This is a genomic window from Gemmatimonadaceae bacterium (assembly GCA_036496605.1).
In the GTDB taxonomy this organism is placed as follows: domain Bacteria; phylum Gemmatimonadota; class Gemmatimonadetes; order Gemmatimonadales; family Gemmatimonadaceae; genus AG2.
On sequence record DASXKV010000054.1, the window covers coordinates 115,343 to 230,685 of the forward strand.

General features: G+C 64.1%; 93 protein-coding genes (2 of these 93 running past the window's edge). 30 read left to right on the forward strand and 63 right to left on the reverse strand.

Features of this window, described 5'->3' with window-relative positions:
• Positions 1–1,292, reverse strand: the 5' portion of a protein-coding gene (locus VGH98_21770; GenBank protein HEY2378624.1) for an AarF/UbiB family protein. It extends 388 nt beyond the left edge of the window; the window shows 1,292 of its 1,680 coding nt (coding positions 1–1,292); it begins with the start codon at positions 1,290–1,292; its stop codon lies off the left edge, out of view.
• A gap of 290 nt (positions 1,293–1,582) precedes the next feature.
• Between VGH98_21770 and VGH98_21775 the strand changes: the two genes are divergently transcribed.
• The 3 genes from VGH98_21775 (at position 1,583) to VGH98_21785 (ending at position 3,703) form a co-directional block, all read left to right on the forward strand.
• Positions 1,583–2,056, forward strand: a complete 474-nt coding sequence (locus VGH98_21775) for a DCC1-like thiol-disulfide oxidoreductase family protein (GenBank protein HEY2378625.1) — start codon at positions 1,583–1,585, stop codon at positions 2,054–2,056.
• A gap of 18 nt (positions 2,057–2,074) precedes the next feature.
• Positions 2,075–2,506, forward strand: coding sequence for a pyridoxamine 5'-phosphate oxidase family protein (locus VGH98_21780; GenBank protein HEY2378626.1), 432 nt, complete (start codon positions 2,075–2,077; stop codon positions 2,504–2,506).
• An 81-nt stretch (positions 2,507–2,587) separates the two neighbouring features.
• A complete protein-coding gene (locus VGH98_21785; protein HEY2378627.1) occupies positions 2,588–3,703 on the forward strand; it encodes an LLM class flavin-dependent oxidoreductase in 1,116 nt (371 codons plus the stop codon).
• On the opposite strand, the gene VGH98_21790 is transcribed toward VGH98_21785, so the two are convergent.
• The 4 genes from VGH98_21790 to VGH98_21805 all read right to left on the reverse strand — a co-directional run bounded on the left by VGH98_21790 (position 3,642) and on the right by VGH98_21805 (position 11,674).
• Positions 3,642–5,303 carry a family 10 glycosylhydrolase gene (locus VGH98_21790; protein HEY2378628.1) on the reverse strand — a complete coding sequence of 554 codons (1,662 nt, stop codon included), beginning with the start codon at positions 5,301–5,303 and terminating at the stop codon, positions 3,642–3,644. The genes VGH98_21785 and VGH98_21790 overlap by 62 nt on opposite strands.
• A 156-nt stretch (positions 5,304–5,459) precedes the next feature.
• Entirely contained in the window at positions 5,460–8,507 is a 3,048-nt protein-coding gene (locus VGH98_21795) for an aminotransferase class III-fold pyridoxal phosphate-dependent enzyme (protein ID HEY2378629.1), read from the reverse strand.
• Positions 8,508–8,567: 60 nt separating this feature from the next.
• Positions 8,568–11,057, reverse strand: coding sequence for an ABC transporter permease (locus tag VGH98_21800; protein HEY2378630.1), 2,490 nt, complete (start codon positions 11,055–11,057; stop codon positions 8,568–8,570).
• A gap of 134 nt (positions 11,058–11,191) precedes the next feature.
• Complete coding sequence (locus tag VGH98_21805; GenBank protein HEY2378631.1) at positions 11,192–11,674, reverse strand: DinB family protein; 483 nt, start codon at positions 11,672–11,674, stop codon at positions 11,192–11,194.
• Positions 11,675–11,859: 185 nt separating this feature from the next.
• Between VGH98_21805 and VGH98_21810 the strand changes: the two genes are divergently transcribed.
• A complete protein-coding gene (locus VGH98_21810; protein ID HEY2378632.1) occupies positions 11,860–13,131 on the forward strand; it encodes a FecR domain-containing protein in 1,272 nt (423 codons plus the stop codon).
• An 83-nt stretch (positions 13,132–13,214) separates the two neighbouring features.
• Here VGH98_21810 and VGH98_21815 read toward each other — a convergent pair whose 3' ends face one another.
• From VGH98_21815 to VGH98_21840, 6 genes are all read right to left on the reverse strand, one after another.
• A complete protein-coding gene (locus VGH98_21815) occupies positions 13,215–13,556 on the reverse strand; it encodes a hypothetical protein (GenBank protein HEY2378633.1) in 342 nt (113 codons plus the stop codon).
• A 143-nt stretch (positions 13,557–13,699) separates the two neighbouring features.
• Entirely contained in the window at positions 13,700–14,377 is a 678-nt protein-coding gene (locus VGH98_21820; protein ID HEY2378634.1) for a hypothetical protein, read from the reverse strand.
• Between the two features lie 121 nt (positions 14,378–14,498).
• A complete protein-coding gene (locus VGH98_21825) occupies positions 14,499–15,314 on the reverse strand; it encodes a D-hexose-6-phosphate mutarotase (protein ID HEY2378635.1) in 816 nt (271 codons plus the stop codon).
• 16 nt (positions 15,315–15,330) lie between these two features.
• Positions 15,331–17,994: an ADOP family duplicated permease gene (locus VGH98_21830; GenBank protein ID HEY2378636.1), complete on the reverse strand. Its 2,664-nt coding sequence runs from the start codon at positions 17,992–17,994 to the stop codon at positions 15,331–15,333.
• The gene (locus VGH98_21835; protein ID HEY2378637.1) at positions 17,991–18,308 is read right to left on the reverse strand and encodes a helix-turn-helix transcriptional regulator; all 318 of its coding nucleotides are present in this window, start codon (positions 18,306–18,308) and stop codon (positions 17,991–17,993) included. The genes VGH98_21830 and VGH98_21835 overlap by 4 nt, the downstream gene beginning before the upstream one ends.
• Positions 18,309–18,377: 69 nt before the next feature.
• A complete protein-coding gene (locus tag VGH98_21840) occupies positions 18,378–20,627 on the reverse strand; it encodes a protein kinase (protein ID HEY2378638.1) in 2,250 nt (749 codons plus the stop codon).
• Between the two features lie 301 nt (positions 20,628–20,928).
• On the opposite strand from VGH98_21840, the gene VGH98_21845 reads away from it, so the two are divergent.
• Positions 20,929–21,750 carry a hypothetical protein gene (locus tag VGH98_21845; GenBank protein HEY2378639.1) on the forward strand — a complete coding sequence of 274 codons (822 nt, stop codon included), beginning with the start codon at positions 20,929–20,931 and terminating at the stop codon, positions 21,748–21,750.
• Between the two features lie 120 nt (positions 21,751–21,870).
• Here VGH98_21845 and VGH98_21850 read toward each other — a convergent pair whose 3' ends face one another.
• The 3 genes from VGH98_21850 to VGH98_21860 form a co-directional block, all read right to left on the reverse strand.
• Positions 21,871–22,827: a ParB N-terminal domain-containing protein gene (locus tag VGH98_21850; protein ID HEY2378640.1), complete on the reverse strand. Its 957-nt coding sequence runs from the start codon at positions 22,825–22,827 to the stop codon at positions 21,871–21,873.
• An 18-nt stretch (positions 22,828–22,845) separates the two neighbouring features.
• Complete coding sequence (locus tag VGH98_21855) at positions 22,846–23,628, reverse strand: hypothetical protein (protein ID HEY2378641.1); 783 nt, start codon at positions 23,626–23,628, stop codon at positions 22,846–22,848.
• A gap of 63 nt (positions 23,629–23,691) precedes the next feature.
• Positions 23,692–24,441, reverse strand: coding sequence for an alpha/beta fold hydrolase (locus VGH98_21860; protein ID HEY2378642.1), 750 nt, complete (start codon positions 24,439–24,441; stop codon positions 23,692–23,694).
• A 349-nt stretch (positions 24,442–24,790) separates the two neighbouring features.
• Here VGH98_21860 and VGH98_21865 point away from each other — a divergent pair, with 349 nt between their 5' ends.
• Complete coding sequence (locus VGH98_21865; GenBank protein ID HEY2378643.1) at positions 24,791–25,768, forward strand: alpha/beta hydrolase; 978 nt, start codon at positions 24,791–24,793, stop codon at positions 25,766–25,768.
• 13 nt (positions 25,769–25,781) lie between these two features.
• Here the strand turns inward: VGH98_21865 and VGH98_21870 are convergent, their stop codons facing one another.
• Positions 25,782–26,633 carry an SAM-dependent methyltransferase gene (locus VGH98_21870; protein HEY2378644.1) on the reverse strand — a complete coding sequence of 284 codons (852 nt, stop codon included), beginning with the start codon at positions 26,631–26,633 and terminating at the stop codon, positions 25,782–25,784.
• Between the two features lie 19 nt (positions 26,634–26,652).
• On the reverse strand, positions 26,653–28,398 hold the full coding sequence (locus tag VGH98_21875; GenBank protein HEY2378645.1) for a M28 family peptidase: 1,746 nt from the start codon (positions 28,396–28,398) through the stop codon (positions 26,653–26,655).
• 101 nt (positions 28,399–28,499) lie between these two features.
• On the opposite strand from VGH98_21875, the gene VGH98_21880 reads away from it, so the two are divergent.
• Positions 28,500–29,864, forward strand: coding sequence for a PQQ-dependent sugar dehydrogenase (locus VGH98_21880; protein HEY2378646.1), 1,365 nt, complete (start codon positions 28,500–28,502; stop codon positions 29,862–29,864).
• 28 nt (positions 29,865–29,892) lie between these two features.
• On the opposite strand, the gene VGH98_21885 is transcribed toward VGH98_21880, so the two are convergent.
• The 8 genes from VGH98_21885 to msrA all read right to left on the reverse strand — a co-directional run bounded on the left by VGH98_21885 (position 29,893) and on the right by msrA (position 37,625).
• Positions 29,893–31,041 (reverse strand): ABC transporter permease, encoded by a 1,149-nt coding sequence (locus VGH98_21885; GenBank protein ID HEY2378647.1) that lies wholly within the window; start codon positions 31,039–31,041, stop codon positions 29,893–29,895.
• On the reverse strand, positions 31,041–32,144 hold the full coding sequence (locus VGH98_21890; protein ID HEY2378648.1) for an ABC transporter permease: 1,104 nt from the start codon (positions 32,142–32,144) through the stop codon (positions 31,041–31,043). Before VGH98_21890 ends, VGH98_21885 begins: the two co-directional genes overlap by 1 nt.
• On the reverse strand, positions 32,144–32,896 hold the full coding sequence (locus VGH98_21895) for an ABC transporter ATP-binding protein (GenBank protein ID HEY2378649.1): 753 nt from the start codon (positions 32,894–32,896) through the stop codon (positions 32,144–32,146). The genes VGH98_21890 and VGH98_21895 overlap by 1 nt, the downstream gene beginning before the upstream one ends.
• Positions 32,893–33,840 carry an ABC transporter ATP-binding protein gene (locus VGH98_21900; protein ID HEY2378650.1) on the reverse strand — a complete coding sequence of 316 codons (948 nt, stop codon included), beginning with the start codon at positions 33,838–33,840 and terminating at the stop codon, positions 32,893–32,895. Before VGH98_21900 ends, VGH98_21895 begins: the two co-directional genes overlap by 4 nt.
• 11 nt (positions 33,841–33,851) lie before the next feature.
• Positions 33,852–34,760 carry an HlyD family efflux transporter periplasmic adaptor subunit gene (locus VGH98_21905; GenBank protein ID HEY2378651.1) on the reverse strand — a complete coding sequence of 303 codons (909 nt, stop codon included), beginning with the start codon at positions 34,758–34,760 and terminating at the stop codon, positions 33,852–33,854.
• The gene (locus tag VGH98_21910; protein ID HEY2378652.1) at positions 34,760–36,064 is read right to left on the reverse strand and encodes a TolC family protein; all 1,305 of its coding nucleotides are present in this window, start codon (positions 36,062–36,064) and stop codon (positions 34,760–34,762) included. Before VGH98_21910 ends, VGH98_21905 begins: the two co-directional genes overlap by 1 nt.
• Positions 36,061–36,765 carry a helix-turn-helix domain-containing protein gene (locus VGH98_21915; GenBank protein HEY2378653.1) on the reverse strand — a complete coding sequence of 235 codons (705 nt, stop codon included), beginning with the start codon at positions 36,763–36,765 and terminating at the stop codon, positions 36,061–36,063. The genes VGH98_21910 and VGH98_21915 overlap by 4 nt, the downstream gene beginning before the upstream one ends.
• Before the next feature lie 167 nt (positions 36,766–36,932).
• Positions 36,933–37,625 (reverse strand): peptide-methionine (S)-S-oxide reductase MsrA, encoded by a 693-nt coding sequence (gene msrA / locus VGH98_21920; GenBank protein ID HEY2378654.1) that lies wholly within the window; start codon positions 37,623–37,625, stop codon positions 36,933–36,935.
• A 192-nt stretch (positions 37,626–37,817) separates the two neighbouring features.
• Between msrA and VGH98_21925 the strand changes: the two genes are divergently transcribed.
• A complete protein-coding gene (locus tag VGH98_21925; GenBank protein ID HEY2378655.1) occupies positions 37,818–39,326 on the forward strand; it encodes an ATP-binding protein in 1,509 nt (502 codons plus the stop codon).
• 28 nt (positions 39,327–39,354) lie between these two features.
• On the opposite strand, the gene VGH98_21930 is transcribed toward VGH98_21925, so the two are convergent.
• Entirely contained in the window at positions 39,355–40,314 is a 960-nt protein-coding gene (locus tag VGH98_21930) for an MBL fold metallo-hydrolase (GenBank protein ID HEY2378656.1), read from the reverse strand.
• A gap of 69 nt (positions 40,315–40,383) precedes the next feature.
• On the reverse strand, positions 40,384–41,205 hold the full coding sequence (locus VGH98_21935; protein HEY2378657.1) for a DUF4159 domain-containing protein: 822 nt from the start codon (positions 41,203–41,205) through the stop codon (positions 40,384–40,386).
• 163 nt (positions 41,206–41,368) lie between these two features.
• Here VGH98_21935 and VGH98_21940 point away from each other — a divergent pair, with 163 nt between their 5' ends.
• The 4 genes from VGH98_21940 to VGH98_21955 all read left to right on the forward strand — a co-directional run bounded on the left by VGH98_21940 (position 41,369) and on the right by VGH98_21955 (position 45,415).
• Positions 41,369–41,602: a twin-arginine translocase TatA/TatE family subunit gene (locus VGH98_21940; protein HEY2378658.1), complete on the forward strand. Its 234-nt coding sequence runs from the start codon at positions 41,369–41,371 to the stop codon at positions 41,600–41,602.
• 147 nt (positions 41,603–41,749) lie between these two features.
• Positions 41,750–42,460, forward strand: a complete 711-nt coding sequence (locus VGH98_21945; GenBank protein ID HEY2378659.1) for a zf-TFIIB domain-containing protein — start codon at positions 41,750–41,752, stop codon at positions 42,458–42,460.
• A 67-nt stretch (positions 42,461–42,527) separates the two neighbouring features.
• Positions 42,528–44,345 (forward strand): glycoside hydrolase family 15 protein, encoded by a 1,818-nt coding sequence (locus VGH98_21950; protein HEY2378660.1) that lies wholly within the window; start codon positions 42,528–42,530, stop codon positions 44,343–44,345.
• Between the two features lie 50 nt (positions 44,346–44,395).
• Positions 44,396–45,415: a YihY/virulence factor BrkB family protein gene (locus tag VGH98_21955; GenBank protein HEY2378661.1), complete on the forward strand. Its 1,020-nt coding sequence runs from the start codon at positions 44,396–44,398 to the stop codon at positions 45,413–45,415.
• A 12-nt stretch (positions 45,416–45,427) separates the two neighbouring features.
• Here the strand turns inward: VGH98_21955 and VGH98_21960 are convergent, their stop codons facing one another.
• From VGH98_21960 to VGH98_21975, 4 genes are all read right to left on the reverse strand, one after another.
• The gene (locus VGH98_21960) at positions 45,428–45,697 is read right to left on the reverse strand and encodes a 50S ribosome-binding protein YggL (protein HEY2378662.1); all 270 of its coding nucleotides are present in this window, start codon (positions 45,695–45,697) and stop codon (positions 45,428–45,430) included.
• A 49-nt stretch (positions 45,698–45,746) separates the two neighbouring features.
• Entirely contained in the window at positions 45,747–46,586 is an 840-nt protein-coding gene (locus VGH98_21965; GenBank protein HEY2378663.1) for an alpha/beta hydrolase, read from the reverse strand.
• A gap of 49 nt (positions 46,587–46,635) precedes the next feature.
• Positions 46,636–47,064, reverse strand: coding sequence for a hypothetical protein (locus VGH98_21970; protein HEY2378664.1), 429 nt, complete (start codon positions 47,062–47,064; stop codon positions 46,636–46,638).
• Positions 47,065–47,128: 64 nt separating this feature from the next.
• Positions 47,129–47,728, reverse strand: coding sequence for an isoprenylcysteine carboxylmethyltransferase family protein (locus VGH98_21975; protein HEY2378665.1), 600 nt, complete (start codon positions 47,726–47,728; stop codon positions 47,129–47,131).
• A gap of 151 nt (positions 47,729–47,879) precedes the next feature.
• On the opposite strand from VGH98_21975, the gene VGH98_21980 reads away from it, so the two are divergent.
• The 3 genes from VGH98_21980 (at position 47,880) to VGH98_21990 (ending at position 50,729) form a co-directional block, all read left to right on the forward strand.
• Positions 47,880–49,046, forward strand: a complete 1,167-nt coding sequence (locus VGH98_21980) for an MFS transporter (GenBank protein ID HEY2378666.1) — start codon at positions 47,880–47,882, stop codon at positions 49,044–49,046.
• A 79-nt stretch (positions 49,047–49,125) separates the two neighbouring features.
• Positions 49,126–49,839 (forward strand): hypothetical protein, encoded by a 714-nt coding sequence (locus VGH98_21985; protein ID HEY2378667.1) that lies wholly within the window; start codon positions 49,126–49,128, stop codon positions 49,837–49,839.
• 149 nt (positions 49,840–49,988) lie between these two features.
• Positions 49,989–50,729, forward strand: coding sequence for a hypothetical protein (locus VGH98_21990; GenBank protein HEY2378668.1), 741 nt, complete (start codon positions 49,989–49,991; stop codon positions 50,727–50,729).
• 35 nt (positions 50,730–50,764) lie between these two features.
• Here VGH98_21990 and VGH98_21995 read toward each other — a convergent pair whose 3' ends face one another.
• From VGH98_21995 to VGH98_22060, 14 genes are all read right to left on the reverse strand, one after another.
• A complete protein-coding gene (locus tag VGH98_21995) occupies positions 50,765–52,087 on the reverse strand; it encodes an alpha-L-fucosidase (GenBank protein ID HEY2378669.1) in 1,323 nt (440 codons plus the stop codon).
• A 24-nt stretch (positions 52,088–52,111) separates the two neighbouring features.
• A complete protein-coding gene (locus VGH98_22000) occupies positions 52,112–53,431 on the reverse strand; it encodes a galactokinase family protein (GenBank protein HEY2378670.1) in 1,320 nt (439 codons plus the stop codon).
• Positions 53,428–53,604: a hypothetical protein gene (locus VGH98_22005; protein HEY2378671.1), complete on the reverse strand. Its 177-nt coding sequence runs from the start codon at positions 53,602–53,604 to the stop codon at positions 53,428–53,430. The genes VGH98_22000 and VGH98_22005 overlap by 4 nt, the downstream gene beginning before the upstream one ends.
• Before the next feature lie 48 nt (positions 53,605–53,652).
• On the reverse strand, positions 53,653–56,253 hold the full coding sequence (locus VGH98_22010; protein HEY2378672.1) for a sugar phosphate nucleotidyltransferase: 2,601 nt from the start codon (positions 56,251–56,253) through the stop codon (positions 53,653–53,655).
• Positions 56,250–58,277: an enterotoxin gene (locus VGH98_22015; protein ID HEY2378673.1), complete on the reverse strand. Its 2,028-nt coding sequence runs from the start codon at positions 58,275–58,277 to the stop codon at positions 56,250–56,252. The genes VGH98_22010 and VGH98_22015 overlap by 4 nt, the downstream gene beginning before the upstream one ends.
• A 50-nt stretch (positions 58,278–58,327) precedes the next feature.
• Complete coding sequence (locus VGH98_22020) at positions 58,328–60,247, reverse strand: discoidin domain-containing protein (GenBank protein ID HEY2378674.1); 1,920 nt, start codon at positions 60,245–60,247, stop codon at positions 58,328–58,330.
• Positions 60,130–62,418, reverse strand: coding sequence for a GMC family oxidoreductase (locus VGH98_22025; GenBank protein ID HEY2378675.1), 2,289 nt, complete (start codon positions 62,416–62,418; stop codon positions 60,130–60,132). Before VGH98_22025 ends, VGH98_22020 begins: the two co-directional genes overlap by 118 nt.
• Positions 62,415–63,983 carry a hypothetical protein gene (locus VGH98_22030; GenBank protein ID HEY2378676.1) on the reverse strand — a complete coding sequence of 523 codons (1,569 nt, stop codon included), beginning with the start codon at positions 63,981–63,983 and terminating at the stop codon, positions 62,415–62,417. Before VGH98_22030 ends, VGH98_22025 begins: the two co-directional genes overlap by 4 nt.
• Before the next feature lie 69 nt (positions 63,984–64,052).
• The gene (locus VGH98_22035; GenBank protein HEY2378677.1) at positions 64,053–65,234 is read right to left on the reverse strand and encodes a multiheme c-type cytochrome; all 1,182 of its coding nucleotides are present in this window, start codon (positions 65,232–65,234) and stop codon (positions 64,053–64,055) included.
• Positions 65,235–65,303: 69 nt separating this feature from the next.
• Positions 65,304–65,621 (reverse strand): hypothetical protein, encoded by a 318-nt coding sequence (locus VGH98_22040; GenBank protein HEY2378678.1) that lies wholly within the window; start codon positions 65,619–65,621, stop codon positions 65,304–65,306.
• Entirely contained in the window at positions 65,618–67,276 is a 1,659-nt protein-coding gene (locus VGH98_22045; GenBank protein ID HEY2378679.1) for a serine hydrolase, read from the reverse strand. Before VGH98_22045 ends, VGH98_22040 begins: the two co-directional genes overlap by 4 nt.
• 15 nt (positions 67,277–67,291) lie before the next feature.
• Positions 67,292–67,837, reverse strand: a complete 546-nt coding sequence (locus VGH98_22050; protein ID HEY2378680.1) for an AAA family ATPase — start codon at positions 67,835–67,837, stop codon at positions 67,292–67,294.
• Positions 67,838–70,312 carry a glycoside hydrolase family 127 protein gene (locus tag VGH98_22055; protein ID HEY2378681.1) on the reverse strand — a complete coding sequence of 825 codons (2,475 nt, stop codon included), beginning with the start codon at positions 70,310–70,312 and terminating at the stop codon, positions 67,838–67,840.
• A 19-nt stretch (positions 70,313–70,331) separates the two neighbouring features.
• The gene (locus VGH98_22060; protein ID HEY2378682.1) at positions 70,332–72,125 is read right to left on the reverse strand and encodes a hypothetical protein; all 1,794 of its coding nucleotides are present in this window, start codon (positions 72,123–72,125) and stop codon (positions 70,332–70,334) included.
• A 142-nt stretch (positions 72,126–72,267) separates the two neighbouring features.
• On the opposite strand from VGH98_22060, the gene VGH98_22065 reads away from it, so the two are divergent.
• Positions 72,268–73,773: an amidohydrolase family protein gene (locus VGH98_22065; GenBank protein HEY2378683.1), complete on the forward strand. Its 1,506-nt coding sequence runs from the start codon at positions 72,268–72,270 to the stop codon at positions 73,771–73,773.
• Positions 73,774–74,021: 248 nt separating this feature from the next.
• On the opposite strand, the gene VGH98_22070 is transcribed toward VGH98_22065, so the two are convergent.
• The 3 genes from VGH98_22070 to VGH98_22080 form a co-directional block, all read right to left on the reverse strand.
• Positions 74,022–76,712 carry an ABC transporter permease gene (locus VGH98_22070; protein ID HEY2378684.1) on the reverse strand — a complete coding sequence of 897 codons (2,691 nt, stop codon included), beginning with the start codon at positions 76,710–76,712 and terminating at the stop codon, positions 74,022–74,024.
• An 8-nt stretch (positions 76,713–76,720) separates the two neighbouring features.
• Positions 76,721–77,062 (reverse strand): PadR family transcriptional regulator, encoded by a 342-nt coding sequence (locus VGH98_22075; GenBank protein HEY2378685.1) that lies wholly within the window; start codon positions 77,060–77,062, stop codon positions 76,721–76,723.
• Between the two features lie 158 nt (positions 77,063–77,220).
• Positions 77,221–77,862 (reverse strand): dihydrofolate reductase family protein, encoded by a 642-nt coding sequence (locus VGH98_22080; protein ID HEY2378686.1) that lies wholly within the window; start codon positions 77,860–77,862, stop codon positions 77,221–77,223.
• A gap of 487 nt (positions 77,863–78,349) precedes the next feature.
• Here VGH98_22080 and VGH98_22085 point away from each other — a divergent pair, with 487 nt between their 5' ends.
• From VGH98_22085 to VGH98_22095, 3 genes are all read left to right on the forward strand, one after another.
• On the forward strand, positions 78,350–78,781 hold the full coding sequence (locus VGH98_22085) for a VOC family protein (GenBank protein ID HEY2378687.1): 432 nt from the start codon (positions 78,350–78,352) through the stop codon (positions 78,779–78,781).
• A gap of 166 nt (positions 78,782–78,947) precedes the next feature.
• On the forward strand, positions 78,948–79,406 hold the full coding sequence (locus tag VGH98_22090) for an outer membrane beta-barrel protein (GenBank protein ID HEY2378688.1): 459 nt from the start codon (positions 78,948–78,950) through the stop codon (positions 79,404–79,406).
• A gap of 59 nt (positions 79,407–79,465) precedes the next feature.
• On the forward strand, positions 79,466–79,738 hold the full coding sequence (locus tag VGH98_22095; protein HEY2378689.1) for a hypothetical protein: 273 nt from the start codon (positions 79,466–79,468) through the stop codon (positions 79,736–79,738).
• A gap of 229 nt (positions 79,739–79,967) precedes the next feature.
• Here the strand turns inward: VGH98_22095 and VGH98_22100 are convergent, their stop codons facing one another.
• Positions 79,968–80,249 carry a hypothetical protein gene (locus VGH98_22100; GenBank protein HEY2378690.1) on the reverse strand — a complete coding sequence of 94 codons (282 nt, stop codon included), beginning with the start codon at positions 80,247–80,249 and terminating at the stop codon, positions 79,968–79,970.
• A gap of 301 nt (positions 80,250–80,550) precedes the next feature.
• Between VGH98_22100 and VGH98_22105 the strand changes: the two genes are divergently transcribed.
• Positions 80,551–81,090, forward strand: coding sequence for an HNH endonuclease signature motif containing protein (locus VGH98_22105; protein HEY2378691.1), 540 nt, complete (start codon positions 80,551–80,553; stop codon positions 81,088–81,090).
• A gap of 101 nt (positions 81,091–81,191) precedes the next feature.
• Here VGH98_22105 and VGH98_22110 read toward each other — a convergent pair whose 3' ends face one another.
• The 3 genes from VGH98_22110 to VGH98_22120 form a co-directional block, all read right to left on the reverse strand.
• On the reverse strand, positions 81,192–82,655 hold the full coding sequence (locus VGH98_22110; GenBank protein ID HEY2378692.1) for a hypothetical protein: 1,464 nt from the start codon (positions 82,653–82,655) through the stop codon (positions 81,192–81,194).
• A 183-nt stretch (positions 82,656–82,838) separates the two neighbouring features.
• The gene (locus VGH98_22115; GenBank protein HEY2378693.1) at positions 82,839–84,215 is read right to left on the reverse strand and encodes a cytochrome c peroxidase; all 1,377 of its coding nucleotides are present in this window, start codon (positions 84,213–84,215) and stop codon (positions 82,839–82,841) included.
• Complete coding sequence (locus VGH98_22120; protein HEY2378694.1) at positions 84,212–85,765, reverse strand: hypothetical protein; 1,554 nt, start codon at positions 85,763–85,765, stop codon at positions 84,212–84,214. Before VGH98_22120 ends, VGH98_22115 begins: the two co-directional genes overlap by 4 nt.
• Positions 85,766–85,907: 142 nt before the next feature.
• On the opposite strand from VGH98_22120, the gene VGH98_22125 reads away from it, so the two are divergent.
• Both VGH98_22125 and VGH98_22130 read left to right on the forward strand, forming a co-directional pair.
• Positions 85,908–86,234: a PadR family transcriptional regulator gene (locus VGH98_22125; protein ID HEY2378695.1), complete on the forward strand. Its 327-nt coding sequence runs from the start codon at positions 85,908–85,910 to the stop codon at positions 86,232–86,234.
• 151 nt (positions 86,235–86,385) lie between these two features.
• The gene (locus VGH98_22130) at positions 86,386–89,715 is read left to right on the forward strand and encodes a hypothetical protein (protein HEY2378696.1); all 3,330 of its coding nucleotides are present in this window, start codon (positions 86,386–86,388) and stop codon (positions 89,713–89,715) included.
• A 27-nt stretch (positions 89,716–89,742) separates the two neighbouring features.
• Here VGH98_22130 and VGH98_22135 read toward each other — a convergent pair whose 3' ends face one another.
• The 3 genes from VGH98_22135 to VGH98_22145 form a co-directional block, all read right to left on the reverse strand.
• On the reverse strand, positions 89,743–91,464 hold the full coding sequence (locus VGH98_22135; protein ID HEY2378697.1) for an ATP-binding protein: 1,722 nt from the start codon (positions 91,462–91,464) through the stop codon (positions 89,743–89,745).
• A gap of 93 nt (positions 91,465–91,557) precedes the next feature.
• Complete coding sequence (gene glgA, locus VGH98_22140; protein HEY2378698.1) at positions 91,558–93,117, reverse strand: glycogen synthase GlgA; 1,560 nt, start codon at positions 93,115–93,117, stop codon at positions 91,558–91,560.
• An 89-nt stretch (positions 93,118–93,206) separates the two neighbouring features.
• A complete protein-coding gene (locus VGH98_22145) occupies positions 93,207–94,124 on the reverse strand; it encodes an ROK family protein (GenBank protein ID HEY2378699.1) in 918 nt (305 codons plus the stop codon).
• Between the two features lie 223 nt (positions 94,125–94,347).
• Here VGH98_22145 and VGH98_22150 point away from each other — a divergent pair, with 223 nt between their 5' ends.
• On the forward strand, positions 94,348–97,305 hold the full coding sequence (locus VGH98_22150; protein ID HEY2378700.1) for a SusC/RagA family TonB-linked outer membrane protein: 2,958 nt from the start codon (positions 94,348–94,350) through the stop codon (positions 97,303–97,305).
• Between the two features lie 2 nt (positions 97,306–97,307).
• A complete protein-coding gene (locus VGH98_22155) occupies positions 97,308–98,732 on the forward strand; it encodes a RagB/SusD family nutrient uptake outer membrane protein (GenBank protein HEY2378701.1) in 1,425 nt (474 codons plus the stop codon).
• 67 nt (positions 98,733–98,799) lie between these two features.
• Here the strand turns inward: VGH98_22155 and VGH98_22160 are convergent, their stop codons facing one another.
• Positions 98,800–99,153, reverse strand: a complete 354-nt coding sequence (locus VGH98_22160) for a DUF3761 domain-containing protein (protein HEY2378702.1) — start codon at positions 99,151–99,153, stop codon at positions 98,800–98,802.
• 131 nt (positions 99,154–99,284) lie between these two features.
• Here VGH98_22160 and VGH98_22165 point away from each other — a divergent pair, with 131 nt between their 5' ends.
• Positions 99,285–101,369: a S9 family peptidase gene (locus VGH98_22165; protein ID HEY2378703.1), complete on the forward strand. Its 2,085-nt coding sequence runs from the start codon at positions 99,285–99,287 to the stop codon at positions 101,367–101,369.
• 49 nt (positions 101,370–101,418) lie between these two features.
• Here VGH98_22165 and VGH98_22170 read toward each other — a convergent pair whose 3' ends face one another.
• Together VGH98_22170 and VGH98_22175 are read right to left on the reverse strand one after the other, a co-directional pair.
• Entirely contained in the window at positions 101,419–102,579 is a 1,161-nt protein-coding gene (locus VGH98_22170; GenBank protein HEY2378704.1) for a M23 family metallopeptidase, read from the reverse strand.
• A gap of 5 nt (positions 102,580–102,584) precedes the next feature.
• Positions 102,585–103,262: a hypothetical protein gene (locus VGH98_22175; protein ID HEY2378705.1), complete on the reverse strand. Its 678-nt coding sequence runs from the start codon at positions 103,260–103,262 to the stop codon at positions 102,585–102,587.
• A 138-nt stretch (positions 103,263–103,400) separates the two neighbouring features.
• Here VGH98_22175 and VGH98_22180 point away from each other — a divergent pair, with 138 nt between their 5' ends.
• Positions 103,401–104,384: a PHB depolymerase family esterase gene (locus tag VGH98_22180; GenBank protein ID HEY2378706.1), complete on the forward strand. Its 984-nt coding sequence runs from the start codon at positions 103,401–103,403 to the stop codon at positions 104,382–104,384.
• Between the two features lie 95 nt (positions 104,385–104,479).
• On the opposite strand, the gene VGH98_22185 is transcribed toward VGH98_22180, so the two are convergent.
• Genes VGH98_22185 through VGH98_22195 form a run of 3 tightly spaced genes read right to left on the reverse strand, consistent with a single transcriptional unit; the run spans position 104,480 to position 106,119 of the window.
• Positions 104,480–105,265 (reverse strand): DUF1080 domain-containing protein, encoded by a 786-nt coding sequence (locus tag VGH98_22185; GenBank protein HEY2378707.1) that lies wholly within the window; start codon positions 105,263–105,265, stop codon positions 104,480–104,482.
• A gap of 24 nt (positions 105,266–105,289) precedes the next feature.
• Positions 105,290–105,631, reverse strand: coding sequence for an MmcQ/YjbR family DNA-binding protein (locus VGH98_22190; GenBank protein HEY2378708.1), 342 nt, complete (start codon positions 105,629–105,631; stop codon positions 105,290–105,292).
• The gene (locus tag VGH98_22195; protein ID HEY2378709.1) at positions 105,628–106,119 is read right to left on the reverse strand and encodes a LiaF domain-containing protein; all 492 of its coding nucleotides are present in this window, start codon (positions 106,117–106,119) and stop codon (positions 105,628–105,630) included. The genes VGH98_22190 and VGH98_22195 overlap by 4 nt, the downstream gene beginning before the upstream one ends.
• A gap of 50 nt (positions 106,120–106,169) precedes the next feature.
• Between VGH98_22195 and VGH98_22200 the strand changes: the two genes are divergently transcribed.
• Entirely contained in the window at positions 106,170–106,436 is a 267-nt protein-coding gene (locus tag VGH98_22200; protein HEY2378710.1) for a hypothetical protein, read from the forward strand.
• Here VGH98_22200 and ligD read toward each other — a convergent pair.
• Positions 106,406–109,063: a DNA ligase D gene (ligD, locus tag VGH98_22205; protein ID HEY2378711.1), complete on the reverse strand. Its 2,658-nt coding sequence runs from the start codon at positions 109,061–109,063 to the stop codon at positions 106,406–106,408. The two genes, VGH98_22200 and ligD, sit on opposite strands and share 31 nt — an antisense overlap.
• A gap of 134 nt (positions 109,064–109,197) precedes the next feature.
• Between ligD and VGH98_22210 the strand changes: the two genes are divergently transcribed.
• The gene (locus tag VGH98_22210) at positions 109,198–110,010 is read left to right on the forward strand and encodes a Ku protein (GenBank protein ID HEY2378712.1); all 813 of its coding nucleotides are present in this window, start codon (positions 109,198–109,200) and stop codon (positions 110,008–110,010) included.
• A complete protein-coding gene (locus VGH98_22215) occupies positions 110,007–110,714 on the forward strand; it encodes a DUF72 domain-containing protein (GenBank protein HEY2378713.1) in 708 nt (235 codons plus the stop codon). Before VGH98_22210 ends, VGH98_22215 begins: the two co-directional genes overlap by 4 nt.
• A 73-nt stretch (positions 110,715–110,787) precedes the next feature.
• Here the strand turns inward: VGH98_22215 and VGH98_22220 are convergent, their stop codons facing one another.
• Together VGH98_22220 and VGH98_22225 are read right to left on the reverse strand one after the other, a co-directional pair.
• Entirely contained in the window at positions 110,788–111,444 is a 657-nt protein-coding gene (locus VGH98_22220) for an alpha/beta family hydrolase (protein HEY2378714.1), read from the reverse strand.
• Positions 111,441–114,344, reverse strand: coding sequence for a UvrD-helicase domain-containing protein (locus VGH98_22225; protein ID HEY2378715.1), 2,904 nt, complete (start codon positions 114,342–114,344; stop codon positions 111,441–111,443). Before VGH98_22225 ends, VGH98_22220 begins: the two co-directional genes overlap by 4 nt.
• Positions 114,345–114,424: 80 nt before the next feature.
• On the opposite strand from VGH98_22225, the gene VGH98_22230 reads away from it, so the two are divergent.
• A protein-coding gene (locus tag VGH98_22230; protein ID HEY2378716.1) for a hypothetical protein crosses the window boundary here: on the forward strand, positions 114,425–115,343 show its 5' portion. 110 nt of this gene lie beyond the right edge of the window; only the first 919 of its 1,029 coding nucleotides appear in the window; the start codon lies at positions 114,425–114,427; its stop codon lies beyond the right edge, outside the window.

Here is a 115,343-nt window from a genome sequence, read left to right on the forward strand (position 1 = left end):
GTCGTGCACAGGCCGAGCAGAAGGAGGATCGTCCGCTCGAGAAGCACCCAATCCTTCGGCACCCGGAATGTACGGGTCAACTCGCGAAACGAGACGTCGAGCTTCCGCAGGTCGGCGAGCATCTCGGCCTTGGCGCGCACGTCGACCTGAACGTCGCGGAGGCTGAAGGACTCGAGTGAGACCTGCTCGAGAAAGCGCCGCTGGAAGTATTCGATCACGCGTTCGGCGACGTCTTCCTCGTCGGGCGCTCGGCCGTCGGCTTCGACGCGCGCAACGAATCCCATCCGACGCAATGCACCCGTGATCCGCGACGACTCGCGTTTGAAAATGCCGTCGAGGAACTGCGGAATCCCCTCCTTCATGTCGCGCGACAACAGCCCAACGGCGCCGAAGTCGACGAAGACGATGCTTCCGTCGTCTCGCACGAGAATGTTGCCGGGATGCGGATCGGCGTGATACACGCCGTCGACGAAGATCATCTGGCAGTACGCCGTGAGGATACGCTGCGCCAGCGCCGGGCGATCGATGCCGCGGCGCTCGAGCTCGGCGAGATCGGTCACCTTCGTCGCCTCGATGAGCTCCGTCGTCAACACTTTCTCTGTTGAGAAATCTCGAATCACGACGGGAAACTCGACCATCGGGTCGCTGCCGAAGCGCGACCCGATGAGCGCGATGTTCTCCGCTTCCTTCCGGAAGTCGAGCTCGTCGCGAATCATCGCGCTGATCTCGCTGTGGTACGACTCGATGCCACGGACCCGCGTGACGAACTGGACGATGCCGAGGATGCGCCTAATCGCGGTGAGATCGAGCTGCGTGATCTCGTCGATGTCGGCGTGCTGCACCTTGACCGCGACACGTACTCCATTGTGCAGCCGCGCCTCATGGACCTGCGCGAGCGAGGCACTCGCCATCGGCTCGGGATTCCACCAGGCGAACAGCGAGTTCGGTCCTCGCCCGAATTCCCGTTCGATGCGTTCGACGATCTGCTCCAACGGCCGCGCGGGAATCGAATCCTGCAGTCCTTCGAGCTCGCGCCGGAATTCTTCGGGTAGAAAATTGGCGAGAATGCTGATGAGCTGCCCGACTTTGATGAATAGTCCGTCGAGCTCGATGATCGCGCGCTCGATGCGCCGCGCGTTGACGCGATGCTTCTCGAAGAGCCTGCGCTCGTACCCGTCAGGCGTGAGAAACGGACGGCGCAGCCGCAATACCAGATAACTCGCGAGCACGCGCAACGTGACGCCGTAGGCTTTCGCGAGCCGGAAGCGCGGCCGGTCGTGGTCGAGTCTCACGGGCGAAAGCTCGCCAGCCCCCATTCAACGGTCCAGAGCGAGTTGAACAAATTATTCAGAATTCGTTCGGAGGATGCGGCCCGGGATGCGCGCGCCGCACCCGGGCCGTATCATTGTGCGCCTCGACAGTAGCGAGGCGCATGACGACGCAGCTGCTGGAGTCGACTCGTCAGAGTCCATGACACATCTGACACGGAGCGGAAGGCAAAGATCCGTCGCAGGCGTGGGGCACGGCTCGGCGCATCGGCTTTCGTTTTGTATTTACTTATCTCGTCCTCTACAATCTGCCCGTGGCTATCACCGGATCAACGAGCTCCCCTTCAACCGCTGACGCCGCGTCGGCAGTCGCCGGCGCCGGACCAATCCTGCTCTACGACGGGAGCTGCGGCTTCTGCGCACAATCCGTGCAGTGGATTCTCCGACACGAGCGCCGTCGACGCGACCTCCGTTTCGCTCGGCTCGAAGGCGCTCTGGGCACCACGCTCCGCGCTCGGCATCCGGAGCTCGCCGCGATCGACTCGCTGATCTGGTACGAGCCCGCGACGACCACTGCGTCCGAGCAACTGCTCTGGCAATCGCGCGGCGTCCTTCGTGTGGCCCGCTACGTCGGCGGCGTCTGGGCCGCACTGGGCTCGTTAGGTGCAATAATGCCACGCCCCTTCTCGGACTCGGTGTATGCGTGGATTGCCAGGCACCGCCGCGATCTGGCGCCAGAGTCGTGCATCGTACCAACACCGGAGCAGCGGCAGCGGTTCATCGCCTGATGAATGGATAGGAGCCACTTGCTCGCGTTTCTTCGTGCGCATCGACTGGCCATCCAGGCGACCGCATCGCTCGACGGCGCGCCACAAGCCGCCGTCGTCGGCTACGCGGTCACCGACGATCTCGAGCTCGTGTTCGACACCCTCGCGTCGACGCGCAAGGCGCAGAACCTCCGCGCCAACCCGCGCGTCGCCTTCGTCATCGGCGGCTTGAAGAGAGCCGACGAGCGCACCGTGCAATACGAGGGCATTGCCGATGAACCTGTCGGCGAGGAGCTCGAACGTCTCAAGAGGATCTATTACGATGTCTTCCCCGACGGTCCGAGCCGCTTGAGCTGGCCGGGTCTCATCTACGTGCGCGTGCGCCCCATGTGGCTGCGCTACAGCGACTACAACACCGATCCGCCCGAGATAATGGAGTTCCGCGCGGACGAGTTGAGTGCGACTCGATGACTGCTTTGGAAACGCCAGTCGAGATTGGCGCGCGGAGCGAGCCCTTGACGCGGCGCGAACTTTCACCGCATGCAAATAGGCATGTACACGTTCGCTGAGACCACGCCCGACCCGCGCACGGGGCATCGCATCACGCCGGGCCAGCGATTACGCGACCTCATCGAGGAGATCGAGCTCGCCGATCAGCTCGGACTCGACGTCTTCGGTGTCGGCGAACATCACCGGCCGGATTTCGCCGTCTCCTCGCCGGCCGTCGTGCTCGCCGCGGCGGCCGAGCGCACGAAACAGATCCGCCTGACGAGTGCGGTGACCGTGCTCAGCTCGGACGATCCCGTTCGCGTGTTTCAAGACTTTGCAACGCTCGACCTGCTCTCGGATGGACGCGCCGAGATCATGGCCGGGCGCGGCTCGTTCACCGAGTCCTTCCCACTATTCGGTTATGACCTCGGTGACTACGATGAGCTGTTCGCCGAAAAGCTCGAGCTGTTGCTCGCATTGCGCGCCGACGAGCGCGTGACCTGGCATGGCCGGCATCGCGCGGCGCTCGACAACCTCGGCGTCTATCCCCGTCCGGAACATGAGATCCCGATCTGGGTCGCCGTCGGCGGAACACCGCAGTCAGTCGTCCGTGCCGCGAACCGCGGCCTCCCGGTGGCACTCGCGATCATCGGCGGAGCGCCCGAGCGATTCGTGCCCCTCATCGACCTCTATCGTGAGAGCGCGCGGCGCGCGGGACGTGATCCCTCGACGATGGCCGTCGGCATCAACTCACACGTCTGGATCGCCGACGACTCGCAGCGCGCCGCCGACGAGTTCTTCCCCTCGTATGCCGACGTGATGACGCGGATCGGGCGCGAGCGCGGCTGGCCGCCGACGACGCGAGCGCACCTCGACGGGCTTCGGTCGCCGCGCGGCTCGCTGCTCGTCGGCAGCCCGCAGGAAGTGATCGACAAGATGCTCTTCGAGCACGAGCTCTTTCACTACGATCGCTTCCTCGCGCAAATGACTGTCGGCTCGATGCCGCACGACCGTGTCCTGCACGCGATCGAGCTACTCGGCACCGTGGTCGCGCCAGCCGTTAGGCGTGCCACGGTGAACGCGACGACGACCGCCGACCCTGATGCCCCAGCTGCCCTTAACGGTCGGTCTGCCTTGATCCCCAGATCGCGGGCGTCCCCGCAACGCCCGTGCGACTGATCGGTGTCACCGCGATCCACTGAGCACCTAACGTGTCAGCTGCCGAAAGCGCGAGCGCCGGACTATCCGCGCGCACGAGACGTTCGCGCCATCTGCGATCGGTGCTGAATGTCTGGATCATCCACCAGCGCACCGCGACGCTGTCGCCCGGCGACGCGACCAGCACGGCGTGCGCGCCGTCCGATGTTGCCGGCCCATCGCCGCTGCTGCCGTTCTGTAGCGGCGGATCGTCGTCCGGTACGTCGATCAGCGGCCTCGCCGGTTGCGCTGCGCCGAGCCACGGACTTGCGGGCGGCAGCGCCGGCTCGGCGTACTCCTGCGCGCGAAGCTCGTCGCCGAACGTCGCGCTATCGCCCGCGCTCAGTCGCTCGGCGAAGGTTCCAAGGCGGAAATGAACGTGGCCTAACGACTCCGTCGTGCCCTGCCGCGCCGCGCGCAATGCGTCGACCTCGCGCGCGATCTCCTCCGCCGGCCACGGATCATAGCGCGAACCAACGCGCATCGTGAATAGCCCCGGCCAGAGATGACGGCCGCGGACGTTCTCGCTCCGCCACCACGCGTCCAGCTTCGTGAAGCGCTGCTGGTAATTCTCGAGTGGCCAGTAGAGCTGCGGCGCGAGATAGTCGACCCACCCTTCGCGCAGCCACCGGCGTGCATCGGCAAAGATCTCGGCGTAGGAATCGAGGCCCGTGACCCCTTCCGGATAGCCCGGCCGCCAGATGCCGAACGGACTGATCCCGACGAGCACCCACCGCTTTCGCGCCTTCACCTCGCGATACAGCGTTTGCACGAAATCGTCGATGTTGGCCCTTCGCCAGGCGTCGCGGTCGGTCCAGCCGCGCGCCAAACCGTAGCGCTTCCACGACACATCGTCGGGAAAGTGCAACGTCACGCGGCGCGTGATCCGACGCCGATGTTTGCCGTGCTTGACGACGCGCGTGACAGTCGCCTCCTCCTGATACGGGTAGAAGTAGTCGTCGAGATGCACGCCATCGATATCGTATCGGTCGACGACTTCGAGAATCGCGTCGAGCACCGCACGACGCGCCGCCGGAATGCCGGGATCGATCCAGGTCGACTTGCCGTAGTGGCGCACCCACTCAGGATGCGTGCTCGTGACGTGGCCGGCGATCGGCTTCCCCAGATCGTCGGGCGGCATCGCGCGGAAGGGATTGAACCAGGCGTGCAGCTGCAGGCCACGCGCGTGCCCTTCGCTGATGGCGAGCGCCAGCGGATCGTAACCGGCGTAATCGCCTAACGACGACGCGTCACGGCCGACGAGGTACCGCGACCAGGGCGCGCGATGCGTCGGATAGAGCGCGTCGGCCGCCGTGCGCACGTGCAGAAGCACGGCGTTGAGCCCGTCGGCTTTCGCGCGATCGAGAATCGCGGCGAGCTCGAATTTCTGTTCGTCGATGCTCAGACCCGGCCGCGATGGCCAGTCACCTCCCTCGGTCGGCGAGATCCATGCGGCGCGGAATTCTCGCGCGAGCGCTGGCGGAGTCGGCGTCGGCTGCGCTCGCGCCGTGGACACCGCCAGTCCAAACCATAGGACAACCGAGGCGCCGCGCCCGCGTCGGGCGGCGAATTGCTTTGACATCGATGACACTGCTTCGAGACGAAGTTCTTGGCATGGAACGAGGAAGTGAGCGCGTGATGCGCTCCTTCCGCAGTGTATCCTCGATCACACTCAATGCAAACCCTGGCCCATTGATTCCGAATGCGGATCGGCCACAGCGCGTGAACGCTCTCGAGTCTATCGGTCGTGTGGTTTGAGCTCGGCGAGGAGGCTGTCAAGAACGTCGACGAGCCGATCTGCATCGTCGAGATCGAATGGCATCGGCGGCCGGATCTTCACGACATTGTGAAACGGCCCATCGGTACCCGCGAGTATTCCCTCGCCGCGCATCCGGTTGACGACGTACGATGCTTCACGGTCGGCCGGCTCGAGCGTCGCCCGGTCACGCACGAGCTCGACGCCGAGGAAGAGCCCCGATCCCCGCACGTCGCCGACGAGCTCATGACGCACCACGAACGGCCGGAGTCCACTGAGCAAACGCTCACCAATGCGTCTTGCGTGCTCCTGCAGGTCTTCGTCGCGCACGACATCGAGAACGGCGAGGCCGATCGCGCAGGACACCTGGTTGCCACCGAAGGTCGAGAAGTACTCCATCCCGTTGTCGAACGATTCGGCAATCTCCCGTCGCACCGCGACCGCTCCCAAGGGATGCCCGTTGCCTAACGGCTTTCCCATGACGACGATGTCCGGTACCACGTCCTGGGCCTCGAAGGCCCAGAAATGCGTCCCGATCCGGCCGAGGCCCGTCTGCACCTCGTCGGCGATGCAGACGCCGCCGGCTGCCCGCACGATCGCGTACGCCGCACCCAGGTATCCGGGCGGGAACATGATCTGCCCGCCGACGCTCGGACTGCTCTCGGCGATGAAGCCGGCAATGCCGCGACCTCGTGCCCGTGCGCGCGCGACGAGCGCGCCGATTGGATCGGCGTATTTCCGTCCTGCATCGGGATCGCTGCGCTTGAACGGCCCGCGATAGTCGTCGGCGAGCGGCGCCACGTGCACCCACTCGGGCGCACCGTGTCCGCCTGGACCGGAATGTTTGTACGGACTGATGTCGATGAGTGAAGTCGTGTTGCCGTGATACGCCGCCTCGAGCACGATCATGTCGCGCTCGCCGGTGTGCCCCCGCGCGAGCCGCAGCGCCAACTCGTTCGCTTCACTCGCCGAGTTGACGAGATACACAACTCCATCGGCGAGCGCGCCAGGCAGCGTTGCTCGCAGCCGCGCGGCGTACTCGTTGACGAGATCGCTCGGATAGCGCGTATTCGTGTTCAGGATTGCCATCTGCGCCTGGCCGGCGCCGACGACACGGGGATGGCAATGGCCGACATGCGGGACGTTGTTGTAGGCGTCGATGAACTGACGGCCGGTGTCGTCGTAGAGATATTGCATCCATCCTCGCTCCGCCTTCACCGGCAAGCGATAGGCAATGCTCAGATTCCCGCCGAGGCGCTCCCGGCGCGCAGCGAGCGTCGTTAGGCCATCGGGCTCGTGTCGGGGAAAGCGATCCGCCGGGACGCCGACGATCAGATTCGGATCCGGCGACAAGCTTCGCCACACCGCGCGCTGGCTCGCCGGCGCGACGCCAGGGAAGTCGGTCCCCAGGCCGAGCAGGTCGGTGATGATTTGCAGATGGAGATGCGGTGTCCACCCGAGGTTCTCGTTAGGTGTTCCAAGGGACGCGAAGCGACCTCCCCTGGCGATGCGCCGGCCGAGGACGAGCCCGTCGAGCGACGACCGGCTCAAGTGGCCGTACAGTGTGAAGAACACGTCGCCCGCGTCGGTCTCGTGGCGGAGGATGACGACGGGTCCGTAGTCCTGTGCCACGGCGTTGTTCGCAAAGGCGTGCACGACACCGTCGAGCGGCGCATGTACGGCAGTCCCCGAATCCGCGAAGAGATCGAGGCCGATGTGAATCGTTCTCCGTTCGCTCGCCGGCTTTGGGCCCCCGAAGAATGGCGCGGTGTAGAGTAGTCGCGCTTCGTCGTATCGCCCAACTGCGACTCGCACGCCCGCATCCTCCATCGCGGCCGCGATGCGCGTCGTGACCTTCGGCTCGGCATTCTCGCCTGGGTTGCCGCTCACGAGCGGGCTCGCGACTCCGAGATCGAGGACGATGGTGCGCTCCGCACTCAGATCGACATCGAGCACGGGCGCGAAGGACCCGCCGTTCGCGCGGAGCCACTCACGCGCGCGCGCGCTGCGGGCGACGGGTTCGAGTCCGGCCGCCTCGCGCACCACGGCAACTGAGAGCGCGTGCGGGATGCGCATCAGCGTTGGGAGCGTTCGATGGATGCTCGATTGACTGACGCCGAGGTATTCGTTGTCGGGTCGAGCTTTCTGCTGCCCGACGGCGATCGCGGCGCTCAGCGCCAACCGCAGACACGCCAGCTCGAACAACACTTCGAGCTCACGATCGTCGAAGGCGCACTCGCGCCGCGCTCCGCGGACCAACGACGCAAGAATCGCGAGCGGATCATCCGCGTCGAGCATGAGGTACGCCGCCGCAATCGCGAGATCGGCGATGCGCCACCCATACACCATGTCGCCGAAGTCGACGACGCCGCTCACGCGATCACCGTTGATGAGAATGTTGTGATCGTTGAGATCGTTATGGATCACGCCGCGCCGCAGCTCCCCGGCCAGCGGTACCACGTAACGGTTCATACGCGCGAGCGTGGCGTCGATCGCCATGCCTAACGTCTCACCGATGATCGAAGAGCGCGCTGCGGCGATCAGATCGGCCGCCCGAGCAAGATCCCAGTGGAAGTCCCGCTCGAGCGCCGGCTGCTGAATCTGCTCGAGGGACCTCGTCAGCCTGCCGATCGTCGCGCCAAGGTCGTCGAGCAGCTCGCGGGACCGGTAACGCCCGTCGGCGAGGAGGTTGCCAGGGAGGTGCGTAATCGCCCACGCAAAATGGCACTCGCCGTTCGCGCCAGATAACTCGGTGATCGCGTCGCCGCCCGTGGTGCACACGACGCGCGGTACGGCAACATCGCGCTCCGCGAGCACGGACAGAACCTGTTGCTGCGCCTCGAGCAATGCTCGCGTCTCGAGCGCATTCGCAATCTTGAGCACAAGCGCGGGCGCGCCGTTGCTCCCCTCAATCAAGAAATTCTGATCGCGCTCGCTGGTGAGCGCGCGAGCCCGGCCACTACGACCGTAACGTTCGCGCGCTATTCGTTCAGCGTCATCGAGCGTAAAGGTCGGGCTATGGTCGAGCATTGTACCGAGCAGTTCGTGTCACCCTGAGGAACGAAGGCGCTTGCCTCGACAGCCGCGCGCTCATTCCTCGCGCAACGCAATCGTCGGATCGAGCGCCGCCGCGCGGCGAGCGGGCATCCACGACGCCAGCACCGCGATCGCTACGAACAATACTACGATTGCCACAAACGTCAGCGGATCACTCGGCGTCACTTCGACGAGCATGCTGCGCATCGCCCTCGTCAACGCAAACGCGCTCGCCCCGCCGATCACGATCCCCATCGCGCTGAGGCGCAGTCCCTGCCCCACGATGAGCCGCATGATACTCCACTGCTGCGCACCGAACGCCATCCGCAGCCCGATCTCCGCCGTGCGCATTCGCACCAGTGTCGACAACACGCCATACAGACCGACCGACGCGAGAATCACCGCGATCGTCGCGAAGACTCCAATCAGCACGAGCGAGAAGCGCGTTTGCGCCATCGCGCGGTCGACGTAGGCCGAGTACGGCTTGACGTTCGCGACGAGGAGCGAGGGATCCATCTCGCGGATCACTGCACGAATGGGTGCGGCGAGTGTCGTCGGATCGACGTTCGTTCGCACGACCCAGGTCGTCGCCGCAAAATGATTGAAGATGCCATCGGTGAAGAACATCTCTTCCGGGCCGTTGGTCGCGAGCGATTCGTGGCGCTCGTGGTCGACGATGCCGATCACGTCGAACCATTCCGGTTCCTCGGTTCGCACGCGGACGAGCAAACGTTGACCGACGGCGTTCCTGTTCGGAAATGCTTTCGCCGCTAACAGCTTGTCGACGATGATGACCCTGGCACTGTCTCGGTTGTCCACCGACGTGAATGTGCGCCCGGCGATCAGCCTCGTACGCATCGTCTCGAAATAGCCAGGATACACGGCGATCGTCGTCGCCTGCTTGAATTTCGCTGGATCAGCTGCGGCTTCCGCCGTCCCGTAGCGCGCATTCGAGAGCGAGCCGTCGAGTGGCAGCACCGAGGTCACGGTGACGCCGCGCACCCCTGGCAACGCCCCGAGTCGCTCGTGCACATTGTCCTTGAACACCGCCTGCTCGTCCGGCTTGTTGAGTCGTGGATTCACGAGCGTGAAGGTGAGGACGCGATCCGGATCGTAGCCTGGATCGACGTGCGACAGGGCGACGAAGCTGCGCACCATGAGTCCCGAGCCAATCAGGAGCACGAAGGAAAGCGCAACTTCTGCGGTCACGACGCCATTGCGCAGCAGCTTGGCTCCGCCGAGCCCCGGTGAACGTCCGGCGGCACGCAGCACGTCCGCGAGATCGGGACGCGACGCTCGCCACGCGGGCACGACGCCGAACAGCACCGCCGACACGACGGCGCAGGTAATCGTGAACGAGAGCACAAAGGGATCGAGCGAGACCGTGTCGAGACGCGGCAGATTCGCCGGCGCCATCGCGATGAGCAGTCGGATCCCGAGCTGCGCCAGCGCAAGGCCGAGCAATGCGCCACCGCCCGCGAGCAGGAGACTCTCGGCGAACATCTGCCTGACGAGTCGCCAGGGCGATCCACCCAACGCGGCGCGCACCGCCAGCTCACGCTCTCGGACCGACGACCGGACGAGCAACAGATTGGCGACATTCGCGCACGCGATCAGCAGCACGAACACCACCGCGCCCATGAGCGCCAGGATCGCGGGCTTTACCTCCGCGACCATGTTCTCGTGCATCCCATCGACGTCGATGTTGAAGTTCGCCGTCTGATCGATGGGAAAGCGTCGCCGCAGATCGGCCGCGATGCCGTCGGCCTGCGCCTGCGCCTGCGCCATCGTCACCCCCGGCTTCATCCGGCCGATGACGCGCAGAAAGACATTTTTCCGCGATGAATTCTCGTAGTCGATGCGCTGAGCGAACCAGATGTCGGGCGTGGGCTCGATCGACGCTTTCGGTGGGAAGAGCAGCTCGAAGCCCGGTTGCAGAATGCCGACGACCGTCGCGCTGGCACCGCCGACGTCGATCGCCTTCCCAAGGATGGTCCGGTCACCGCCAAAGCGACGCTCCCAGAATTCGTGGCTCAGGATGGCGATGAGCGGAAGCCGCGGTCCCGGCGGTGCCGGCGCCACACCGGCAACCGGCTGCGGCGGGCGTGGCTGCGGCATCCCGTCATTGTCCGTGAAATCGCGTCCGACTTCGATACGGCCGCCAAGGAGACGGAAGATGTTCGTCGTCGCTCCGGCCGTGCTCACCTGCTCGGGATCTCCGCCATTCCCCGTCACCGTTCCGCGCCCGGTCGTCACCGCGGCGAAATCCTGGAAGAGCGTCCCCTGATCCTTCAGATCTTTGAAGTCCGGCGGCGAGAAGGGAAAGTTCGGGAGGCTGCGCGCCCGCAGCTCGCCCCAGACGAGCACGAGGCGGTCGGCGTGCGGATATGGCAAAGGACGCAGCAGCACCGAGTTCACGACGCTGAAGATCGCCGTGCTCGCGCCGATGCCTAACGCGAGCGTCAGCAGCGCCGTCGCGGCAAACGCCGGATTCTTGCGCAGCGAGCGCATCGCGAACTTGATGTCTTTCAGTAAAGCGTCCATGGAGAGTGCAGGCTGGTTGTCGGTTGCTTGTGGTTGGTGGCTTGGTGCTCGGTGATCGGTTGCTGGTGGTTTGTGAGTGCGGATAACCAACCACCAACCACCAGCCACCAATCACCAGCCACCAATCACCAGCATCACCCGTCGGGCCATGCGCCCAGTAATCGTCTGACCACGATCAGTTCGCCGACATGGTACGCCGTGTGGTCGGCGGTGAGCAGGATTTCGCGCAGGTACGTTTGTCCTGTTCCATTCGGCACCGGCGCGGTGAGATCGGTTTTCGCGTCGACCGCGAGTGCCGCCAGCTTGTCGCGATCACGCTTAACGGCGGCAATGCTGTCATCCCAGGCCTTTGCTGACGGCGGTTCCGGCCCCTCGGGCCAGTAATCCTTCGGCCATTCCTGCTCTTTGTATTTCGACGCGACGCAGAACTCGAGAATGTCTGCCTGCGTGATTCGAATGTGCTCGACCAGCTGCCAGGCCGAGTAAGGAAGCCCGTTTGGCACCTTGCCTCGGAGCGCGGGGGCGAGCCCCTTCACCGCGGATTCGAAGCCGGCATGGGCATCCTCCCAGTCCAGTGTTCGCGCGATGTGTTGACCGAGCGATTTGTCGTCAGGCATTGTGACCGCATCCTGAGGAGCCCAGGCGCTTGTACTCGAGGAGCGCAAGCGACGAAAGGACGAAGGATGACAGTCGACTGGAAGGCGGCCAGTGTCAACCGCCGAGAATTGTCGGGGGTCCACTCCTAGCCGAACCTCGGGGAAATTCGCATACTGAAACGTCCCATTCGTATCCGGAGGTTGTCATGCCCGTTACGTCTCCGCCGATGGGGTCCGACCAGCCGCCCACCCCAGGCGTGCCACTCAGCGATCCTGCTTCGCTCGAGCAGTACTTCCGTTCTCATTTCTCCGATCTCGCGACCGAGGCGAAAGAGCAACTGGCTGACGCCGCGTCTGCAGCCCCAAAAGTCGTCGAGGGCGCCTTCCGTCACGCATGGGAGGAGCGAGAGCGCATAACGAGCTCGCAGGATCTGGACTCCTTCCTCCACGACGAGGTCCGACACGGCGCAGCGCGCGAGAAGAGTCGGCGGGCGAGCCTGCACCGGCACGACGCGCCCGGGTCAGCCAAGCCGGCTCCGCACAGTCAGACGCAGGTCGACGTCGACCAGTCCTGGGTCCATCTGTCTCGTGCACTACATTTCGTGCCCGATGACGTGAGTATCGCCGAACAGGAGAGCGCTGCGGCGCTCCGCCATGACGCTGCCGGTCACGTCGCGGAGCTGGCCAGGAAGCGTTCGTGGAAGGTGCCTATCGCCATCGTCGTCGTTGCCGCGGCCGTGGTCGGCACCGGCATCTGGTACGTCGATCGCCTTGGCGACGAAGGCGCCATCACCGGTGCGCTCGCCTCGGCGGATGCACGCACGCACGTTGCCGCCACCGCGCAGCTCGCGAAGGTCACGCTCGATGACGGCACGCAAGCCGTGCTCACCCCTGAATCCAAGCTCATCGTCCCGAAGCAGTTCGGTGAGTTGATGCACGCGGTGAAGCTCGAGGGCTCGGCGACGTTTACCGTCGTGAAGGGGCAACGACGCCCGCTCGAGATCCGCGCGGGCAACACGCACATCCTCGTGACTGGCACGGTCCTCACCGTGCGCGCCTTCCCGAGTGAAAGCTCGGTCGTCGTTGCACTGAAGGACGGCAGCGCCAACGTGAAGGTCGGCGATAGCGTCCGCACCGTGGCCGCGGGCAAGGCGCTTTTCGTGAAAAACAAGGTGATGCGCGACGCCACGGCACCGGAGATCGAGGAGGCGACGAGCTGGAATGAGCAAACGCTCACGATCTCCAACCGTCAGCTGCGCGACGTGCTGACGTCGCTCCGACGCTGGTATGGGCTGGATATCAAAGTGCTCGATGCACCGCTACTCGACCGGCTGGTGACGATTCAGGCCTCGCTCGACTCGCCGAAGGAGGCGATCAACGCCGTGCAGCAGAGCGCGAACTTGCAGTTTGCCTGGGGCGAAGACGGAAAGACGATGCTCTTCAAGGACGCGCCGGCAAAAGGGGCGAAGAAGAAGTAACCATCCCGGTCATCCTGAGGAGCGCAAGCGACGAGGCTTGCGCTCCTCTAGGGCAGGCGCCTTGCTCAGTATGACAGCTACAGCTAGGGATGCGTCGATACGCGCTCGAGCTTGCCGTTCTTGGCGAAGACGAACATCAGACTTCCCATCGACACCGTCGTGTCGGTCGCGAAGATACGCGCCTTTGGATTGTCATGCCGGAGCACCCGCAGCACCGTCGCGCGATTGGCTGGCGGTTGCTGCTGCTCGAGAATGTGCGCGACGATCTCCAGATTCTGCTGGCTCGCATCGGGCCCCTCGCCAGCGTAGCTCACCTTTCTGTCGGAGCGAGCAATCAGCAGAACGCCGATCACCACAATCGACACGCCGAGGAGAACGAAGAAGCTCTGGCGCCAAATTCGGCGGCTGCGTCCGATGTCCGTCATGGCTAGCCGCCAAGACTAGTCCGCGATAGACATCTCGTCGGTGACTCACCGCACACACGCAACCAAGCTGAAGCGCTAGGGCCTAGGTTGTTAGGTGCTAGAGACTTCTAATCCCTAGCCCTTAGTCCCTCACTCCTCGTTCCTCAACTCGCCCTGAGGTACTTGCACCCCGCGTCCTGCGCGTGCAGCGCCGCGAAGACGCCCGAGGGCTGGAGAATCACACCCGGCACCATGAAGCCAATCGCCTGCTTCCGCGCGTCCGCGTCGCTTGCATTGTCTTTCTTCTGAATCACCTCAACAACGTCATCGAGGGCGAGGTTGCAAGCGAGGACGATCCCGCCGCGGCCAATGAACTTGTCGAGCGCCGCATCGTCGAACATCGCCGGCACTTCGTTCCGCGTCGAAGAGAGCAGCGCCGGGTTGCGATCGGTCCCCTGCTGCGTGATGGGATGCAGGACGCTCTTCTCCTTTCCGATCGCATACTTGTCCCAGTAGCCCTGCTGCATCGCGAGCTGGATCCCGTGATGCCGGAGCACGAGCACCGCCGACAACTCGTTAGGCTTCACCCCGAGGACGTCCATGTACTGCTTTCCCCAGATGGACGCGCGCCACACGCCGTAGCCGCTGTCGATCTCCGGCACGTCGAAGATTGCGCGATACTTTCCCGTTATGCGCTTCACCCAGCTGAGATCCCAGTCCTCGGCGACCATCGCGCGTGGCTGAGATAGCGCGCGAACGGAAGCGTCGATAGGCAGCGGGAGGCCGGCCAGCAGCGCGCTCGCGGCAACGCGGCCGACGAAATCACGACGATCGAGGGTCATGGAAGAAGGGGCTAGGGAATGGGGGCTAGGGCTGCAGGGAAACGACGCCCCAAGATGCCCTCGCCCGAAATGCGTCGCAACTCGTGACTGCTCTAGCCCCTAAGTCCCTAGCCCTAGCCCCTTACAAAGCCGTGAGCGTTTGTTGCCCCGTCCAGCGCTCACCCGGTGCGAGTTGCACGGGTGCCCCAACTACCGCCGCCTCGACGCACAGCATGCGAAGCCACCCGCCCGGGTCCAGATCCGACAGCGCCGCACCACGTTCGGCGCCTGGGTTCCACACCACCACGTCCGAGAAGCCGCGCATCGAGACCCTCGTTCGGCGCACCGCGTCGCGCACCTCCAGCGGCGCCCCGACTCCGAGATAGATCCGATCCAATTCGCCGACGGCGCGGAGGTCGGCGTCATCCTGCCGCTTCTCGACGCCGCCCGCCGCGGCATCATGGAACGTCGCACCCTCCAACCCACGAACGACGGAGCTCCGAACGTCATCGACTAGCAGATACGTGTGGAGGGCGGCGGTGAATTGAAAGGGGACCGCGTCTTCGTTGAGCACCGACAGCGCGAGCGAAAGCGACATTCCCTGCACGCTCACGACGAAGCTTGCCGAGAACGCGTGATTCCACGCGGAACGCGTGTGGTCGTTCGCCGTTAGGCGAAACTGTGCCTCGCCCCGTCCGGCGGTCGTTCGACCCGCGCGAAGCATCTCCCACTCGCTTACACGTGCGAACCCATGCTTCGGGAGACTGCCCATTCCCCCAAACTGCGGGAAGATGATCGGCACCCCGCCACGAATCGCCGAATCGGGGCCGAAGTGCGATCGACCGCTCAGGAAAAGCCGCTCCTCACCACTCGCTGGCTTCCACGACGTAACCTGTGCGCCGTACGGATACGCCTCGGCTCGCGCGCCGTCGACGGCGGCGATCTCCACTTTTTCCATAGGGTCTCCACGGTCTTTACTCCGCGCGCAACGCGGCAATTGGGTCGACGCCAAGGGCGCGTAGCGCTGGCAGGAGGCATGCCGCGAACGCGACCGTTGCGAGCAGCAGCGCGACACCGGCCAACGTCACCGGGTCTGCCGCGCCGACGCCGTAGAGTAGACTGTGGAGGAACCGTCCAAGTGACAAAGCGCCGAGCAACCCGAGGCCGAGGCCGACTGCCGCGAGCCGCGCTCCCTGGAGAAGCACCAAGGCGAGGATCGCGCGAGGCGCCGCGCCGAGCGCCGTGCGCACCCCGATTTCGCGCGTGCGCTCGGCGACCGCACCCGCCAACACACCGTAGATGCCGGCGACGGCGAGAACCAGTGCGATCGTCGCGAACGACATGAACAGCAGAAGGGCCAGCCGTCGCTGCGCTGTCGATGTCTCGATCACCTGCTCCATCGTCGCCAGTGCGGTGATTGGCTGCGTTGGATCGACGGCTTGCACGGCCGCGCGAACCGCGCGCGCGAGATTCGTAGGATTCCCGTGCGTTCGCACGACGAGCGCGACCGCGTTGTCGGCGAAAATCCACTGCCGCTCGGGAATGTAGAGTTGAGCCGCCTCGGACACGTCCAGTCCGCGATGATGAACGTTGGCGGCGACACCAATCACAGTTCGCCACGGCGCGTTCGGACCGCCCGCGCGGATGCGCTTCCCGATGGGATCTTCGCCGGGCCAGATTCGCGACGCGAGCGCGCTGCTGACTATAGCCACGAGGGCGGCGGCGTCGCTATTGTCGGCGGCGGTGAAGCCACGGCCTCGCCGAATGGCGATTCCCATCGTGTTCATAAAATCAGGGGAGACCGTGTAGCGGTCGGCGTATGGTGCAAGCTCGGGGTTGGCGAGCGGCTTATCCTGCGCGTTGACGCCGTAGCTGTCGACGTTTCCACCTAATGGGAGCTGGCTCGCGGTGCCGACGCGGTCCACGCCCGGCAACGCCCGCACTGCTTCGCGTATGCGTTCGTGATTCGCATAGACTGAACTGCTATCGGGATACTTCGGCCCGGCGGCTTGCGTCTGCAAAGTGAGCAGATGCCCCGGCGCGAAGCCGGGATCAACCGAGAGCAACCGCACAAGGCTCTGCGCGAGCAAGCCGGCGCCGACGAGCAGCATCAGGGCGAGCGCCATCTCGCTCACGACGAGTCCGGCGCGCGCCACGTGCCGCCCGCCCGTGAGGCGACGCCCGCCGGCTCGCAGCGCGGACGGCGTCCCGCCATCTTCACGGAGCGCCGGCACCAGCCCGACGACGACGCCAAGCAGGAGTGTGATCACCGCGCCGACGGCGAGCGCCGTTCCATCGAGGGCGATCGCGCCCAGACGCGGCATCGTCGGCGGCAGACGATTGACGAGCATGCCTAACGTGGATCGCGCGACGACGAGCCCGACCGCGCCGCCAATGATCGCGAGGACGATCCCCTCGGCAATGGACTGCACGGTGAGGCGTCCGCGGCCGGCTCCGAGCGCCGAACGAATCGCGAATTCCTCTTCGCGCCGGATCGCGCGCGCGAGTTGCAGATTCATGACGTTCGCCGCCGCGATAAGCAGCACGAGTATCGACGCGCCGAAGACGGCCCAGAGCACTGGTCGCGACGTACCCATCGTTGCGTCGCCTAACGGCCGCACGATCGCGCCCGCCGCCGGGTATTCCTTCGGATACTCGCGCACCAGCCGCGCCGAAAGCCCGCTCAACTCGGCGGCAGCACGCTCCGTCGTCACCCCCGGTTTCAGGCGCGCGAACATCTGCAGGTGCCGGCACGTGCGGCAGGCATACGGCAAGGACGAGTCATACCCGAGTACCCGCCAGATCTCGGCGCCGGGTTGGATCACGCTCTCGAAGGAAGCCGGCAGTACGCCGGCGAGGAGGTAAGCATTCCCGTTGATCGAGATCGGCTTCCCCACGACCGAGGAGTCGCTACCGAATCGACGCGCCCACAACGCATGACTGATGATCACGACCTGATTCGTGCCTGGCGTGTCCTGGGACTCGGTGAAGTCGCTGCCTAACGCGGGCCGCACTCCGAGCATCGAAAAGAAAGTGGGGGACACTCTTTGGCCATTGACGCGCTCCGGCGCGCCCCCGACGCGGCCGTCGAGCGTCACCTGCCAACTCCCCGCCGCCGCGGCGCGCTCGATGGTCCTCGCGTCACGCGCGAAGTCGGTATAGGTCGGGTAGCCGAGGTTGCTCATTGAACCGTCGGCGTCGCGCTCACCGATCACGACGAGACGGTCAGCACGCGGAAAGGGCAGCGGCCGGAAGAGCACGGGATCGGCGACGCTGAAGATTGCCGTGGTTGCACCGACGCCAAGCGCAATCGTCAGTACGGCGAGTACGGTAAAGGCCGGTGAGCGGCGCAGGACGCGCACGCCGTGGCGCAGATCGGACAGGAACGTGAGCATCGGTGCGTCTCCGACAGGTTGGGTCGTCACGGCGACGTAGCGCCGACCGTGCAGTGTGAGCAGCGCGAGGAGCGTCTGTCGCCAGAACCAGCGCCGTCCTCGCGCTGCGCCGTGCCTAACGACTTCGGCTTCGAGGCCTTCGACGAGGTCTCCGACAAAGGGTTCGCGCTCGCTCTCGGGCAACGAATGTTGGAGCAGCCAGAGCGCGAGTCGCGGCGGCGCGACCAGACGTGGAGTGCTCACGGAGTGTCGAGACCCAGATCGAGCCCGCGCGCCATGCGGCGAAGCACTTCAACCGACTGTCGCACCGCCCGTTGGCCCGCGGCAGTGACCGCATAGTAGCGTTTGCGTCGGCCGCCACGCTCTGGGGTCGGCTCGCCCATACGCGCGGTGACGAGCCCTTTCTCCTCGAGTCGCGTGAGCGTCTTATAAACCGCGGCGAGATTGATGTCGCGCCCCGATCGGTCGACGATGGCGCGTTGGATCGGGACGCCGTACGCCTCCTTTCCCGCGCGCAGGATCGCCAGCAAGACGAGTTGCTCGAATTCGCCGAGCATGGAGCTCCGTGATATCTATGACTTTGTCTACTATATCAGCGGTTCGTCCCTCCGCAAGAGCAGCTTCAACTAGAGGCCCATCCTCCGCCGGAGCTTCGCGAAGCGCGCCGACGCCCGCAACGGATCGAACACCGGGTTTACATCCATGTAAGCCAACCACCCGCGGCGCTCGTCGCAGGAACGCTCGGCCCAGTCGAGCGCCCGCTCATGATCGCCGATGCCGAGACAGAGAGTCGCGAGGGCGACAGGTGAGACGTACTCATCGCGCCGACGCGCATCGAGATCGGCGAGGATCTTTTGCGCGGCGCGCACCTGACCCGAGCGTCCGAGAGCGTAGCCGAGCGTTGCCAGGGTGTAAGCGCTTGCGCCGGGAAGGGCCGACGCGTCGCGCAGAACCTCCTCGGCGTCGATGTACTTCTCATCGAGGGTATGGATCAGTCCGAGGACGCGATAGGTCTCCTCCGCTGCCGGCGCGAGCGTGAGCGCTCGACTGGCGTGGTAACGCGCGCGGTCGTAGCGCCGAGCATAGAGATACATGTAGGCGAGGCTGCGTCGCGCGGAGGCCGATGTTGGATCCAGCTCCTGCGCAGTGTGCCCTTCGATGAGTGCCTCCTGCATCTCGCCCCGTGCCGCGAGGAGTGCTGCGTACCACTGGTGAGCCGTTGCGTAACGATGGTCGAGCTCGATCGCACGCTCGAATTCCCGCGCTGCGGCCGACCATTGCCACTCATAGATGAAGAGCACCCAGCCTAACGACGTATGGGCTTCGGCGACCGACTCGTCGATTGCGAGCGCGCGCTCCGCATACTCGCGCGCTTTCGCGAATCCCTCGTGCACGGGCACGCTGCGGTAGTCGACATGCAGCGCATACGCGTCGGACAAGCCCGTGTAGGCAAGCGCATACCGAGGGTCAGCCGCGATCGCCTGCTGGAAGAAGTCGATCGCTTCGGCGACGCCCTCGTTGGTGCGCTTGTTCCACGCGTGCCGGCCGCGGAGATAGAACGCGTAGGCCGTGACGCTCTCGGTGTACCGCTTCTGCTTGCGCGTGGGCGGATCCCCGAAGGACTTCGCTCGCAACGTCGCGACGATTGTCTGCGCGATCTCGTCCTGGAGGGCGAAGACGTCGGCGAGCTGCCGGTCGTAGCGCTGCGACCAGAGCAGCCGCCCATCGTCGGTCGAAGTGAGCTGTGCCGTGACCCGCAGCTGCGCACCTATCTTTCGCACCGTGCCTTCGAGGACGACCGTCGTGCCTAACAGCGCGCCGATCGCACGCACGTCCAGCGGTTTGTTCTTGAGTGAAAAGACCGATGTCCGCGACGCAACGCGCAGTCCCTCGACCTTGGCGAGCGCGTCGATCAACTCGTCGGTGATGCCGTCGCTCAGGTACTCGTTCTCCGGATCGGAGCTCGCGTTCACGAAGGGGAGCACGGCGATGCTCCGCGCGGCGTCGATCGAATGAATGACGGGCAGATCGGCGCCGAGCGCCGTGGTGAACTCGGCGACCGTCGCATAACGACTCACTGGATCCTTCGCCAGCGCACGCGCGAGTACCGACTCGACGGCGACGGACGCATCGGGGCGGAGCGCGCGGAGCGGCCGCGGCGTCTCGGTGACGTGCCGCGCCATCGTCGTGCGCATGTTGCCGCTGCGAAAGGGCGGCTCGCCGGCGAGCATCTCGTAGATGACGCACGCGAGACTGTAGACGTCGCTGCGCGCATCGACCTCGCTCCCGCTCGCCTGCTCGGGACTCATGTACTCCGGAGTGCCTAACGCGATGCCTGCGCCCGTGACGGGCCCGCGCGCCATCAGCGCGTTGTCGTCGGCACACATCGCCCGCGCAACGCCGAAGTCGGCGAGCAGCGCATGGCCGTCGGCGAAGAGAATGTTCTCCGGCTTCACGTCGCGATGCACGAAGCCCTCGCGATGCGCATAGTCGAGGCCCGCGCCGACCTCGCTCGCGATGCGGACCGCGTCACGCACGGCAAGGCGGCGCTCAGCGCGCAGCCGATCGCGCAGCGAGCCACCGGGCACGTACGGTGACACGTAATACAGCAAACCGTCGGCGGTGCCGGAGTCGATGAGAGGTACGATGTGCGGATGCGCCAGGCGCGCGGCGATGCGGATCTCGCGCAGGAACCGCTCGGCACCGACTGATGCCGCGAGCTCCGGCCGCAACACTTTGATCGCGACTTTGCGGCCGTGCTTCTTCTCCTCGGCCAGGTACACCGTCGCCATTCCTCCCGCGCCGAGCTCGCGCTCGACGAGATACCGCGACGCGAGCGGACTACCAGGATTGGGAGGAATCGCGGTCGTGGTCACTCGGGAAATATGCTCGCCGCCGGAAGATTTCTCACGCGACAAAGCGTAACCACCCAGTGACGCGGAATTGTCCGCCTTCGTGGACGACGCTGCGCGTTCCAAGCGCCCGGCTCAATCGCCCGCGTCGCGCGCCAACTGTAATGCACATCGGGGGTTGCACACGAAAACGCGTCGTTTGGCACCGGCTCCTGCACACTGGTTCCGACGGGCCTGAGCGTTGCCTTTTGTGTAGGTGCAATGACGTCCGAGGTGACGTCGGCATCACGACCAAAAACGCGCTCGCTGCACAAAGGAGGCGCATATGACCATGTTTCGTTCGACTCTTCGCACGCTCTCGATTGCCCTTCCGCTGCTCGCCGCGGGCGCTCCGGCGCTGATGGCGCAGAATCGCACCCTTTTCACGTGGACGGGACGCGTCGATCGCGAGGTTCAGATCACGATGCGCGGTCGCGACGCCTGGATCAACGGCGCCGATCGAGACGACCGCGGTCGCGTGAGCGTCGCATCGATGCTGCCGCGTAGCGACGGCTACGTGCGCGTGCAAACGCTGGATGGACGCGGCGACGTGTCCGTTCTGCAGCAGCCCAATGCCTCGAACAACTACACGACGATCGTGCGTGTCACGGATCGCAGCAGCGGTTCCGATCGATATCGCGTCGCCGCGTACTGGGATTCTCGCTATTCCGATAATCGCGGCGGCTACGGCCGGCGCGACGGTGACGACGGTCGCCGCGACAATGGTGGCTGGGACAATGGCTCCGGTACGCCCTCGAGAATCGATCCGCGTGATCGTTCAAACGGTGGCTGGAACAACGGATCGTATGGCAGCGGCACGGCGCTTCGCTGGGCCGGCAACGTCGATGGCGAGGTTGAAATTCGCCTCCAGGGACGCCGCATGGACGAGCGCGTGTTGAGCGGTGGCGAGATTCGAAACGAGCGAAGCTCGGTCGTCGGGGACATGCCGCAGCGTGACGCACAGCTGTTCATCTCTCAGAGCTCCGGTCGCGGCCAGGTATACGTCGCCCAGCAGCCGTCAGCCTACAACGGTTATACGACGGTTATCCGCGTTCGAGATCCGCAGGGCGGGTATGGCTACTACAATTTCGAGGTCGGCTATCGGTGACATTTGGGGGGCTAGGGGCTAGCAGTTAGGTATTAGGTGCTAGCAAAAGCAGAACCCCGTGAGCACGTCTCTCGGGGTTCTGCTTTTAGCCATTAGCCCCTAGGCCGTAGCCTTCGCGCCTCACTCCTCGGCCGGTGCGCCGCCGGTTCGCGCCACTTGATCCGCACGAATCTTCCCGGGATCGAACTTCTGCGCACTCGAGGTCATCTTGTCGATGGTTTCGTCGAAGTCGGCGGTCGGCGAGCGCTTGAAGCGCAGCGGGTTCACGCGCGCGACGACGAACGCCTTGAGATATGGACTCTCCATCCCGCGGGACTTGAGCGCTTTCACCGCGTCGTTTACCGCCTCATTGAGGGTCAGCAATTTCTCGGCGCGTTCGCGACGCGTTGCCATGGCTTTGGGGAGCTTCGCCGACAGAAACTGGTCGCAGCGCTTGAGCACGGAGTGGTACGCCCCACCCGAGAACCGCCCGTTCTGCTGATAGCACAGGCCGAGCGTCACGAGCGCTGCCTCCTCGAACTCGACCGCGAACTCCTTCTCGGGACGATCGTCGAGCGCGGACAATGCCTCGGCGAGGCGTACGACCTCGAGCGCGCGCTCGCGAAGATTGTGCGCCTTCTCGGTATTGAGAAGCAGAATGCGATGCGCAACCTCAGGCTCGGGAACAACGATTGCCACGACCGACTTGGCGCCGAGCTCTTTGAGTGCGCCGAGGCGATGATAGCCGTTAGGCGACCAGTATTTCCCGTCGCCGGCTGGAACGGCGATGACGGGATCGAGAAACCGATCGAGCGCATCGATCGCCTTGGCGAGGCGGCCGACGTGCGCCTCCGAAAGATCCCGCTGGTATGGAGTCGGCTCGACGCGATCGAGCGGGAGCGCGGCGAGGAGTTGCCAGTGTCCACCGAGCGGATCGCGGTAGGATGCGAGGACGGTTCCGCCATCATCCTCGATCGTACGCGCGAGCGTCGTGACGGAGACGGGAGGCGCCTGGCTCGTTAGGCGGCGTGCCTCGAGCCCGCGGGACGCTGCGGGCACCTCGACCTTCTTTTTCTTGGCACGTTTGGCGGTAGCCACGATGCTCTGAAATGTCGCTCAGCTCCGCCGAATGCGCACCTCGTCTCGCTGATTCTGAAGAACGATCCCCTCCGGCTGGCCTGCGCCCAGCGCACGTGGCGACTGGCCACTCCTTGTGGACGCTGGGGATGATGGCGCGCTCCCGGCGCCCGCCTCGGGCGCATCCGGCTGAGTCATGATCTTGGTCAGAAACCGCTGACCTTCCGAAACACGCTCCATCTCCACCGCGATCGTGTCGACTGCCTGCTCGAGACGTTCGAGGCGGTTCGGGGCGTCGTTCCAGCCTGCGGGTAGCGCCGGCTTCGCTCCGCGCCGCCAGAGCAGGCGTCCCATGGAGCCTGCCAGCGGACCGAGCACGCACACGACGAAAACAATCGAGATCGCGGTTATTTGTCCGGAACCGAGATTCATGATAGGAAATCGATCCGGAACCCCGACGATCGCCGTCGGACCAGTGTAGGCGGTGAGAGCACGACCCGATTCCCCGATATCACTCTCGATCTGGAGGATGCGCTGATCGAGCACGTGAAGTTGTTGGTCGAGGCCGGCGCGGTTCGCTCCGGTGGCACTCTCATACTGTCGCGCAATGCTTTGGCGACGGTCACGGACGCTGCTGACCTGTCTCGACATTTCCGAGCGCTGAGCCTTCAACATCTCGAATTCGGCAGCCGTCTGCGGCACGCGGAACTGGCCGAAAGACTGGGTCGCGGGAGAAGGCACGATGGCGACTGGCGTTCCCGGTGCCTGCGGCGGAACAGTCGTCGTGGGTGGGGCCGGCGCCTGGAAGATTGTTATCGGCATGCCGGGCAATACGGGCCATGACAGGCCGAGGTTGCACGCGCGTGATCGGGCGTCTTTACCTATCTATTTGCATCCGCGGCGATCGGCTGACTCGGTTCGACACGCGGTCTGTGTGTCGCGCGCGCTGCCAAGGACGGCTTCCGAACCGGCCGGGGATGCACGGAGATGCTCGATGAGGAAGTCCCCGACGCGTCGCTCGTACTCGAGCGGCGCGTAATCGTGCAGATCCTGGTGGCCGGCGCCGGATACCTCCCACAACTCCTTCTCGCTCGTCGCGTGGGCAAAGAGAGCGCGCGATTCGCTGAGTCTGGTGTACTGGTCTTCGGTGCCGGCGATGAGCAATACGGGCTGCGTCACCTGTCCAATCGCATCGATCGGTCGCAGCCGCGCCGGGTTGACACCAATTCGAGGCGCGACGACGTCGATGAGCAGCGGCGTCATCGCAGTTCCAAGGAAGCCCAGTGGACCGAGCCAGGTGTGCAGGCGGTCGGCTACGGCGTCCTTGAACGTCGGATAGACCGACTCGAGAACGAGCGCGTCCGCCGAGAGCGGCTTATTCCCGACAAGCGACGCCGCGCCACCCATCGAGACGCCGATGATGCCGATCCGCTCACCTGGCGAAGCCACTCGCAAGAAGGCGAGCGCGGCCGCGGCATCCAGACTCTCGAGCTCACCGAAGGTGATGTGTTGTCCGGGACTCTCGCCATGCGCCTGGAAATCAGGAGCAAGGATCGCGAAGCCGGCACGATGGAGGAAGCTCGCGCGCGCCAGCATGCTGACACGATTGCTTCCCATACCGTGAAGGAGCAGCACCGCTCCTGCACCGGGCCGACCCGGCGCGAACCACGCTCGTAAGATGCTTCCCGAGCGGCTCGGAAAGTCCACAGTTCGCGCTTCGATTCCCAGGCTTCGCGGGACAGCACCAACGATGCTACGAGCCGGCCGTGCAAAAAGGCACCCCTCCGCGCCGATTAGAAACATAGCGGCCGTCAGGACACGTATGAGTCGTTGTGCGGAAGCATTCTGTCTCATCGACCTCCTACTAAGCACGAGCCGTTCCGCGAGATGCGGGGTTCAAGAGAGACAGGCACATCATCGGTGACGACGCGGGCTTCGCGCGTGTCTTTGTTGGCGAGGGCCCACCTCCCAGCTACTGCTTTCGATGCCGCTTGGAATTGCCTGGCACACGGTAGTTCTGTTCTTCGGTCTTGTCGCGTTCGCGCCGACGCGACTGGGCGATCTTTACGCGCACCCGATGCCGGTGGCCGACTACTCCGCCGCGGTCGCCCGCATAGCGTCGCTGCAGTCTCAGGAAGATAGCGTCGTCGCGCCGGGTGGCGGTTCGATCCTGCTCACGCATGGGCATCGCACTGCTCGCGTTGTGGTCCTCTACCACGGACTCACAGATTCGCCGCTGCAATATTTCCCGTTTGCGCAGCGGCTATTCGCCGAGGGCGACAATGTCTTCGTGCCGCGTCTGCCTCACCACGCCGAAAAGGCGGGACGTGTCGCGAATATGGGCCGGCTGACCGCTCAGGAACTGCGCGACCTTGGCGATGCATCGGTGGACGTAGCCCGCGGACTCGGCGATACGGTGATCGTGTCCGGACTGAGCGCGGGCGGGACAGTCGCCGCCTGGGTGGGGCAGTACCGTGCGGACGTCCAACGGGTCGTCCTCGTCGCGCCCGCGCTCGAGGTGACGCACGTGCCGTCGCTCCTGAATGGCGCCGTGCTGCGGATCGCCCTCCGTGTGCCTAACGTGACGCGTGCCGCTGCGCGCGACTCGACCGAGCCCGACCGTGAACCGGGCTGGGCGACTCATGCCGTTGCGCAAACGCTCAAGTTGGGCGTCGCGGTGCGTCGCACGGCGGCCGGAAAGCCGCCTGCCGTCCATGACCTGGCAGTGCTGCTGAACGCCGACGATCACACGATCTCGAACGGCGCCGCGATCGATCTCGTGCATCGGTGGCAGAGCCACGGCGCGGAGACGCATATCTATCAGTTACCAGACTCACTGCATTTACCGCACGATGTGATCGATCCGCGACACCCGGGAAGCAATATCGATGCGGTGTACCCAGTGCTGGACGCGTTGATCGCCGGTGCCAAGCCCGCGGGCTGGGTTGCGGTTTTGAAGTGAAGATCGGGACCGCTCAAGCGCGTTCCATCAAACACAACCCGGACCATGGCCGTTTTCCCTGCGCACCATTCGACTCGGGGAAGAATCCAAACAGTTTGAGCGGCCAGGGTAGACGGCGAGCGCGGCTCGCCTCTTTGAACGCCGATCGCACCTCGAGCGGTCGCCAACCGTAGGGACGGAAAACGTCCGGACCTTCCGACGGCGCGAACTTGAAGGGTGCGCCGGCTCGTTCCAGGTCCTCGCCGCCGCCTTGGGTACGCAACATCTCGAGGAGACCTGGCGACACGATGTCGAAGACCCAGTATCGAAAAGTCGGTTGGCTCGAGAGGTCTTTCGCGAGCACGCCCACGTCATTGGCGCTCAGATAGATTAGCAAACCCTCACTAATCACGAGCACGCGCTTCGCCGCGGCGCCAACCTGTGCGAACAGCGCGCGCCGCTTGGCGACATCGGAGAGGTCCATTGGAATGCGCTGGAGGAGGCAGCGTGGCTTCTCGCCGGCGAGCACCTCTTCCTTGTAAGCGAGCAGCTCCGGAAGATCGACCTCGATCCAGCGCAACGTCGGTGACACTGACATGCGGTACGGGCGCGCATCGAGCCCCGCCGCGAGATTCAGCACAGTATCGACACCCGCCGCGAGCTGCCGCTCGATGTACTGATCGAAGATGTAGGTACGCATCACCCACGACCATGCGTTCTTCGTGTGCATGGTCATCGCCGCCGCGATCTGTTCCCCGCGATCGCCCGCGAGCCGTTGCGCTAGCGGATCGCGGAAGAGCGCGTCGGCCCGCTCGGTCTCTCGGGCGCGGAAAACCGCGGCCCATCGAGCGGTGTCGGAGATGTTCCGAATCAGCGGTTCAGTCATGGATGTGGAGGCCATTGAACTACTTCTGCGCGAGTGTCGAGTCCCTCTTGGCCTTGAACTCCGTACCTTGCTTCCACTGCGGCATCGAATCCGTCTGTGCGACGACGTACCCGACCCGGAACAGTGTGCGTACATCCTGCGCGCCGCCGGTGAGGTCCCAGTCTTTCTTCACCTCGTCAGACGGTTTGTGGTAATCCCTGCTCGTGTACTCGTCCCGCTTCCGCATGCCGTAACCGTTAGGCTTGCCGATGAAATCGATGCCGGCGTCCGTGTCGAGCGCCGGGACGCCTTGTTTCGCAAACTCGAAATGATCGGAGCGATAGTAGAACCCCTTCTCCGGCTCCGCGTCCGGGCGCACGACGCGGCCGTCCGCCTTGAGAATGCGCGTGAGGTCGTCGTCGAGCGTCGAGTTACCGAGCCCGATGACGGTGAACTCGTTCGTGCGGCCCCACTGATTGATGCCATCCATGTTGATGTCCGCCGCCGTCTTGTTCAGCGGATACAGCGGATGCTCGGCGTAGTACTTCGATCCAACGAGCCCCTTCTCTTCAGCCGTTACAGAGAGAAAGAGGATCGAGCGTCGCGGCGGCGGCGCAAGCTTCATGTACGCCTGGGCGATGTCGAGGAGTGCCGCGCAACCGCTGGCGTTGTCGGCGGCGCCATTGAAGATCTGGTCACCCTTGAGTGTCGTATCCTTGCCGAGGTGGTCCCAGTGCGCGGTGTAAATCACGTACTCGTCTTTCTTGTCACCGCCCTCGAGCTTCGCGACGACGTTCTTCGACTGGATCTCGCGGTGATCGATCTTGATGTTGAAGTCGGCCTTGGCGTCGAGAGCGACCGGCTTGAAGTCCTTCTTCTTCGCCGCTGCCTTCAGCGAATCGAAATTGAGTCCTGCGTCGCGCAGCAGCTCCTTCGCCTTCTCCAGACGGATCCAGCCCTCCACAGGGACACGTTTCTCGGCGTCCGCCGATGGAACGTCGAACTGCTCGGCGGAGTTGCTGGAGCGCACGACCTCGTAGGGATAGCCGGCAGGGCCCGTTTCATGAATGATGATCGCCACCGCCGCCCCCTTCTCTGACGCGATCTCGTACTTGTACGTCCATCTGCCGTAATAGGTCATCGCTTTGCCCTTGAACATCGCCGTGTCGAGCGCGGTCGAGTCGCCCGGCGCGGCGTTAGGCGCGGGAACCGCCGGATCGTTGACCAGCATGAGGATCGTCTTGCCCTTCACGTCCACGCCTTTGTAGTCGTCCCAGCCGTATTCCGGCGCGACGACGCCATAGCCGACGAAGACAACATCGGAGTTCTCGACCTTCGTCGAGTCGCGGTTGTGTCGCGAGTTGGCGATGTAGTCGTCGGGATAGCGCAGCGACACGGTTTTTCCACGCGCGCTGAACGACGCCGTCGGATGCGCCTTGTATCCGATCAGATCCACCTTCTGGATGTAGCTGCCGTCGGGATTCCCGGGCTTGAGGCCCAGCTTCTGGAACTGCTGCGTGAGGTATGCGACGGCCTTTTCCTCGCCGGGAGTACCAGGCGCGCGTCCCTCCATGGAGTCGGCCGCGAGATCCTTGATATGCTGCAGCAGCGACGCGGTATCGATCGATTGCGCGGCGGTGACCACGGCCGGCGACGTCGCGGTCGTATCAGTGAAGGCCGCCGGCGCCGATGATCCGGCTGCGGTGTTGGAGTTGCCTTTCTCGCCACAGGCGGCGAGGAGCAAGGCGGCGAGGAGCGCGCCCGAGAACCGATAAATGGATGACACGATGAATGGAGGGCTGAGGAGACGACTCGCTGCGGACCAGCCGGAAATCTTCGAGTTCTCACGACGTGCGGCAAGAGCCTAGGAACGCGATATTCCTGCCCATGACAAATCACCGATTTCTCCGATCGTGCTGGGTTCCGACGATTCTCGCCCTCGCGGCTTGCGGGCGCGACAATCGCCCAGCCAAGAGCGATACCATTGGCTACTCGTCGTATTCAGCGGGCGGCCGGAGACCGTGCGCGAGTGACAACGGCGGCCTCACGCTACCGCCCGGGTTCTGCGCCACGATTTTCGCGGACAGCATCGGCCACGCACGGCATATCGTCGTCGCGCCTAACGGGGACGTCTACGTCAACACCTGGAGCGGCCAGTATTTTGGCGGCGACAAGGGTCCCGAGGGCGGTTATCTCATCATGCTCCGCGATACGACGCACGACGGTCGCGCCGATGTCATAACCCGATTTGGCGCGAAGGCCGACAGCGGTGGCCACGGCGGCACGGGCATCGCGTTACACAGCGATGCACTCTACGCCGAGGAGAGTGCGACAATCGTTCGTTACGCCCTGCCGGAAGGCAGTGGGGTGCCGACGGCTGCGCCCGTCGTCATCGTCAAATTGTTGCCGCTCAACGGCGATCACCCGATGCATCCCTTCGCGATCGACTCGTCAGGCACGATGTACGTCGATCTCGGCTCGGCATCGAATTCGTGCCAGTTCACGAATCGTGTGCCCAACTCACCGGGTCACAATCCCTGTAACGAGCTCCGCACGCGCGGCGGCATCTGGGCATACGACGTCAACAAGACGAATCAGAATTTCTCTCCGGAGAATCGTTACGCGACGGGGATTCGCAACGCCGTCGGCATGGCGATCGATGGCGACGGCAAGCTCTGGTCGACGCAGCATGGGCGCGATCAGCTCTACGAGAACTGGTCGAAGCTCTATGCCAGCGAACAGGGACAGAATCTTCCCGCCGAAGAGCTATTGTTGATCGAGAAGGGAGCGGACTACGGCTGGCCGCGCTGCTACTTCGATGGTGATCAGCAGAAGCTCGTCCTCGCACCAGAGTACGGCGGCGACGGCGGCAAGATGGTGAGCGATTGCCGGGAAAAGCATGCGCCCGCCGCGTTTTTCCCGGCGCACTGGGCGCCGGACGGATTGTTGTTCTACACGGGCAACCAGTTTCCCGCACGATACCGCAATGGCGCGTTCATCGCCTTCCACGGGTCGTGGAATCGCGCGCCGGGGCCACAGGGCGGGTACCAGGTGGTCTTCCAACCGCTCTCGTCAGACAAGGCATCGGGGAATTACGAGTCGTTCGCGAATGGGTTCGCGGGTGGCGTCATGCAGCCCGACGCGGCCAAGCACCGACCGGTGGGGTTGGCACAGGGGCCGGATGGGGCCTTGTACATCACGGATGACAAAGCTGGGCGAGTCTGGCGCGTGGTGTACGTCGGCACCAACTAAGTGAGCGCCCGGGTTGTGGAGCGCGCAATTACGCAGCGCGCTTTGAATATTGCCTAACTGCGAGCGTAAACACGGCGGCCGCGAACACGGCCAGAATGAGAAAGGGCTGCTCGATCTCGCGGAGTGTTGCGCCCTTCACCAGTACCGCCCGCGAGATCGCCACGAAATGTCGCACCGGATTCAGCTCGGCGACGATCTGTACCCACTTCGGCATGCTGTCGATCGGCGTGAACAACCCGCTCATCAGCAGGTAGATCATCATGATGAAGAACGTCACGAACATCGCCTGCTGCTGCGTCTCGACGATCGTCGATATCCAGAGGCCGATGCCTAACGCGGCGATCAGGTAAACCGCCGAGACGGCGAAGAGGAGTACCGGGCTGCCCAGAATCGGCACACCAAAAACAAAACGGCCGAGGGCGAGTCCGCCCGCGAGCTCGAACATCCCGAGCACCCAGAACGGCAGGAGCTTGCCGGTAATGAATTGGCCGCGCGTGATCGGCGTGACGTTGAGTTGCTCCAGGGTGCCGAGCTCCTTCTCCCGAGCAATGTTCTGGGCGGTCAGCAGCGTCCCGATCAGTGTCACGAGCGCGACCAGAATTCCCGGAACCATGTAGTGCCGATAATCGAGCGTGGGGTTGTACCACGCCCGTGTGCGCACATCGAGCTGCGGCGTTCCGCGCCGGGGCGCTGCCTCGACGCCGATCGACGGCGACGCGCCAACGCCAATCTCTGGCGCAAGCTCCTCTGCATAGCGAGTGAGAATGCGCGAGGCGTAGAACTGCACGATCCCCGCCGCCATTCCCTTCTCCGCATTCACGACGAGCTGCACGGTTGCCGCATGATTGCGCACGAGCTCGCGCTCGAAATCGTGCGGAATCGTGAGCACCATCGTCACGTCGCCTGACAGTAGCCGCTCGTTCGCCAGCTCGGGACTCGGCGACGCGCCCACGATGCCGAAGTCGCCCGACGCGGCGAAGCGCGTGACGAGACCACGCGACGCGCTCGTATGGTCCTGGTCGACCACGTACAATGGGGTATCGCGAATCTCGAAGGTCGCCGCATTCGCGAGAATGAGGAGTTGAATGAAGGGGATGAGCAGGACCTGCGCGAGCGTCGCGCGATCGCGGACGACGTGCAAGACTTCCGTCCAGGCGAGTATCAACGCGCGACGCATCAGGCGAGCCGGATCTTGAACGACCGCGTCGCCGCCGCGACTAACAGCAGCGTCATGCCGAGCAGAATGAGCGTCTCGTGCCAGAGATACTCCAGCCCAACACCCTTCAGCATCACACCACGGGCGATCAACACGAACCATTTTGCGGGCACGACATTCGAGATGAGACGCAGCGGCCAGGGCATGCTCTCGATCGGGAAGATGAACCCCGAGAGCAGAATCGTGGGCAGCATCGTGCCGGCGAGAGCGCCGATCATCGCCACGCGCTGCGAGGATGTCCGCGACGAAATGAGAATGCCTAACGACAGCGACGTCAGAATGTACAGCAGGCCTTCGGCGAGGAGCAGCAAGAGACTTCCGCGCAACGGAACCGAGAAGATGAGGCGCGCCTCGGCGACGACGAGCAGCACGCTCACGAACCCGATGACGACGTACGCCAGTACCTTGCCGACGATGATCTCGAGCGGCTTGAGCGGCGACACGAGCAGAATCTCCATCGTCCCGGTCTCCTTCTCTCGCGTGAGCGAGATCGCCGTCATCAGCGCCGAGATGATCGTGAGGACGAAGGCGATCAGGCCGGGGACGAAGAGATTCGAGCTCGCGCGCGTCGGATTGAAGCGCATCCGCACTTCGGGGAAGATCTGCACGCCTCCGCTTCGCAGCGCGATGTCTCGTTGATAGCCCTGAATGACGCCGATGGCATAGCTCTCCATCGCGCTGCCACTGTTCGGCTCCGAGGCGTCGACGACCACCAGCACGCGCGCCGGGAGGCCACGCGCCAGACGATTGGCGAAATCAGCGTCGAAGACGACCGCCTCCTGGATGTCGCCCGCCGCGAACAGCCGATCCAACGGCCCCGCGCTCGGAAGGATCCTAACGAGCTCGAAGACATCACTCCCGGAGAAACGATTGCGAATCTCGAGCGTCGACGCATCGGGTGAGGGATCGACGATAGCCAGGCGAATCGCCCAGATGTCGGTCCTGATGGCATAGCCGAACAGAATGACCTGCACGATCGGCATGAAGATCACGACGAAGAGCGTGCGCCGGTCGCGCAGTATATGCAGCCATTCCTTCCGAAGCAGTCCGGCGAAGGCGCTCATCAGGCTGCCCCCGCAGCCGGCCGGGCGAGACGGACGAACAGCTCGTCGATCGAGTCGACACCATACTGCTGCTTGAGCTCGGCCGGTGTGCCTAACGCTCCGATGTGCCCGGCGACCATGATCGAGATCCGGTCGCAGTACTCGGCCTCGTCCATGTAGTGCGTCGTGACGAATACGGTAGTGCCGCGAGCCGCTGCTTCGTAAATGAGCTCCCAGAACTGTCGTCGCGTAATCGGATCGACGCCGCTCGTCGGCTCGTCGAGAAATACGATCGAGGGCTCGTGCAGGAGCGCGACCGAGAACGCGAGCTTCTGCCGCCAGCCTAACGGCAACCCGCGCACCTGCGTTCGTGCAGCTTTCTCGAGGCCGAGACGCGAGAGCATGCGCGTCGTCCGCTCGCGGACGGTCTCGCGCGAGAGATCGTAGATCCCGCCGTACAGCCTGATGTTCTCGGTAACCGTCAGGTCCTCGTACAGCGAGAACTTTTGGCTCATGTAGCCAATGCGGCGTTTGATCCATTCGCTTTCGGTGTAGACGTCGTGCCCGGCGACGCGCGCGGTGCCCGACGTTGGCGAGAGGAGCCCGGTCAGGATGCGGATCGCCGTCGTCTTCCCGGCTCCGTTTGCTCCGAGAAACCCGAACACTTCGCCAGTGGCGACATCGAACGTGATCTTGTCGACGGCCGTGAACGAGCCGAAGCGTCGAGTGAGGTCGCGCGCCTCGATCGCTTTGCCGTTAGACACGGCGCTCATGCGGCCCGCTCGGGCTCGCCCATGCGCGCCATGAACGTGTCCTCGATCGTCGGCGAAGCCGGCGCGACATCGACCTCGCCAAAGCCGCGCTGTCGGAGGTAGTCGCGAAGCTCCGCGCCGATCTGCTCCGTGGGTAGTGCCGTTCGCCGGTCGGTGTAGTGAAGCAGATCGCCGAAGGGAAACACCGTCGCCGCATTCGGGTACTCGCGCGTCGCGAGAAGCAGCGGATAGCGCTCGCCGCCCCGGACGGTGAATAAGGGGCGCCCGAAGGACGCGGCAATTCGCGCCGGGGCGTCGATGCCGAGGATGCGCCCACGCTGAATGAGTGCAACGCGCCCGCAGCGATCGGCTTCGTCCATGTAGGGCGTCGAGACGATGATCGTGAGCCCAGAGGCTTTCAGTCGATCGAGGAGCTCCCAGAACTCGCGCCGCGAGACCGCGTCGACGCCGGTCGTGGGTTCGTCGAGGAAGAGAATCTCCGGGCGATGTACGAGGGCGCAGCAGAGTGCGAGCTTCTGTTTCATGCCACCCGACAGCGCGCCGGCGCGCCGATCCTTGAAGGGCGCAAGCTGGTCGTAGATGGGCGCGATGAGATCATACTGCTCGGCGACGGTCGCTCCAAAGACCGACGCGAAGAAGCGCAGATTCTCTTCGACGGAGAGATCGGGGTATAACGAGAATCGCCCGGGCATGTAACCGACGCGACGACGGAGCTCCCAGATGTCCGTCGTGACGTCGCGTCCGAGCACGGTCGCCCGTCCCGCATCCGGCAATATCAGCGTTACGAGTATGCGAAACAGCGTCGTCTTCCCTGCACCGTCAGGACCGATGAAGCCAAAGAGCTCGCCGGTTTCGATGTCGAGCGTGACATCATCGAGAGCCGTCGTCGTATCGTAGCGCTTGACGATGCCCTGGATTTCGACGGCGCTTGGAGCGGATGGCATCGACTTCCTCGCTAGTTTCGCATACTCAAAAAGCGAACGTCGGCTGGCATGCCGATCTTGACGATGCCGCTCGGATTCGGCACGCGCACCTTCACGGCGTAGACGAGATCCTTGCGCTCGTCGCGCGTCTGGATGGGTGTCGGCGTGAACTCGGCTTGCGGCGACACCCAACTCACCGTCCCCGCGAGCGTGCGACGCGCCTTGCCGCCCGTATCGATCGACACGTTTGCTGGCGCGCCCAGCCTGACGCGTGCAAGTTGCGTCTCGGTCACATACGCACGAAGGATCATCGAATCGAGATTCGCGATTTTATACAGCGGCTGGCCGGGCTGGACGAACTCGCCGCGATCGGTGTAGCGCGCGAGCACGGTGCCGGCAACCGGGCTCGTTATGCGGCTCTTGGAGAGCTGCTGGCTGATTTGCGCCAAGCGTGCGTCCGTCGATTTCACGTCCTCACCGACGCTGCGTTGCTGTGCCTCGGCACCCTGGATCTGTTCGCCGAGCACCTTGTAGTCGCGCTCCGCCTGATCGAGTTGTTGCGCCGTCGCTGCCTGATCGGCGAAGAGTCGTTTCATGCGTTCATAATTCCGGCCGGCGATCTCGTACTGAACGCGGAGCGCGTCGAGCTGCTGCCCCACCTCGGTGACGTGCGAGGCGCCGGCGCTCCGTTGTGCCGACAGCTGTCGCTGCTGCAACGCGAGTTGCGTCGTATCGATGACCGCGACGAGTTGGCCGTGCGTCAACATCTGTCCTTCGTCGGCCTGGAACCAGAGGAGCTGACCACTCGTCTCGGCGGAGACGACGACCTCCGTCGTCTCGAAATTACCGTAGGCGTCGGGCTGATTCTTGTCGCGACACGACGCGAGTATAACGAGCACGCCGAGCATCGGGACCAAGCGCGGAACGCGGGCGAGTGGCATCAGCGAAGCTCCAGTCCGACCGTGGTGAGATAGCGGGCGCGAGCCTGCGCGAGCTCCACTTCGTGGCTGATGCGCGTCAGACGCGCCCCGAGCACGTCGTTGCGCCGATCGACATACTCGGCGGCCGTGACGACGGCTTCGGCGTACCGGTGCTGCGTTTCGCGCTCGATGCGCTCGCGCAGCGCGATGATCGTGTCATCGGTGCGCAGCGCAGCCGTTAGGCGATCGATGTCGGCAAGCTGCCGCGCGACGGCGCGCTGCGTCGCGGCGGTGAAGGCCTCCTCGTCGCTGGCGACGATCTGCTGCTGGACCTCGAGCACCTCGCGGTCGCGCGCGTTGCTTCCCCACGTCCACGGAGCCCATTGAACGCGCACGCCGGCCAACCAGTAGCTGTTGAAATCAGTCGCGAGGAAGTTCAGGCCTGGCTTTCCGTAGCCAAGACGGCCGTAGGCCGAGAGCTGCGGCCGAGTCTGCGCCCCAATGACGCGCTCTTGTGCGGCGAGTTGGTCGCGTGTCCGCGCGAACTCTGCGTATTCCGGTCTCGCGCGGGGCGACGTGACGCGCGTGCTCGCCACGGCGGCCGCGAGGTCCGGCAGGAGAATGGTATCATTCACTCCGATGGCGCGACCGGTGAGCGAGGACAGAATGGCGAGCGAAGCGCGGCGCGTCGTCGCGAGATCCTCCCGATCCTGCCTTCGACGAAGCAATTCCGCTTCGATCGTCGCCGGTTCGCTCGGGAGTGCGGTGCCCTCGCGCACGCGTGACTGCGCGACGCGAAGCTGTGCCTCGAGATCCGAGATGACTGTCGTCAACTCGTCGGCGCGCGCGTCGGCGAGTGCCGCGGAAAAGAACGCGTCGTTCACGTCGCTCCGAAGCGCGTAGACGGTGGTCCGCACGCGCGCCTCGGTCACCGCGAGCCCCGCTCGCTCCGCGTCCGCGCGCGGAGCGAGCGAAGGGTCGTAGAGCCGTTGCTGGGCGATAAGGTGCGCGTCGTAGGTATCGTGCGGAATGCCTGGAAAGAGCACGTTAGGCACGTTGAACGGCAGTGCGACGACGACGGACTGATATTGTCCGTCGCCTTCGCCGCTGAGCGCGGGCAGCCGGTCGGCGCCGATGGTGCGCAGGCGGAGTGCGGTTGCCTGGCGCTGCAATGAGAGTTGGCGTTCTCGCGGATCGAGGCTGGCGGCGGCATCCTGCAGCTCGCCGAGTCGCAGCGTGTCACGGCGCTCGGCCGCCTGCGCGCGCAGCGCGTGGGATGCGAATGCGACCACGACGAGAGCAACGCCAATCGTGCGATCGTTCATGGCCGGAGCCCCTGGAGGAAGAACACCGGAAGATCCCGCTTGCGTCGAGCGATGAGCTCCGCGAAGGCTGCGTCATTGAGTTGCAGCACGGCCTGGATCATCGGACGCGCGGCGAAGGGAAAGACGCAGAGCGAGAGGAGGTTGAGAATGAACTGGTCGGGCGCGATGGGGCGCATTTGTCCCTCTTGCGCCCGCTCGCGGATTTGCCTGGCGACGACCTCGAGAACGCGCGGCGCGAGATCCTCGATCGCGATCCCGGTGAGTGCGGCGATGAGCTGTTTCGCGCGGGCGGAATTGTGCGTGAGCTCGGAGATGATGTAGCCGGGGAGGTACGGGTGTCGCAGCAGAACATCGAGCTCGATCTCGATCACGCGTTCGACCTTGGTCTCGAGCTCGTCGTCGGAGGCAAGCGTCGCGATCACGGGCGGCAACAGGCGTGAGGCGGCGCGGGCGAAGACAGCCGCAGCGAGGCGTTCCTTGGTGCGGAAGTAGTAATGGAGAAGCGCTTTGTTGACGCCGGCTTCGTCGGCGATTTCCTGGGTACGGGCGCCGGCGCTGCCGCGCCGGAGAAAGACCCTGTGGGCGGCGTCGAGAATACGCTGTTCGGTCTGTGTGGAGCGCTGCTCCCGTGCCGCGGATGCCGCGGTGCGCGACGCGTGCGCCGCTCGCGACGAGCGCTCCCTGGCGCGTTTCTTAACCATTGGGTTTGACCGTTTGGTTAAATCCAATGCTAGGCGGTCTGGCTGGACTAGACAAGGGATAGGGACTAGAGAATAGGGGCTGAGGAAGTCGAAACGAGCGCTTCGTTCCGTATTCCCCTAGCCCCTAGGCTCCTAGCCCTAGCCCCCTAGCCCCTAAACGCTGGACCCTATTTGGTCGACACGTCCTCGCGGTACAGCGAGGCGAAGCGCTCCTTGAGCGCGGCGACCTTCGGCAAGTCGTACGTGTAGATGTACGGACTGTCCTGATGCAGCATCGCGTAATGCTGGTGGTACGACTCGGCCGGATAGAACGCCTTGAGTGGTGCCACCTGCGTCACGATCGGCCGTGCGAAGACCTTCGCGTTTGCGAACTCCTCGATGTATGCGTCGATCACGTGACGCTGATCATCGGTGCGATAGAAGATCGCCGAGCGATATTGCGTCCCGACATCGGGACCTTGGCGATTCTTTTCCGTGGGATCGTGCGCGACGGAAAAGAAAATCTGCAACAGCTGACCTAACGACACCTGCGACGGATCGAACACGACCTCGACCGATTCCGCATGACCCGTCGCACCCGAGCTCACGTCTTCGTACGAAGGCGAGACCACTGTTCCACCGGCGTATCCCGACACCGCGCTCTTCACGCCGCGGACATGCTCGTAAACGGCCTGGACACCCCAGAAGCATCCGCCGGCGAAGACGACCGTGTCGTCGCGCGCCGACGCGAGCGGCCTGGTACCCACCGCCGGCTCAGGAAGACTAACGCCCGTCCGGACATCACTCGCCCGCGAGCCGAACAGCAGCGCGCCACCGACTAACGCGGCCGCGGCCGCCCCACTCCAAGTCATGCTTACCATAGCGAAATCCTCTTGCTATCGTCCTGTCTTGTAACCGCTTCATACCGCTAGGGGTTCCCCTGATCGAGGCGAATCCCGGCGCCGCGGCCACGCTTTTGCAACCGCATGGCCCAAAGTCTACTTGCGCGGCGGCCGACGGCTACTCGAAGCCGTACCGTCCGTTTACCCCTGTGTGCCAGCGAGGTACCAGCGATGCAGCTCTCGAGTTCACGGAACGACGGCGACCTTGGCAAGCTTCACCGCAGCGGCCAGCTGGCCGTCGCCGACGGCAATGGGCACCACCACTCCGTGCAATTCTACGAGAGCGACGACTTCCTGGTGCGGTCAGTGACCGACTACGTCGTGGCAGGCTTCGATGCCGAGGAGCCGGCCATGATCATCGCAACGCCGGAGCATTGTGAGGGTCTGACTACCACCCTCGCCGACCGTGGCGTCGACGTCGAGTGGAGCAAACGACGCGGGCTGCTCACGCTGCTGGACGCTCGCAAGACGCTCTCCTCGATCATGTCCGACGGCGCTCCAGACGAGACACTCTTCCGGAAGCAGATCGGACCGGCGCTCGAGAATGTTCGCCGCCGGCGCCGGAGCAGCACGGTACGAGCCTACGGCGAGATGGTGAACCTCCTCTGGTGCGACGGCAACGCGAGCGCGGCGCTCGCGCTCGAGGCGCTCTGGAACAAGCTGGCGGAGACACAGCGCTTCTCGCTGCTCTGTGGCTACTGCATGTCCCACTTCGACGATGCCGCCGACGCGGCGATGTTCTCCTCGCTTTGCGCGGAGCACACCCACGTCGTGCCGACGGAGCGATATGTCGAACGCGACGAGATGTCGCGGCTGATCGAGATTTCATGTCTCCAACAACGAGCGCAGGCTCTCGAGTGCGAGATCCGTCGGCGCAAGGTGCTCGAGACGACGCTGCGGTCGGCGCTCGACGAGCGCGAACGGCTCCTCGAGGCGGAGCGCACCGCGCGCTCTGACGCCGAAGCGGCGCGGCATCAGGCGGAGCACGCGAATCGCGCCAAGGCCGATTTTCTCGCCGTCATGAGTCACGAGTTGCGAACGCCGCTCAACGCGATCGCCGGATATGCAGAGTTGATGGAGCTCGGGATCGGGGGCGAGCTGTCCCATGGCCAACGCGACGCGCTCGAGCGCATTCAACGCAGCCAGCGTCACCTGCTCGGCTTGATTAACCAAGTACTAAACTATACGCGTCTCGAGGTGGGGACGGTGGAATTCGTCCTCTCGGATCTGCGCCTCGACTCGCTGCTCCGCGCCGCCGACGCGCTCGTGTATCCGCAGATGCAGGCGAAAGGGCTGCGCTACACCTATGCCGGTTGCGACCCCGATATCGTCGTGCGCGTTGACGGGGAGAAGCTGCAGCAGATCATGCTCAACCTGCTGACGAATGCGACGAAATTCACGGATCAGGGCGGCGAGATCACCGTCGACGCAGGGCTCGTGGGCAACGTTGCGCGCGTCTCGGTGCGCGACACGGGCATCGGGATTCCGGGCGACAAACTCGCGGCCATCTTCGATCCGTTCGTGCAGGTCGACGTGCCTTTCACGCGCACGCGCGATGGCGTCGGGCTCGGTCTTGCGATCAGCCGCGATCTGGCGCGCAAAATGGGCGGTGAGCTAGCCGTCGAGAGTACCGCCGGAGTCGGGTCGACATTCACGCTTACCCTGCCACTCGCGCGCTGACGCGTTCTGCGGCCGTCTCGATTGGCGCTCAGACCTTCAAATCCTTGTACCAGGCTCCGAAGGCGCGCTCGTAGAACGCCTTGCTGAAGAGCGTCCAGTCGCCTAACGACGGAGGCAGGCTGAACGCCGCGGCGGCATCGGCGGGAGTGAGGCCCTTGGCGTAACCCGCGCGCGCGGCGCGCTCCACCTCGTCGATCATCGCCGTGTAACGGTCGTACTGCGCGGTCTTGCCTAACGCGCCATGGCCGGGTACATAGATCGTATCGCTCGTGCGTCGAAGCGCGCGCACAGACTGCGAGAGCTGCGTCGGGATCGCGTCGACATAATTCGGGAACATGGCATTCCAGAAGAGATCTCCGCAGAAGACGATGCTCGGATCGTCGAGCTCGATCGAGACATCGCTCTCCGTGTGACCGCGCCGCGGCACGACGCGCACCACCCGTCCACCGAGGTCGAGCGTCGACGGCGTGTCGGCACCGATGAACACCGCCTGGTCGAGCGCGGCGACGCGCGCGGCATCAGCAGGCTGATTGCGCTCGACGACGAGATCGCGCGTCCGCTTGGTGGACCGCAGCTCCGGATGGTCGGAGCCGCCGAGGTACCCCGCGATGCCGTTCGCGTGATCGGCGTGATAATGGGTCAGTGCAACGTGTGTCGGCCACCGACCGGTGAGCTCGCGCGACTTCGTCGCCAACCACAGCGCGCCCTGCGGCTGATTGAAGCCTTCGATCGCGAGCACTGCATTCCGCCCGACGATCAAACCACCATTCGAGATCGTCGTGCGATCACCGCTCAACGGCGTCGAGATGAGCGCCCACACACCCTCGGCGACTCGTTCGAGATTGCCAAACGGCTCACGCGCAACAACGCTGCCTAACGGCGCAGCCCACGCACGTCGTGCGAACGCGGGCATCACACTTGCCGCCAGAGCCAGATGCGCGGCGCAGCTGCCCGACGAGAGCAAAAACTCTCTTCGAGAGATCGTCATAGGGTGTGGATGGAGTCGGTTCAGTATACGGTAGAAAGGCGAACCGATAAAGGCGTCGGCTGATTCCGCTCAGTGCGTCAATCCATACATCACGTAATTGACGCCGAGTTTGTACCCCTCGTTCGACTCCTCCACCGGGACCCAGCCCGTCGCCGAGAATTCCCAGAAGTTCGAGACGTCGGTGTTGAAATTGATGATCGCGAGCAAGCGCTGTTTGGGATCGTTGTTCTCGAAGATTCCGCGGAAGATCGGGCGACCGCGATCGTAGTACTGCGGCAACTGGTCGAACGACTCGATGTCGAAGAAGGAGTGAAAGATCGGGTGCGACGGGTCGAGGTCGACGAAGCGCGCGTCGGGAAGCACGCGATGCATCTGCATCTCGAAGTTGGCCCATCCGGCGCTTCGGAAATCGTCGCGGAAGTCGTCGAAGATGATGAACCCGCCCTTGAGGATGTACGCGCGGAGCGCCGCGGCCTCGTGGTCCGTCATGGTCCAGAAACCGGCTTCGGTCATGTACGCCACGGGGTACTTCATGAGCTCGGGGTCGTCGAAGGCGAGAGCGTTGCTCTGCGCAACGTGCGGCCTCAATGCGGTCACCTCGCGCATGATCCGCATCAGGTTTTCCTCGGCCAGATTGTACCCGTGCGCCCAGGCGGGAAGCCCGCGATAGTAGTAGCCGCCGGGTCCCGTCGTGTAGGTCAGCCGAGCGAAGGTGAATCGGCCGTCGTACTTGATGTTGTGTATATCGGGATCAGCGCGCCAGCCGGCTACGAACCGGCCGTTCGCCAGGGCGCGCGCGGGTGACGACGACGATGACAAGCCCGCAAGCGCGATCGCCGAGAGGAGCCGCAACGGCGTTCGCGCAAAGACGGATTGGCTGACGAGTCCCATGACCCCTCCCGCTTCGAGGCAAAGCTCAGCTGGTACCTTGTACCCGAAAGCTCGCAGCCGGCTGCCGGCGGGACCGTCAAGAAATGACAAAGACGAGCGCGTGACGCTTCACGCGAGGCGCGTCCCGCGCGAACTATGCAGGGTCGACATTTCGAGGTTTCGCATGTTCGAGTTGGGCCCAGAAAAGCTTTTGATGTTGCTACTGATCTGCCTGGTGATCTTCGGGGGCAAACGCATCCCGGAGATCGGCGCGGGGATCGGTAAGGGAATTCGCGAGTTCAAGCGCGGATTGAGTGATATCGGCGAGTCCGTGAGCCAGCCGCAGACGCAATCGCCTCCATCCGTCGAGACGACGACGTCGATCGAGCGACGAGAGGAGCCCAAACGGCTCGGCTAGAAGCACGCGACCGATAGAAGAGCGTAACTCACCCAGGCGGAGTCGTTAGGCGTGGCCCTTCGTTCGTCGCGTCGTGCAACGGGTGCGCCATACGACTGTCGCCGCCGACCGCAGGTTGCGCCCTTCCGGTTTCATCGTCTGCCGTGCATGGATTCCGGCTCTCTGAATTGCCCGGACTGCGGCGCGGCGGTGCCTGCGAGCTCGACCGAGTGCGCGTTCTGTCACGCCCGCCTGGCGACGATCGGCTGCCCCAAGTGCTTCGCGCTGGTTTTCGTCGGCAGCAAGCACTGCCCGCGCTGCGGCGGCGACGTCAGCCAGCCCGCCGATCGCGAGGCCGCGCCGCTTTCCTGTCCGCGACAATGCGGTGAAATGCGCGCAGTACGATTCGGCGGCGCCGACATGTACCTGTGCGCGACGTGCAATGGACTCTGGGTAGACGCCGAGACCCTACAGCGGATCGTGGCCGAGCACGTGAAGCCGGCGCCGATGATGGCTACCGGCATCGCGACGCCCCCCACGCCTCGCGCCAAGCTCGATACGGTGCGCTACGCACCGTGTCCGATCTGTAAGAACTTGATGAATCGCGTCAACTTCGCGCACGCGTCCGGCGTCATCGTCGACGTCTGCACGAATCACGGTACCTGGTTCGACGCCGACGAGCTGCGGCGCGTCCTCGACTTCATCAGCGCCGGCGGTCTCGAGTCGGCGCGTCAGCGCGAGCTCCGGCGAACCCCCGCCGTTTCGCCCATGCCGAGCATCGACGATCCGTGGAAGATCGTGCGTCCCGCGCTCGATGGCGAAGACGCAAAGGTAATCATCAGCGCGCTGGTGACGTTCGCGGGCCGGCGAAAGGCCTGACCGGGATCTCGTAGTCGCCGGCGCCGGCACCAGCCAGAGCGGTGCGATTTCTGCGTTAGAGTCCGCCATGCCGAGCCGCATCGAGGATTACGCGCTCATCGGGGACTGCGAGACCGCGGCGCTCGTATCGCGATCTGGATCGATCGACTGGCTGTGCTGGCCGCGCTTCGACTCGGGCGCGTGCTTCGCCGCGATGCTCGGCGGTCCCGAGCATGGCCGGTGGCAGATCGCGCCGCGCGATCCGAAGCCCAAAGTGACGCGTCGCTATCGTGAGCATACGCTCATCCTCGAGACCGACTTCGAGACGCCGGAGGGTGCGGTCACCGTCGTCGACTTCATGCCGCTCCGCGGCCATGCCTCGGATCTCGCGCGAATTGTCATCGGCCGGCGCGGGCGTGTCGAGATGCGCATGGAGCTCATTCTGCGCTTCTACTACGGCGCTTTCGTGCCGTGGGTCACGCGCCTCGACGACGGTTCGTTGCGCGCCATTGCCGGGCCAGACAGGGTCGTGCTCCAGACCCAGGTGCCCGTCCGCGGCGAGGGCCTAACGACTGTCGCCGACTTCGCGGTGAGCGAGGGCGATTTCGTTCCCTTCGTGTTGACGTATTCGCCGTCGCACCTGCCGCCGCATGAGCCGGTCAATCCGCGAAAGGCGCTGAAAGACACAGAAGAGTACTGGAAGGCGTGGTCGAGCAAGGGCACCTATCGCGGTGAGTGGCAAAGTGCCGTCAATCGCTCGCTGATCACGCTCAAGGCACTGACCTATCGGCCGACGGGGGGCATCGTTGCCGCGGCGACGACCTCCCTGCCCGAGCAACTCGGCGGCCAGCGAAACTGGGACTACCGTTACTGCTGGCTTCGCGATGCGACGTTCACGCTGCTCGCCCTGATGGATGCCGGTTACTTCGAGGAAGCCGCCGCGTGGCGGGACTGGCTGTTGCGCGCCGCTGCGGGCAGTCCGTCGCAGGTCCAGATCATGTATGGGCTCGGCGGCGAGCGCGTCCTCCGTGAGAACGTCATCGAATGGTTGCCCGGTTACGAGAGCGCTAAACCGGTGCGTATCGGGAATGCGGCTTATGGACAACTGCAGCTCGACGTCTACGGTGAGGTGATGGACGCCCTCTATCAAGGACGGCGCGGTGGACTCAGCCGAAGTCTCGAATCGTGGGGGCTACAGCGTGCACTCATCAAGCATCTGGCGACCGTCTGGCAACGTCCCGATCAGGGACTGTGGGAGGTGCGCGGTGGTCCCCAGCATTTCACATATTCGAAAGTCATGGCGTGGGTCGCCGTCGACCGCACGATCAAGAGCGCCGAGGAGTTTCGCAGCGATCATTTTGTGCAGCAGTGCCGCCGGCTGCGTCAGCAAATTCACGACGAGGTCTGCGAAAAGGGATTCGACCGTCAACTCGGTGTCTTCGTCCAGGCGTACGGCTCGAAACTGCTCGACGCGAGTGCGTTGCTGATTCCGGTCGTCGGCTTTCTCCCCGCTGACGATCCGCGCGTGCGGAGCACCGTCGAACAAATCGAGAAGCGGCTCGTCGTCGATGGGCTCGTCCTTCGGTACGACAGCGAAAAGACGGACGACGGACTACCCGGGGGCGAAGGCGCGTTCCTCGCGTGCAGCTTCTGGCTCGCCAACAACTATGTTCTCCTTGGCCGTCACGCTGACGCGCGCAAGCTGTTCGAACGTCTGCTGTCCTTGTCCAACGACGTCGGTCTCCTCTCCGAGGAGTACGATCCACGCGCGAAGCGGCTGGTCGGAAACTTCCCGCAGGCGTTTTCGCATGTCGCGGTTGTCGGCACCGCGTTCAATCTCGCCCGCACAGACAGGTTCGAGGAGCGGAAGCCGGTCCGCGAGCAACGTGAGCGCGTAGAGACGTAGCTTGTCATCCTGAGCGAAGCGCTGACGCTCCTCAGGATGAGCGAAGGGCCTTGGCCTGGTGCTTGCCCGGCACCGCTGCAATGGTCATCAAGGGATTTCACGTCGGTCGGCTGTTGAAGGAGGTCGGCAAGGCGATCTGGGCCGACAACATCCTCACGATCGCTGCGGCGGTCGCGTACAACTTCTTCTTCTCGATCTTTCCGCTGCTGCTCTTCGCCGCGCCGCTGCTCAGTCTCGTGGGCAACAAGCAGGTGCTCTTCGGCTGGATCCTGCAACAGTTGGCGACGACGGTGCCACCGGCGGCATACACGATGCTCGCGGGTGTCGCGCACGATGTGGTCTTCGCGCCGAGCGCGCCCGGTCTCGTCTCGATCGGCGCGCTGCTCACGGCGTACTCGGCATCGAACATCTTTGGTTCGTTGATGGGCGCGCTGAACATCGCATACCACGTGAAGAACGACCGGCGTCCCTGGTGGAAGCAGCGATTGATTCAGCTCGGCATGGTCGTCGTTGCCGGCGGTCTGCTTGCGATCGCGGCGGCGGTGATGATGGCGGGCCCGAACATCGTCGAGACCGTTGCGCGAGTCACGCGCCTGAGCGGCCTAACGAAGTGGGGCTGGATGATTGTGCAGTATCCGCTCGCGTTCACCTTTCTCGTCGTCGCGTTCTGGTTGATGTACTACATCCTGCCGGATTTTCCGCAGCACAAGCGACAGATCACGGTGGGCGCGATCATCGCGGCGGCGCTGTGGGTCATCGCGACGAGCCTCTTCCGACTGTACGTCGTTCATTTCACAACTTTCAACAAAGCCTACGGTACCATCGGCGGCGTGTTGTTGCTGCTGACGTGGATGTACTACTCGATGGTCGTGGTGTTGGCGGGCGGAGAGCTCAATGCGGAGCTCGCGAAAGGGACGGCCGAAGTGGCGCCTCAGCCCAAGACGGAGTACGACAAGCAAGTGGCGGCGGCACAAAGCGAGCGCGCTGCGCAGGATCGGCACGAGGAGAAGAAGAAGGAGCAGAAGGAAGTCCGCTCGGCGGCCAAGCGCGAACAGCTCGCGAAGGAATAGCTCGCGCCATTCCTAGGCGACGGTGCCGACGTCGCTCAGCGGCCCGACGTCGGCGTGAGCAACGTCGGGTCGCTGCACCAACCATTCGAGGACGGCGTCACGATCGGCGTCTGTCGCCTGCATGCCCTCTCCGGCCACGACGAGCGCCGACAAGCTGCCGGTGACGACGAGGGCGCGCGAGAATAGGAATTCCGACAGCCGCCGCGAAAAATCATCGGCGTCCGTGCCGGCGCGAAGCCGGACACGAATGAGGAAACCAAAAACCGGACAGGCGGGAGACACGGGGAAGCTAGATCATTCGGTGCTTGCACTCCTCAGATGACAGGAGCGGCTACGGTGCCCGCACTCGATCGAGCACGAAGTGTATCGCGTCGATCACGAGCTGCGGCTCCTCGTGCTGCGTATCGTGGCCGCTGTGCGTCGTCTCGATGTGAAGGCCATTCCGCGAACGCTGAAACCACTCGTCGTGCAGCGCTCGCCAGACAACGTGGCCTTCGGGCCGCCCATTCACGTACGGCGCCTTCGGATCTGCTTTCATGCTCGTGATCACGGCGATCGGTATGTCGGGGAGCGGCGTTAGGCCCTCGACGGCGCCCGCGGCCTGAATGCGAACGGTCTCGCGTGTCTCGGCCGCCTGCGCGCCGGGCGGCGTCGTCTTGAGAATCGAATCGAAGAATTGCCGGAACGCGGCGGGGTAGCTGCTGTCGATCATGCCCCAACGCTTCACCTGTTGCTCGTGAGTGCCTTCGACGATCACGAGGCCGGCGACATCCTTCGGATACCGCGACGTGTAGAGCCTAACGAGGATGCTGCCATACGAGCGACCGACCAACACGAACGGCGTCGGCAGGCGGAGCCGGGTGAGGAGCTCGTGCAGCTCCGTCACTTCCTGTCGCGCCGAGCGATCAGCGGGGCCCGTCTCGGACCGGCCGAAGCCGGCGCGCGAGTACGCGATGACCGTCGCGCTCTTAGCGATCGTTGGCCAGATCGGCGACCACGTGTCGAGCGAGTCTCCGAGGCCCGCCTCGAAGACGACGGCGGGCGTTCCGGAACCAGAGCGGAGCACGTCCAACCGGTAGCCGCCGATATCGACGAGCTGGTGAGTCTGCCCGTTCGCCAGCGCCGGTGCAATCGCAAACAACCACGGACTCAGACTGCGTTTGACTCTCATGGGACGTTTCTCAGCTCCCTGCTACTTGCAGATGAGACCGCGAAAACAACTAAGCGCCTACGTCTCGAACCAGCACCCGAATCTCGCCAAGGTACGCGGCTCCGACGACGCGAACGACCTGAGTAGCACTCTCGATCCCCGTCGGCTCGTGTGCCTGGTTGATTGCGTTGGCCATTAGGGCGAATACGTCGAACATGACGTTCACGCCCGGCGGTACGATCAACGTGACGCGCGAGCCATATGCGCGGGCATCGAGCGTGAATCCCTCGGGGATCGTATTTCCGCGAAGATCGATCTTGACCTCGCCGAGAAATGAGCGTACGCGCAAGAGTCGGGGAACGGCCCACCGTCCGACGCGCCGCACCTCACCCGCCATTGCAAGGATGCGCCGTTCATGGGGCACCTCGACGAGCGCGCTCGAGTCGTCCGCTCGCCCGGGGAAGCTTCCCGGGACTTTGCGAGGTTGTGAAGACGTCATGACCTTCCTACGCCGAAGATGTCGTCGCGGTACCACCGGCCCAAAGTTCGTTAGACGACATTGCCTACCAGATTCCAGGGACGAGCCGTCGAGTTCGCGCCATGTACGCCGTGTAGGGCGCTCCGAGCCGCTCGACCAGCGCGCGCTCTTCGACGCGAATCCGATAGACGAATAACGGCGGCGCGGCAAGCAGGACGATCACCAAGCTGCCCCAATGGGTGAGGCAGAGGGCAAAGCCGAGGTGCAGCAGCAGCGCCGCGGCGTATGACGGATGTCGCAGGAACCGATAGGCGCCGCGCTCGACCACCGGTTGGTCCGGCCGGACCGTTACGGCACCACGAAAGTCCGCGCCGAGCATCCGAAAACAATGTCGGCGGAGCAAGCTCGCGGCGACGAGAATGACAAGCCCGACAACGAACACGGTCGTGCGGTAATGCTGCATGGCGAGGCGCGGCAGGTAGAGGGCGACGACGATCACGACCAACATCTCGACGCGCTGACCCATGACGAGTGGCCCGAACGATGGGTCGCGCGCTGCTGCGTCCGTGTTTCGCTCTGCCCGTCGCGCCTCGCGAAGGATGCGAAACTCCGGCCAGAATGCCCAGAGAAAGACCAGCCAGAATACAAGGCCCAGGGGCCAGGTGAATGGAATGGGAGTTAGCATACGCTCAATGCTGCATCGACGAAACGTCCACCGAAGGTTGCGTCGACACCAAAGTACGTCGCGATGTCGAGCTTGACGAGGACACAGGTAGATTCCAAGGCACCTGGCCCTGGTACGTGGTACCCGGCACCGACATCCCGAAATCCGCGGCATGATCAATCGACGCGCCCTATTCGCCGTCTCCTGCGTGAGTCTCTTCACCTTCGGCATCGTCCTCACGACGCTCGGGGCGGTGCTGCCGTCGATCATCGAGCGCTTCGGCATCGACAAGACCGCTGCCGGGTCGCTGTTTCTGCTCAACACGTTCGGGATCGTCATCGGCTCGATCGTCTTTGGACCGATCGTCGACCGGAACGGCTACAAGGAGATGCTCGTCGTTTCGACGGCGCTCATTATTCTCGGCCTCGAGGCGATCGCGTTCGCGCCATCGATGAACTGGCTGCGGGCAGCAGTGCTGATGACGGGCTTTGGCGCCGGCATCATCAACGGCGGCGCCAATGCCCTCGTGGCCGACATCAGTGTCGACGGGCGGACCGCTGGCTTGAGCAAGCTCCACGTCTTCTTCGGCGCCGGCGCCGTCGGCGTGCCATTCGCGTTAGGCATCCTCCTCGGCAGATTCACATATTCTATATTGATCGCTGCCGTCGGCGCGCTCTGTGTCATTCCGCTCGTGATCACCGCTGTCCCGCACTTTCCGACGCCAAAGCAGGCGCAGGGATTCCCGATCGCGACGGCGAAGGCGCTGCTCCGCGATCCGGTGCTGCTGACATTTGGCGTCATGCTCTTTCTCGAGAGCGGGATGGAGATCACCGTCGGCGGCTGGACGGCGACCTTTTTCAAGGAAGAGCTGCTGATCAGCGATCAGCGCGCGCTGGTGTACCTCGCACTGTACTGGTCTGGCCTCATGGTTGGCCGAATAGCCCTGAGCGCAGTCGTCCGTCGCGTGACGGCGTCGAGAGTGCTCGCGGGTGGCATCACGATCGCCTTCATCGCCGCATGGATCGTCATCACGACGCACGATCCGTCATTCGCCGCGCTCGGGGTCTTTCTCCTTGGCCTGGGCTTCTCGGCCACGTTTCCGGTGGTGCTCGGCCTCATCGCGGATCGGCATGTCGCACTCTCTGGTACCGCTTTCAGCGTTGCGATGGTCATGGCGCTCACCGGCGGAATGCTGATGCCGTATTTGACGGGTGTGTTAGGCACGGCGTACGGACTGCGCGGCTCCTTCCTGATCGTTCCGGCCGCGCTGCTGGGGCTCGCGACACTGCTCGGCGTGGCGAGCTCACGCCTTGTCCGCCACCCTCGGCCAGCCGCGTAGGGCATCGAATTCATTAGGCGATTCTTGCGCATCGGCTTGCGAGTCCATAAGACTTAATTGTCTCAGGAAAGAGGCCGAGATGCGTAGTCGTGTAATTGTCGCAATCGTCGCTCTGGTCGTGCCCGCGGCGCTGAGCGCTCAGCGCATTCCCCTGCCCATTGGGCGACGGCCGGCGCGACCGGAGCCCCTGCCGCCGCAACCCGGACCCATCGCCAACGAGTTGGCCTATAAGCGCTGGCGGATTTCGGTCGAGAGCTACCCGATCGTCAGCTATTTCCAGGCATCGGGCTTTCCATCATGGACAACGCTCGGCATGGGAAGTCGCGCCGATTACATGGTCAATCGGTATGTCTCGGCGACGCTGGACATGACGTCTTCGTTCATCGGCGGCCCCAATATAGTGAACACCGTCGAGGTGGGTACGCGCGCCCATCCCGAATGGGCAGAGCACAAGATTTACCCGTATATCGATCTCCGCGTCGGATACATCGCGTCGTACAACCGGCGATTGGGCTCGATCGACAATAGCTACGCCGATCCGGTCGCCACGGGCAGCTACGGCGCGCCGTACAGCCATGGCTTCGGCGCGATCGGCGGCGGCGGACTGGAGTATGCGCTGACGCATTCGTGGTCGCTCACCACGGGCGCGTCGGTGGTGCAGAGCCGGATGACGCCACACGACCTGTCCAGTCCGGATCTCAATAGGCCATACTCCATGACGGCGATCCGGTACACTTTCGGCGTCCGCTTCAATCCGGTCACGGTGATCAGACAAGGTGGCGACGCACGCTGATGAGAGGATTCTCATAAATGGCCGGTAGCTTTTGCTACCGGCCGTTTTCTTTTGGCGCACTGTATCGTCCTCGAGCGGGCCCTGTTCTTGCGACCGGGCACTCGTTTGGCGAGGTTACGATGTTCCGAATGTCCACTCGGAGCTCCCCCATGCGTGCTGCCATTGCGATGTTCTCACTTGTGTTGCCCGCGGTATTGAGCGCGCAGCGCATCGCCGTTCCCCTGCCAGTGACGACGCCTCGGCCGGCGCGCCCGGCGCCGCTCCCACCGCAGCCGACGCCCATTGCGCAGGACCTCGCGTACAGGCGACTCCGGCTATCGGTAGAGAGTTATCCGATGGTGAGCAGTTTCAGCGCGCCGGGCTATGCTAGCGACGGCCGCTTCGCGAGCTGGAGGAGCTTCGGCACCGGCACTCGAGCGGACTACCGCCTAACGCGCTACCTGTCCGCAACTCTGGACATGACATCGTCCTTTCTTGGAGGCCCCGCATTGGTGGAAACGGCCGAAGTCGGTACGCGGGTTGGCCGTCCGCGCGAGGGAGGTCGATTCTATCCCTTTGCGGATCTGCGCGCCGGCTACATCGCCGCCTTCACCAAAAATGCGGGGTCGATCGTGGGCGTTTATGGCGGCCCGACTCCCCAGGGCTCGTACGTGGCGAGCTATAGCCATGGGATCGGAGGCATCGGTGGCGCGGGATTCGAGTACGCCTTCACGCGAATGTTGTCGCTGACCACGGAGCTCTCGGTAATGCAGAGTGGGATGCAGACGCACGCGTTCGAGGGTCCGATCATCACCGACCGCCACTTCGGGATGACGACGATTCGCTATACGCTCGGGTTGCGATTCAATCCCGTTCGATACGTCCGGACGCCGGGAGAGGATACTCGTTAGGCCGGAACGCTCTCCGCTTAAAGCACAAGGAACGTCTAGTGCCTGCGACGATCCGTCTGCAGGACGAAAACGCGGTCAGGCTCATCCCCCGTCGCGACGGGGAGTGTCAGCACGAGCGCATTCTGCGTTTGCGAAACATCCACAGGTTCGTCGGTCGCGAGCATCGACGCGCGGACGACGTGGGCACCGAAGCTCGGGAGCGAGAGTACTCGATCCGGCCAGCTCAGCACGTGGACGAATACCGAGTCACCGCGCTGCGTCGTGACGCCCCATTCGCGTGGCGGAATCGGCCCGCCTCGCGTCCCATAGATCGAAGCTCCGTACCGCGAGAGCCAATCGCCTAACGCCTTCAAGCGCTCGGCGGCTTCGGGTTGGATTGTCCCATCGGGGCGTGGGCCGATGTTGAGCAGCAGGTTCGCGTCTCTCCCCGCAGCACGCACGAGATAGCCGATCAGCTCGCGCGGCGACTTCCAGCTCGTGTCGGTGATGTTGAACCCCCACGAACCGTTCATCGTCAACGACGTCTCGAGCGGCAGCGCGCCGATTTGCTTCGTGTTGAAGCCGGCGGTATTGGCGCCAGGCAGATCCTGCTCGAAGGTCTGCACATCTTCGCCGGGTAACGGCAGCTGATGATGATTCGGCACGATGAGCGCCGCCGGCTGGAGCGAATGGATCAACGCATAGGTTCGGTCCAGCCGCCAATTGGCGTCCGGCTTGTCCCACATGCCGTCGAACCAGATGCCGCCGATCGGACCGTAGTTCGTGAGCAGCTCGGTGAGCTGGCGATCCATGAAATCCAGATAGCGGTTCCAGTCACCGTTCTCCGGACGGCCCGTTGAAAGACCCGTGCGTCCGCGCGGCCAATAATCGGGGTGATGCCAGTCGAGTTGAGAATAGTAGAAAAAGAGCTTGATGCCCTGCCGGCGGCATTCCTCCGCCAGCTCCCTGAGCGGATCACGTGCGAACGGCGTCCAGTCGACGATGTTGTAGCGCGTCGCGTGCGTCGCGAACATCGCGAAGCCGTCGTGATGGCGACTCGTGATCGTGATGTACCGAGCGCCGGCGCGCTTCGCGATCGAGACCCACTCGTGCGCGTTGAACTTGACCGGATTGAAGGTCGACGCCAACCACTCGTATCGGTCGACGGTAATGCCGCGGTTCTGCATCACCCACTCGCCCTGGCCGAGGAGGCTGTACACACCCCAATGGATGAACATGCCGAATTTGGCATCGCGAAACCATGCGCGCGCCGCGGACCGCTCGGGAGGGATGTCGTTAGGTGCGACTTGCGCCCGCACGGTCGAGCGGGTGAGGACGAACAGCGCAACCGTGAGAAAGACGCGTTTTACGCTCGGCATGTCTCGAATGTCGTCAACGTGGTGCTATGCAAGCGCACTCGCAGGGGGCCCTGCATGCGTGATGAAGGCGCTCGCGTCGGCGGCCCGGCTCGGAAACGCGCTCGTGTACTGCTCGAGCCACCGGCGGACAAAATCGTCTGCGTCCGACGCACGCACCAGAGCGTAGACGCTGCCGCCGAACCCGGCGCCGAACGCCGAGGCGGCGACGGCTCCCGTCTCGCGCGCCATGCGCGCCAGGGCGATCGTCTCCGGGATCTGGTTCGAGAGTAATCGCGCCGCCCCTGCCTGCGACTCGTCGACAAGCGCACCGAGCCGATCGAGATCGCTCGTTGCGAGTGCGTCACCTGCCTCCTGAACGAGACGTGATTCGTTATTGAACTGCTCGACACGGTCGAGCACTTCGCGCCGGCTCCCCAACATCTCGCGGAAATCGGCGACGCCGCCCGGCGCCTCTTCCAGTGCGGCGCTGAGTGTTGCGGCGTGGCTGTGGGTTGCCTCCCGCCATACGTTGAGCGCCTGGGCGGCGAGCGCCGAAGCGCGGTTGTACCGCTCGAGGGCGCCACCCGCTTTGGCCGCCACAACACCGCTCGACACCACAGCCAACACGTGGTCGTTCGGCAACGGCACCATGCGGTCGCAGCGAACTGGCAGGTAGCTGTATTGCACGAGCGCGCCCGGCCGAGAACAGAGAATCGCCGTATGATCCTGACTTCCGCCCTGAGTCCCGACGCCGGCATCGCCAGCAAGCCTTCCATAGCCGGACCCGTTCTCGACGGCGCCCAGGTAACCGGCGAGCTCCTCGACGCCACGAATCGCAGCCTGATATTCCAGACGTGCTTCGAGATCGTTCGCATCGGAGAGCGCGAGGAAGGTCGCCACCATGAGTGCACTCGAGCTACTTAACCCTGCTGCGGAAGGCAAATCGCTCGCAAACGCGAGATCGACTCCACGACGCGTTCCGGGAAAGTTCCGCGCAACGCGACGACTTACCGTCAGCGGGTAGTTCGACCAGTGACCGCGCGGCGGCACGAGATCGGTATCGAGCTCGTGCTCGACGCTGTCGCCGGAATTCGCGTCGCGAAAGCGAAGTCGCCGATCGCTCGGCGCGGCGGCGACCGCGAAGCCACGCTCCACCGCGCAGACGAGGCTTGGACCGCCCGCGTAATCGGTGTGCTTGCCGAGGAACTCGATGCGACCGGGCACCCACCAGATGCGCGCGTCACGTGCTTCCGGCCCGAGGGCATCGAGCGCGCGATCGAACAGTGCTGCTTTCGACTCGAGCGCACCGCTGGTCAGGCCGATCGCGCCCAGTCGTAACGCAATTGCTTTGACAATTGAGCTCACAGCTTCGCGAGAAGCTTGCGTTGGTTCGCGAGAATCTGATCGAGTTTCTTTTGATTGTTGGCAATGCGATCGAGCTTCTTCTGATTCGCCTCGATACGTTTCTGATTCGCGAGGATTTTTCGCTGGTTGGCGAGAATCAGTTTCTGGTTCGCGACGGTCGCATCCTGGGCCATGACGTTCTCCTTTCAGTTCAGGGTAGTCTCGTTTATGAACTGCCTGGCCTAGAGGCGAACCGGAACGCCACGAAGCCGGGCGGTCACCTCCGGAATATCGCCGCGATGCGAGAGATCGAGCACCGCTGCTCTCACCGGAAGTGCGCGAAGGCGCATACCAAGGTGCTCGATCGCCCATTGTATCGCATTCGGAAGCTCAACCTCACTTCGTGCTGACGGCGCGACCCGCCGGCACGCTTCGAGAATTGCCGGCGTCAGAAGCCAGACATTCATGCTCACGGCGGCATCCGGACCAAAGGCGCGCTCCGTTTCCGCATCCGGCTTCTCGACGACTCGGCGTAAGTAGCCGTCATCGTCGACGTCGAGCAGTGCGTAACGCGCTATGCGCTCCGGGGGAATGTTGCCGTCGCGAATGAGGGCGTCGCGCTCGAAGGCAGGCAGCGCCGGCTCGCGTTCGGCGCGGAGCAGTCGCAACACCTCGGGTGGATAATAATTGTCGGCATTGAGGACGACAAACGCGTCCTCACCAATGAAGCCTGAAGCAGCGAGAAGGGCGTCGGCAGTGCCTAACGGCTTCTCCTGGATCGCGAAGTTCACTCGAACGCGGCTCGGCGGATTCTTCTCGTAATACTCGCGCACGACGCCGTGCTCCGGGCCGATGACGAGGCAGGCCTCGGTAAATCCCGCATCGGCGAGCGCGCTGAGGACGTAATCCAGAAAAGGCCGATCGATCGCGATCATCGCCTTGAGTCCGGTGTCGGCGACGGCGGCCTGCTCACGGCTCAGTTGCGCCCGGTCGTCGGCGACGCGCATTCGCGTGCCCAGGCCGCGGGCGAGGATGACGGCCTTGGTCGGTGCCGAGGACATCGCCTTCTCCGCGGTGCCGTCCGAGCGCGACCAGAGTCGCGGCAGGAGCCTAACGAGGTAGATGCCGCTTGCGACGAAGAGGACGATCCAGATCGCGCCCTGCGCCAACCGCCCGTACAACAAGCTCCCTGACCCAAAGAGTGCGGCGTACACGAAGGTGCAGCCGGCCACCCACGCAAGCAGCGATTGCGCGAGGGAATCGGGCGACGGCCCGAGGCCGCCGCGCTCGCGGACCTCGCGCCAGCCCGGGCCTGGTGGTCGCACGAGTGCGTAGAAGCGCTCAAGGGTCACCGCATCCGTCGGCTCGGTGAGGTACGTCGCCACAACCCAGCTCACGGTCGTGACGATAATCGTCACGAGGAGCACCGTGGTCGCATCGATCGTTGCACCGGCCTTCTGAGCCACGAAGAACGCAATGGACACGATGAACGAGCTCGCCATTGCGGCGATCTCGCTCCACGCATTGATCCGCCACCAGAACCAGCGAAGGAGATAGATCAATCCAGTTCCGGCACCAATCGACATGAGCAGATTGAAGCTCTGCTGCGCCGACGTGAGCACGAACGTCACGCCGGCGGCCGCCAGCATGAGCAAACCAGTAATGATTCGGCCGACGAACACGTAGTGCCGCTCGTCCGCGCTCGGCCGCACGAAGCGTCGATAGAAATCGTGGACGATGTACGACGTGCCCCAATTCAAGTGCGTCGACAGCGTCGAGACGTATGCGGCCAGCATCCCCGCGATCATCACACCGAGGAATCCCGTCGGCAGAAACTTGAGCATTGCCGAATACGCCATGTCGTGACCAATGAGATGACGATCGACGTACGGGAACGTGGCCGCGATATCTGAGAGGTTTGGGAAAACGATCATCGACGAGAGTGCGACGATGATCCACGGCCACGGACGCAACGCGTAGTGCATCACGGTGAAGAAGAGCGTACCAGACAACGCGTCGCGCTCGCTCTTGGCCGCCAGCATGCGCTGGGCGATGTAACTCCCTCCCCCTGGCTCGGCGCCGGGATACCAGACCGACCACCATTGCACGGTGAGCGGAATGACGAGCAGCGACGCGGTGAGCTTCCAGTCGCCGAAATCGGGAAGGACGTTGAGCGTCCGTTCCGGAATCTTGTGAAAGAGTCCGGTCAGGCCACCCACTTCGGGCTGCTTCACGGCAAAGTAGGCGGCGGCAAACGAGCCGGTCATCGCAACACCGAATTGAATCAGATCCGTCACCATCACGCCCCACAGTCCCGACGTCGCCGCAAAGGCGATGTTGAGTACTGTGCAAACGGCGAGCGTCTGCATCATTGGCCAGCCGAGGACCACGTTCGCGATCTTGACGGCGGCGAGGTTCACTGCCGCCATGATCATGCAATTGAAGAAGAGACCCAGATACAGCGCGCGGAAACCACGAACGAACGTTGCTGGCCGTCCGGAATAGCGGATTTCGTAAAATTCGAGATCGGTGAGCACGCGCGACCGGCGCCAGAGGCGCGCGTAGAAGAAAACCGTCGCCATTCCGGTGAGGAGAAACGCCCACCATGCCCAGTTGTTCGCGACGCCGCCCTCGCGGACAAAGTTCGTGACGAGATTCGGCGTGTCGGTACTGAAGGTCGTCGCGACCATCGACACGCCGATGAGCCACCATGGCGCCGCGCGCCCCGAGGTGAAGAACTCGGCGGTGCTCTTCCCAGCGCGACGGGCAAGCAGGATCGCCGGTGTGAACGACACGGCGATCGACACGAGGACAATCAGCCAGTCGACCCTGGTGGGCTTCATGCCGTCGGCTCGGCCTGGAGGGTCAACACTTCGAACGGCGCGAGGAGCACGTCGTGCTCGGTGCCGGCGCGCAACCGCACCGGCGCGCGGCCGCTGTCGCGGAACCACGGGCTGCGCGCGACATATTGACGAGCACCTTCCGGCGGCAGCTCGAACGCGTGCTCGACGTCGAGCCCGAAGCGCTGCTGCACGCCATTCGGGTTTCGCAATGTGATAATTCCGCGCCGCGGCGACCACGACGCCCAACCGTAGACCTGAAGCTGCTTCGGGTCGCCGCCTAACCAGTGCGTGTCGACGAGCGTCGCGGCGTTGCCGCGGGACCACTTTGCGGCCTCGGCGAGGAAGGCCCACTGCGTGTTCGCGAGCGTCGGCGTGACGTACATCTCCTGGAGCTGAGTCCCTGTGCCGAAGTAGGAGTGTACCTCGTCGACGAAGTCACGATACGGATCGGCCGCGAGCTTCTTCGCGTAGCGCGCGTACACGAGGCCGTGCAGCATCAGCGAATTCAGTGGATAGAGTGCGCCGCGCCTAACGACGTGCTCGTAGGTGTCGCCGTCGCGGTAGGTGATCCACTGCTGACGATCCGTGCCGACGCCCGCAAAGTCGTGGTCCTCGCCACCGCGCCAGATCGAATCGGCGTAGCGCAGCCAGAAGGGCGACGGATAGGTCCCCGTCGTCAGGTTGATGTAGATATCCGGCTTCTCGGTGCGCAGTGATTCGATGAGATGAATCGCGGCGTCGAAGTCGCTGTCGAACGTACTCCCCGGAAATGCCCTCGAGGCATTGCCGGTGCCATCGAACTTGAACTGATTGACGCCGAACTCGCGTATCATCCGAAAGCAGGTCTCGCGGAATCGCTCGTAGTACTTCGGCCCGGAGAGGGCGAAACCACCCTCGTTCGTCTCGAACCCCTGCTGCTGCGCGAACTCGAGGCGCTTCTTCTTGGGATCGCCGTATCCGCCCCAGGGTGACATCCAGATGCCGGGCCCCGCGCCGTACTCCGCGGCCGCTGTGCGCACGCGCTTGAATCCATCGGGGAAGCCGGCGTGGAAGCTCCAGAGCGTGTGCGGGTCATCCCAGCCGTCATCGAAGAGAAAGGAGTCGAGGACGACGCCGCGCTGCCTAACAAGTTGGTCACCGAAGGCCTGGATCGCGCCGATCGCCTCGGATTCCGAGTACTGCGAGAAATAGCCGATGTCGTACCAGGAGTTGTAATGCAGGAAGGTGCGGTACGGATGCGCACGCTCGCGTTCGACGTACTCGAGGAAGTCACGGCGCATCTGGCCCGGCCGTGTCGTCCCGATCACCGACGAAACAGTGAATGGCGACTCCGGGCGGAGCGGCAGCTCTCTCGCGAGGACGCAGCGAACCCGGTCGCCGTCGACCGTACTCTCGGAGAGAGGATGCTCCAAGCCGACGAACCATTGGCCGATCGCTACAGGACTTCCCTTCACGGTGCCGGTGACTTGCGCGCCGTGTGCGTGGAAATCGACGAGCGTGATTTCACGTACGGGGACGGGCGCTCCAAGCGCCCGGAAAGTGATTTCCTGTCGGACATACCGCGCACCATCTCGCAGCTCGGCGCGCCAGACCGCTCGCAATCGGCGATCGGGATCTTCGAGGCTGACCGTAAGGCGGTGTCCACTGACGCGCTCGGCGAATCGCGAGGCCTTCGGCGAGGGCACGAGCGTCTCCATTGAGGGTGCGCCGACAATTCGCATGCGGGTGGAGTCGAGTCTCGTCCCGTCGGCGAAAGCAAGAATGAAGAGCTGTTCGGGCAGCGTTAGGCGAACGTTCGCATCGCGATCAACGATGTCGCGCGGGCGCAAGGCCCCGCCGTCCGTGGTCCAGCTTGCGTCGATCGCGTCGTTCTCGATGGTGAGCGTGTCGCTCGGCGGGCGCAGGATGCCCTGTATGATTCGGCTCGTCGAGTCAGCTCCCGACAGGCCAAGACTTGCGCCAGCGAGCGCCGAACGCTCGACGAATTCTCGTCGCGTGATCTTGCCGCCGGAGTCCTGGGTCATCGTCGCGAAGAAGTTGGCGGGGAAACCGGCCGCCGGCCAGCCTACCAGCGTCAACGGATAGGTACGGGTACACTGAGTGCCGACACCCCGTTCTCATCGAAGCTCTCGACCGCGACCCAGTACGCCTGGCCAACGGTGAGGGCGCGCAAATCGAGGGTTGTGCCTTCATCGGCGAACCGCTGGTAGGTCTGGTACAGCTTCGACGGCGCAATGCCCCAGCGGATGTTGTAGCCGACCACGTCGGGAACAGCGTGCCAGGTGATGGTCGCGTCCCGTTCGTCGGCGGCGCGGCGCGCCGCTAGGCGTCCGGGCGTCGGCGGTTCAGGGCCGGTGCCGTTGCCGAATACGCGAATGTCGCTGATCGCCAGGTTCGCCGCGCCGACGTGGATGTGCTCGTAGCGGACAAATCGCGTGCGCGCTGGACTTGGCAGCTCGATGTACGCGTTCGGCCGGTCGCGTCGTTCCTTCGACAGGTCGGCCACCGTTCGCCAGTGCGCACCATCGCTCGAGATCTTCAGCCTGAACTGGGTGTAGACGGTCGAGTCGGTGCCGTAGAGTCCCGATTTATAATCTGCGTAGTTCACCTGGATCGCCTTCACGTCGAGCCGGCGTCCGAGATCGATCGTCAGCCATTCGCCCGGGCGATTCGTACGCGCGACCCAGAACGTGCGCGGATTCTCGTCCGTAACGGCGCTCGCCGGGAAGCTGTCGCGCGCCGAAGACGCCGTGACTCGGCTGCGATAAGACAGGAGCATCCAGCCCGTAAATAGCGCGTCGCTCCGCTGCCAACGACTCGTCGGCAGCCAGTGCGGAAAGTCGCCGAAGCGCGTATCGACGTAGAGCTGCCCATCAGCGTCGAAACCTGCCGGATGAAGGCCAATGCGGCGCTCGAAATTCCAATTCACGCCAATCCAGGGCGTGCCGGTGTTCCACCAGTTGCCGTAGACGTCCTGGAACGTGTTGCCGTGCCCAGCGCCCTGGACGAATCCGCCAGGCTTGTAGGCGATCGGATTGTAAGGTGCGTACGTGAACGGACCCGTTGGCTCGTCGGCGACGTAGGTGCCAGTTGAGTAGACGTTATACTCCGTGCCTGGGGCGCCGTACTGTAGATAATATCGCCCGCCGTGCTTCGTCATCCAGGCGCCTTCGATGAACGGCTTGATCGTCGTGTCGCGATGATCGCGGCCGAACCGCTCCCACCCGTGCTTTTCCGGAACGAGGCCAAAGAGCCAGTGCGGAGTGCCCTTGTACGCAAGCTGCTTGGTCTTGTCGAGCTCGATCACGTCCAGCGGGTAGACATTCGACGAGTTCCAGTAGAGAAACCAGCGGTCGGTGTCCTCGTCGTAGAAGAACTGCGGGTCCCAGGGCCCGGGCTGCACCGAGTCTGGTTTCGCGAACGTCGCCGCTTCGGTCTCGCGTGCCATCGGCAACCAGGGCAATAAGCGATTGTAAAACTCCACGCGTCCTGTCGCCGGTTGCGTGAGCATCAGAATCGGCAAGGGACGCGTCGTGGCCGGCAGGAGATAGATCGTATCGCGGACCGACAGAACCGCCGGCGCGACGACATCGGTGATCGGCCAGCGTGTCGGCGTGATGTGACGCCAGCTGCCGAGGTCGCGGGACGTCCAGTAGCCGTCGCCGAGCGTTTCGAAGAGGTAGTACGCGCCGCGCTGGACCACGATCACCGGGTCTGCACCGGAGCGATACGAGATTCCTTCGTTGTGCTGCTCGAAGTTGTACCGGTAATCGATGTCGATCGGGTTCGCGTACGTACGCTGCGGCGACTGCGCCGCGACGCGCACTGCAGCACACGCGGCCAGTCCCACGACAGTGAGACAAATACCTAACGACTTCAGATCTCCCCCCGCCGCGCGGCCTCCGCGATGAGATCGCCAGCGCGGAATCCCAGGGCCGCGATCGTTTCCGTGGGCTGTCCGCGTCCCGACGTGACGAAGCTGCTCCCATCGCACAGGAACAAATTCTTGACGTCGTGCGCGCGATGGCTACGATCGATCACGGAGGTCTTTGGGTCATCGCCCATACGGCACGTCCCGAGCAGGTGCACGCCGACGGTCTGCTCCTCTACCGGGGCTCCCCACTTCTGCACCGCACCCGCTGCCTCGAGCAGCTCGAGCGCGCGCTCGCGGAAGAATCCCATCGTCTTTACGTCGTCGGAGTGATCGCGGTAGGTGACGCGGAGCGCGGGCACGCCCCAGCCGTCCTTGAGCTGCGGATCGAGCTCGATGCCATTCGTCGGAACCGGGAGCGACGTGCTGTGTCCGAACACGTCCATGCGATGGCTGAAATTATGCCTAACGGCCCTGGCATACTCGGCGCCCCAGTGCTTGCCCTCATGCGGCACCGATGAGAATGCAGCGTCGATCGGACCGAGCGGCCCGAAGCGGCTGTCCATGCCACCGCCGCCGTAGAACCCCCGCTTGAGATCCGCCTCGTAGAAATCCCAGATCACGCGGCTTGGCTGCACGCTCTTCCACTCGTTGAGCTCGTGCTCGAAGATGCCGGTTGCGATGACGTTGCCGTTGAACATCAGGTGCTTGCCGACGTAACCGCTGGAGTTGGCGAGCCCGTTCGGAAAGAGATTCGACTTCGAGAGCAGCAGGAGTCGGGGCGTCTCGGCGCCATTGGCACTGACGACAACAGCCTTCGCGCGCTGTAGGTGCTCCTTTCCATCCTGATCGAAGTAGAGGACGCCGACGGCACGTCCTGCCTTGTCAGTTTCAATTTTACGAACGTAGGAGCTTGTGCGGATGTCGCAGTTTCCTGTCGCCTCGGCCTCGCGAACGACTGTCGCGAGCGCGCTCGATTTGGCCCCATACTCGCAGCCGTAGCCCTCGCAAAAGCCGCAATGCTGACAGGCTACGCGACCCCGATGCGGTCGCGAAATCACCGCCATCGGCGCTGGGAATGGATGCCAGCCAAGCTTGCGCGCCGCGCCCTCGAACAACACACCTGACGACTTCACCGGAAGTGGCGGGAGCGGTAACGGCGCCGAGCGCGGCGGCTCGAAGGGATTGGCACTGCTGTCGCCCGAGATTCCGAGCACCTGCTCGGCGCGCGTGTAGTACGGCTCCAGATCCCCGTAGGTGATTGGCCAATCGGCGAATCCAGTTCCGGCCATCGGCCCGAGCGCGCTGCGCTCCTTGAAGTCGATCTCACGGAAGCGCCAGAAGTTGGCTGTGAAATGCACCGAGCTGCCGCCGACGCAACGTCCGTAGATGACGTGCAGTCCCGTCTGCGCCTTCTCCTTCGATGTCTTACGGAAGGTCTGCGGGCTCTTCTTCGGATCGTTCGTCAACTCATTCAGCATGAAGTTTCCAAATTCGTCATGCCGGAAGTCCTTCTCCGTGAGATACGGCCCTTGCTCGAAAACGACGACCTTGTATCCCGCGCGGGCGAGGGTCCACGCAATCGATCCACCCGCAAAGCCGGACCCGACGATCACGAAGTCGACGTCGGTCTCGGGCGCATAACGAGCGGCGGACGTACTCCCCGCCTGCATGAAGGTGGGCGCGAGGGCCGACGGCGTGGCTGGTGCGTTGGAGACGTCTGGCGTGTCGCGATCGTAGTAGCCGAAGGGCGGCGCGAATGCCCCGTGATGCTCGAGCCCGATGAGCTTCCAGCCGCTTTCGTCAGAGTTCCCACCGTACTTCGGGTCGGCGAAGCATGCGACGACCGTGTGCGCGCTCAGCATGCCGAAGAACGGCGTCTTTTCCGTTGCCGTGAGCACCTTGTCCTGCTGCGACTCGTCGAGGGAGGCGAAACCCGCGGAGCGCGGGTAGAGCTTCTTCGTCGTCGCCTCAAGCGACTTGATGCCGTCGAGATATGGCTTGCGAGCCTCGACCATCGCTTGCTGCAGCGCGAGGTCGATGAACTGCGGCGCGTGCATCGCACCCGCGTTCGGCTGATCGTCGACGGCCGGGAAGATCCGATTCGCCGCGGCTTCAATCACAGCCAATTGCGCCGGAGTGAAAAAGCCCGGCGGGGGCGAGGCGCTCGTTGCCTGACGATAGACCGCAAGTAGTGCGCGGGTGCTCGCTCCAAGCAGGAACGGAGCCAATGCTGCCGATGACGAGGTGAGCAGAAACAGACGCCGAGAGACGAGATCAGAATCCATGGTCATGGAGCTCCCGTGTTGCTGACGAACGCCAACCGCCTGCCATCAGGGGACCACGACGGCACGTTGATCGTTCCCTGCCCTCCGTACACGTATGCGATCACCCGCGACGCACCGCCATCGATCGGCATCAATCGCAGAAGCACGTGCTTGTAGAAAGGATGATCCTCCGCGGCGACATCCGGCAGAAAGGAGACGTACGCGATCCACTTCCCGTCGGGTGAAATGTGTGGGAACCAGTTGTTGAAGTCGTCGTTCGTGATTTGTTGCTGCGCGCTGCCGTCCGGGCGCATGCGCCAGATCTGCATGCGGCCCGTGCGCGAGGAGTTGAAATAGATGTACGCGCCGTCGGGCGTGAACTCGGGGCCGTCGTCGAGACCGGGGGCAGACGTTAGGCGTATCTCGTCGCCGCCGGCGCTGGGGATCTTGTATACGTCAAACTCCTTGTCGCGCTGGCCGGTGAAGACGAGCCAGCGCCCGTCAGGGGACCAGCCGTGCAGGTAAGACGGACCCTTCGCGGTAATCCGCTTCGGGATACCACCAGTCGTCGGCACGGTGTACACGATCGATGCACCACTGTCTTCGGCCGCGTGATGACTGATCGCCAGCATTTGGCCGTCGAAGGAGAGCACGTGATCGTTGTTGTTCCGTGTCGCGAAGCCGGTGTTGATCACGTGCGGCTGTCGCGTCGCCAGGTCGAACCGATAGAGCCGGCCTTCCTGCGCGTAGATGAGCGCCTTGCCGTCGTGCGTCCAATTGGGCGCCTGGAATGAGCCGTCGTAGTGATGCACGATCGTCGCATTACCAGTCGTTAGGTCGAGGACCTCGAGGTTGCTCGCGAGGTAATCGCGGTAGGGAACGAGAGTCGGTGGTGCCGGGATTGTGATGCGCACGTTGGTGAACGCGGCTCGCTCGACGACCGTGTCGTTGTGCGCGCACACGAACAGCCCCACGTACAGGGTGTCGGGCAAGGTGACGCCAGTGAGCTGTTCGGTTGTCAGCGTGTCGCCGAAACGTCCGACGGACATGAGATAGACGCCGTCGCGTCGCTCGAGCTGAATGACGGCGTCGGCATTCGGCAGGCTGTCGGCCGATTTTAGCTCCTCGGTAACGCCGCCATCGGTACGCCGAAACTGGAGCGACATCAGACCATCACCATGCATCGCGGCCGTGACGTGCGGTGCATTCGGCGCGAGCGATGGCCGGATCGTCCAACCGATCTTCCGATGCGCCTCGACGCCCGTACTCACAAAGCGCGTGCGAGTGGAGAGGATAAAATTTCCGCTGAGCCGCTTCCAGACGAAATGAAAGTCGTCGCGGTCGTTCCACATGTTCTGACCCGAGCCGGCAATGGCGTACGCCTGCGTGCGCGAGTCGTAGGACGCGGAGCCGCGGCGCGCGCGTCCTACGTCAGACTGCGAGTCGAAGATGCCAATCGCGTTCGATGAGGGGCCGGTCACTCGACTCGTAGGGCGCGCATGGGACAGCGACGCGACAACGACGATGCCCGTTAGGCAACGGTGGACGGTCGAGGAGCTGCGCCCGCCTCCGAACCCGCGTCGTGTCGGCATGGACTCGCTCACTGAAAGCGGCCCAATGATGTCCTCGAAACGCGCCGCCCGCCAGCGGGCGGCGACACCTCAGCGGCCTATGGTCCGCGGATAGACCCTGATCCAATGCGTTCGCACAAGCGGTTGTTCCCGCTGGCCGTTGTGGCTGGAGATGATCACGTTCGATGGCTCGAGCGGCATGTGGCAGTCGACGCATCGTCCAACGAGGGCGTTGCCGCGCTCCGGGTAGAGGCCGCAGCTCTGGACGGTGTGGCAGCTGAGGCAACGCCCCGAAAGGGATGCGACGTCGCGCTGGGTCTCATGCACGTTGTGGCAGGTGGCGCAGGTCATCTGCGACTTCTGGAAGCAACGGCTCCGGATGAGCAGCTCGAGCTGATTGCCGTGAACGTCGGGCGTGCCGCCGAATGTCGGCATGGGCAGATCGAGGTGTTGCTCGAGTCGTTGCCCGGGCAGGAAAGAGAACGCCGGCGTCTTGAGCGTTCCAAGTCCGGCGTGGCACAGGGCGCAGGCGTCCAGCCGCTGGCCGCGAGAAAAGCGCGCCGGATTGATGATCGCGGACGACAGCACCGCCGTCGGCACGACACGCAGTGGCGAACGCTCGCGCGCCGCGTGCATTCGGCCCGCGCCGTGACAGGTCTCGCAGCCGATGCCCAGCATCGTGCTCGTTAGGCGATAGCGATTCGTGCGTCGCGCATCGGCGACCGGCTCGAGTCGCGTCGCGTGGCACTCCACGCAGCGCGGCGCGATGGGCCGATCGAAGTTGGCCACGCCATCTCGATATCCCGGGCTGTTGATCCAGCCGATCCCGCGCCAGGACGAGACGGGAAGCTGATACAGCTGGTCGCCCTGCCAGTAGAGGTACGACTGCCCTTTGCGCACGCCGGTGACGATGTCGATGCGCGCCGTCTGGCTCGTGGTATCTGGCGCGCGCCCTGACACGGCGGTCTCGTAGTAGCCGCGCGCCATCGAATCCATGCGGTAGTGCAATTGCGGATTCGCGGTCTGGAGCACGTTCTCGCCGGCGCTGAAGCTGCCCTCGATCGCGGCCCGCGACGGAAGCTGTGAGGTCAGACGATGCGCGGTTTCCTCGAAGCTCGCCTTCTCGCGATGGCAGGAGAGACAGGTCGCATCGCCGACAGCGTTCGACGCGCGAACCGGTGGCGGTCGATACCGCCGCGCGAACACGACGGCTGCGCAGACAGCGACGAGGATCAGGGAGACGACGGCCGCGCTGCGGCAGCGGTGCTTCATCGAGGCGTGCGGGCATGGGCGCGGTCGGACGTTGCGAGGTGTGCGCGCCTCACAGCGGCCTCGCAGTCGTCATCGAGAGCTTCGGCGCTCACGAGCATGAACTCTTTGTCCGAGATCGGCAACCAGGCTGCCGTTTGGACGACGCCACCGCAGGATCACGGCGGCCGCCTCGGCGAAAACGACACCGCCCAGAATACTCGGGTCGAATAGAAAAAGTCTCTCCGCGAGCCAGCGCGTCCGGCCAATCGAAGGCACAAGAGCAGCGCCCTGGACTAGGCCACTCGAAATATCGCCGACGACCAGTATGATGGCGATGACGAGACCAAGTCGCGAACCGACGTCGGTCGCCTCGGTCGGCCTCGGATGCCCTCGAATGAGAATCCTCATTGTGGCCTCAAAATCCTGATCTCACGCCAGTGCCTAACGGGTAAGACGAATCCAATGCCCGCGCCGATCGCCGCTGATGTTGGCACACCATCGACCAACCCGATCCATGCGAATCCCTCGCCGAAACACTCCGGTCCCGTGCACGTGGCCTCCTCGTGAACGATCCACGCCGTGGCGGCAAGGAGGTACGCTCCCAATCCCACGAGCGCGCCGACTCTCGCGTGATCCCATCGCGACTTCCCGCTGTACGGCACCTCGAGCCGCGCCACGCTCGCCGTTGGTATGGCTACTCGTGCCAGCAGACGCATCGACGGTGGCTCGCTCATGCGCCGGAGAAAAACGGTGTCATCGCTGAGCGAATCGAGCCTCGCCTCGGCGGGCCAGGGTACACCGGCCGCCGGCGCGAGCACGCGCACTCTGTCGCCGCGTCGCAGGAGGTCGCCCGGCACCCGCCGGCTATCCGGTTCTGCACCCGCGACGATGGCGCGCGCAACAGCGGCTTGCAGCGGACCAACGTCCGGGAAGTAGCCGCGCGCGTCCGTTCCCAGGTTCTGACGATTGGTGAGCAGGACGATCGAGAGACCATATTTCGGCACGCCAAGCACGTACGTCCCCGTGAAGCCCGTATGGCTGAAGCTCCCAGGCGGCAACTCGTTAGGTGACATCCATCCCAGAAAGTTCTGATACCGATCACGGGTTAGAAAACGGTCGATGACCTCCGGCCGGATGTATTGCCGGCCATTCGCACGCCCATGCGCGAGCAATAGGTCGATCAGTACGCGTAACGCGCTGGCCGTCGAGAACAGGCCTGCGTCCCCAGCGACGCCGCCATTCGCGTACCACGAGTTGCCGTCGTCGGCCTCGCCGTTGAGCACATACTCACGCCACCCGTTCCACGCCGTTGGATCGCCGCGATAGCGATAGCCAAACGTGGAGTCGAACACCATGTGGTGCTCGTAGCCATTTCCCTGCTCCGTCGCCGCAAAGTCGGAGAAGCCGTGTTGCTTCGGCAGGAATGTCGTCGATCGCAGCCCAAGCGGTTGGTACAGTGCCTCGGCAACGTACCGATCCAGTGGCTGAGCCGTGACACGCTCGACGATGTAGCCGAGGAGCATGAATCCAAGGTCGCTGTAGTGGCGCGCCTCGCCGACGCCCCACTCGAGGGGCATCTGGCGGATGACATCATACGTCTGGTGCTCGTTGGACGCGTGATAGTAGAGCGGTTGCCATTGCACCAGGCCGGCCGAGTGCGTCAAGAGGTGCCTAACGGTGATGCTGTCGAGGTGCACGCCGCGGAAGTCGGGAAGATAGCGATAGACGGGCGCGTCGACGTCGATCCGGCCTTCGCTCGCGAGCATCATCACCGCCATCGTCGTCGCCATCACTTTCGTCACGGACGCGAGGTCGAAGAGCGTCGACGTGTGCATCGGCCTGGGATTCGGCAGGTGATGCCCTTCGAAGTCGTTCAACTGAGCCCAGCCGAAGGCCCCTTCGTGAACGAGTTGGCCATTGTGAGAGACGACGAGCACGGCGCCGGGAATCGTGTGGCCGACTGCAGCCTGGATCACGGAGTCGGCCGTCGCGATGCCGTGCGTGAGGCCCGTGTCTGGCCGAAGGAGTTGGGCGACGAGTCCGAGTGCGGCGAGGCAATTCATTGTCGTTATAGCCTACTAATCAGACAGGAGATTCGCCACGAGCTCATTCAGCGCGTTCACTGCGTCTTCGATAGTTGTCGTGGTCGTGTCGATGATCGGTATGTGCAATGCGTCAGCCTGGCCGCGGAGGTAGGCGGCCCAGGCATCCATGTTCGCGGTTGCGAGCTCGGGCTGGCCGCGTGCATCGCGCAGTCTGGCGTTGCGCGTCGAGTACTCGCAGTCCACGAGCACCGCTTGACCTCGCTCGACTCGATGACGCCGTAAAACTTCCTGGACGCTAGTCGGCCGAACTTGTGCATCGAGGACGGCCACGCGCACGCGGTCCTCGTTGCGCGTTAGGCGCTCCAGCCACTCGTCCAACGCCCACTCCTGGAAGCCGAGTCCATCCCCGAATCGCGAGACGATCTCCTCGTTCGATGGCACTCCAATCGTGTCGAAGTAATAGCAGCCGACTCCCGACAGGCCGCGCCGCTCGAGATGCCTGACGAGGGTCGTCTTCCCCGCTCCGGACGCTCCGACAACGACGATCACGGCCGGCGCGCGTGGGGCGTGCACGCCCATTCAGGCAGTTTTCGCTCGGATCACGCGCAGACCGTAGACCGGCGCGACCCGACCATCGGCGGCCGCCTGGAAGCGCACCGTCACCTTGCTCTTTCCCTCGACGAGTGCCGGCGGAACGACGTACGTCTCGCTCCAGAAACTGGTCGCTGCTCGATTTGCTGCGTAGTGCGTGAGCGTCGAACCGTCGACCTCAATGTCGAAGTTTGCGAGCACCGGAAGCCCGAGGTCGTTGTGGTACGTCACGACGAGCGACTGCTCCGCGCCGGACTCCACCGGCACGTCGAAGGAGAACCAGCCGGGGCCTCCTCGTCCGCTCCGACCATTCGTGCGCGTCACCGTCCGATCCGCGGGCTCGCTGCGATAGCCGAATCTCTGTTCCGCCGCGGGATCGCCTGGCTGGACGAAGGCCACCGTCGCCTGCTCGAGACGACGCTCGTGCTCCGTCTCGGCGGCGCGTGCCGCGACGCGCGCGGCAAACTCCGACTCGGTGAGGATATCGTGGTAGATGCTGTACGTTCGTCCGTGCGTTCGATAGAAGGGCGCAAGCGCCCTGTCAATCGCCGCATCGTTAGGTTCGGCGATTGACCGACCGAGCTTCGCGATTCGAAAGTCGCCAACGTTCGTACCCGGCGTAACCCACTGATCCAGCGGTCGTCCACCGGTGACGAGCGCGCGCGGGGCCGGACGTGGTGTCTTGTCTCCACGCTCGCGTCGCGGTCCGAGATCGGCTGCCAGCACGAGCGGCCCCCACATGATCGCCGCCACCGACGAGTCGTCAGCTGTCGGTTCGAGTCGTAGCGATTTGGGAATCTTGAGGTCGATGGTGTCCCCTGCCTTCCAAGGGCGCTCGATCGTCACGTAGGAGCTGGGCGGCAGCTGTCCAGCGTCCAGCCCGAGGTCGCGCCCGCCCGCGCCGCCGGGCCGCAGACTCGCGAGCGTCGGCACGTCGACACGCTCCCCGTTGACGCGAATCACGAAGGCATCGCCAGCCCAGCCAGGACGACGCACCGCCAATGCGAACGGGCGCGCCGCGTGCCCCGTTAGGCGGATCGTCGTCTGATCACCGTCGGGGAAGGAGCTGTCCATGGCAACCTTCATCCCGTTCCGCAGTTCGGCCGTCGATGGCGCAAAGAGGTTCACCCACACGGTGTCGGGCGACTCGTAGTAGATCCCGTCGCCATGGAGGGCGTGATTCTCCATGCCCGTACCCATGCAACAGGTGAAGTCGTCGAACATTTCCTGATACTCCTGCTGTTCGGCGCGCCCGACGGGCACCATGTACGACATCCGCACGCCATCCGGGTCGAACGAAGCGAGCGCGTGGTTGAACAGCATGCGCTCGTGATAGTCGGCGTAGAATGCGTCCGGCCGCATCGCGAAGAGCTGGCGCGTGAGCTTGAGCATATTATAAACACAGCACGACTCGCAGGCTCGCCCATCGACGCGCCTGCTGAACTGGTCCGGATAACCGAAGTACTCGTCGAGCCCCTGACCACCCGTCGCGTACCTGTGGTGCTGCGCAACCCGATCCCAGAAGAACGAGGCAATCTCGAAATCTCTGGCGTCGCCGGCGTACTCGTAGCGCGCCGCCGCGCCGATGAGCTTGGGGATCTGGCAGTTGACGTGCTTGCCCGGAAGGTTGTCCTGATGACGGGCGAGCGCATCGGTGAACGCATGGTGCTCGAAGCGTCGCGAGAGCGCCAGCCAACGCTGATCGCCCGTATCCACGGCGAGATCGGCGAGCACTTCGTTCATCCCACCGTGCTCCGTGTTGAGCATGCGCGCAACCTGGGCGTCATCGAGCGGCGTGAGGACTCCGCGCGCCCACTCGGCGAATCGCGTCTCGACCTCGAGCGCCGTGTGATTGCCCGTGTGGCGATAGGCGTCGCGGAGTCCCGCGAACGTCTTGTGTAGCGTGTACCAGGGAGACCAGAGCCCGTTCAGGTCGAACGCGGCCGACTTGATCTCGCCATGCGAGAGCTTCGCGAAGGCTTCGCGTCCGCCCTCGAGCGCGCTCAGATAGCCATCGCGATTCTTTTTCTGCACCTCGGCCAGGTCGTGGACGAGATAGTCGGCGCGCTGCTTGAAGCGTGTGTCGCCGGTGGCGACGTACATCAAACTGACCGCCGAGAGATAGTGACCGGTGACGTGACCCGTGAGATTGCGCCCCGGGCCATCCCAGCCGCCATACGGCTTGGCTTTCGGCGTAAGGCCCGCATGGGTGCGGTAGAACGCCATCATTCGGTCGGGCTCGAGCTCGAGCAGGTACTTCATGTCGGCTTCCTGTGCACGCTTGAGCGGGCCACCGATGATTCTCACTTTGCTCAACGCCACGGGATGCGCGATGACGCGCTCGTTCGCCGGTGCCGGCGCCGCTCGAGGCGAGGCGCCCAACGCGGCGCGCGGATCCAGGGCCACGGCCGCCGCCGTTACAGCGGACGCTTGCAGGAAGCCACGTCGATCGGTATGTGTCATCGTCGCCTGCTCGATATGATCACGCGATATTGGCGCGCGATTTCGCCTTTGCGATGATCGCCGCCATCACGTCACGATATTTGGTGAACGTGTCGTCGACGACCTGCAACGTCGGAATCGCCGCTGGAGACAAGCCGAGCGTCTCCGTATTGAATCTGCTAAAGCCCCACTCATGTACGCCACTCGAGCCACGACCAGCTGCGGGCGCGCTGAGGTGCTGAAAGAAGCGCGAGTACTTGTGCCAGCGCACGCCATTGCCCGCATGGTACATCGGAATAAAGCCATGCAACGCGTCGTACGGCATTTCGCCGACGCAGGCGACCGACGGATACTTCGCTCTAAGATTCTCGACCAGGCGCCTCGTGCCCTCGTGCATGTCACCCGTCGTGCTATTGACGTGACCGCCGACGATGTCGAGAAAATAGGCATCGACGCCATACCGCTCGATCATCTCCGCGATGCGTCCCTCGAGATGATTCCGCCACGCATCGGCGCCAAGGTTCATGTAGGTGAGCCACGCGTCCTGATGCCGATCGTTGTTCCAGTCTACCCAATTGATGTTGTACTGATCGCCGTCGATTTTGTACGTCGCTCCACTGGCGATCGACGACCACACGGGCTGCTTCCGATTCGCAGCGTTCGTACCGAACATCGGCATCATCCTGAAGCCGAGCTTGCGGGCTTCCGAGATCAAGCGATGAAATCCCGTCTCTCCTCCCATGCGGGCGGGCACCGTGTAGTTCGGATAGTCCCAGTAATAGCGGCCGTCCCACGACGAGAGAAAAACAAGAACCCTCTCGGGTGCGATCTGCGTCGCCATCCACCGCAGGATCTCGAGCTGTCGCGCGTAATCGTTGAAGATGAAGCCGGTGTAGTGCATCCCGTGGAGCGTCGTGACGAGGGCCACTTGTCGGAGCCATGGCGGAACATCAGAACGCGTTTCCCACGCCGGCAATGCGAATGCCCGCTCGATCTGCTCCATGTGCACCGCGATCGCGCCGTCGAGCGACGTCGCTTGGCCGAGCCGCCATCCAGGTACTTCGACGCGTCGGTCGTCGCGCCACGCGTCGTGCTCGTAGACGGCTTCGACGCGAAAGGCGCGCTCCCCAGCCTGGAAATAGTAGCGTTTGGGCCGGACATGCGCGTCGAGCGCCGTTAGGTAGAGGAAGCGCTGATCGCCCGCCTGCACGACGGCGACGGGCGTAGACAGGCTCGTGTTCTCGAAGTTGTGAAGATCGCCGCCGCCGAAGGGATAGGCGCCGAGGATGTCTCCCTCTTTCGTGTCGACGAGCTGGCCGCCGCCGAGCGAGACGAGACCGCGGGGCACGTCGCGAATGACCGTGGTGACGGATTTGATTGGCCGCTCCATCTCGGCGCTGACATGCCACTCGATCGTTGTCCCCTTGCGAGTGAACGTCGCCGTCAATTTGCCGGGCGCGTGCTCCTGCCCGCCGGCCCAGACGAAGCCATCACACGTGAGCTGCAGAGCGTCTGCCGTGCCCGACGTACGCATACGCGAGCGGTCGAGGGCGTACGTGTTCTCGTCGCTGAAGACAAGAAAGCTGAATCTATGATCGCCGAAGACGACCGCGGGCTCCGGGAAGTCGAAGCTGAACTTCATCCACGTGCGGCCGCGCGCGGGAGTGAAGACGTCGCTCGTCGAGTAGAGCTCGACGATATCGCCGGGCGCGTGATGCGTCTCGACGGTGAGCGGTCGTGATGGCGTGGTACCGAGATCGAGGTCGATCGGTGCCATCGCGCCGACGCCAACGGCGCCGATAGCCTTGAGCCAATCACGGCGTGAGACGGACATGCCGCCACCATACGCCGCGTGGCATGTGAGCGCTAGGTGGGCGGCCATGAGCCTTCACGGCCCCCGCCTGTGACCAAGGTCTCGTGTTCGCTGAATGGACGTCGTACGTTAGATCATTCACCTCCTTCCTCGTTACGACATCATGCGCCTAACTGTTGTACTTGTAGCCCTCTCGCTGCCATTAGCGCTTTCTAATGTGTCGGCCCAGCGCGCCGCGCCCGTCGACGTCGTGATCGTCGGCGGACGCGTGCTCGACCCCGAGACCGGCCTCGACGCCATTCGCGCCGTCGGCATCAAGGCCGGGCGCATCGTGTCCGTCACCACGACCGTTCCCGCCGCGCGCGATACGGTCGATGCGAAAGGCCTCGTCGTCGCGCCCGGTTTCATCGACTTGCACTCTCACGGCCAGGATTCGATCAACTACAAGTTCATGGCGCACGACGGTGTAACAACGGCGCTCGAGCTGGAGCTCGGGACGTATCCCGTCGCGCCGTGGTACGCCGAGCGCGTCGGCAAGTCGCTCATCAACTTCGGAGTCTCCGCCAGCCATCCTGGAGCGCGGCGCGCGATGCTCGACCACGATTCGACGGCCGAAGGCGCGGACGTCATCGGCGCGACCGGCAACTTCGTGCATTCCCCGATCGAGCGCTCACGCCTCCCCGAGCTCGACCGCCGTCTCGATGGCGCCCTCAGCGAAGGCGCGTTAGGCATCGGCATGGGAATCAACTATACGCCGGCGGCGACGCGCGAGGAGATTCTCGGCGCGTTCGGAGTCGCCGCGCGTCACCACGCGCCGATCTTCGTCCACCTTCGCTCGGCGGGACTGATCGAGAACGCCGGCGGGATCGCGGGCGTCCAGGAGGTCATCGCCGACGCCGCGGCGACAGGCGCGCCGCTCCACGTCGTGCACGTCACGAGCATGGGCCTGAGCGCGACGCCCGCCCTGCTGCAACTCATCGATGGCGCCCGCGCGCGCGGGCTCGACGTCACGACGGAAGCGTATCCGTACACTGCCGGCGCGACGATGCTCCAGAGCGCGATCTTCGACCCCGGCTTCCAGGAGCGGATGGGGATCGACTACAGCAATATTCTCTGGCCCGCGACCGGCGAGCGCCTAACGGCCGAGACCTTCGCCAAGTATCGCCAGCAGGGCGGCCTCGCGGTGATCTTCATGATCCCAGACAGCGCCGCCGACCAGGCATATCGCGACCGCGACGTGATGGTCGCGAGCGACGGCGGTTTCCAGATTCAGAATGGCCAGCCGATCGGCCACCCGCGCAGCGCGGGCACGCACGCGCGCATCCTCGGCCGCTTCGTGCGTGAGCGAAATGTCATCTCGCTCATGGATGCGGTGCGGAAGATGACGCTGCTCCCTGCCAAGCGACTCGAGCACGTCGATCCGGAGATGAAGCACAAGGGCCGCCTGCAGGCCGGTGCAGACGCGGACATTGTCGTCTTCGATCCTGCAAGGGTGGTCGACCGCGCGACGTTCGAGAAGCCGGCGCAGTACTCGGACGGGATCATTGACGTACTGGTGAACGGGACGTTCGTCGTGCGCGGATCGAACCTCGTTCCAGGCGTCGCGCCGGGAAAACCGGCCAGGGGGCGTGTGGGCTCGTCACGCGTTGCCGGCGGCGGCGGACGCTAATTCCCGCGACGGCGCCCCGGCCGCTATTTCGGAAATGCTCAACAGTCATGAATAGCACGCGTGCTCCTCGTCACCGCCGAGAGCTCCCGTGCAGAATACATCAACACCATGAACACGGACACGGCCGGACAAAGCCGGACACGGCCGTGTCCGTGTCTCAGTCTTTTGTGGCTCGAGTGCGAACGAAGCCAGCCTCGCGGAGTACGGTTGCCGTGCGACGCAAGTCTCGGCTCCCATCGCCGATGTAATTACTCCGACCGAATCGCGATCAGCGGATCGATCCGCGTCGCCCGCCACGCAGGTACGAGACACGCCACGCCCGCGATGAGCATCAGGCTCGCGATCACGCCTGCGAGCACCAGCGGATCGCGCGGCGCCACGCCGAACAAGATCGACGACAGCACACCCGTCGTCGCCAGTGAAAGCAAGACTCCCGCGCCCGTCCCGATCCAGGCGAGCTTCATCCCCTGCCCAACGACGAGCCGGAGCACGCTCGTTAGGCGCGCGCCGAGCGCGACCCGCAACCCGATCTCGCGCGTGCGCTGCGCCACCGAATACGACACGACGCCATAGACGCCGATACTCGCCAGCACCAACGCCAGCACGCCGAAGACGGCCGAGAACGCGGACCCGAGCCGCGTGAACAGGAACGCCGGCCCGTTGCGGAGGTGATCCTCCATCGTGCGCACGTCGAAGACCGGTGCGGTCGCGTCCAGACCGGTGACGATCGCGCGCACCGGCGCGGCAAGCGACGTCGGCTGCTGCGTCGTGTGCACGAGCAGCGTCATGTCCGAGCGATACACCTGACCAAAGTGCTGGAAGACGTACGGCCGCGGCGTCTCACCCGGCAGGAGGTCCTGCATCCCTCGAACGACGCCGACGATCTCGACGATGGAACCGTTTGCGCTATCCAAATGAAGCCGCTTTCCCACGGCCGGCTCGCCCGGCCACAGCGTCTTCGCGAGCGCGTCGTTCACGATCACGACGCGCGGCGAATTCTCGTCGTCACGAGCGGCGAATGCGCGCCCGCTCAAGAACGGAATGCCCATCGCGGCGAAGTACTCGCTACTCACCACGTTGGTGAAATAACTGAATCCGTTCGCTGGCACGTTCACACTCGATGCGATCGGAAACACCGTGGCGACGTCGAGGTTGTACCCGAAGGGGACGAACTCCGCGATCCCGGCGGATCGCACGCCGGGGACCGCCGTCACTCGCCTAACGAGCTCGTCGTAGAACTGGCGGCCGCTCGTGTTGTCGTGCGTCTGCGGGCGAAGCGCCGTGGACATCATAAGTAAATGATCCGATCGGAATCCCAGGGTCATCCGGCTCGCATTGGCCGAGCTGCGCGCGAAGAGTCCAGCGGCGACGAGCACCACGACCGACACGGCGATCTGACCGACGACGAGCATCGACCGCAATCGCTGCTGCGCCCCGAGCGGCGAGTTCCCTCCACTCGACTTGAGCAGGTCGTTGAGATTGCGTCTGCGCGCGGCCGCCGCGGGCGCGATTCCCGTAATGAGAGCGGCCGCCAATGTCGCGACCCCGCTGAACAGAATTACTCGCCAATCGAGCTCGACGCCCCAGCGCATCGGGATGTCGGTCGCCAGGTGAATGGAGTTTAGTCCGCGCACCGCGGCGTACGCCACCCCAACCGCGCCAACTCCGCCGACGAACGCGAGCACGCAGCACTCGACCAGTATCTGGCGGACCAGCCGCCACTGACTCGCACCAATTGCAGCGCGAATCGCCAGCTCGCGACTCCTCACGACGACGCGTGCGAGCAGCAGACTCGCGACGTTTGCGCAGGCCACGAGCAAAACGAGAATCACCAACGTCATGAATACCGCCGCGAGTGCCGGCGTCAGGCTCGAGATCGCGATACTCGGCCGCGAATAACGCTCGGGCACGGCGACGACGGTTACGTTCTTGTTCGTCGCTGGATACGCACGCTCGAGGCGACGCGCGTCGAGACGCAACGCTTCGCTTGCGCGACTCAGCGAGACACCATGGCGTAGGAGGGCGAACACGCTCAAGCCGATCGATGCACGGTTGTCTAGATCGACGGTCGCGGGCCAGACCTGGTTGATGCAGACGACGCCGTCGATATCGACGAGTGGGCGAATTCCGTGAAATGCCGGCGGCATCACGCCGATAACCGTCACTGGATGCTCGTTGACGCGAACCACGCGGCCCACAACCGACGAGTCGCCGGCAAATCGCGCCTTCCACGCCTTGTACGTGAGCACGATCGTTGGATGCGACATGACGCCTTCGTCTTCACCGGCGAGGAAGGTTCGGCCGAGGTATGCCGGCAATCCGAGCACTCTGAAGTAGTTCGCCGTTGCCTCGTCGACCCACAGTCGCTCGGCGCCACGATCGGTGTTCAGCTCGATGATTCGCGTCGTGTAGATCGCGAGGTCGGCGAAGACCGCGGTGTCGGCGCGAAAGTCGCGAGCGTCCGCATATGAGAGATCGTGCGGCTGCGGGATGTCCTTGTCCGTTCGGCCGAGAACGACCAGCGCCGCGCCGTGGGCGCCGGGCAAGGGGCGAAACATGTATGTGTCGACGACGCTGTAGATCGCGCTCGTCACGCCGATGCCTAACGCGAATGTGAGACCGACGACGGCAACGAACCCCGGCGTCCGCGCCAGCGCGCGGCAGGCGACACGGACGTCTCGCGACAGGTCCGCCGCAAAACGCAGGCGCTGCGCGACGCTGGCATGATGCTCGTCCATCACGCGCAGGGTGACGCGCGTCCGTTCCACATCGCCGAATTCCCGGAGCGCCTGCGCCCGCGCCGCCGCTCGCTCCATTCCAAATCTGCTCAACTCCTCGGTGCGTGCGTCGATATGAAAGGCGAGTTCGTCATCCACGTCGGCAGCGACGTTCGGACGCCAGAATCGCAGATACCGATACCACTTCGCACTATCGGGCATGGCGCGCCTCACGACGGTTGGAGCGTGGCGTGAATGACTTTGGAGACCGCGGTCGAGTATTGATCCCAGACCGAGACCCGAACCTTGAGTTGCTGCCGGCCCTTCGTCGTGAGCCGATAGTACTTCGCGCGGCGCTTGTTCTCGGTGAGCGCCCAGTCGGCATCGATGAGATCGCGGTGCTCCATCCGGTGGAGTGCGGGATAGAGCGCGCTGTCGTCGATCTGCAGCACCTCGTCCGTTGTCGTGCGAATCCAGCGCGCGACGCCGAAGCCGTGCATCGGCCCCCATGACAGGGCCTTGAGGATCATGACGTCGAGGGTGCCTTTGAGGAGGTCGAGATCGGCGGACACGGAGAGAAGGGGCTGAGGGCTGAGGGCCTAATGCGAGGCTCGCTGCGCACGAGCAAGCATTTGCTCAACGCTCTAGCCCCTATTCTTTAGCCCTACCCTCATTTCCTGAGGGTACAGAACTACTATCCCGCGCTCCCCTCAGATGTCAAGGGTAACGCTCATTTCCTTGCAAACTTCAAGTGCGTCACGTTCGGCTCGGCCACCGTCTCGACCAGCGACAAACCGTGCATGTCGTCGATGCCATCGAACAGGCGCTCGCCGCCGCCGAGAAGAATCGGGGACTGGCTGATGAGCATTTCGTCAACAGTCCCGGCCTTCAGATACTGCTGGGCGGCCTTCGCGCCGCCCGCGAGAGCCACGTCTTTCCCCTTTGCCGCTCGGCGCGCCTGCGCGAGCGCCGATTCGATCCCATCCGTGACGAAAGTGAATGTTGTGCCTCCTTCGAGCACGAGCGGCGCGCGCGCGTGATGCGTGAGCACGAACACCGGATGATGATACGGCGGATTGCTGCCCCACCAGCCCATCCACGGATTCTCGCGCGCCCACGGACCAGGATGTCCCCCGAACATGTTCCGGCCCATGATCGTCGCACCGACGTTGACCACCGACTCCTCCACGACGCGGTTGCTCTCGTTCACCGCGCCGCCGGACTCACCGTGCATCTCGCGCCAGAACTTGAGGGGAAAGACCCATTCGTGCAGCCGCATTCCGCCGATACCGAGCGGATTGTCGACGCTCTGCTTCGGGCCAGCGACGAACCCGTCGAGTGACATTGAAATTCGAAAGCGCAGCTTCGACACGTTAGGAAATCCTGTCGTCGAGACGAAGTCCCCAGAGCATCAGCGCGAGCGCGGTCAAGCCGGTCGGCGCCGACGAGTACGCGAGCACCTTGATGAAAGTCTCTTGCGCCGGAGTGCCCTGGACAAGCCCGTGAGGCAGTTCGCCCTGCCTGCAGGAGCCGCTGTCCCTGACGCGAGAGCAAACCCGACCTCGTGTTGGCCTCCGGACGCTGCATGAATGATTGCGGGTCGATGCGGACAACCGTGAATCTCGACTGCCCGCTCCAATGCTCTGGCTCATCGGGCGGGCTGCCCTAGTACCCGCAGTCACGGAAACGACAGGGCAAATTACCATCACGTGCTCGAAGTGAGCCACGCTACTGTGCCTGTTTCTTCGTTATGTAAGTTGGCAACGCACGCGGCACGCACTCGATGGCGACGACGGTCGGGTCCCGTGCGCGGCCTGGTCGGACGAGTACCGATTCACCTCTGACGCTCACGAGGTTTCATGCCCACACGTCCCTTGATCCCGAACAGCCTCGCCCAGCGGGCGGAACCTGAAACCTTTCGCGCCCGAGGCGTCTCGGCGTCACTCGCCGTGAAGGATCTTCAGAAAAGCCTCCTGTGGTACCGCGACAAAGTCGGCTTCTTCGTCGACGAAAAATTCGAGCACCGAGGAAAGCTGAACGCGGTCGCGCTCAAGGCTGGCGACGTCCGCATCCTCCTCAGTCAGGACGATGGCGGCACTGGGTGGGATCGCGTCAAGGGCGCCGGCTTCACGTTGCAATTCACGACCGCACAGGACATCGATGCGCTTGCCGAAGCCATCAAGCAGCGAGGCGGCCGATTGGACTCGGAGCCGCAGGACGTGTCCGGAACGCGGATGCTGCGTTTGCGCGACCCGGATGGTTTCAGGCTGGTAATCTCGGCGGCGAGATAATCGAGCGCCTCGACCGGGCGGGCGCGACAAGCCGGACGAAAAAACAAAGAGGCCTGCCAACAGACTCCCGTTAGGCAGGCCTCTTTGTCGTGTACGGATCCGGAAAGCGCGCGTTACGATCCGAGGGGGTGAGGTTCGATTCAACGTTCGGCGCGGCCCGCTCACTCTGCTCACGGGCGGCAGCGTATATCATTATGCCAGCGATGCGACGAACCTCACGAACACGTTAGGCAACCTGTCGACGCAAGCCCTCGTCTGGTCCACGCGCGCGAACGCAACGTGGAAGCTGACGCCGATGATGGACGCGCAGTTCTTCGTCAACTATCGTGCGCCGTTCACGACGGAAAGCGGGTCGCAGAGCGCGTTCGTGTCGATGAACGTTGCGTTCCGGCACAAGTTGTGGCGTGATCGCGGAAGCCTCACGGTGCGCATTGCCGATCCGTTCACCATGATGACCTTCGGTTCGCGTACTCAGAGCGCGAGCGTCGTGCAACTGAGCGAGCGAAGCTTCGGGATGCGCGGCGTATTCATCGCGTTCTCGCGGAACTTCGGGCAGGAGCTCAAGCTGCGGCCGAAGCCGCAGGACACGGAAGGTCAGGCCCAGGCACAGCCGGGCGTACCCTAGTAGAAGGCTTCTTCGAGGGACGGGAACGGGCCGACGTCGCGCTACGCCTTGGCATCAGCGTGCAGACCTACGACAACCACCTCCAGGCCCCGTTCCGCTCGTTGCGCGCCCAGTTGGCGCACGTCGTCGAACTGTTCACCGACGTCGATCGCTCGCTCTGGTACGATTTCATCGAGGAGCTGAGCGAGCGCCACGACGCCTCGCGCCTGCGCCGCGCTTCCGCCAAGAAAGGAAAACGTTCCACATCGAAGAGCGACCGGTCCAACTTCGAAGGCGACCGGTCCAACTCTGAACGCGACCGCGGCAATAACTCGCGCGCCGGTGCCGCATAGGTAGCGATCGCTACCAAATCGTGAGGCGTCCGCGACAAAATGCAGGGCGACCGGAACACTTCGTTAGGCGACGCGCGCAAAACTGAAGGCGACGTCGGCTCAGAGCGAGTGCACCGCGGCAATGTGTGACACGACCGCGGCCATGCAGGACTCGACCGCGGCAATGTATGACACGACCGCGACAATGTTGGTAGTCACCCTGATTGTTTTTGCAGGCGGCGGCCGCAGTTCACGACACGACCGTGACTGCACACGAGACGACCGTGACTGCACAGGACACGACCGTGGCTTCGCATGACACGACCGTGGCTTCGCATGACACGACCGCGGCTTCCTTCGACATGACCCTGACTTCACGCGACAGGACCGCGGCTTCCCACGACACGACCGTGGTTTCCCTCGACACGACCGTGGTTTCCCTCGACACGACCGTGACTTCACCCGGCACGACCGTGACTTCACCCGGCACGACCGCGACTTCACTAGACGCGACCGCGATTCGCGGGCGCACGAAGCCCGACGCGTCTGCCCGATCAGCGCACGAAGATCGCGCGCCGTCTATTATTCTTCGCAAACAGCCTTCTGTCGCCGAGAGCCCTTTGACCGAGAAGTCCCCTGGGGCCCCCGAAACGCCTCGGCTCGGTCCCCCTACCGACCAATTAGGCACAGGGCTGGACCTTGGGGGTACATTTTACTGTTGACCTGTCCGGCCCCAGAGCTTATGCTCGCGTTCGGTGACCTTGCCACGTAGTTGGCCGTCAGGTTCACATCGATAGTTCTGCAGCACCTTTTTTACTTCAGTCAGTTCAGTTTTGTCTCGAAATTTTCACGACTCGCCCTATAGCGACGAAGGGCCCCAGCAGCGCTCCCTCCCGAGCAGTCCGTCGCACCATCAACATCGCAGCACCTGGTCGCCAGACGAAGACCATCCGCGCTCGCAGCGCGGGCGCCGGAGACGCGGGAAGCAAGGCGCCAAGCGCGGTGCCTCCCACCGACCGCTGCAGCTCACTTCGCATCCGACGGGACGCCTGGCGTACGCCGAAACTCGGCGGTGGCTCCTTCAGCAGCACGGACCGGTTTGCGCGTACTGCGGTGAGCGCTTCGCGCCGACAACGATGACCCTCGACCACGTAGCTCCGCGGCGCGGTCAGACCGCCTACGATCGGCGCGACAATCTCGTCCTCGCGTGCAAGACCTGCAACGCGGCCAAGCGAGATCTCGCGCCGATCGCGTTTCTGCTCGCGCGCCGCAGCCGCGCGACCCATCTGCTTCGCTATGGCGCGCATCTGAGCCCGATGCTCATCGAGCTCGCGAGCCAGTTGGCGCCCGAGGAATCGCCCTACCGCGACTGACGCGCAGAGTAAAGGGTTGCGCGTAGAGGGTAGCAGCTAAAGGAAAGCCCGTGGGCGGTCGCCCACGGGCTTTCCTTTAACTACCGCCTACCCTCAGCGCTCTACGGCTTTTTCTTGTCTTTGTCCGTCGAGTCGCTCGCGGCCTTCTTGCCTTTGTCGTCCTGCTTCTGAGACGGCGGCGGGTTCACCTTCTTCATGATCGCGTCGAGCCGAGAGTTCTTCGGTGCGTCGTTATGCTGCGGCTTGGCGTCGTTGGCGTTCTTGCCGTTCTTGCCGTTGTTGCCGCTATTGCCGTTATTGCCATTGCCGGCGTTCCCGTTGCCGTTCCCACGCCCATTGTTGCCGGGCTGGTTTTGCGGCTGGCCCTGTTGCTGCGGCTGCGGATTTGACTGCGACGGCGACGACGGATTACTTGTGGCAGGCGGCTGGGTGGAAGGCTGCTGACTGCGCCCGCCGTTCCCATATCCATTGCCATTGCCACGCGGATCGGCATTGCGCGGATCGCCGTGGGCCCGACGGCCGTTGTCCTGGTGGTCCTTGCCCTGGCTGCCCGTGTCCTGCGGCTGCGTCTGCGGCGGCTGGCTCTGCGGCGGAGTCTGGGCCGGGGGCGACGGTATCTGCGGCGGCTGGTTCTGGGGCGGCTGATTCTGCGGCGGGGTTTGCGGCTGATTGGTTGCCGGCGTCTGCGGGTTGTTCGGCTGCGAGCGCGGGTAGGTGGGCGGGACGTTGCGTGGCGGTGGGTTATGGGGCTCGCCCTGCTGGTGACCGACGTCCGTCGCCGCAGGGACGCGGAAGACGGGCGTTCGCGCCGAGGGATCCATCCGCCGCGGCACGCGATGTCCAGTCGATCCGAATACCGAGTCCGGCGCTTCCGTTACCGGCGGGCGGCCACGCGCCACTGTGCGCGGTGGGCACCACACGTGATTGGCGAGATCCTCGCGCACCTCGAAGTAGTTGCCACCCGGGCAATACACCCTGGCAAATCGGATCGTGACGGTAACGCGAGCTGGCGCCATCGAAACCGAGAACATGTCCTCGCCCCACCACTCGTCCGGCTGGGCGCGGACGAACTCACGCGAGATCGCGCGTACCGTTACGTTGGCAGTCGACGCGAAGAAGGTCGATCCGAGTCGTCGCTCGAGGCCACCGCGCTCGTAATCAGAATCTTCGAAACGGAGCGGCGTGTCCGACGCGACCGCGTAGATGTACCGCGTGTCGTACGACGCGAATCGCCGATCGCGGGAGTCGTAGCGCATCGTCCAGTAGACGTCGACCCAGGTGAGACCGGTCAGCTCGACGTCGCGTGGGTGCGTCGGCTCCGGGTACACGAGCGAGACGCCACGTCCCGGCACGATCTCGAAGACCGCGGCGTAAGCGGGGCGACTCGTCTGAATCAGGACTCGTCCATCTTCTGCGCGAACGATGCTGACCTCGAGCGGCGACACACGCGGCGGCACGGGCACACGCTCCGGCGCGGGAGTGGGCCTCGACTGGACGACATAGGTCGGCCCGCAAGCAGCAGCGCCGACGAGAGTGAGGGAAAGAAGTTGCAGGGAGAAGCGCATGGGAGCGTCCGGTGGGGGGAGAGATGTACTTATAAGGACGCTCAAGGATCTCGTTGGGCACCCGTGGGCGGGGGGCGGCGGGTCGAGGGTAGAGGGGTAGACGTAGCTGTCGCGCCTTACGCTCTACCCTCAACCCTCAACCCTCTACCTCTACCCACCCTCTACCCTCTAGCCGGCAACCCTCTACGGTACTGGCAGTCCGCTCGGTACGGACGCCGGAATGAGTCCGGCGAGACTGCGCGCCGCCGGGTCGGTGAGTGACTCGAGGAACGCCACGAGCTGATTCAGCTCGACGTCGCTCAAGCCTAACGGCGCACGCAGCTGCGGCGAGGCGGAGGTGAGGATCGCCGTGATCGTTGCGTCGTCACCGTGGTACTGCGCACGGAAGCGTGGGTCGAGCTGTGACACGTCATACGTGTGCAGCGCTTGCTCGGCGTTGTTGTAATGTCGGACGACGGCGTCGAGCGTCGCGAACGCACCGTCGTGCATGTATGGCGGCGTGAGCTCGACGTTGCGGAGCGCGGGCACTCGGAAAAGGAACCGATTCGTCTGTGCGGGGAACTGCGGATCCTGACCGAGGTCGAGTGGCGCGTCCTTTCCGACACCTGGGCCGAGCTGCGGTACTGCTGCGGCCGCGAAGGTCTGGCCGCCGAGGAGCGGACCGAAGTGACAGGTCGAGCAGCGGGCCTTCCCGAAGAAGAGCAACGCGCCATGCTTCGCATCGGTCGTGAGCCCGTCATCGTCGCGCGCGAGGTAGCGATCGAAGGGGGAGTTCGTGAAGGTGAATGCCGCCGTCTCGAACGCCGCGATCGCGTCCGCCGCATGCTGGAAACCTAACGACGATGCCGATACACCCGGGAATGCGGCGTTGAACTTGGCAACGTACCCGTTGATCGCGAGCACGCGCTGCATCACTCCCGTCCAGATTCCCGCGAAGTCCGCGCTGTCGTATGCCGCGAGCTCGTTCGCATTCCCGGCTGCGTCGCGGTCGCCGATCTCACCGCGCATCTCGTTCCGGTTCGTCACGGGGAACATCGCCTGCGCGGCGAGCACGCTCGTTAGGCCCGCGGGCAATGCTGCACCCGCGGGCGTCTTGAACACAGCGTTCTGGATTCCGCCGAGGTCGGACACTCGCCCGTCCCAGAAGAGATAGAAGGCGCCCAGACCGGTGTTGAGCAGCGTCGGCGCGTTCCGCGGCGTGAATTGCCGCCCCGCGCCGAGTTGGCGCGTCACACCGCTCCCGGTGCCGCCCGTGCCAATCGAGAGCGAGAGGACGTCGGCGGTGTGGTTGAGCGGACTGTGGCACGTTGCGCAGGCGACGTCGCGGTTGCCGCTCAGCACCTTGTCGAAGAAGAGCGATTTTCCGAGGTCGACGAGCGCGGGATCCGGCGCATTCACGGCGCCGATTGGTACCGCGCCCCATTGCTGGAGCGTTCCCCGCAGCTGAGCATCGAGGGTTGGCGTGGGCGGCGGCGAAGCCACACCAGTTCGGCTCGATTCGCCCCCGCACGCGGCGACTGCACACAGGAGCAGGCCAGCGATTGAGTATTTGCGCATCATGGGAGCGGCACCGAGATCGAGAGTTGGTGGGTGGTGACGCTCACCGGCGTCAACGTCAGCGGGCCGTCCGGCGCCGCGAGAATGCTCGGCGACCCGAGTGCACCCGCCGCGGCGACGTCGGGAACCGCACCAAACTGGTTGTCCGGGATTCCGGGCCGACCCGTGCCGTGCGTCGTGCTGCCGACATAGCGAAAATCGACGCCGCCGAAGCGCATGCTCACACCCCACGTCGGCGACCACTCGACCCACTGCTCGTACTGCTGTTGCGATGTGAGCTCGACGTGATCCTGCTGATGCAGCCAGTAATGAATCGCGTGGGCGCTGATGCCGAACTGGACGCGTAGCGGGAACTGCGCTCCCTGGATCGGGATGTCCTGCCGGAAGCCGAGTCGCGCCACAATGTTCGAGAATGTGAAATGGTTCTCGGTGGTGCGGCCTCCGGCCGGTATCAGCGAGCCGCCCGCCGTCTGAGTCTCGACCGGCGCTTCGCCCCACGTGTGTGTGAGGATCGGCTCGTAGATGAGATCGAGACCGAAGGTCGAGGGGCCGGTCTGCTGCGCGACGCCGACGCCGAAATTGTACGCCGCCGAATGACCAGGATCCCACGGCACGGGACGCACGAGGTCCAGGATCTGATAGTCAGGCAGTTTGGGGTGCGTGAGCAGATTGCCTGTCATCACGGCGCCGACGCGCCAACCGGAATCTCCAACCGGTCGTTGCCAGGCGAGGTGCACGCCCCAGGTGTTCGTGTGATCGAGGTTGCGCTCGAGCCGAGGCCGCAGGCTGATGCCGCGGAGGTTCGGATCGTAGAACGACTCCGCGAAGGTCACGTCGTGGGTCATCGCGAGCCGGTCGTGGAGGATCAGCGCTTCGAGCGACGAACCGTTCTGCCAATCACGGACGACGCCAAAACGAGCGTCGAGATCGCCGCCGTACTGGGTGACGCTCTGGCTTCCAGCGTACAGTTGGTCGACGCCGTCGATGCGATGGAGGTCGGCGTAGAGCAGACTGCCGGCGAAGGAGAATCCATTCGCGACGCGGCGACCGAGTGTTGCGAACGCATAACGATTGTACTTGTTGTTGAGCTGGTCAGGCGGCGGCAGCGGCGCCGCTGCGCCGAGGGTGTTGGCGCTCGCGAACACGGGCGTTGGGACCGCACTGGAGATTCGGCTGGGATTCAGTTCCTGCATCGCGACCACGGCGCCGCCGAACAGATCGCCCTTCGACATGAGCCCCCCGACCGGAATCGTCTGGCCCCCGCCGCTCGCTCGCGAGATGGAGTAGAAGGTCGGCGCACCGAAAAACTGCATCGCTCCCGACCGAAGGCGGCCTCCCTTCGCCGGATTGACGAACGGATCGAGGAGCGAGTCGGCTAGCGCCACCGACACGCCGCCCATCGCCTCGTTCGCCGACGGAAAGAAGTTGAATTGATCGCCGGTGGCGATGGGGATGGTCTTGATGGGGATCAGCTGCGCAGCGGCCGGTGTGGCCATGAGACTGAAGGCGCAGAGCGTGGAGCGTAGTACGCGCAGCGAAGTCGGGACGGGCATGATCGCGCTCGGGGTGGCTCTCGATGCGCCAAACCGTTGCTTCGCTGGCCACGTCACTCTGCGGCCGGCTTGACCCCTTGTGCTTCTACAGGGAAGGGATGCATCCTGTGCCGACGCTTCCAAAGCGAGACAGGACTCGGCAATGGATAAACTCGACCTACCCCAGGGCACTCTCGATCTTCTGATCCTCAAGGCCGTGTCCCTCAAGCCCGAGCACGGCTGGGCGATCTCGGAGCGCATTCACCAGGTTTCGCGGGAGACGTTGCAGATCCCTCAGGGTTCGCTCTACCCCGCCCTGCACCGGCTCGAACGACGCGGATGGATCAAGGCGACGTGGGGCGCGTCGGAAAACAATCGGCGCGCGAAGTACTACGAGCTCACGAAGGCTGGCCGGAAGCAGCTCGAGGCCGAGACCGACGCGTGGCAGCGGCTGACGTCGGCGGTCGGTCTCGTCCTCGATATGGCCTAACGAGATCCGCAGCTGAGTGATCCGTTTCATCCGCGCGATCCGTGTCTCCTTGGCCTCCTCAGGGAGAAGCTCCTCGAGGGTTCTTGCGCACGGCCGCGGAGATGGAGATGATTGCGCGAAGCGGAACCTTTTCCCTATCAGTGAATCGTCCATGTCGATCCGTGCGCACATCGGCCTTCTGGCCCTGACTCTCGCAGCGATTACTCCAGCCGTCGCTCAGCGCGCCCAGCCCGCGCCCATCTCCTCCTTCGATCCGCAGACCGCCTCCCAACTCCAGTGGCGCTACATCGGTCCCGTCGGAAACCGCGTCGCTTGCGTGGTCGGCGTGCCCGGCGATCCGAATGTGTATTACGCCGGCGCGGCGTCCGGCGGAATCTGGAAAACCGTTGACGCGGGCATTCACTGGTCGCCGATCTTCGATGATCAGGACGTCTCGTCCGTCGGCGCGCTGGCTGTGGCGCCGTCAAATCCGAACATCGTCTGGGCAGGCACCGGGGAGCCATGGATTCGAAGCCACATTTCGATCGGCGACGGCGTCTACAAGTCGATGGATGCGGGACGCACGTGGAAGAAGATGGGTCTCGATTCGACGGGACGCATCGGTCGCATCGCCATCGATCCGAACAATCCAGATGTCGTGTTCGTCGCCGCGCAGGGATACAGCTATGGTCCGCAGGAGGAGCGCGGCATCTATCGCACGACGGATGGCGGCGCGACCTGGCAGCGTGTGCTCTTCGTCGATCGCAACACGGGCGGCATCGACGTCGTTATGCATCCGACCAATCCGCAGATCCTCTTCGCGGCGACGTGGCAGCTCGAGCTGCACACGTGGGGCCGCGAAAGTGGCGGACCAGGCAGCGGCATCTATCAGAGTACTGATGGCGGTACGACGTGGAATCGCCTAACGGGGCACGGGCTGCCGACGCACGAGATCGGAAAGATCGGCCTCGCCATCGCACGCTCGAATCCAAGCCGCGTGTATGCGTTGATCGAAACGGGAGACGGCAATCCGCTGCACGGGCGACCGACGGACAACGGCGAGCTGTGGAGATCGGATGACGGTGGCGCAAACTGGCGCGTCGTGAACTACGAGCGCGACCTCGCGTGTCGTCAACCGTACTACACGCGCACGGTCGTGTCGACCGATAATCCCGATGAGATGTACTTCCTCTGCGCGAACTTCAGCCGCTCGCTCGACGGCGGCCTAACGGCCCACACGGGTGGACGTGGCGGCGGCGGACGCGGTGGTCGCGGCGCAGCCGCGCAAGCCCCGGGCGTACCGGGCGGCGCCGTTACCACAGCCGGACGCGGCGGCGATTCGACGGCGGTCGTGCCGCTCGCGGCGGCAGGCGGCGACAACCACGACATGTGGATCGACCCGACGAACGGGAGCCGGATGGCCGTCGCGAACGATGCTGGCGTCTCGATCTCGACGACGCGCGGACGCAGCTGGCTGCGCGTTCAGCTCCCGATCGCGCAGATCTATCACGTCACGGTCGACAATCGCGTGCCGTATTACGTCTACGGCAACAAGCAGGATGGCCCGTCATATCGTGGGCCGAGCAATAGCAGGACGGGCAACCAGATCGCGCGGAGCGAATGGCACGGTGTGGAAGGCGGCGAGAGCGGCTGGGCAACTCCCGATCCCGTCGACTCGAACATTGTCTGGTCGACCGGCTCAGGATCGGGCGCGCGCGGCGGCATCGTCATCAGGTTCGACGAGCGCCGGCGGCAGGGACAGAACGTCGAAGTGTATCCGCTCAGCACCGGCGGGTACGCCGCGGCGGACGTGAAGTATCGCTTCGTCTGGGACCCGCCGTTCGCGATCTCGCCGCACGATCACAACAAGATCTACACCGGAAGTCAGTTCGTGCACATGACGACGGACGGCGGCCGCACCTGGCGCGTCATCAGCCCCGATCTCACGCGCAACGACAAATCGAAGCAGGGCATCTCGGGCGGCCTAACGCCGGACGACATCGGCGTGGAGTACGGCGACGTCGTGTACGCCATCGCCGAGTCGCGCGTCACGCCGGGATTGATCTGGGTGGGGACCAACGACGGACTCGTGCAGCTCACCCGCAATGGTGGCGCGACCTGGACGAACGTCACCGCGAACATTCCAGGCATTCTCACCTGGGGCTCGGTGCGTCACATCGAGCCTTCGCGCTACGACGTCGGAACGGCGTACATCGTCGTCGACGGACACCAGGAGAACAATCGCGAACCCTGGGTCTACAAGACCAACGATTACGGCAAGACGTGGAAGCTCATTGTAAATGGCATTCCGAAAAGCCCGCTGAGCTATGCCCACATCATTCGCGAGGATCCCGTTAGGCGCGGACTCCTCTACCTCGGAACGGAGAACGCCCTGTACGTGTCCCTGGACGACGGCGACCACTGGGCGCCGCTGCAATCGGGCTTGCCGCACGCGCCGGTATATGGAATGGCAATTCAGGAGCACTTCGACGACCTCGTCATCTCGACCTATGGCCGAGGGATCTACATCCTCGACGACCTGTCGCCCCTGCAGCAGCTCACGCCGCAGATCCAGACGTCGAAGGCGTTTTTCTTCCCCGTGCGCCCGGCGTATCGCTTCACGGACGTCGCGGGCAATTACTCGATGAACGACGACCCCACAGTAGGGAGCAATCCTACCTACGGTGCTCGCTTTAACTATTGGCTAGGCGCGCAAGCGCCGGTTCGGATAGATATCGTGGACGCAGCGGGCGCAACGATCCGGACGATTCACGACTCCTCAACTCACACCGGATTGAATCGCACGAGCTGGGATCTGCGCAACACGGTGTCGCGTGGCCCACGCATGCGCACGAAGCCGGTCAACGACGCCGAGTTCGCGATGGCGCGCGACGGTACGCGCGACGCGGCGGGGTTCGGGACGATCGCAGTGCTCATGCCGCCGGGTCGCTATACCGCGAGGCTGACGGCGAATGGCCAGACGCTCACGCAGTCGTTCGAGGTGTTGAAAGATCCGAATCAAGCGGAAACGCTGGCAGACATCAAAGCGGCGACCGATGCCCTGCTCGCTCTCCAGAAGAATCATCGCACAGCGGCGGACATGCTCGGTACGATCGAGAACGTCCGCGCGCAGCTCGAGGCGCTCGACGGCGGCAGCGCGACGACGACCGACATTCACCAGGCGGGCGACACCCTCGAAAACAAGTTCATGTCCGTGGAGGGGCAGCTGCTGGACCTTCGCCTAACGGGCCAGGGGCAGGACGAAGTACGATATCCCGTCATGGCCGCCGGTCAGCTCAGCTGGCTGGCGGGCGGCATCGGTGCGTCCGATTTCGCGCCAACGTCACAACAACGCGAAGTTCAGGGAATACTCAACACGCGCATTCAGAATACGCGCTCGGCTCTGGATCGGCTCCTGCGGCAGGACCTCGCGGCGTTCAATGGATTGCTCAAGGCCAAGGGGATGACAACGATCGATGCGGGAGCAAAGGTGGTGTTCTGATCGTCATCCCGATGAGCGCGGAGAGCTCTAAGACGAAACGGCCTGTGCGCGCGGGACCTGCGGCGACGTCGCCTGGCCGCGCGCCGCCACGGGGAAGCAGATCGAGAAGGTGCTGCCTTTCCCAACGGCGCTCTGCACATCGATCGTGCCGCCATGGGCCTCGACGATCGCCTTGGCGATGGCCAGGCCCAGACCGACGCCGCGGTTGTCGCCGCTGTTGCCCTGCCAGAACTGCTCGAACACGTGCGGCAGGCGCTCCGGGGCGATGCCGACACCGGTGTCGCGCACGCTGAACACCGCGGCCCCATTCTCGATATGGCCGTCGAGGGTGATGCGTCCGCCTTCGGCGGTGAACTTCACCGCATTGCCTAACAAGTTTCCGAGGACCTGCAGCACGCGCGCGCGGTCGACGCGGAGGCGCAGACTCCGGTCGGTGGCGTGTGCCTCGAGCTTGATGCGCCGCTCCGCCGCAAGCGGTCGACCCATCTCCTCTGCCTGATCGATGATCGAGCCGAGCGTCACGTTCTCGAAGTCGAGCGAGAGGCGTCCGGCCTGGATGCGCACCGCATCCAGCAGATCGGCGACGAGCCGCCGCATGTGGGTCACGGCGCGTGTCATCACTGCCAACAACTCGGTCCGCCGCTCTTCAGCGAGCGTCGGCTCGCCGAGGAGTTCTGTCGTCGCCATCGCGAGATGCAGCGGATTGCGCAGGTCGTGCGCGACGACGCCCAGTACCTGCTCCCGCGCGCGCGCCGTGAGCTCGGCCTCGCGCCGCCGCTCGCGTTCGGCATCGTAGCTCCGCGCCCGCTGGAGCGCGGCCGCCGCGGATTGTGTGAGCAGTAGCGTGAATGTTCGATCGGCCGCGCCGACGGCGCTCGGTTCGGAAAAACTCAGGCCTAACGCGCCGACGACCTCGTTGCCGTACCGCAATGGTGCAACGACGTGCGCCTGCCGGTCACTCACGGCACCGACGCGGTCGTAGACCTTTGGGTAGCGCGCGCGAAATTCGTCGACAGTGGACAACCAAACCGGCGACCTCGTGCGAATTGCCTCGGCGACGGGGCCATCGTCCGCGATCGTCAGGCGTGTGCGGCGCCGCATGTCCTCGGGATAGCCACTGGCGCCCAGCCGTTCGACTTGATCGCCGTCGACGAGCATGAGAAACGCGCGAGTCGCCTCGACCGCCTTCATCCCTTTTGTGAGGATGACATTGGCGACGTCGTCCACCGAGCCCGCTTCGGCGAGCGCGGTGGTGACATCGAGTAGCTGTTGAGCCTGTGCAGCGAGCCGCTCCGATTCGCGCGACAGCGCCTGGATCTGGTCGACCTGCTGCTCGAGCTCGGCGTTCATTTCCTCGACGTCCAGTGCGCGCCTCTCGGCAAGCTCGCGCGCGCGGCGCATCGCGGCTGTGGTGGCACCGATCGTCAGTGCGACGATGAGAAACACGAAGCTGTCGACGAGCTCCTCGGAATGCGTGAGCTCGATCGATCCAATCGGCGGGAGGAAGCTGAAATCGATCGCGAAAATCGAGAGCGCTGCAGTAAGTACCCCCGGACCGCTCCCACCGTACCAGGTCGCCAGCGCGACCGCTGCTGCGAAGGGCAATCGGCTCGCTGCATCGAACTCGGCGCCGAGCGCGAGAGTCACCAGCCACGCGAGAAGTGCGAGCGCAACAGCGACCGCGTAGCGGCCAAGCCGCGCGCCCTTCGAGTTGCCACCGCGAAAGGGCAACTCTGTCAGGTGTCGCATGAGCTCGTGCGCCTTGATATCCACTCGAGAACGATAGCGCGTTGCCTGCGTCGGCGTCTGTTGGACGCAGGCATGACGACTTTGTTAGCGGCGTCAGCGCGTGACCGACGCCTGCACGACCCGTTTGTAAAGATTCAAATACTTCGCCGCCGATTGCTCCCACCCGAAGTCGCGCGCCATCGCTTCGCGCATCATGTTATGCCAGCCTGCGGGCTCTTTGTACTGATCGACGGCGCGCACCGCAGCGCGCATGAAGTCGGCCGCGACGTAATCGTCGAAGAGGAAGCCCGTGACGTTGTCCTCGATCGTGTCCGCCAACCCGCCGACGCGCCGCGCAATGGGTAGCGTGCCGTAGCGCTGAGCGCGCATCTGCGTGAGACCGCACGGCTCGTACTGCGACGGCATGAGGCACATGTCGGCGCCCGCGAGCAGCTTGTGCTCGAGCTCCTCGGTAAATCGCAGCTGGACGGAGATTCGACTCGGTGCGCGGGCCGCGATCGCGGTGAGTGCCGCCTCGTAGCGCGGTTCGCCGGCGCCGAGAAAGAGAAACTGTGCATCCAGCGCGAAGTAGCCGGGATCGCCGAGAATGAGGTCGAGTCCCTTCTGCGACACGAGGCGCGCCGTCATCGCGAAGATGGGCACGCCGGGAATGCGTCGCAGACCAATCTCCTGCTGCAAGGCTTCGCGACACTGTTCCTTGCCGTCGAGCGCATCCGCGGCGTAGTGCGCTGGAATCCCGGGATCCGTCGCCGGATTCCAGCGCCTCTGGTCAATGCCATTGGTGATGCCGACGAATCGGTCGCGCAGCGCGCGGAAGACGCCGTCGAGACCGAATCCGCCCGCCGGCGTGCGCAGCTCGTGCGCATGCGTCGGACTCACCGTCGTGACCGCGTCGGCGAAGACGAGCCCGCCCTTTAGCAAGTTTACATTTCCGTGCCACTCCATCTGCCGCCAGTTGTATAGCGACCAGGGCAGACCGAGATCGGGCATCGTCTGCGCCGGAAAGTGTCCCTGGTATCCCGCGTTATGCACCGTGAGGACGACGCTCACCCATCCGTAACGGACGTCGCCGGCGAAAAACGTGCGGAGATAGACGGGCGCGAGCGCCGTGTGCCAGTCGTGCGCATGCAGAATGACAGGGTCGCTGCCGGCGATGCGCGGTATCGCGGCGAGCGCCGCCATGCAGAAGCATGCATAACGACGCGCATTGTCGGGATAGTCAGCGCCCGGCGGCCCGTAGAGATACGGACGATCGAAGTACTCGGGATTCTCGATGAAGTAGACTTCGGTGCCGACGCGAGGGTCGTCGGGACGCTTCGACAGTCGCCACAGCCGCGCCGGCTCGATGCGGCTTCCGATCTGGACGCGGAACGCTGGACCGACTGGCTCGATCTCGGGCGCCGTGTCGCGGACGGCCGCATAGAGTGGCATCATGATCGCCGACTGCAGGCCGGACGCCGCCTGGAATCGCGCCAGGCTCGCGACGGCCTCGCCCAGACCGCCGCTCCGCGCGAAGGGCGCCAGCTCGGCGACAACGTGAATCACTCGCACGCGACGGCCGTCGGGGAGTGCCAGCGCCGGCGTCGGAGGCGTCGGCACTTTCACGAAGGGTACTTCCGGAGCAGTCTCTACCGCCGCCTGGGGCGAGTTCATGTCGTCACGCTAAGCATTCTCTGGGCCGAGCGCCACGGCCGCGAAGTTCTGTTCCCGGCGCCTCGCTGACATCGCGCCACGGCGCCAAGCTACCACAATCGAGCAGCTCCCCGAACTCCACTCGAATCTCCAAACTTCGCGCAGACAAATCGAGTTGCCAGCTTACTCGACGTCGCACCGGCGGCAAGGACGTAGCGCGGTACGATCTCCGCGACCCGCTTCGGTAGCTCGGGCACATTGGACATACCGCCGCCGAGCACGATCACATCCGGATCCAGCACGTTTACTAGTGACGCGAGCGACCGCCCGAGGCGGTCGCAGTAAAGGGTGAGCGACATCGTCGCAAGCGGATCACCGCCGGTGGCAGAACGCACGATCTCCGCCGCCGGAATGTTCGCGCCGGCACGCTTGGCGTGATCGCGCTCGAACCCCGGACCGGACACCCACATTTCGATGCAACCCATTCTCCCGCAGTAACAGCTCGGACCAGGGAACTCCTCGGCGTCCATCCAGGGCAGCGGATTATGTCCCCACTCACCGGCGATGAGATTGGCGCCGGAGAGGCACTGTCCGCCGACGACGATGCCTCCGCCGACGCCGGTGCCGATGATGACGCCGAACACCACGTGCGCGCCCGCGGCAGCACCATCGATCGCCTCGGAGAGCGCGAAACAATCCGCGTCGTTGAGGACGCGAATCTCCCGGGCCAATCGTTGCTCCAGGTCGTTGGCCAATGGCTGCCCGTTGAGCCAGACGGAGTTCGCGTTCTTCACCAATCCCGTTTCAGGCACCACGATCCCTGGAATACCGATGCCGACGGTGCCCGTGCGCCCCGCCTTCATCTCGACGTCGGCGACGAGCTTCGTGATCGCGTCGAGTGACTCCTCATAGCCAGCCGGGGTGGGGACGCGCTGCCTAACGAGCTCCGTCCCGTCGCCGTCCATCGCGAGGGCTTCGATTTTGGTGCCGCCGAGATCGACGCCAATGCGGAGCTTGGATTTGCGCATGGAATAAAGTGCAAAGGGCCAGGGGCGAGGGGTTAGGGGCTAGCGTTTTCTCTAGCCCTAGCCGCTCGACTCCAGCCCCTACCGCATAGCATCTCGCGCCATCCGCCTTGCACCACGCGCTTGACGGCTTCCGCGCGCGACCGTATATGACGGCCCACCCACCCTCGCGCAGCTGCGCCGACGCATTGCGCACGTTGTCTGCTCCGCCCCTGAGGGAAAATCAATGGCCAAACGCATCGCGTGGTCCGCGCTCCTCGCGCTCGTCCTCGCCCCCGCCGCACTCCTCGCACAACAACGACGGCTCACCGGCGCCGTTCGTGTTGAAGGAACCGCGGAGCCTATTCCCGCCGCCATCATCTCCGTCCTCAACGGAACCGGCGCAACCCAGACCGACGAACAGGGTCGCTTCGCACTGGTGATTCCGAGCGGTGGGCAACGGCTTCGCGTCCGCGCCCTCGGCTATGGCGCGCGCGAGATTGCCGCACCGGCAGCGGATACGTTGACGATCTTCTTATCACGGGCGGCGCTCACGCTCGATCAGGTCGTCGTAACGGGACAGGCAACCGTGATCAGCAAGCGCAACGCAATCACGTCTACGTCGAACGTCGATTCCGCTGAGCTGAATCGCGTGCCCGCACCGGCAGTCGACATCGCGCTCGCCGGCAAGATCGCTGGTGCGAATATCCAAACGAACTCCGGCGCCCCTGGCGGCGGCGCGCAGATTCAGATTCGCGGTAGCAATACGGTAATTGGCGGGTCCGATCCGTTGATCGTCGTCGACGGCGTGATCTACAGCAACGCGTCGATTCCGTCGGGACTCTACACGGTGACGGGCAGCGGCGGCGCGAGCGGTACCGGCCCGACGCAGGACGACGTCGCGAACCGGTTGGCGGACCTCAACCCTAACGACATCGTCAGCATCGAGGTGTTGAAGAGCGCGGCGGCGTCGTCGATCTACGGATCGAAGGCGGCGAACGGCGTCGTCATCATCACGACCAATCGCGGCCAGGCGGGCAAGCCGAGAACGCACGTCACGCAGCGACTCGGTTGGTCGAATCTGCTTCGTGGACCGAGCGAGCGGCTCTTCGACACGACGAGCGCGTTTGCCGTCTACTCGAGCGCTGCCGACTCGGCGATCATCCGATCGCTCGAGGTCAACGGCAAGCTGCCCTACTACGATCACCTGAAAGAGCTCGCGGGTGGAAATGCGCCCGCGGCCGAGACGCAGCTCGACGTGAGCGGAGGCACGACGAACACGACGTACTACATCTCCGGCGACGTCAAGCGCGACGATGGCATCGTTCACGACACCTACGACCAGCGTCAAACGCTGCGCTTGAATCTGTCGCAGCACCTGAGCGATCGCTTCACGCTGTCCATGACCAGCGCGTACGCGCACAACGCGAACGACCGGGGCTTCATCAACAACGACAATACGGGCGCGGGGATGACGTACGCTCTCGCATACATCCCGAGCTTCGTGCCGTTGCTGGACGCGAGCGGGCGCTTTCGCCAGCCCGAGTTCACCTACCTCGGCTCGAACCCGCTGCAGACGGCCGCGTTCGGACGGAATCGTGAGGTGGTCAATCGCTTTACCGGTGGCGCGACGCTGAACGCCGATGCCTGGGCGAATGATAAGCAATCGCTAAAGTTCGTGGGCTCGGCGGGCGCCGATGTCTTCAGCCAGCGCGACGCGATCATCGCGCCGCCCGATCTGTTCTTCCAGGAGCGGCTCCAGAACCCAGGCGCGTCGACCCTGAGCAACGGCAACGCGCAATACGTGAATTGGAACATCAACGCAATCCATTCTTACACGCCCGGCTCTCTCCTGCGCACGACGACATCGGGCGGCGTGCAGTATGAGGACCGCCAGCTCCAGATCTCGCGCGTCACGGCGCGCGGCCTGTTGCCCGGGCAAACGAACATCACGCAAGGCTCCGTCTTCGGCGAGCAGCAAGAAAATCTCTCGACCGAGCGCACCGTCGCCCTCTACGGCCAGGAGCAGGTGATGGCCTTCGGAGAGCGCCTAACGATCGAGGCCGGTCTCCGCGCCGAGAAGAGCAGCGTCTTCGGCAACACGAACAAATTCTATGTGTTTCCGAAGACCGGCGCGTCGTATCGATTCCCGGACCTCCTCGGTCAGGGAAGCGAATTCAAGTTGCGCGCGGCGTACGGCGAGACTGGCAATCAGCCGCTCTTCGGGCAGAAGTTCACGACGCTCTCGACGAGCGTGATCGGCGGCAACGTCGGTACGAACGTCACCGGCATCTCCGGTGCGCCGGACGTCGCGCCGGAGCGCGTGAAGGAATTCGAGGGTGGATTCGACGCCGCGAGCTGGAACGGGCGCGCGACGCTCGAGGTCACCGCGTACAAGCGGCGCACGACGAATCTCTTGCTGAATCGTACGCCCGCGCCCTCGAGCGGTTTTACGCAGGTCATCCTGAATGGGGGACAACTGAGCAACGAAGGGATCGAGGCGGCGCTCGCCCTGCAAGTCGTCAGGCGGGGTGACTTCACCTGGTTGTATCGCACGACGTATAGCCACGACCACTCCAATGTCGACAACTTGCCGGTGCCGGGCTTCCGTCCGCCGACCGCAGGATTCGGCCTCGCGTACGGCGAGTTCTTCCTCCAACCTGGCCGGCCGATCGATCAGATCATCGGCCAGACCGGTGTCGATCAGAACGGCGATTTCATCGTCGGCTATCTGGGCCACGCGAGCCCCGCGTATCAGATGTCGTTCTCGAACGACTTCAGCTATCGGTTCGCGACGGTTTCCGTGCTCGTCGAGATGCAGAAAGGCGGCGTCGCGCAGAACCAGACCCTCTCCCTCTACGACTGCAATCAACTCGCGCCCGATCAGGCGACGCCCGAAGGCCAGGCGCGCGCCGATGCCTGCTTGAACACCGGCATCGCGACGCCGTTCGTGCAGTCGACCGATTTCGTGCGACTGCGTGAGGTGCGGCTCGGCTTCGCGTTGCCTCGCCGCTACACGCACTACTTCGGCTCGGACGACGTACAGGCGATCGTCTCCGGGCGCAATCTCTGGCTGCACACGAAGTACTTTGGTTACGATCCCGAATCGAGCAACTACGGCCAGCAGGCAATCACCCGCAACGTAGATCTCGGCCCCTATCCGCCCTCGCGGCAGTTTCTGTTCTCCTTGTCCGTGGGGTTCTGACGATGAGAATACTATCAACAGTCATCGGCGCGAGCTTCGTTGCGATCACGCTCGCTGCATGTGCCGGTTTCGACGTTACTAATCCGAATCAGCCGACGCTCGACGACCTGCTCGCGAATCCGACGCGCGCGAAGCTGACCGCCGCGGCGACGGGACTCTTCTCGCGCTCGCGTAGCGAGGTCACGAGCTTCATCTGGCGGCTCGGCTCGATGGGCCGCGAAGGCATCAACCTCGCCGGCAATAACCAACCTGATTATCAGGAGCCGTACTACGGACCACTCTCGCCAAGTGGTTTCGGCGGCGCCTTGTGGCAGAGTCGTTACGGACTGATTCGCGACGCGAACACGTACATCGAGGCATTGGGGAAGAGCGGCGACCTCTCGGCAGGCGAGAAGGCCACGTCCGAGGCGATGGCGGAGACGCTCAAGGCCCTCGCGTTCATGTATATCATCGAGACGCGCGCAAAGCTCGGCGCACCAGTCGACGTTGGGCGAGCGATCGATGCGACACCCGCGCCATTCGTCACCGAGGACAGCGTTTACGGCTATGCGCTCGGTTTGCTGAACGACGCGTCCGCAAAGCTCCAGGCCAACGCAGCGGCGGAATTCCCGTTTCCGCTGCCACCTGGGTTCTCCGGATTCGCCACGCCCTCGACCTTCCGACTCTTCGTGAACGCACTCATCGCGAAGGCGAATGTGTTGCGGGCGACGGCCGGGTGCGGCGCGCCCTGTTATACCCTGGCACTCACGGCGCTCAACGGGTCGTTCATCGACGCGACCGATCCGAGTCAGCTGGCGAACGGAGTCTACTTCGACTTCTCCAACGCGCCGAGCGATCAGGCGAACGACCTCTCGGAGCCGCTCGACGGCGTACGATACTTCGCTGACAGCCTGATCCTCTACACGAGAGCGCAGACGACCGCGGCCGGGATCGTCGACCAACGCCTGACGAGTAAAACGGCGCTGGCGACGGCCAGTTCGCCGCAATCGGTCGGCGGTGTCGATATCACGGGTACCCTCAAGTTCACGCGCTACTTCACCAATGGACAGTCGGACGCGGCGCACTCGATTCCGATCATCAGGAACGAGGAGCTGATCCTGTTGCGCGCCGAGGCGCGATATCTGACGGGGAATGCGGCGGGCGGGCTGAGCGACCTGAATTACGTGCGTGTGAATTCCGGCCGCCTGGCGCCCTATGGAGCGTTCGCCACCAACGCCGCCTTTATCGACGCGCTCCTGTACGAGCGTGAGTTCTCATTGCTGTGGGAGCAAGGCACGACCTGGATCGACGCGCGGCGATTCAATCTCCTAACGACGATTCCGGTCGGTGTGTCGCCGGGTGGCAATGTGCCGACGGTAATGCCGATTCCGTCAGCCGAGTGTGCAGCGCGCGGCAAGTCAGGTTCGTGCACACCGCTCACTGGGTGATGTTGGTTGTCGGTGGTTGGTGAGTCCGAATTCGCGAGCTACCAACCACCAATGACCAACCCCCACCTCATCCCTTCTTCGACTTTTTCTCCTTCACCCAGAACGCCACGCCGCCGTGCTGAGAGCAGGCGCCGCGGCGTTCTGCGGTTGTCCAATACTCGCCGTCGGTGCAGCGCGCGGTCACGTTACTCGGAGCCTTGCCAAACCACTTCGCAACACCGCCGTGGCTCGAGCAGGCGCCTTGCTGCGTCTCGGCCTTCGACCAGGTGTTGTCCCCGCAACGCGCCGTCGCCTTCTTCGGCATGCGCAGCTCGTTCTTCTCCTTGGCCGGCTTCGCGGCGCTCTGTTGCGCGCAAAGCGTTGCCGGTGCAGCCAACGCGGCGACGACGAGCAAGACTCGGATCGACTCGGTGAGGCGCATTGTTGTCTCCGGAGGGTTCACTCGTAAGGACCCAGGCATCGGTCTACCGGCCACGTAACAGCAATGGCGGTACTCGCGAGCAGGGGCACACGCCGCCATATTCCGCGTCTGCCTTCCACCCAGGAGAGCCGATGCGACGCCTCTCGTTCGCGCTGCTGCCGCTCCTTGCCGCCGCGACATTCGCTGGCGCACAAGAGAAACACTCGGACACCCTGCTCACGGTCGATCATTACCTCGATCTCGAGCAGGTCGGCGATCCGCAAATCTCACCCGACGGCAAACAGATCGTCTACGCCCGCCGTTACGTCAATAAGATCGACGACCGGTGGGACTCGGCGCTCTGGATCATGAACGCCGACGGGTCGCATAACCGCATGCTGGGCAAGGGCGCGAGCCCGATCTGGTCGCCGGACGGGACGCGGCTTGCCTTCCTCAAGGAAGGTGAACCGCGTGGTACCCAGCTTTTTGTGCGCTACATGGACGCCGAAGGCGCTTCGTCGCAGATCACCCACTTGGATGAGAGTCCGGCTGACGTTCGTTGGTCGCCCGATTCAAAGTGGCTCGGGTTTAGCATGTTCGTACCTTCGACGAAGACCTGGAAGATCGACATGCCCGAGGCGCCGAAAGGTTCGCACTGGACGGCGGCGCCACGATACGAGACGTCGCTGCATTTCAAGCAGGATCGCGTCGGGTTCATGGAAACCGGGCGGCGTCATCTCTTTGTCGTGCCGTCGGACGGCGGCTCGCCGCGACAGATCACGCGCGGCGAGTGGAGCGTCGGCAGCCGGTTCGACGCATTGGACGGCGGCGTGGGCTGGGACTGGACGCCGGACGCTCGCACGATCGTGTTCGACGGCTTCGCCGACAGCACGTCGGACACGAATTATCGCAGCTCGAACATCTATACCGTCGACGTCACCACCGGCGCGATGCGCCGCCTAACGGCTCAAGATGGCTCGTGGTCGGGGCCGGTTGTCTCGCCGGATGGCAGGAAGGTGGCCTACCGCGGCTACACGCAGGTGCGCGACAGCTACCACGCGTCGGAGCTGTATCTCATGAACGCCGATGGCTCGGGCGCGCGGAAGCTCACAGGCGATCTCGACCGCGATGTCGGCGACGTGACGTGGACGCCCGATGGCAGTGGGCTCTATGTCACCGCCGACGATCATGGCGCGTCGAACCTCTATTGGGTCGCGTCGTCAGGCGGAGCGAAGCCGGTGACGACCGGTGATCAGATGCTCACGAGCTTCCGTCTGGCCCGCGAGAAGACCGGTCTCGTGGGCGTCGCGACGCGATCGACGTACAGGCAGCCGAACGACGTCGTGCGACTCGCGCTGAGAGGCGGCGGCGCGACGGTCACGCAACTCACGCATGTGAACGAGGATCTGCTCGCTCGCATCAAGCTCGGCGACGTCGAGCGGATCACGTACGCGTCGGCGAGCGGTACGAAGGTCGACGGTTGGATCGTGAAGCCGCCGGGTTTCGATCCCGCGAAGAAGTATCCACTCATCATGGAGATTCACGGCGGCCCGCACGGCGCGTACAACGTTGGCTTCGGTTTTCAGTATCAGAATTTCGCCGCAAATGGATACGTAGTGCTGTACACGAACCCGCGTGGCTCGACCGGCTACGGCAGCGCCTTCGGCAACGCGATCATGCACCGCTACCCTGGCGTCGATTACGACGATCTCATGGCCGGCGTGGACAGCCTCGTTGGCCGAGGATATATCGACACGCAGAGCATGTATGTGGGCGGCTGCTCAGGCGGCGGCGTCCTCTCGAGCTGGGTAATTGGCCACACGAATCGCTTCGCGGCGGCGGCGGTGCGCTGTCCGGTGATCGATTGGCTGAGCTTCGCGGGTCAGACCGACGTGCCTCTCTTCACCTACAACTTCTTTGACAAACCCTTCTGGGAAGATCCGACGCCGTGGCTGAAGCAATCGTCGTTGATGTACGTGGGCAACGTGACGACGCCTACCGTTGTCATGACCGGTGAGCTGGATCGTCGTACGCCGATGCCGCAGAGTGAGGAGTTTTACGCGGCGCTCAAGATGCGCGGTGTGCCGACAGCTTTATTGCGCTTCGAAGGCGAGTTTCATGGTACGAGTTCCAAACCCTCCAACTTCCTGCGCACGCAGCTCTACATGATGAGTTGGTACAAGCAGTGGAAGCGAGCGCCGAGTGGGACGGTTGTGACCGCGGCAAGAGACCAGTGACGAGTGCCGAGTGGCGAGGTACGGAACCTCTCCACTCACCATTCAGCCCTTACGGAAATCTCACGATCTCGTTCGCCACTGGCATCGATAGCCGCATAACGGTTGGTGTCGCGGCCATCGTACAGGTCTCGCCGAGTGACTGACACTGGCCGATGACGTAGAGCGTCTCGAAGGCATATGGTATACCCTCCGAGCCTAACGGGGAGCTCCCGTCGCTCATATGAAAGTGCAGATGCGGCTCGGTCGAGTTGCCGCTGTTGCCGACGAGACCCAGCACCTGACCGCGCTTGACGTGATCGCCACGCTTCACTCGGATCGAGTGAGGCTGGAGATGGGCGTAGAACGCGTACCGTCCGCCCCCGATCTCGATGATGACATGATTCCCGCCGACCGTCTCGAGCGTGATCGGCACGGCACGTGAGTTCAGCCCCGGCACGTTCTCCGGGATGCTGTCCTTCACCTCGGTCACGATCCCGTCGGCGACGGCAAGGGCATTGTTCCCGTACGCGTAGTAGCTGCTGTTCTTGAGGGAGTCGCCGCTGTAGGTCTTGTTGTGCGAGTCGAGCTTCACCCAGTCGATCGCGAAGCGCTGCGCGATGTAGAACGCGCCATTGAGCGGAATCATCGCGCGCCGATGGCCGCTTTCCGCCGACGGGCCATTCGCCGCGAGCCAGCCGCTGCCCCTGAGCGGAGACGCGATGACGACGAGATCGTTGCTCACGGGTACCGCCGACGTCTCGAGAACGAACGGTCCCGCACTCCCCGTATCGGCAGTAGCCGTTAGGCGGTGGCGGATGGCCTTCGGGGGCGTTGCACTCACGGGCACCCACATGTAGACGACCGCGCGCAGCCCGGGCGCGACGTGCACGCGCTCGGCGGGTGGCATGCGCGTGCCGGGACGCGCCACCGACCGCAACAGCGCGCTGTCCGCGAGCGTGAAGAGCGGCGCGCTGCTGCTCGCGAGCGTCGGCTGACCGTTGCCGACGACGTCGGCGCCGAATACTTCGATCTTCTGCAGCGTGATCGGCTGATTGGTGAAGTTGGTGATGTGCAGCTCGTACGGTAGCACCGTCTGCCCGCCGCCGTGCATCACCGTCGGCGGCTTCGGGACCCGGACCTCGAGCGCCGGTGGAAAGGAGACCTGTTGGGCGCGAAGGGTCGGCGTCGTGATGACGACGACAGCGGCGGCAAGCAATCGACTCGTTCTCATTGTCCTCAGTATTTCAGGTAAGCACACCCGGCGTTCTGAGCTCGAACAATGGCGAAGATACCGTTAGGCATGAGCAGAGCGCCAGGGACCAGCCCCGTCCGGACGTCATTGCGCACTTGCTCCACGTCACGCTTGAATTTCTCGGCGAACCCCTGCGCCCAGTTCATCGCCGCACGGTTGCACACGAGTATCGTGAGGCCGTGCGGCAAGAGTGATTCGAGCTTCGAATCGACCTCGTAGCTCGGCGCGTTCGGCGCGGCGCGGAGCCAGGGATTGCGCTTCGCCGGCGCCTTCGTGATCGGATCATTGACCTTGCGGTCTTCGCCGATAGCGTAATGATCCCAGAGCTCGTCCTTGAACGCCATCGGCACGCCCAGCCTGCGCATGACGACCACAACGCGCGTCTGCGTGTCGGGTCCGTTGTAGACCTCGCGGAACGTGTTCATGATGTCGGCGGCGTAATCAAGCGCCGCGCCATCGTCGAGGTTCTGCGAGTCGAGCACCACCTTGTATGGCGCTGCGGTAATTCGCTCGACCCACGACATGTCCCACGGCGAAGGAGTCGACTCGGGCCGTCGTGACACGCTCGTCAACACCCTCGTCGGCGCGGCCGCCGCAAGAGCCATCACACCGAGCTGTTCGAGGAACTCTCGGCGGCGCGACCGATTCGCGTCATCCTGCATGGGGAATCTCCCGATCCGATGGTTGGCGCCAGGAAAATCACCGCTGCACCGGCACGCCGCTAGGCCGGTGACCCGGCCTTGGGAACGCAGGGTCGTTTCACTGAATTCGATTGTCAGCTGAGGATGGGGGCAGAGCTGATGCGTTCCCGATTCCGTCTCGCGTCAACATCGGCAGCCTGGTTCCTGGCGGTCTCCTGCGGTCGCACAACGTCCAGCGACAGCCACGACACCATCGCCGCCGCCTGTGACGAAGGCGTCGCAGACCCGAACTGCCACACGTTGCAGTTCGGCGGCGTGACACGCGCGTACTTGCTCCACGTGCCCGCGAACTTTCACGCGGGGACGAGCGGGCTTGTCGTCGCGCTGCACGGATCACAGGGCTCCGGCCTGCGACTCATGAGCACGAGCGGCTTGAACGCCGAGTCGGATGCGATGGGTTTCGCAGTCGCGTATCCGTTTTCGCTCGTATCGCCTGGCGCAGGATTCACCGAATGGAACGAGTTCTACAATCACTCATACGGCAGCAATCCGCCGGACGACGTCGGCTTCATTCGCCAGGTCATTCTCGACTTGCAGGCGCAGATCGGTCCCGACCCCAAGCGCATCTACGTGACGGGTCTCTCGAACGGCGGCATGATGGCGCACCGCGTCGGTGTCGAGCTGTCGTCGCTGGTCGCAGCAATCGGCGTCGTCGAAGGAACGCTCGTGTCTCCGGGTTCCGTGTCCAGCGTTCCGAGAGCCGCCGCTCCGGTCTCCGTGTTGATTCTCCACGGCGATTCGGACACCACCGTGCCCTGCTGCTCGGCACCGCCGGTCGCGTCGCAGGAGGAGACTTTCAACTACTGGTCCGGCCCATCAGCAAATTCGTGCGCGACCGTCGACACGACGCAGCCGATCTGCGACACGGAGGGGAATGCGGTAGCAATCGAAAAGCGCGCGACCGGTTGCAATGGCGGGAGTGAGGTGCAGTACTATCGTCTCGAAGGCGGGATCCATCTCTGGTACACGGCGCCGATGAATGTCTCCGGGCAGATGCCGTACAATCCCGATCTGAGCTCATCGACGGGCGTCACGACCGATGAGATTTTGTGGAAGTTCTTCGCGGCGCATCCCAAGCAATGAGCGTCGTAGTGGTTCGTATTTGGTGGTTGGTTGCGCGTGACCAAGCACCAACGACTAATCACGACCTAATCACCACGCACCAACGACACGATCAGCTATTTCTGGCCGAGATCCCTCACCCAGATATTCCGAAAACTGATCGGCGCGCTCGGATCGCCATGCGCCTGTAGCTTGATCGGTGCCGGACCGTGCTTCTTGTACGACGGCGTGCCGATGTAGAGTGTCTCGCCTTTCAGCTCGACGTGATTCTGAACGAGCACGCCATTCTGCAAGGCCGTCACGAACGCCGGCGTTGCCATGGAGCCGTCCTCGTGGAAGGTCGGCGCGGTCCAGATGATATCGTACGTCTGCCACTCGCCCGGCTTCCGCATCGAGTTCACGAGCGGCGGATATTGCTTGTAGATGGCCGCGGCCTGGCCATTCACGTAGGTCTTGTTGTTGTACGAATCGAGAACCTGGATCTCGTAGCCCGCGTCGCCAGGCCCGGTGGACGCGAGGAAGACACCGCTGTTGCCGCGCGCCTGGCCCTCGCCGGTGACCGCCTCGGGGATGCGCCACTCGAGATGAAGTTGATAGTTCGTGAAACTCCGCTTCGTCTCGATGTTGCCGGCGGACTTGTTCACCGTGAGAATGCCATCGGCAACCGGCCAGGCGGCGGGCCCGCGGTCCTTCACCGAGACCCATTGGTCGAGGTTTCGTCCGTCGAAGAGTATGATCGCGTCGGACGGCGGGGCGGCATCCGTTCGGCCCGGTGTGACGATCGGCGGAACGGGAGTCCATACTTCGGTGTCTTCGGGGCGGCCCTTCGACGCCTGCGCGAGCGCAGACGATACGCCGAGGCAACTCAATGCCAACGCGATGGTCGCACGGGGAAAGCGCATTTCTATCACACTCCTTCGCGGTGATTAGGATTCACGTAACGTCTTCGGCGCAACGCGCTGCCATGCGCCATGGACGAGCTCCTTCAGCATCGGTCGCCGGACGGCCGTGAGCCGCACGAGCACCCATGGATAATCGCGGTAATGGTCGGTGATGTAGAAGATCTTCGGATGCGATTGCATCAGGTGCGACCGCTCGAACTCATCGGTGCGGAGAACGATCGTCTCGCCGTCCTCCTTGAGCCTAACGAATAGCTTGCCTTTGACCTTGAGCGCCGCAGTGCCGTATGATGTGCCTTCCTCCACGCCCGGAAGCGCCAGCGCGATGGCGCGAACATCATCGTAGATCAACGCACCCGCGCCACTCACCGCTCGGCGCCGCTCTTCGCTCGCCCGAAAATTCGACGTCGAATCCGTTCGCCGAGACTTGGTGCATTCGGATCGATCACCTTGATCTCGATTGACCCAAGAAGCGTCGAGCCGATGATGCGAACGCGCGGCGCGTCCAACGACGTCGTGCTCGCGATCTCGCGGCGCACGTCGGCGCTGCCGAGGACTGCATCGACTTCGCTCTCGACCCGCAGGCCCGGCGGCACTTTGATCTCCACGTTCGCCATGATGCAGCGGATGTCGATCACCGAAGTCCCGGCGCCGAGAAGGGCGTGTGTGAGATCCAGCTCGACGTTTCCCCAGAATGTGAAAACACGAAAGAGCCGCGGGAGGATCCAATCGGCGTCGCGGCGCGTGTTCGAGAGTATTGCGACGGTGCCCCGGCGCTCCGGAACCTGATGCGCCTCGAGCGTCGGATGCAGTCGAGGCGGGACGACCGCTGGCGGAGAGGAGGTGGGGGAATTCATCGGTATGTGAGACGAAAGCACATCTCGCCGGGTTTCGCTAGAGTCGCCACGTGGTTTCAGAACATCGCGCTGCGCTGCTCGTCTATCGACTCACGAAGTCGTCGTTCTGGGTGGGCGTCGCGAACTTCGCGCAGTTCATCGGCGTCGTGATACTCGCGCCCTGGGTGGGCACGGCCGCGGATCGCATGGCCCTGGTTGGCCCACGTGCGGCGACGATCATGATGGCGCTACCAACGGCCGGCGCCGTCCTGCTCGCGTTCGAAGTAAAGCACTGCGCCGCCCGCGCTCATGCGCCGAGCTCACGGGCCAACCGCTGAAGGACCGCCTGGAGATCCGGGTTTTCCTGGAGGACCCCGACGCCAGGGTCAATCGTTAGGCTCTGCATCCGCGCGACGGCATTCTTGATCGTGAAGTTCCTGGGATCGAGTGCCTCCTCGACTTCTTCCCAACGTAAGGGCATCGACACCGTTGCGCCGGGCAAGGGCCGTACGCTGAACGGCGCGACGATCGTCTGGCCGTGACGATTCTGTAAGTAATCCAGATACACCTTGTCGCCGCGTCTGGTGACATGCCGGACGATCGTGCCGATGTCGCCGAGCTCGCGCAGAACGCAGCGGGCGAGCAGCTCGCCAAGCGTTCGCGACTGCGCGTACGTGCACTGCCTGCCTAACGGGAGAAGGATGTGGAGGCCGGTCTTCCCCGTCGTCTTCACGTAGTTCGGCAGCTCGATCATTTCGCACAGCCGGTGAAGTACCTGCGCCGTGCGAATGACGTCGCCGAAGGGCGCTTCCTTGGGATCGAGATCGATGACGCACCAGTCGGGAAGCTCGAGCGAGCCGACGCGACTCGCCCAGATGTGAAGCGGGATCGAACCGAGGTTGGCGATGTATTGGAGTGAGTCCTCGTCGTCGCACACGAAGTAGCGGATCTCGCGCTGCGTGTCCTCGCTCCAGATGTGGATCGTGCGGATCCATTCGGGGGCAAACTCGGGCGCGTCCTTCTGATAGAACGATTTGCCATCGATGCCGTCGGGATAGCGCGTCATCACGAGCGGGCGGTTGCGCAGATAGGGCAGCATCCATGGCGCGATCGACTTGTAGTACTCGATCAGATCGCCCTTGGTGTATCGCTCGTTAGGCCAATAGACTTTCTTCAGGTTCGAGAAATTGATGGTCTTGCGGACAGGGGCCAGGGGCTTGGGGCTGGGGGCAAGGCTGTCATCCCGAGCGGAGCGAGGGACCTGCTTTTCGCCGGGCTCGTCCAAGGCAGATCCCTCGCTTTCCGCCGGATGACGTTGGTCGCCTGCCTCGGAATGACCTTGTCGCACGCAGTCCCGCGGCGGCTTGTCAGTCCTGAGGCGCTCGAAGGTCGAGTGACGCAGCAAGCCATCCGGAGTCCATTCGCGGAAGCGCACCTCGACCACCGTCACCGGCTCGACCCACGTCGTCGTCTTGGCGTCCGGCACGTCCTGCGTGACGCCGCCGCCGACGAGCGGACCGGTGCACGGCGGCGTGTCGCGCACGAGTGCCGCGAGCTCGCTATCGAGCTTTGTGAGCATATTCTCATCGAAGCCCGTCCCCACGCGACCGGCGTAGACAAGGGCATCGCCGACGTAATCGGCGAGTTGGAGCGCGCCGAGGTGACTCCGGCCGCCTTTCGGGGCGGTGAAGCCAACGACGACGAAGTCGCTCGTCGGTTCTCGCTTGATCTTGATCCACTTCTCGGTCCGACCAGCGCGATACGGCGCGTCGGCCTTCTTGGCGATGACGCCCTCGAGCCCGAGCTTGGCCACCTGGTCGAGAAACGCCTCGCCCTCACGCTCGATGTGATCGAGCATTCGGACGGGGCCCAACTTCGGGAGCGCTTCCTTGAGAAACTCCTTGCGCCTAACGAGTGGCAACGATCGCAGATCGAACCCGTCCAACGCAAGCAGATCGAATGCGTAATACGTCGCGGGCAGCTCGACGGCCGCGCGCTTGACGTCGATCGGCGACGTGAGGCGACCACGCTGCTGCAGTCGCGAGAAGCGCGGGATGCCCTGCTCGTCCAGCACCACGACCTCGCCGTCGACGACGATGTCGTCGACCGGGAGCGCCTTGATTGCGCGCGCCACTTCCGGGAACACGTCGGTGTAATCGTTGCCGTTGCGCGTGAGGAGGCGCGCTTCACCACGCTGCTTGCCGGCAATCAGACGATAGCCGTCGAGCTTCAGCTCGAATATCCATCCATCGCGGGTGAACGCCGCGTTCTGCGCTTCGGCGAGCATCGGCTTCACCGTGGCGGCGTCGACGTGTTGCCTAACGGCGCCCGCCGCGTCGACGGCGGTCCGGAGACGCGTCGCCGGCGTGATCCCGGCCTTCACCTCGTCGACGGTGAGGCCCGACAGTACGGATTCCTCGGGAAACTGATCGCCGGGGCTCTTGACCCAGGCGTCGCGCTCCTTGATGAGGAGCCAATCGCGCTCGCTCTTCTTGATCTTCACGAGCGTCCATTTCCCGTGCAGTTTGTAGCCCTTGAGCTCGAAGAGGAGCTTGCCCTTCTCCAAGCCTTCGCGCCAATCCTCGAGTGGCACCCATTCGCCGCGGTCCCACACGATCACGCCGCCAGCACCGTAATTCCCCTTCGGTATGATGCCTTCGAAGTCGCCGTACTCGAGTGGGTGATCCTCCACCTTCACGGCGAGTCGCTTGTCGTTCATGTCATATGACGGCCCTTTCGGCACGGCCCACGATCGCAGGACGCCTTCCATCTCGAGGCGGAGATCGAAGTGCAACTGGCGCGCGGCGTGTTTGTGCACCACGAATAGTCGGCCGATGGCGGGCGACACGTCCCCACCGAACGGCTCGGTCGTGCGATCCGGCGAGCGCTTCGCTCGATAGGTGCTGAGACTATCGGCGGACTCGGCCGGTGCGTCGGGCGCATCGGAGTCACTTCGATCCGTCATGTTCGTCCAGTGAGGTGCCGGGTGCTAGATGCGAGCACAGGCTGGCATCACAAATGTGATTCTCGCGTGATTGAAGTGGAAAACATGATCGACGGCTTGTACCTTCGAGAACGTACCCCATAACCCGACTGCTCATGCCTGCGCGCTCGATCGCTTCGGCCACGATCTCCTTCGGGCTCGTCTCCGTTCCGGTCAATCTCTACTCGTCCGCGGAATCGAAGACAAGCGTCTCGTTCAACATGCTGCACAAGAAGTGCAACACCCGCCTCAAGCAGCAGTACATCTGTCAGAAGGACAGCGAGATCGTCGGTCGAGAGGATACCGTCAAGGGTTACGAATTCGCTAAAGATCAGTATGTCGTCTTCACCCCCGAGGAGCTCAAGGCGCTCGAGGAGAAGGCGACGGGGATGATCGAGGTCGTCGAGTTCGTACCACTCGCCAAGGTCCAGCGCGAGTATCTCGAGAAGGTGTACTATCTCGGGCCGGAAAAGGGTGGCGATCGCGCCTATCGCCTCTTGTGCAAGGCCCTCGAGGAGACAGGCCGCGCCGCGCTCGGCCAGTACTCGGCGCGCGGACAGCAGTATCTGATTCTGCTTCGACCGTATAACAACTGCCTCGTGATGGAGCAGCTGCATTACGCGGACGAGGTGCGCGCAACGGCGGAAGTGCCGATTCCGACGGGCGACATCAAGCCGGCGGAGCTCGCGCTCGCGAAGCAGCTCATCGATCAGACGGCAAACGACAACTTCGAGCCGCAGAAGTACAAGGACACGGTGCGCGAGCGCGTGCTCGAGACGATTCAGCGTAAGGTCGATGGCCAGGACATCACGTCGTCCGACGTCGCGCCGGATTCCGGCGGCAAGATCGTCGACCTCATGGAAGCGCTCAAGGCCAGCCTCGCGCGATCGGAGGGGGGGGAGGAAGCGCCGGCGCGCAAGGTGTCGTGAGGCTCCTCGCCGGCACCAGCGGGTACGCGTTCAAGGAGTGGAAGGGCGTCTTCTATCCGCCCGAAATCGGCGATGATGCGTGGTTACGCTATTACGCCGGCCAATTCCCGACGGTCGAGATCAATAACACCTTCTACCGGCTGCCCAGGCAGCCGGTGCTCCAGGAGTGGGCGGCGCAGGTCCCGGAGCAGTTCACGTTCTCGATCAAGGCCAGCATGCGCATTACGCATCATGCGAGGCTCAAGCCGGAGTGCGCATCGGCGCTCGACTTCTTGTTGCACAACACGTCGGTACTGGGCGACCGTCTCGGGCCGATTCTCTTTCAGTTGCCGCCGAACATGGAGAAGGATCTTCAGCGGCTGCGTGGTTTTCTCGGGTTGCTGCCGCCGAATCGTCGCTTCACGATCGAGTTCCGTCACGAGAGCTGGTTCGACAACGAGGTCTACGCGGCGCTGCGCGAGCACGACGTCGCCATGTGTCTCAACGAGCAAGAGGACTTCGCGTGCCCGATCCACGCGACCGCATCGTGGGGCTACGTGCGTTTGCATCGATTGGATTACGACGCTGCGACGTTAGGCAGGTGGGCGTCATGCATCGGCGGACAGGGCTGGAGCGATGCGTACGTGTATTTCAAACACGACGAGGGCGTGGGCTCGGGCCCGCCCGCGGTCGGCGCGTTCCTGCAGGCGAGCGCTGCAGTTTAGCGCTCGCGCCAGGCTCGCAGGACCGGGGCCGCTCCGGACACTATGACAACCGAACACGAGCCGGGCCTGCATCCTAACGACCTTCGATCCAGGCGCGCGTCGCGGCACCAACCTCCGCGAGAACCTCGGCGTCGGTTCGTCCTGACGACTTGAGGACGTGAAACGAATGATCCGCGCCCTCGAGCCAGTGCATTCGGAAATTCGATCCGAGCCGCGGGAGCACTGCCTCCATGAGATCGCGACGGCACAAAGGATCGCGCGTTCCATTGAAGCAGATTGCCGGCATCGTTATGCTCGGCAAATGCGCATCGCGGAGTCGGTCTGGCTTGCCCGCGGGATGCAGTGGATACGCGAGTAGCAGCAGCGCGTCGCACTGGATCTTGTCGGCAGCGAGCATCGATGCGGCGCGGCCGCCCATCGAACGGCCGCCGATGATCAAACGGCCCTTGTGCTCCACCTCGGACATCACCGCTTCGATGCAGGCCCGCAGGACCGGCATCGGATCCGGCCGGCCACTCTTCTTCTCGGAATACGGGAAGTTGAATCGCACCACATCCAGTCCACGTCCGCGAAACTCCTTCGCCACGGCTTGAATGCCGCGATCGTGCATGTTGCCGCCAGCGCCGTGTGCGCACACGAAGGTGCCGACAGCGTCGCCCGAGGTCGCCGACTCGTGGAGCACCGAGACTTCGACCTCATCCTCGATCCGTACCTTCCAACTCTTGTTCATTGCACGAGCAATCCCATCTCGTCGAGAAAGCGGTGACCACCGGTGCGCTGTCCGCCACGGCGCTCGGCGCGCGTCAACACCAGCCGGTCGCGGGCGCGCGTCATGCCGACGTATAGCAGACGTCGCGCTTCTTCTATCTCCTTCTGCGTCGCCGGATGAAGCCGAGTGCCGCCGGGCAGCTGACCGTCTTCGACGCCGAGGATGTACACACGCGAGAATTCGAGTCCTTTGGTCGAATGCAGAGTCAGCAAGTTCACACGTTCGCGCGCCGGCACAACGCCATCCTTGCTCGATAGCGCCACACGTTCGAGTAGCTCGTCGATCTGGTCGCCTAAAGATTCAGTGGTGCACGCTTGCATCAATCGGCGAAGTCGCCCCATCGCCACCGGATATCGCTCGGACGCCTTCCGCTCGGCCCGAACGCGCCGCATCGCCTCTTCCCCGCCCAGCAGCTGGATGAGAACGCGAGCGGTGGGCAGCGTTGGGTCGCCGGCGAGCTCGCGCTCCGCACGATAGAACTCGAGGCAGTCGCTGTAGCGGCCGAGGGAGAAAGGCCGGCAGAGACGGCGCAGCAGCTGACCCTCGTCATCGAGGTCGCCGTTCCAGAGCGCGAGCGCGACGCCGAGATAATCGAGGACGTGGACGAGGGACGTCTTCCGCGCCCGGACGATCTTGGATTCGCCCAGTGCGAGAAAGACATGACCGAGTGTGCGCGCGTCGTCGAGCGCGCGGTGCGAGATGCCGGGATCGATGCCGAAGCGCGCCGCAAGATCGGAAAGCTTCGCGCTGCCGGAATGCAGCTCGCGCGCGAGGGGTAGTGTATCATACGTGCAGTGTTCCGCGCCCGTGAGCCGGCGCAGCAGCGGGAAGTCGAACTGGTACCCATTGTGCGCGACGAGCACGTCGGACCCACAGAATTCCGCGACCCGCGGCCAGACTTCTTCCAGGTACGGTGCGTGGGCAACGTCGCGCTCCGTGATCTGGTGCGCACGCGCCGCGCCCGGCGTGATTGGACACCGCGGCCTAACGAGCATCGAGAGCTCGTCGCGAATCACCCCGTCGCGGACGCGCACGGCCGCGATCTCGACGATCTCCGCGCTGGCAACGTTGGTGTCGGTCGTCTCGAGATCGATCGCGGTGAAGTCGCGGAATTCGTTCCGGAAACTCCCCATGCGAAGGAGCTGTGCCGCTTTGAATAGCGCGACGGGGCTTGTCGTCTCGAGCGAAGGATGACAAGGGGAGTCGTTGCCCTCCCCGGGATGACAAACCGCCACGCCCACCTCGGCGAGCATGCCCTTGAGAGCGATCTCGGCGCCGCCGAGACGGGGGAGCACGATCGGGGTCCGCGTGCGCACGGCGCGACCGAGGTGGTCCGCCAGCTCTACCACCGCTGGATCGCCCGCCGGATCCGTGAGCGCATCATGATGCTCCTCGAGCGTCGTGCGATAGACCCCGACGCGCTGCGAGAGGATCTCCTCGACGAGTGAGCCGACCGCCGCATGCCGTCTGCCTAACGCAGCGAGGTTGCGCAGCGTGTAGAGCGCACGCTTGATCTTTTTCGCGTCGCCGTGCTCGCGCGGCAACGCGTTGGCGGCCAGCTGTAGTTGAGCGACGAGCGAACGCGTCGTTCCCGCTTTCGCCCGCGCATCGTCGACCAGTGGCCCAGGCAGGACGACTTCGAGAAAGCCGTCGTCCTGCAGGTCATCGCGATGCGCGATGACCCGGAGCGCGGCAACGACATACTCGCACACCGGGTCCTCGCCGAGCGCACGCCCCTGAGCGAGCCGGCAGGGCAATCCAGCGCTGAGCAAACCCGCCTCGGCGAGATCGCCGATCTGGTGCTTGCGGTACAGTAGCGCGTAGTCGCCCCAGGAGAGCCCGTGGCGCGTGCGGTCGCGACGCAAATCTTCGATAACCCATGCGATCTCGCTGTCCTCATCGGGGAACGTGCGCGCCATGACATCGAAGGGAGAATCGCGATCGACGGCGAGCTCCTTCCGGCCGAGGAGCGGCGCGTTGATCTCGATGAGCCGATGCGCGCGATTGACGATCGTGCGCGGGCACCGGCGATTCTCGCGCAGCTGGACGTGACGACGGAGTGAGAAGTCGTTCATGAAAGTCAGAAACACTCGTGGGTCCGCTCCCGCCCACGAGTAGATCGACTGATCGTCGTCGCCCACGGCGAAGACGTGCCGGTGCGCGCGGCCGATATCGCGAATCACCGAGTACTGAACAGGATTGAGGTCCTGAAACTCGTCGACGAGAATGCAGTCCCAGCGGGCGGCAATGCGCGTCACCACGTTGGCATCGCCGAGAAGCTCGGCCGTCCTGAGCACGAGCTGGTCGAAATCGACGAGATTGCGATCGTCGAGAAACCGTTGATAGCGATCGAAGATGTCGCCGTCGCGCGAGTACTCGAAGGATGCGCTGCAGAAACGGTGCGTCGCAAACCGCGTGAGGAGCCGGCCGTGCCAGCGGTTTGGAACGCCAAGCCGGCGCAACACGGCGCGCTGCTGGCGATCGTCGACGATCCCGAAGCCGCGCTCGAGTCCGACTCGATCGCCAAATTCGCGCAGCAGCTCGGCGCAGAAGGCGTGAATGGTACCGGTCTTGACCGTCGCGGCGGAGTTCCCTAACGAGCGAGCGAGTCGCTCGGCGATCTCACCCGCGGCCTTGTTGGTAAAGGTGAAGGCGCAGAGTCGCTCGGGCCGAAGCGCGAGCGTCCCGATGAGGTAACGAATGCGCTCGATGAGACAGAAGGTCTTCCCGGCGCCTGGTCCGGCGAGGACGAGGAGTGGCTCGCGTCCGGCCTCGATCGCCTCACGCTGTGACGGCGACGGCACCAGCGTGGGTGCTAGGAACAGCGGTACCGTCGATTCGCCGATCAGATGTGTGGTCACGACGTCGTCAGGACGTTGTCATCGTGCCGTAAGGTGCCCCGGTCCATAGTCAGCGTGATCCTAACTCACCCGAGGTCGATATGCCACAGATTCGTGCACTCGCCCTGGCACTGCTGGCGCTTCCAGGAGTGTTGGCGGCGCAGACGTTCAAGGTCGAGAAGTACACCACTGGCGGTGAAGGCGGCACCGACTATCTGACCGCAGATCCGATAACGGGTCGTGTCTACATCTCCCGTGGTACGCACGTCATGATCGTCGATCAGGCCACCGGTAAGGTTGTTGGAGACATACCGGACGCGCCTCGCACGCACGGCATTGCGCTGGCGCAGAAGGACGGCCATGGCTTCACGACGAACGCCGGCGATTCCACCTCGACGATGTTCGATCTCAAAACGATGGCCGTCATCAAAAAAGTGCACGCCGGTGTCGATGGTCTGGACGGGATCATGTACGATGACGCGACCGACAAGGTCCTCACGATCGACCACAGTCATCCGACGGGCACCGCGGTCGTGATCGATCCGAAGACTGGCGATATCGTTGCGCGGGTGGAGTTGACCGGCAACGGACCCGAAGGGGGCGTGAGCGATGGCAAGGGTCGGATCTTCATCAACCTCGAGGACAAGGCCGCCATCGACGTTATCGACACGAAAACTTGGAAGGTGACGACCACTTGGTCCATCGCGCCGTGCGAGGGACCGACTGGGATCGCGATGGATCGCACGACGAACCGCATCTTTTCGGGATGCAGCCGAACCTCGGTCGTCGTCGACGCCGCCACTGGAAAAGTCGTCGCTCAGATCGCGAATGGAAATGGGGTCGACGCGTTAGGCTGGGATCAAGCGCAGAAGCTGATCTACATTCCGGCCGGGCGTGACGGGAACGTCACGGTCGTTCACGAAGACTCACCGGACAAGTACACGGTCATCGCGATGGTGCCCACCATGGTCGGCGCGAAGACGATCTCGGTGGACGACACGCGTCACGTCGCGTACGCGT

Excerpts from the sequence above, each read along its gene's own strand:
- VGH98_21975 (HEY2378665.1), bottom strand. The coding sequence starts at position 47,728 with ATGCTAACTCCCATTCCATTCACCTGGCCCCTGGGCCTTGTATTCTGG.
- VGH98_21915 (HEY2378653.1), bottom strand. The coding sequence starts at position 36,765 with ATGGTTAAGAAACGCGCCAGGGAGCGCTCGTCGCGAGCGGCGCACGCG.
- VGH98_21930 (HEY2378656.1), bottom strand. The coding sequence starts at position 40,314 with ATGACGATCTCTCGAAGAGAGTTTTTGCTCTCGTCGGGCAGCTGCGCC.
- VGH98_21890 (HEY2378648.1), bottom strand. The coding sequence starts at position 32,144 with ATGAGCGCCTTCGCCGGACTGCTTCGGAAGGAATGGCTGCATATACTG.
- VGH98_22050 (HEY2378680.1), bottom strand. The coding sequence starts at position 67,837 with ATGGGCGTGCACGCCCCACGCGCGCCGGCCGTGATCGTCGTTGTCGGA.
- VGH98_22085 (HEY2378687.1), top strand. The coding sequence starts at position 78,350 with ATGCCCACACGTCCCTTGATCCCGAACAGCCTCGCCCAGCGGGCGGAA.
- VGH98_21895 (HEY2378649.1), bottom strand. The coding sequence starts at position 32,896 with ATGAGCGCCGTGTCTAACGGCAAAGCGATCGAGGCGCGCGACCTCACT.
- VGH98_22115 (HEY2378693.1), bottom strand. The coding sequence starts at position 84,215 with ATGATGCGCAAATACTCAATCGCTGGCCTGCTCCTGTGTGCAGTCGCC.
- VGH98_22155 (HEY2378701.1), top strand. The coding sequence starts at position 97,308 with ATGAGAATACTATCAACAGTCATCGGCGCGAGCTTCGTTGCGATCACG.
- VGH98_22070 (HEY2378684.1), bottom strand. The coding sequence starts at position 76,712 with ATGCCCGATAGTGCGAAGTGGTATCGGTATCTGCGATTCTGGCGTCCG.
- VGH98_22055 (HEY2378681.1), bottom strand. The coding sequence starts at position 70,312 with ATGACACATACCGATCGACGTGGCTTCCTGCAAGCGTCCGCTGTAACG.
- VGH98_22015 (HEY2378673.1), bottom strand. The coding sequence starts at position 58,277 with ATGACCCAGGACTCCGGCGGCAAGATCACGCGACGAGAATTCGTCGAG.
- VGH98_21905 (HEY2378651.1), bottom strand. The coding sequence starts at position 34,760 with ATGCCACTCGCCCGCGTTCCGCGCTTGGTCCCGATGCTCGGCGTGCTC.
- VGH98_22045 (HEY2378679.1), bottom strand. The coding sequence starts at position 67,276 with ATGAATTGCCTCGCCGCACTCGGACTCGTCGCCCAACTCCTTCGGCCA.
- VGH98_22040 (HEY2378678.1), bottom strand. The coding sequence starts at position 65,621 with ATGAGGATTCTCATTCGAGGGCATCCGAGGCCGACCGAGGCGACCGAC.
- VGH98_22175 (HEY2378705.1), bottom strand. The coding sequence starts at position 103,262 with ATGCAGGATGACGCGAATCGGTCGCGCCGCCGAGAGTTCCTCGAACAG.
- VGH98_21835 (HEY2378637.1), bottom strand. The coding sequence starts at position 18,308 with ATGCTCGGCGAATTCGAGCAACTCGTCTTGCTGGCGATCCTGCGCGCG.
- VGH98_21940 (HEY2378658.1), top strand. The coding sequence starts at position 41,369 with ATGTTCGAGTTGGGCCCAGAAAAGCTTTTGATGTTGCTACTGATCTGC.
- VGH98_21970 (HEY2378664.1), bottom strand. The coding sequence starts at position 47,064 with ATGACGTCTTCACAACCTCGCAAAGTCCCGGGAAGCTTCCCCGGGCGA.
- VGH98_22120 (HEY2378694.1), bottom strand. The coding sequence starts at position 85,765 with ATGCCCGTCCCGACTTCGCTGCGCGTACTACGCTCCACGCTCTGCGCC.
- VGH98_21935 (HEY2378657.1), bottom strand. The coding sequence starts at position 41,205 with ATGGGACTCGTCAGCCAATCCGTCTTTGCGCGAACGCCGTTGCGGCTC.
- VGH98_21990 (HEY2378668.1), top strand. The coding sequence starts at position 49,989 with ATGCGTGCTGCCATTGCGATGTTCTCACTTGTGTTGCCCGCGGTATTG.
- VGH98_21985 (HEY2378667.1), top strand. The coding sequence starts at position 49,126 with ATGCGTAGTCGTGTAATTGTCGCAATCGTCGCTCTGGTCGTGCCCGCG.
- VGH98_22130 (HEY2378696.1), top strand. The coding sequence starts at position 86,386 with ATGTCGATCCGTGCGCACATCGGCCTTCTGGCCCTGACTCTCGCAGCG.
- VGH98_21795 (HEY2378629.1), bottom strand. The coding sequence starts at position 8,507 with ATGCTCGACCATAGCCCGACCTTTACGCTCGATGACGCTGAACGAATA.
- VGH98_22195 (HEY2378709.1), bottom strand. The coding sequence starts at position 106,119 with ATGAATTCCCCCACCTCCTCTCCGCCAGCGGTCGTCCCGCCTCGACTG.
- VGH98_22135 (HEY2378697.1), bottom strand. The coding sequence starts at position 91,464 with ATGCGACACCTGACAGAGTTGCCCTTTCGCGGTGGCAACTCGAAGGGC.
- ligD (HEY2378711.1), bottom strand. The coding sequence starts at position 109,063 with ATGACGGATCGAAGTGACTCCGATGCGCCCGACGCACCGGCCGAGTCC.
- VGH98_21945 (HEY2378659.1), top strand. The coding sequence starts at position 41,750 with ATGGATTCCGGCTCTCTGAATTGCCCGGACTGCGGCGCGGCGGTGCCT.
- VGH98_22220 (HEY2378714.1), bottom strand. The coding sequence starts at position 111,444 with ATGAACAAGAGTTGGAAGGTACGGATCGAGGATGAGGTCGAAGTCTCG.
- VGH98_22150 (HEY2378700.1), top strand. The coding sequence starts at position 94,348 with ATGGCCAAACGCATCGCGTGGTCCGCGCTCCTCGCGCTCGTCCTCGCC.
- VGH98_22030 (HEY2378676.1), bottom strand. The coding sequence starts at position 63,983 with ATGCCGACACGACGCGGGTTCGGAGGCGGGCGCAGCTCCTCGACCGTC.
- VGH98_22125 (HEY2378695.1), top strand. The coding sequence starts at position 85,908 with ATGGATAAACTCGACCTACCCCAGGGCACTCTCGATCTTCTGATCCTC.
- VGH98_21855 (HEY2378641.1), bottom strand. The coding sequence starts at position 23,628 with ATGCCGATAACAATCTTCCAGGCGCCGGCCCCACCCACGACGACTGTT.
- VGH98_21925 (HEY2378655.1), top strand. The coding sequence starts at position 37,818 with ATGCAGCTCTCGAGTTCACGGAACGACGGCGACCTTGGCAAGCTTCAC.
- VGH98_22185 (HEY2378707.1), bottom strand. The coding sequence starts at position 105,265 with ATGCGCTTTCCCCGTGCGACCATCGCGTTGGCATTGAGTTGCCTCGGC.
- VGH98_21865 (HEY2378643.1), top strand. The coding sequence starts at position 24,791 with ATGCCGCTTGGAATTGCCTGGCACACGGTAGTTCTGTTCTTCGGTCTT.
- VGH98_21950 (HEY2378660.1), top strand. The coding sequence starts at position 42,528 with ATGCCGAGCCGCATCGAGGATTACGCGCTCATCGGGGACTGCGAGACC.
- VGH98_21825 (HEY2378635.1), bottom strand. The coding sequence starts at position 15,314 with ATGGAAAAAGTGGAGATCGCCGCCGTCGACGGCGCGCGAGCCGAGGCG.
- VGH98_21785 (HEY2378627.1), top strand. The coding sequence starts at position 2,588 with ATGTACACGTTCGCTGAGACCACGCCCGACCCGCGCACGGGGCATCGC.
- VGH98_21900 (HEY2378650.1), bottom strand. The coding sequence starts at position 33,840 with ATGCCATCCGCTCCAAGCGCCGTCGAAATCCAGGGCATCGTCAAGCGC.
- VGH98_21995 (HEY2378669.1), bottom strand. The coding sequence starts at position 52,087 with ATGCCGAGCGTAAAACGCGTCTTTCTCACGGTTGCGCTGTTCGTCCTC.
- VGH98_21965 (HEY2378663.1), bottom strand. The coding sequence starts at position 46,586 with ATGAGAGTCAAACGCAGTCTGAGTCCGTGGTTGTTTGCGATTGCACCG.
- VGH98_21800 (HEY2378630.1), bottom strand. The coding sequence starts at position 11,057 with ATGGACGCTTTACTGAAAGACATCAAGTTCGCGATGCGCTCGCTGCGC.
- VGH98_21845 (HEY2378639.1), top strand. The coding sequence starts at position 20,929 with ATGACCATGTTTCGTTCGACTCTTCGCACGCTCTCGATTGCCCTTCCG.
- VGH98_22165 (HEY2378703.1), top strand. The coding sequence starts at position 99,285 with ATGCGACGCCTCTCGTTCGCGCTGCTGCCGCTCCTTGCCGCCGCGACA.
- VGH98_22210 (HEY2378712.1), top strand. The coding sequence starts at position 109,198 with ATGCCTGCGCGCTCGATCGCTTCGGCCACGATCTCCTTCGGGCTCGTC.
- VGH98_21820 (HEY2378634.1), bottom strand. The coding sequence starts at position 14,377 with ATGACCCTCGATCGTCGTGATTTCGTCGGCCGCGTTGCCGCGAGCGCG.
- msrA (HEY2378654.1), bottom strand. The coding sequence starts at position 37,625 with ATGGTAAGCATGACTTGGAGTGGGGCGGCCGCGGCCGCGTTAGTCGGT.
- VGH98_21805 (HEY2378631.1), bottom strand. The coding sequence starts at position 11,674 with ATGCCTGACGACAAATCGCTCGGTCAACACATCGCGCGAACACTGGAC.
- VGH98_22065 (HEY2378683.1), top strand. The coding sequence starts at position 72,268 with ATGCGCCTAACTGTTGTACTTGTAGCCCTCTCGCTGCCATTAGCGCTT.
- VGH98_21910 (HEY2378652.1), bottom strand. The coding sequence starts at position 36,064 with ATGAACGATCGCACGATTGGCGTTGCTCTCGTCGTGGTCGCATTCGCA.
- glgA (HEY2378698.1), bottom strand. The coding sequence starts at position 93,117 with ATGAACTCGCCCCAGGCGGCGGTAGAGACTGCTCCGGAAGTACCCTTC.
- VGH98_22110 (HEY2378692.1), bottom strand. The coding sequence starts at position 82,655 with ATGCGCTTCTCCCTGCAACTTCTTTCCCTCACTCTCGTCGGCGCTGCT.
- VGH98_22060 (HEY2378682.1), bottom strand. The coding sequence starts at position 72,125 with ATGTCCGTCTCACGCCGTGATTGGCTCAAGGCTATCGGCGCCGTTGGC.
- VGH98_22160 (HEY2378702.1), bottom strand. The coding sequence starts at position 99,153 with ATGCGCCTCACCGAGTCGATCCGAGTCTTGCTCGTCGTCGCCGCGTTG.
- VGH98_22170 (HEY2378704.1), bottom strand. The coding sequence starts at position 102,579 with ATGAGAACGAGTCGATTGCTTGCCGCCGCTGTCGTCGTCATCACGACG.
- VGH98_21870 (HEY2378644.1), bottom strand. The coding sequence starts at position 26,633 with ATGACTGAACCGCTGATTCGGAACATCTCCGACACCGCTCGATGGGCC.
- VGH98_21880 (HEY2378646.1), top strand. The coding sequence starts at position 28,500 with ATGACAAATCACCGATTTCTCCGATCGTGCTGGGTTCCGACGATTCTC.
- VGH98_21980 (HEY2378666.1), top strand. The coding sequence starts at position 47,880 with ATGATCAATCGACGCGCCCTATTCGCCGTCTCCTGCGTGAGTCTCTTC.
- VGH98_21790 (HEY2378628.1), bottom strand. The coding sequence starts at position 5,303 with ATGTCAAAGCAATTCGCCGCCCGACGCGGGCGCGGCGCCTCGGTTGTC.
- VGH98_22035 (HEY2378677.1), bottom strand. The coding sequence starts at position 65,234 with ATGAAGCACCGCTGCCGCAGCGCGGCCGTCGTCTCCCTGATCCTCGTC.
- VGH98_21815 (HEY2378633.1), bottom strand. The coding sequence starts at position 13,556 with ATGACGGACATCGGACGCAGCCGCCGAATTTGGCGCCAGAGCTTCTTC.
- VGH98_22005 (HEY2378671.1), bottom strand. The coding sequence starts at position 53,604 with ATGGCCCAGGATGCGACCGTCGCGAACCAGAAACTGATTCTCGCCAAC.
- VGH98_22145 (HEY2378699.1), bottom strand. The coding sequence starts at position 94,124 with ATGCGCAAATCCAAGCTCCGCATTGGCGTCGATCTCGGCGGCACCAAA.
- VGH98_22180 (HEY2378706.1), top strand. The coding sequence starts at position 103,401 with ATGCGTTCCCGATTCCGTCTCGCGTCAACATCGGCAGCCTGGTTCCTG.
- VGH98_22025 (HEY2378675.1), bottom strand. The coding sequence starts at position 62,418 with ATGACCATGGATTCTGATCTCGTCTCTCGGCGTCTGTTTCTGCTCACC.
- VGH98_21885 (HEY2378647.1), bottom strand. The coding sequence starts at position 31,041 with ATGCGTCGCGCGTTGATACTCGCCTGGACGGAAGTCTTGCACGTCGTC.
- VGH98_21810 (HEY2378632.1), top strand. The coding sequence starts at position 11,860 with ATGCCCGTTACGTCTCCGCCGATGGGGTCCGACCAGCCGCCCACCCCA.
- VGH98_22010 (HEY2378672.1), bottom strand. The coding sequence starts at position 56,253 with ATGAAGCCCACCAGGGTCGACTGGCTGATTGTCCTCGTGTCGATCGCC.